The 112,523-nt window shown below is 59.6% G+C and carries 108 protein-coding genes and 1 rRNA gene (1 of these 109 running past the window's edge); 59 read left to right on the plus strand and 50 right to left on the minus strand.

From position 1 onward, the window contains the following. The 4 genes from dnaA to gyrB are packed head-to-tail and all read left to right on the plus strand — an operon-like array spanning position 1 to position 6,211. Positions 1 to 1,521 (plus strand): chromosomal replication initiator protein DnaA, encoded by a 1,521-nt coding sequence (dnaA, locus tag AC3IT9_RS00005; protein WP_489271580.1) that lies wholly within the window; start codon positions 1 to 3, stop codon positions 1,519 to 1,521. Positions 1,522 to 1,560: 39 nt separating this feature from the next. After that, a complete protein-coding gene (gene dnaN / locus AC3IT9_RS00010) occupies positions 1,561 to 2,664 on the plus strand; it encodes a DNA polymerase III subunit beta (RefSeq protein WP_007969885.1) in 1,104 nt (367 codons plus the stop codon). 20 nt (positions 2,665 to 2,684) lie between these two features. After that, positions 2,685 to 3,788, plus strand: coding sequence for a DNA replication/repair protein RecF (gene recF / locus AC3IT9_RS00015; protein ID WP_223590165.1), 1,104 nt, complete (start codon positions 2,685 to 2,687; stop codon positions 3,786 to 3,788). 5 nt (positions 3,789 to 3,793) lie between these two features. Further along, positions 3,794 to 6,211 carry a DNA topoisomerase (ATP-hydrolyzing) subunit B gene (gene gyrB / locus AC3IT9_RS00020; protein ID WP_057397325.1) on the plus strand — a complete coding sequence of 806 codons (2,418 nt, stop codon included), beginning with the start codon at positions 3,794 to 3,796 and terminating at the stop codon, positions 6,209 to 6,211. Positions 6,212 to 6,948: 737 nt separating this feature from the next. On the opposite strand, the gene AC3IT9_RS00025 is transcribed toward gyrB, so the two are convergent. Beyond that, a complete protein-coding gene (locus AC3IT9_RS00025) occupies positions 6,949 to 7,665 on the minus strand; it encodes a response regulator transcription factor (protein WP_489271582.1) in 717 nt (238 codons plus the stop codon). A 170-nt stretch (positions 7,666 to 7,835) separates the two neighbouring features. Here AC3IT9_RS00025 and AC3IT9_RS00030 point away from each other — a divergent pair, with 170 nt between their 5' ends. Beyond that, on the plus strand, positions 7,836 to 9,371 hold the full coding sequence (locus AC3IT9_RS00030; protein ID WP_489271584.1) for a sensor histidine kinase: 1,536 nt from the start codon (positions 7,836 to 7,838) through the stop codon (positions 9,369 to 9,371). A 215-nt stretch (positions 9,372 to 9,586) separates the two neighbouring features. On the opposite strand, the gene AC3IT9_RS00035 is transcribed toward AC3IT9_RS00030, so the two are convergent. The 4 genes from AC3IT9_RS00035 to glyQ all read right to left on the minus strand — a co-directional run bounded on the left by AC3IT9_RS00035 (position 9,587) and on the right by glyQ (position 13,999). Continuing rightward, on the minus strand, positions 9,587 to 10,366 hold the full coding sequence (locus AC3IT9_RS00035; protein ID WP_150728122.1) for a lysophospholipid acyltransferase family protein: 780 nt from the start codon (positions 10,364 to 10,366) through the stop codon (positions 9,587 to 9,589). A 63-nt stretch (positions 10,367 to 10,429) separates the two neighbouring features. After that, positions 10,430 to 10,990 carry a D-glycero-beta-D-manno-heptose 1,7-bisphosphate 7-phosphatase gene (gene gmhB, locus AC3IT9_RS00040; RefSeq protein ID WP_489271586.1) on the minus strand — a complete coding sequence of 187 codons (561 nt, stop codon included), beginning with the start codon at positions 10,988 to 10,990 and terminating at the stop codon, positions 10,430 to 10,432. Positions 10,991 to 10,994: 4 nt separating this feature from the next. Continuing rightward, on the minus strand, positions 10,995 to 13,049 hold the full coding sequence (gene glyS, locus AC3IT9_RS00045; protein ID WP_489271588.1) for a glycine--tRNA ligase subunit beta: 2,055 nt from the start codon (positions 13,047 to 13,049) through the stop codon (positions 10,995 to 10,997). Further along, positions 13,046 to 13,999 (minus strand): glycine--tRNA ligase subunit alpha, encoded by a 954-nt coding sequence (gene glyQ, locus AC3IT9_RS00050; RefSeq protein WP_122512032.1) that lies wholly within the window; start codon positions 13,997 to 13,999, stop codon positions 13,046 to 13,048. Before glyQ ends, glyS begins: the two co-directional genes overlap by 4 nt. 81 nt (positions 14,000 to 14,080) lie before the next feature. Between glyQ and AC3IT9_RS00055 the strand changes: the two genes are divergently transcribed. Further along, complete coding sequence (locus AC3IT9_RS00055; protein ID WP_150728125.1) at positions 14,081 to 14,638, plus strand: DNA-3-methyladenine glycosylase I; 558 nt, start codon at positions 14,081 to 14,083, stop codon at positions 14,636 to 14,638. A 40-nt stretch (positions 14,639 to 14,678) separates the two neighbouring features. Then, a complete protein-coding gene (locus AC3IT9_RS00060; protein WP_150753766.1) occupies positions 14,679 to 15,566 on the plus strand; it encodes a lysophospholipid acyltransferase in 888 nt (295 codons plus the stop codon). A 94-nt stretch (positions 15,567 to 15,660) separates the two neighbouring features. Here AC3IT9_RS00060 and AC3IT9_RS00065 read toward each other — a convergent pair whose 3' ends face one another. The 5 genes from AC3IT9_RS00065 to def all read right to left on the minus strand — a co-directional run bounded on the left by AC3IT9_RS00065 (position 15,661) and on the right by def (position 20,366). Then, the gene (locus tag AC3IT9_RS00065; protein ID WP_191624901.1) at positions 15,661 to 15,987 is read right to left on the minus strand and encodes a tetratricopeptide repeat protein; all 327 of its coding nucleotides are present in this window, start codon (positions 15,985 to 15,987) and stop codon (positions 15,661 to 15,663) included. 137 nt (positions 15,988 to 16,124) lie between these two features. After that, positions 16,125 to 17,501: a Trk system potassium transporter TrkA gene (gene trkA / locus AC3IT9_RS00070; protein WP_150728128.1), complete on the minus strand. Its 1,377-nt coding sequence runs from the start codon at positions 17,499 to 17,501 to the stop codon at positions 16,125 to 16,127. A 22-nt stretch (positions 17,502 to 17,523) separates the two neighbouring features. Next, entirely contained in the window at positions 17,524 to 18,834 is a 1,311-nt protein-coding gene (gene rsmB, locus AC3IT9_RS00075; protein ID WP_489271589.1) for a 16S rRNA (cytosine(967)-C(5))-methyltransferase RsmB, read from the minus strand. Beyond that, on the minus strand, positions 18,831 to 19,790 hold the full coding sequence (gene fmt / locus AC3IT9_RS00080) for a methionyl-tRNA formyltransferase (protein ID WP_489271590.1): 960 nt from the start codon (positions 19,788 to 19,790) through the stop codon (positions 18,831 to 18,833). Before fmt ends, rsmB begins: the two co-directional genes overlap by 4 nt. A gap of 69 nt (positions 19,791 to 19,859) precedes the next feature. Further along, positions 19,860 to 20,366: a peptide deformylase gene (gene def, locus AC3IT9_RS00085; protein ID WP_008045730.1), complete on the minus strand. Its 507-nt coding sequence runs from the start codon at positions 20,364 to 20,366 to the stop codon at positions 19,860 to 19,862. Positions 20,367 to 20,550: 184 nt separating this feature from the next. On the opposite strand from def, the gene AC3IT9_RS00090 reads away from it, so the two are divergent. The 3 genes from AC3IT9_RS00090 (at position 20,551) to tsaC (ending at position 23,176) form a co-directional block, all read left to right on the plus strand. Continuing rightward, the gene (locus AC3IT9_RS00090; protein ID WP_489271592.1) at positions 20,551 to 21,375 is read left to right on the plus strand and encodes a peptidoglycan-binding protein; all 825 of its coding nucleotides are present in this window, start codon (positions 20,551 to 20,553) and stop codon (positions 21,373 to 21,375) included. An 81-nt stretch (positions 21,376 to 21,456) separates the two neighbouring features. Further along, positions 21,457 to 22,563 (plus strand): DNA-processing protein DprA, encoded by a 1,107-nt coding sequence (gene dprA, locus AC3IT9_RS00095; protein ID WP_150753761.1) that lies wholly within the window; start codon positions 21,457 to 21,459, stop codon positions 22,561 to 22,563. A gap of 55 nt (positions 22,564 to 22,618) precedes the next feature. Further along, a complete protein-coding gene (tsaC, locus tag AC3IT9_RS00100; RefSeq protein ID WP_347909892.1) occupies positions 22,619 to 23,176 on the plus strand; it encodes an L-threonylcarbamoyladenylate synthase type 1 TsaC in 558 nt (185 codons plus the stop codon). A gap of 98 nt (positions 23,177 to 23,274) precedes the next feature. On the opposite strand, the gene AC3IT9_RS00105 is transcribed toward tsaC, so the two are convergent. Next, a complete protein-coding gene (locus AC3IT9_RS00105) occupies positions 23,275 to 24,252 on the minus strand; it encodes an NADPH:quinone reductase (protein WP_150757413.1) in 978 nt (325 codons plus the stop codon). 163 nt (positions 24,253 to 24,415) lie between these two features. On the opposite strand from AC3IT9_RS00105, the gene hemF reads away from it, so the two are divergent. Next, on the plus strand, positions 24,416 to 25,330 hold the full coding sequence (gene hemF / locus AC3IT9_RS00110) for an oxygen-dependent coproporphyrinogen oxidase (RefSeq protein ID WP_423502982.1): 915 nt from the start codon (positions 24,416 to 24,418) through the stop codon (positions 25,328 to 25,330). A gap of 13 nt (positions 25,331 to 25,343) precedes the next feature. After that, entirely contained in the window at positions 25,344 to 26,165 is an 822-nt protein-coding gene (gene aroE, locus AC3IT9_RS00115; RefSeq protein WP_489271594.1) for a shikimate dehydrogenase, read from the plus strand. 115 nt (positions 26,166 to 26,280) lie between these two features. Here the strand turns inward: aroE and AC3IT9_RS00120 are convergent, their stop codons facing one another. The 3 genes from AC3IT9_RS00120 to betC all read right to left on the minus strand — a co-directional run bounded on the left by AC3IT9_RS00120 (position 26,281) and on the right by betC (position 30,491). Then, positions 26,281 to 27,849 (minus strand): SulP family inorganic anion transporter, encoded by a 1,569-nt coding sequence (locus tag AC3IT9_RS00120; RefSeq protein WP_150728136.1) that lies wholly within the window; start codon positions 27,847 to 27,849, stop codon positions 26,281 to 26,283. Positions 27,850 to 28,039: 190 nt separating this feature from the next. After that, on the minus strand, positions 28,040 to 28,960 hold the full coding sequence (gene choX / locus AC3IT9_RS00125) for a choline ABC transporter substrate-binding protein (RefSeq protein WP_150728137.1): 921 nt from the start codon (positions 28,958 to 28,960) through the stop codon (positions 28,040 to 28,042). Positions 28,961 to 28,976: 16 nt separating this feature from the next. After that, entirely contained in the window at positions 28,977 to 30,491 is a 1,515-nt protein-coding gene (betC, locus tag AC3IT9_RS00130) for a choline-sulfatase (RefSeq protein ID WP_489271596.1), read from the minus strand. 114 nt (positions 30,492 to 30,605) lie between these two features. Between betC and AC3IT9_RS00135 the strand changes: the two genes are divergently transcribed. After that, complete coding sequence (locus tag AC3IT9_RS00135) at positions 30,606 to 31,556, plus strand: choline sulfate utilization transcriptional regulator (protein WP_150728139.1); 951 nt, start codon at positions 30,606 to 30,608, stop codon at positions 31,554 to 31,556. Here AC3IT9_RS00135 and AC3IT9_RS00140 read toward each other — a convergent pair. Beyond that, positions 31,553 to 32,215, minus strand: coding sequence for an NAD(P)-dependent oxidoreductase (locus tag AC3IT9_RS00140; protein ID WP_489271597.1), 663 nt, complete (start codon positions 32,213 to 32,215; stop codon positions 31,553 to 31,555). The two genes, AC3IT9_RS00135 and AC3IT9_RS00140, sit on opposite strands and share 4 nt — an antisense overlap. Positions 32,216 to 32,301: 86 nt before the next feature. On the opposite strand from AC3IT9_RS00140, the gene AC3IT9_RS00145 reads away from it, so the two are divergent. Next, complete coding sequence (locus AC3IT9_RS00145; RefSeq protein ID WP_150753754.1) at positions 32,302 to 32,628, plus strand: DOPA 4,5-dioxygenase family protein; 327 nt, start codon at positions 32,302 to 32,304, stop codon at positions 32,626 to 32,628. Here the strand turns inward: AC3IT9_RS00145 and AC3IT9_RS00150 are convergent, their stop codons facing one another. Continuing rightward, complete coding sequence (locus AC3IT9_RS00150; RefSeq protein ID WP_489271599.1) at positions 32,629 to 33,030, minus strand: GFA family protein; 402 nt, start codon at positions 33,028 to 33,030, stop codon at positions 32,629 to 32,631. Between the two features lie 437 nt (positions 33,031 to 33,467). On the opposite strand from AC3IT9_RS00150, the gene AC3IT9_RS00155 reads away from it, so the two are divergent. From AC3IT9_RS00155 to AC3IT9_RS00195, 9 genes are all read left to right on the plus strand, one after another. Further along, positions 33,468 to 34,775, plus strand: a complete 1,308-nt coding sequence (locus AC3IT9_RS00155; RefSeq protein WP_489271601.1) for a CitMHS family transporter — start codon at positions 33,468 to 33,470, stop codon at positions 34,773 to 34,775. An 85-nt stretch (positions 34,776 to 34,860) separates the two neighbouring features. Beyond that, positions 34,861 to 35,628 (plus strand): TerC family protein, encoded by a 768-nt coding sequence (locus AC3IT9_RS00160; RefSeq protein WP_423502980.1) that lies wholly within the window; start codon positions 34,861 to 34,863, stop codon positions 35,626 to 35,628. Positions 35,629 to 35,920: 292 nt separating this feature from the next. Then, positions 35,921 to 37,579 (plus strand): Na/Pi cotransporter family protein, encoded by a 1,659-nt coding sequence (locus tag AC3IT9_RS00165; RefSeq protein WP_150728144.1) that lies wholly within the window; start codon positions 35,921 to 35,923, stop codon positions 37,577 to 37,579. Between the two features lie 55 nt (positions 37,580 to 37,634). Continuing rightward, entirely contained in the window at positions 37,635 to 39,011 is a 1,377-nt protein-coding gene (locus tag AC3IT9_RS00170) for a M16 family metallopeptidase (RefSeq protein WP_489271603.1), read from the plus strand. 228 nt (positions 39,012 to 39,239) lie between these two features. Beyond that, entirely contained in the window at positions 39,240 to 40,268 is a 1,029-nt protein-coding gene (locus tag AC3IT9_RS00175; protein ID WP_489271604.1) for a DUF5924 family protein, read from the plus strand. A 54-nt stretch (positions 40,269 to 40,322) separates the two neighbouring features. Next, a complete protein-coding gene (locus tag AC3IT9_RS00180) occupies positions 40,323 to 41,471 on the plus strand; it encodes an ABC transporter permease (RefSeq protein WP_150728147.1) in 1,149 nt (382 codons plus the stop codon). Then, the gene (locus tag AC3IT9_RS00185; protein WP_489271605.1) at positions 41,468 to 42,271 is read left to right on the plus strand and encodes an ABC transporter ATP-binding protein; all 804 of its coding nucleotides are present in this window, start codon (positions 41,468 to 41,470) and stop codon (positions 42,269 to 42,271) included. The genes AC3IT9_RS00180 and AC3IT9_RS00185 overlap by 4 nt, the downstream gene beginning before the upstream one ends. A 1-nt stretch (position 42,272) precedes the next feature. Beyond that, a complete protein-coding gene (locus tag AC3IT9_RS00190) occupies positions 42,273 to 43,211 on the plus strand; it encodes an MlaD family protein (protein ID WP_489271607.1) in 939 nt (312 codons plus the stop codon). Continuing rightward, complete coding sequence (locus tag AC3IT9_RS00195; protein WP_489271609.1) at positions 43,208 to 43,831, plus strand: ABC-type transport auxiliary lipoprotein family protein; 624 nt, start codon at positions 43,208 to 43,210, stop codon at positions 43,829 to 43,831. Before AC3IT9_RS00190 ends, AC3IT9_RS00195 begins: the two co-directional genes overlap by 4 nt. 120 nt (positions 43,832 to 43,951) lie before the next feature. Here the strand turns inward: AC3IT9_RS00195 and AC3IT9_RS00200 are convergent, their stop codons facing one another. Both AC3IT9_RS00200 and AC3IT9_RS00205 read right to left on the minus strand, forming a co-directional pair. Then, a complete protein-coding gene (locus AC3IT9_RS00200) occupies positions 43,952 to 44,605 on the minus strand; it encodes an HAD family hydrolase (protein ID WP_489271611.1) in 654 nt (217 codons plus the stop codon). Between the two features lie 26 nt (positions 44,606 to 44,631). After that, positions 44,632 to 45,177 carry a gamma carbonic anhydrase family protein gene (locus tag AC3IT9_RS00205; RefSeq protein WP_489271612.1) on the minus strand — a complete coding sequence of 182 codons (546 nt, stop codon included), beginning with the start codon at positions 45,175 to 45,177 and terminating at the stop codon, positions 44,632 to 44,634. 88 nt (positions 45,178 to 45,265) lie between these two features. Between AC3IT9_RS00205 and prlC the strand changes: the two genes are divergently transcribed. Beyond that, positions 45,266 to 47,317: an oligopeptidase A gene (prlC, locus tag AC3IT9_RS00210; protein ID WP_150728152.1), complete on the plus strand. Its 2,052-nt coding sequence runs from the start codon at positions 45,266 to 45,268 to the stop codon at positions 47,315 to 47,317. Continuing rightward, a complete protein-coding gene (locus AC3IT9_RS00215; protein WP_008018424.1) occupies positions 47,314 to 47,601 on the plus strand; it encodes a YheV family putative zinc ribbon protein in 288 nt (95 codons plus the stop codon). Before prlC ends, AC3IT9_RS00215 begins: the two co-directional genes overlap by 4 nt. Positions 47,602 to 47,643: 42 nt before the next feature. Here the strand turns inward: AC3IT9_RS00215 and AC3IT9_RS00220 are convergent, their stop codons facing one another. From AC3IT9_RS00220 to AC3IT9_RS00230, 3 genes are all read right to left on the minus strand, one after another. After that, positions 47,644 to 48,288: a phosphatase domain-containing protein gene (locus AC3IT9_RS00220; protein WP_489271614.1), complete on the minus strand. Its 645-nt coding sequence runs from the start codon at positions 48,286 to 48,288 to the stop codon at positions 47,644 to 47,646. A gap of 142 nt (positions 48,289 to 48,430) precedes the next feature. Further along, complete coding sequence (locus AC3IT9_RS00225) at positions 48,431 to 48,970, minus strand: hypothetical protein (protein ID WP_150753744.1); 540 nt, start codon at positions 48,968 to 48,970, stop codon at positions 48,431 to 48,433. A gap of 86 nt (positions 48,971 to 49,056) precedes the next feature. Next, a complete protein-coding gene (locus tag AC3IT9_RS00230) occupies positions 49,057 to 49,359 on the minus strand; it encodes a hypothetical protein (protein WP_150757407.1) in 303 nt (100 codons plus the stop codon). 226 nt (positions 49,360 to 49,585) lie between these two features. On the opposite strand from AC3IT9_RS00230, the gene AC3IT9_RS00235 reads away from it, so the two are divergent. The 3 genes from AC3IT9_RS00235 to AC3IT9_RS00245 all read left to right on the plus strand — a co-directional run bounded on the left by AC3IT9_RS00235 (position 49,586) and on the right by AC3IT9_RS00245 (position 53,236). Further along, the gene (locus AC3IT9_RS00235) at positions 49,586 to 50,644 is read left to right on the plus strand and encodes a PA0069 family radical SAM protein (RefSeq protein WP_489271616.1); all 1,059 of its coding nucleotides are present in this window, start codon (positions 49,586 to 49,588) and stop codon (positions 50,642 to 50,644) included. A gap of 243 nt (positions 50,645 to 50,887) precedes the next feature. Next, positions 50,888 to 51,619, plus strand: coding sequence for a carbonic anhydrase (locus AC3IT9_RS00240; RefSeq protein WP_102669518.1), 732 nt, complete (start codon positions 50,888 to 50,890; stop codon positions 51,617 to 51,619). A gap of 90 nt (positions 51,620 to 51,709) precedes the next feature. Beyond that, positions 51,710 to 53,236 carry a SulP family inorganic anion transporter gene (locus tag AC3IT9_RS00245; protein ID WP_489271617.1) on the plus strand — a complete coding sequence of 509 codons (1,527 nt, stop codon included), beginning with the start codon at positions 51,710 to 51,712 and terminating at the stop codon, positions 53,234 to 53,236. 119 nt (positions 53,237 to 53,355) lie between these two features. On the opposite strand, the gene AC3IT9_RS00250 is transcribed toward AC3IT9_RS00245, so the two are convergent. Then, positions 53,356 to 54,006, minus strand: coding sequence for a hypothetical protein (locus AC3IT9_RS00250; RefSeq protein WP_150753741.1), 651 nt, complete (start codon positions 54,004 to 54,006; stop codon positions 53,356 to 53,358). A gap of 369 nt (positions 54,007 to 54,375) precedes the next feature. Here AC3IT9_RS00250 and coxB point away from each other — a divergent pair, with 369 nt between their 5' ends. From coxB to AC3IT9_RS00270, 4 genes are all read left to right on the plus strand, one after another. Beyond that, positions 54,376 to 55,503 (plus strand): cytochrome c oxidase subunit II, encoded by a 1,128-nt coding sequence (gene coxB, locus AC3IT9_RS00255; protein WP_489271619.1) that lies wholly within the window; start codon positions 54,376 to 54,378, stop codon positions 55,501 to 55,503. Positions 55,504 to 55,585: 82 nt separating this feature from the next. Then, positions 55,586 to 57,178 carry a cytochrome c oxidase subunit I gene (ctaD, locus tag AC3IT9_RS00260; protein WP_150728160.1) on the plus strand — a complete coding sequence of 531 codons (1,593 nt, stop codon included), beginning with the start codon at positions 55,586 to 55,588 and terminating at the stop codon, positions 57,176 to 57,178. 141 nt (positions 57,179 to 57,319) lie between these two features. Further along, positions 57,320 to 57,871 (plus strand): cytochrome c oxidase assembly protein, encoded by a 552-nt coding sequence (locus tag AC3IT9_RS00265; protein ID WP_150753738.1) that lies wholly within the window; start codon positions 57,320 to 57,322, stop codon positions 57,869 to 57,871. A gap of 25 nt (positions 57,872 to 57,896) precedes the next feature. Further along, positions 57,897 to 58,784 (plus strand): cytochrome c oxidase subunit 3, encoded by an 888-nt coding sequence (locus AC3IT9_RS00270; protein ID WP_150728162.1) that lies wholly within the window; start codon positions 57,897 to 57,899, stop codon positions 58,782 to 58,784. 18 nt (positions 58,785 to 58,802) lie between these two features. Here AC3IT9_RS00270 and AC3IT9_RS00275 read toward each other — a convergent pair whose 3' ends face one another. Then, positions 58,803 to 59,006, minus strand: coding sequence for a twin transmembrane helix small protein (locus AC3IT9_RS00275; RefSeq protein ID WP_057712609.1), 204 nt, complete (start codon positions 59,004 to 59,006; stop codon positions 58,803 to 58,805). Between the two features lie 71 nt (positions 59,007 to 59,077). Here AC3IT9_RS00275 and AC3IT9_RS00280 point away from each other — a divergent pair, with 71 nt between their 5' ends. The 5 genes from AC3IT9_RS00280 to AC3IT9_RS00300 are packed head-to-tail and all read left to right on the plus strand — an operon-like array spanning position 59,078 to position 62,977. After that, positions 59,078 to 59,818, plus strand: coding sequence for an SURF1 family protein (locus AC3IT9_RS00280; protein WP_489271623.1), 741 nt, complete (start codon positions 59,078 to 59,080; stop codon positions 59,816 to 59,818). Continuing rightward, the gene (locus AC3IT9_RS00285) at positions 59,784 to 60,377 is read left to right on the plus strand and encodes a hypothetical protein (protein WP_423502968.1); all 594 of its coding nucleotides are present in this window, start codon (positions 59,784 to 59,786) and stop codon (positions 60,375 to 60,377) included. The genes AC3IT9_RS00280 and AC3IT9_RS00285 overlap by 35 nt, the downstream gene beginning before the upstream one ends. Before the next feature lie 10 nt (positions 60,378 to 60,387). After that, the gene (locus AC3IT9_RS00290) at positions 60,388 to 61,458 is read left to right on the plus strand and encodes a COX15/CtaA family protein (RefSeq protein WP_150728165.1); all 1,071 of its coding nucleotides are present in this window, start codon (positions 60,388 to 60,390) and stop codon (positions 61,456 to 61,458) included. Continuing rightward, positions 61,446 to 62,345 carry a heme o synthase gene (gene cyoE / locus AC3IT9_RS00295; protein ID WP_095942983.1) on the plus strand — a complete coding sequence of 300 codons (900 nt, stop codon included), beginning with the start codon at positions 61,446 to 61,448 and terminating at the stop codon, positions 62,343 to 62,345. The genes AC3IT9_RS00290 and cyoE overlap by 13 nt, the downstream gene beginning before the upstream one ends. After that, positions 62,342 to 62,977, plus strand: a complete 636-nt coding sequence (locus AC3IT9_RS00300; RefSeq protein WP_489271626.1) for an SCO family protein — start codon at positions 62,342 to 62,344, stop codon at positions 62,975 to 62,977. The genes cyoE and AC3IT9_RS00300 overlap by 4 nt, the downstream gene beginning before the upstream one ends. A 174-nt stretch (positions 62,978 to 63,151) precedes the next feature. Here the strand turns inward: AC3IT9_RS00300 and AC3IT9_RS00305 are convergent, their stop codons facing one another. The 7 genes from AC3IT9_RS00305 to zur all read right to left on the minus strand — a co-directional run bounded on the left by AC3IT9_RS00305 (position 63,152) and on the right by zur (position 68,826). After that, on the minus strand, positions 63,152 to 63,925 hold the full coding sequence (locus AC3IT9_RS00305; protein WP_489271627.1) for a MetQ/NlpA family ABC transporter substrate-binding protein: 774 nt from the start codon (positions 63,923 to 63,925) through the stop codon (positions 63,152 to 63,154). Positions 63,926 to 63,991: 66 nt separating this feature from the next. Further along, complete coding sequence (locus AC3IT9_RS00310; RefSeq protein WP_008002212.1) at positions 63,992 to 64,666, minus strand: methionine ABC transporter permease; 675 nt, start codon at positions 64,664 to 64,666, stop codon at positions 63,992 to 63,994. Beyond that, positions 64,666 to 65,673 (minus strand): methionine ABC transporter ATP-binding protein, encoded by a 1,008-nt coding sequence (locus AC3IT9_RS00315; RefSeq protein ID WP_150728168.1) that lies wholly within the window; start codon positions 65,671 to 65,673, stop codon positions 64,666 to 64,668. The genes AC3IT9_RS00310 and AC3IT9_RS00315 overlap by 1 nt, the downstream gene beginning before the upstream one ends. A 350-nt stretch (positions 65,674 to 66,023) precedes the next feature. Further along, entirely contained in the window at positions 66,024 to 66,740 is a 717-nt protein-coding gene (locus AC3IT9_RS00320) for a PA5502 family lipoprotein (protein ID WP_489271628.1), read from the minus strand. A gap of 37 nt (positions 66,741 to 66,777) precedes the next feature. Beyond that, on the minus strand, positions 66,778 to 67,566 hold the full coding sequence (znuB, locus tag AC3IT9_RS00325; RefSeq protein ID WP_046042679.1) for a zinc ABC transporter permease subunit ZnuB: 789 nt from the start codon (positions 67,564 to 67,566) through the stop codon (positions 66,778 to 66,780). Continuing rightward, entirely contained in the window at positions 67,559 to 68,344 is a 786-nt protein-coding gene (gene znuC, locus AC3IT9_RS00330) for a zinc ABC transporter ATP-binding protein ZnuC (protein ID WP_007989407.1), read from the minus strand. Before znuC ends, znuB begins: the two co-directional genes overlap by 8 nt. Further along, positions 68,344 to 68,826 (minus strand): zinc uptake transcriptional repressor Zur, encoded by a 483-nt coding sequence (gene zur, locus AC3IT9_RS00335; protein ID WP_008045818.1) that lies wholly within the window; start codon positions 68,824 to 68,826, stop codon positions 68,344 to 68,346. The genes znuC and zur overlap by 1 nt, the downstream gene beginning before the upstream one ends. 66 nt (positions 68,827 to 68,892) lie before the next feature. On the opposite strand from zur, the gene znuA reads away from it, so the two are divergent. Continuing rightward, positions 68,893 to 69,813: a zinc ABC transporter substrate-binding protein ZnuA gene (gene znuA, locus AC3IT9_RS00340; RefSeq protein WP_150728171.1), complete on the plus strand. Its 921-nt coding sequence runs from the start codon at positions 68,893 to 68,895 to the stop codon at positions 69,811 to 69,813. 92 nt (positions 69,814 to 69,905) lie between these two features. Here the strand turns inward: znuA and AC3IT9_RS00345 are convergent, their stop codons facing one another. Then, positions 69,906 to 70,856, minus strand: a complete 951-nt coding sequence (locus AC3IT9_RS00345; RefSeq protein WP_489271630.1) for a homoserine kinase — start codon at positions 70,854 to 70,856, stop codon at positions 69,906 to 69,908. Positions 70,857 to 70,916: 60 nt separating this feature from the next. Then, entirely contained in the window at positions 70,917 to 71,204 is a 288-nt protein-coding gene (locus AC3IT9_RS00350) for a DUF2782 domain-containing protein (protein WP_150728173.1), read from the minus strand. A gap of 74 nt (positions 71,205 to 71,278) precedes the next feature. Here AC3IT9_RS00350 and polA point away from each other — a divergent pair, with 74 nt between their 5' ends. Beyond that, on the plus strand, positions 71,279 to 74,083 hold the full coding sequence (gene polA, locus AC3IT9_RS00355) for a DNA polymerase I (RefSeq protein ID WP_489271631.1): 2,805 nt from the start codon (positions 71,279 to 71,281) through the stop codon (positions 74,081 to 74,083). Between the two features lie 345 nt (positions 74,084 to 74,428). Here polA and yihA read toward each other — a convergent pair whose 3' ends face one another. Continuing rightward, on the minus strand, positions 74,429 to 75,073 hold the full coding sequence (gene yihA, locus AC3IT9_RS00360; RefSeq protein WP_057712595.1) for a ribosome biogenesis GTP-binding protein YihA/YsxC: 645 nt from the start codon (positions 75,071 to 75,073) through the stop codon (positions 74,429 to 74,431). A 191-nt stretch (positions 75,074 to 75,264) separates the two neighbouring features. On the opposite strand from yihA, the gene AC3IT9_RS00365 reads away from it, so the two are divergent. From AC3IT9_RS00365 to AC3IT9_RS00395, 7 genes are all read left to right on the plus strand, one after another. Continuing rightward, on the plus strand, positions 75,265 to 75,555 hold the full coding sequence (locus AC3IT9_RS00365; RefSeq protein WP_008002190.1) for a c-type cytochrome: 291 nt from the start codon (positions 75,265 to 75,267) through the stop codon (positions 75,553 to 75,555). A 45-nt stretch (positions 75,556 to 75,600) separates the two neighbouring features. Then, positions 75,601 to 76,230 carry a c-type cytochrome gene (locus AC3IT9_RS00370; RefSeq protein WP_353741799.1) on the plus strand — a complete coding sequence of 210 codons (630 nt, stop codon included), beginning with the start codon at positions 75,601 to 75,603 and terminating at the stop codon, positions 76,228 to 76,230. A gap of 200 nt (positions 76,231 to 76,430) precedes the next feature. Further along, a complete protein-coding gene (locus tag AC3IT9_RS00375; RefSeq protein ID WP_150728177.1) occupies positions 76,431 to 77,072 on the plus strand; it encodes a thiol:disulfide interchange protein DsbA/DsbL in 642 nt (213 codons plus the stop codon). 14 nt (positions 77,073 to 77,086) lie between these two features. Continuing rightward, positions 77,087 to 77,965 carry an endonuclease/exonuclease/phosphatase family protein gene (locus AC3IT9_RS00380; RefSeq protein ID WP_489271634.1) on the plus strand — a complete coding sequence of 293 codons (879 nt, stop codon included), beginning with the start codon at positions 77,087 to 77,089 and terminating at the stop codon, positions 77,963 to 77,965. Continuing rightward, a complete protein-coding gene (locus AC3IT9_RS00385; protein WP_489271636.1) occupies positions 77,962 to 79,941 on the plus strand; it encodes a GGDEF domain-containing protein in 1,980 nt (659 codons plus the stop codon). The genes AC3IT9_RS00380 and AC3IT9_RS00385 overlap by 4 nt, the downstream gene beginning before the upstream one ends. A 91-nt stretch (positions 79,942 to 80,032) precedes the next feature. Further along, entirely contained in the window at positions 80,033 to 80,812 is a 780-nt protein-coding gene (locus tag AC3IT9_RS00390; protein ID WP_150753726.1) for an N-acetylmuramoyl-L-alanine amidase, read from the plus strand. 76 nt (positions 80,813 to 80,888) lie between these two features. Next, complete coding sequence (locus AC3IT9_RS00395) at positions 80,889 to 82,502, plus strand: EAL domain-containing protein (protein WP_489271637.1); 1,614 nt, start codon at positions 80,889 to 80,891, stop codon at positions 82,500 to 82,502. 7 nt (positions 82,503 to 82,509) lie between these two features. Here AC3IT9_RS00395 and AC3IT9_RS00400 read toward each other — a convergent pair whose 3' ends face one another. Both AC3IT9_RS00400 and algB read right to left on the minus strand, forming a co-directional pair. Continuing rightward, positions 82,510 to 84,300 carry an ATP-binding protein gene (locus tag AC3IT9_RS00400; RefSeq protein ID WP_489271638.1) on the minus strand — a complete coding sequence of 597 codons (1,791 nt, stop codon included), beginning with the start codon at positions 84,298 to 84,300 and terminating at the stop codon, positions 82,510 to 82,512. A 10-nt stretch (positions 84,301 to 84,310) separates the two neighbouring features. Further along, positions 84,311 to 85,657 carry a sigma-54-dependent response regulator transcription factor AlgB gene (gene algB, locus AC3IT9_RS00405; protein ID WP_489271639.1) on the minus strand — a complete coding sequence of 449 codons (1,347 nt, stop codon included), beginning with the start codon at positions 85,655 to 85,657 and terminating at the stop codon, positions 84,311 to 84,313. Positions 85,658 to 86,095: 438 nt separating this feature from the next. On the opposite strand from algB, the gene AC3IT9_RS00410 reads away from it, so the two are divergent. The 4 genes from AC3IT9_RS00410 to AC3IT9_RS00425 all read left to right on the plus strand — a co-directional run bounded on the left by AC3IT9_RS00410 (position 86,096) and on the right by AC3IT9_RS00425 (position 90,223). Then, the gene (locus AC3IT9_RS00410; protein WP_353741803.1) at positions 86,096 to 86,383 is read left to right on the plus strand and encodes a hypothetical protein; all 288 of its coding nucleotides are present in this window, start codon (positions 86,096 to 86,098) and stop codon (positions 86,381 to 86,383) included. Between the two features lie 71 nt (positions 86,384 to 86,454). Further along, entirely contained in the window at positions 86,455 to 86,619 is a 165-nt protein-coding gene (locus tag AC3IT9_RS00415) for a DUF1328 domain-containing protein (protein WP_003177151.1), read from the plus strand. Between the two features lie 840 nt (positions 86,620 to 87,459). Beyond that, a complete protein-coding gene (gene gltP, locus AC3IT9_RS00420) occupies positions 87,460 to 88,791 on the plus strand; it encodes a glutamate/aspartate:proton symporter GltP (RefSeq protein ID WP_057712586.1) in 1,332 nt (443 codons plus the stop codon). A 202-nt stretch (positions 88,792 to 88,993) separates the two neighbouring features. Next, positions 88,994 to 90,223, plus strand: coding sequence for a nucleoside recognition domain-containing protein (locus tag AC3IT9_RS00425; RefSeq protein ID WP_489271641.1), 1,230 nt, complete (start codon positions 88,994 to 88,996; stop codon positions 90,221 to 90,223). Here the strand turns inward: AC3IT9_RS00425 and AC3IT9_RS00430 are convergent. Further along, positions 90,205 to 91,302 (minus strand): aminopeptidase, encoded by a 1,098-nt coding sequence (locus tag AC3IT9_RS00430; RefSeq protein ID WP_489271642.1) that lies wholly within the window; start codon positions 91,300 to 91,302, stop codon positions 90,205 to 90,207. The two genes, AC3IT9_RS00425 and AC3IT9_RS00430, sit on opposite strands and share 19 nt — an antisense overlap. A 59-nt stretch (positions 91,303 to 91,361) precedes the next feature. Between AC3IT9_RS00430 and AC3IT9_RS00435 the strand changes: the two genes are divergently transcribed. Both AC3IT9_RS00435 and AC3IT9_RS00440 read left to right on the plus strand, forming a co-directional pair. Beyond that, entirely contained in the window at positions 91,362 to 91,784 is a 423-nt protein-coding gene (locus AC3IT9_RS00435) for a PA0061/PA0062 family lipoprotein (protein WP_150728188.1), read from the plus strand. A 40-nt stretch (positions 91,785 to 91,824) separates the two neighbouring features. Beyond that, on the plus strand, positions 91,825 to 92,244 hold the full coding sequence (locus AC3IT9_RS00440) for a PA0061/PA0062 family lipoprotein (RefSeq protein WP_150728189.1): 420 nt from the start codon (positions 91,825 to 91,827) through the stop codon (positions 92,242 to 92,244). Positions 92,245 to 92,249: 5 nt separating this feature from the next. On the opposite strand, the gene AC3IT9_RS00445 is transcribed toward AC3IT9_RS00440, so the two are convergent. Further along, positions 92,250 to 92,483: a DUF1161 domain-containing protein gene (locus tag AC3IT9_RS00445; RefSeq protein ID WP_104450431.1), complete on the minus strand. Its 234-nt coding sequence runs from the start codon at positions 92,481 to 92,483 to the stop codon at positions 92,250 to 92,252. A 393-nt stretch (positions 92,484 to 92,876) separates the two neighbouring features. On the opposite strand from AC3IT9_RS00445, the gene AC3IT9_RS00450 reads away from it, so the two are divergent. After that, positions 92,877 to 93,878 carry an LLM class flavin-dependent oxidoreductase gene (locus AC3IT9_RS00450; protein ID WP_489271645.1) on the plus strand — a complete coding sequence of 334 codons (1,002 nt, stop codon included), beginning with the start codon at positions 92,877 to 92,879 and terminating at the stop codon, positions 93,876 to 93,878. Positions 93,879 to 93,946: 68 nt separating this feature from the next. Here the strand turns inward: AC3IT9_RS00450 and AC3IT9_RS00455 are convergent, their stop codons facing one another. Both AC3IT9_RS00455 and AC3IT9_RS00460 read right to left on the minus strand, forming a co-directional pair. Continuing rightward, on the minus strand, positions 93,947 to 94,168 hold the full coding sequence (locus AC3IT9_RS00455; RefSeq protein ID WP_008045869.1) for a DUF1161 domain-containing protein: 222 nt from the start codon (positions 94,166 to 94,168) through the stop codon (positions 93,947 to 93,949). A 121-nt stretch (positions 94,169 to 94,289) separates the two neighbouring features. Further along, entirely contained in the window at positions 94,290 to 94,505 is a 216-nt protein-coding gene (locus AC3IT9_RS00460) for a dodecin (RefSeq protein WP_095942957.1), read from the minus strand. A 157-nt stretch (positions 94,506 to 94,662) separates the two neighbouring features. On the opposite strand from AC3IT9_RS00460, the gene AC3IT9_RS00465 reads away from it, so the two are divergent. After that, the gene (locus AC3IT9_RS00465; protein ID WP_150728191.1) at positions 94,663 to 94,986 is read left to right on the plus strand and encodes an ElaB/YgaM/YqjD family protein; all 324 of its coding nucleotides are present in this window, start codon (positions 94,663 to 94,665) and stop codon (positions 94,984 to 94,986) included. Here AC3IT9_RS00465 and AC3IT9_RS00470 read toward each other — a convergent pair. Beyond that, a complete protein-coding gene (locus AC3IT9_RS00470; RefSeq protein WP_150728192.1) occupies positions 94,983 to 95,876 on the minus strand; it encodes a LysR family transcriptional regulator in 894 nt (297 codons plus the stop codon). The two genes, AC3IT9_RS00465 and AC3IT9_RS00470, sit on opposite strands and share 4 nt — an antisense overlap. A gap of 124 nt (positions 95,877 to 96,000) precedes the next feature. Between AC3IT9_RS00470 and trpB the strand changes: the two genes are divergently transcribed. Both trpB and trpA read left to right on the plus strand, forming a co-directional pair. Beyond that, positions 96,001 to 97,221: a tryptophan synthase subunit beta gene (gene trpB / locus AC3IT9_RS00475; protein ID WP_008002146.1), complete on the plus strand. Its 1,221-nt coding sequence runs from the start codon at positions 96,001 to 96,003 to the stop codon at positions 97,219 to 97,221. Then, positions 97,221 to 98,033: a tryptophan synthase subunit alpha gene (gene trpA, locus AC3IT9_RS00480; RefSeq protein WP_015092933.1), complete on the plus strand. Its 813-nt coding sequence runs from the start codon at positions 97,221 to 97,223 to the stop codon at positions 98,031 to 98,033. The genes trpB and trpA overlap by 1 nt, the downstream gene beginning before the upstream one ends. 63 nt (positions 98,034 to 98,096) lie before the next feature. Here trpA and AC3IT9_RS00485 read toward each other — a convergent pair whose 3' ends face one another. From AC3IT9_RS00485 to AC3IT9_RS00530, 10 genes are all read right to left on the minus strand, one after another. Next, positions 98,097 to 100,058 (minus strand): DUF7844 domain-containing protein, encoded by a 1,962-nt coding sequence (locus AC3IT9_RS00485; protein ID WP_489271646.1) that lies wholly within the window; start codon positions 100,056 to 100,058, stop codon positions 98,097 to 98,099. Continuing rightward, on the minus strand, positions 100,055 to 100,375 hold the full coding sequence (locus AC3IT9_RS00490) for a DUF2388 domain-containing protein (RefSeq protein ID WP_057712574.1): 321 nt from the start codon (positions 100,373 to 100,375) through the stop codon (positions 100,055 to 100,057). Before AC3IT9_RS00490 ends, AC3IT9_RS00485 begins: the two co-directional genes overlap by 4 nt. A gap of 28 nt (positions 100,376 to 100,403) precedes the next feature. Next, entirely contained in the window at positions 100,404 to 100,721 is a 318-nt protein-coding gene (locus tag AC3IT9_RS00495; RefSeq protein WP_150728196.1) for a DUF2388 domain-containing protein, read from the minus strand. Positions 100,722 to 100,828: 107 nt separating this feature from the next. Beyond that, positions 100,829 to 101,146, minus strand: coding sequence for a DUF2388 domain-containing protein (locus tag AC3IT9_RS00500; protein ID WP_353741807.1), 318 nt, complete (start codon positions 101,144 to 101,146; stop codon positions 100,829 to 100,831). Positions 101,147 to 101,472: 326 nt separating this feature from the next. Next, positions 101,473 to 101,688, minus strand: coding sequence for a DUF1127 domain-containing protein (locus AC3IT9_RS00505; protein WP_007969750.1), 216 nt, complete (start codon positions 101,686 to 101,688; stop codon positions 101,473 to 101,475). A gap of 318 nt (positions 101,689 to 102,006) precedes the next feature. Continuing rightward, entirely contained in the window at positions 102,007 to 103,500 is a 1,494-nt protein-coding gene (gene scpC / locus AC3IT9_RS00510; RefSeq protein ID WP_008018492.1) for a succinyl-CoA:acetate CoA-transferase ScpC, read from the minus strand. Positions 103,501 to 103,713: 213 nt separating this feature from the next. Further along, positions 103,714 to 105,150 carry an NAD(P)(+) transhydrogenase (Re/Si-specific) subunit beta gene (locus tag AC3IT9_RS00515; RefSeq protein WP_489271648.1) on the minus strand — a complete coding sequence of 479 codons (1,437 nt, stop codon included), beginning with the start codon at positions 105,148 to 105,150 and terminating at the stop codon, positions 103,714 to 103,716. Continuing rightward, complete coding sequence (locus AC3IT9_RS00520) at positions 105,147 to 105,503, minus strand: NAD(P) transhydrogenase subunit alpha part 2 (RefSeq protein WP_223441317.1); 357 nt, start codon at positions 105,501 to 105,503, stop codon at positions 105,147 to 105,149. Before AC3IT9_RS00520 ends, AC3IT9_RS00515 begins: the two co-directional genes overlap by 4 nt. Before the next feature lie 11 nt (positions 105,504 to 105,514). Continuing rightward, the gene (locus tag AC3IT9_RS00525) at positions 105,515 to 106,636 is read right to left on the minus strand and encodes a Re/Si-specific NAD(P)(+) transhydrogenase subunit alpha (protein WP_151213777.1); all 1,122 of its coding nucleotides are present in this window, start codon (positions 106,634 to 106,636) and stop codon (positions 105,515 to 105,517) included. A gap of 435 nt (positions 106,637 to 107,071) precedes the next feature. Further along, entirely contained in the window at positions 107,072 to 107,971 is a 900-nt protein-coding gene (locus AC3IT9_RS00530) for a LysR family transcriptional regulator (RefSeq protein ID WP_150753713.1), read from the minus strand. Positions 107,972 to 108,128: 157 nt separating this feature from the next. Here AC3IT9_RS00530 and AC3IT9_RS00535 point away from each other — a divergent pair, with 157 nt between their 5' ends. The 3 genes from AC3IT9_RS00535 to AC3IT9_RS00545 form a co-directional block, all read left to right on the plus strand. Further along, positions 108,129 to 109,310, plus strand: a complete 1,182-nt coding sequence (locus AC3IT9_RS00535; protein WP_046043971.1) for an acyl-CoA dehydrogenase — start codon at positions 108,129 to 108,131, stop codon at positions 109,308 to 109,310. Between the two features lie 11 nt (positions 109,311 to 109,321). Continuing rightward, positions 109,322 to 110,542, plus strand: coding sequence for a CaiB/BaiF CoA transferase family protein (locus AC3IT9_RS00540; RefSeq protein ID WP_489271650.1), 1,221 nt, complete (start codon positions 109,322 to 109,324; stop codon positions 110,540 to 110,542). A 584-nt stretch (positions 110,543 to 111,126) separates the two neighbouring features. Next, positions 111,127 to 112,523 (plus strand): 16S ribosomal RNA (locus AC3IT9_RS00545) (it continues 140 nt past the right edge of the window).

The following is a 112,523-nucleotide window of genomic DNA, read 5'->3' on the forward strand; positions in this document are numbered from 1 at the left end:
GTGTCAGTGGAACTTTGGCAGCAGTGCGTGGAGCTTTTGCGCGATGAGCTGCCTGCCCAACAATTCAACACTTGGATCCGTCCACTACAGGTCGAAGCCGAAGGCGACGAGTTGCGTGTCTATGCGCCCAATCGTTTTGTTCTGGACTGGGTCAACGAAAAGTACCTGGGGCGTGTTCTCGAATTGCTCGATGAACACGGCAATGGCATGGCGCCTGCGCTTTCCTTATTAATAGGCAGCAAACGCAGTTCGGCACCCCGTGCCGCGCCCAATGCGCCCCTGGCTGCCGCGGCTTCCCAGGCCCAGGCTGCTCAAGCGCCCGCCAGTCCGCCACAGGCACCTGCCGCCGCGTCGACCAAGCGTGCGACGCAAAAAATGGCTGAGGTCACCGAGGAAGAACCTTCCCGTGACAGCTTCGACCCAATGGCCGGTGCCAGTTCGCAACAGGCCCCGGTTCGCGCCGAGCAACGTACCGTGCAGGTCGAAGGTGCGCTCAAGCACACCAGTTACCTGAACCGCACCTTTACCTTTGAGAATTTCGTTGAAGGTAAATCCAACCAGTTGGCGCGCGCTGCCGCCTGGCAGGTGGCAGACAACCCAAAGCACGGTTACAACCCGCTCTTCCTTTATGGCGGCGTCGGCCTGGGTAAAACCCACTTGATGCATGCTGTGGGTAACCACCTATTAAAGAAGAACCCGAATGCCAAGGTGGTGTACCTGCATTCCGAGCGTTTCGTGGCGGACATGGTCAAGGCCCTGCAACTGAACGCTATCAACGAGTTCAAACGTTTCTACCGTTCGGTGGATGCGTTGCTGATCGATGACATTCAGTTCTTCGCCCGCAAGGAACGTTCCCAGGAAGAGTTTTTCCACACCTTCAACGCCCTGCTTGAAGGTGGCCAGCAAGTCATTCTCACCAGTGACCGCTACCCGAAGGAAATCGAAGGCCTTGAAGAACGCCTCAAATCCCGCTTTGGCTGGGGCCTGACCGTAGCGGTCGAGCCGCCGGAGCTGGAAACCCGCGTGGCGATCCTGATGAAGAAGGCCGATCAGGCCAAAGTCGAGCTGCCGCACGACGCCGCGTTCTTCATTGCCCAACGCATTCGCTCCAACGTCCGTGAGCTGGAAGGCGCGCTCAAACGCGTGATCGCCCACTCGCACTTCATGGGCCGTGATATCACCATCGAGCTGATTCGCGAATCCCTTAAGGACTTGTTGGCGTTGCAGGATAAACTGGTCTCTGTGGATAACATTCAGCGCACTGTCGCCGAGTACTACAAGATCAAGATCTCCGACTTGCTGTCCAAACGCCGTTCGCGTTCGGTCGCTCGTCCGCGTCAGGTCGCCATGGCGTTGTCCAAGGAACTGACCAACCACAGCTTGCCGGAAATCGGCGATGTGTTTGGCGGTCGCGACCATACAACGGTCTTGCACGCGTGCCGCAAGATCAACGAACTTAAGGAATCCGACGCGGACATCCGCGAGGACTACAAGAACCTGCTGCGTACGCTGACCACTTGATGAACACCAGCGCAGCTTATTAAGGCAAGGGACTAGACCATGCATTTCACCATTCAACGCGAAGCCCTGTTGAAACCCCTGCAACTGGTCGCAGGCGTCGTCGAACGCCGACAGACCTTGCCGGTACTTTCCAACGTGCTGCTGGTTGTCGAAGGCCAGCAATTGTCGCTGACCGGTACCGACCTGGAAGTCGAGCTGGTCGGTCGTGTTCAACTCGAAGAGCCGGCGGATCCGGGTTCCATCACCGTGCCAGCGCGCAAGCTGATGGACATCTGCAAAAGCCTGCCGAACGATGCGCTGATCGACATCAAGGTCGACGAGCAGAAGCTTGTGGTCAAGGCTGGCCGTAGCCGCTTCACCCTGTCGACACTGCCGGCCAACGACTTCCCTACCGTGGAAGAGGGCCCGGGCTCGCTGACCTGCAGCCTGGAGCAAAGCAAGCTGCGTCGTCTGATCGAACGCACCAGCTTCGCCATGGCCCAGCAGGACGTGCGCTACTACCTCAACGGTATGCTGCTGGAAGTGTCCGCTGGCGTGATCCGCGCCGTGGCCACCGACGGTCACCGTCTGGCCATGTGCTCGATGCAGGCCGATATCGGTCAGCCGGATCGTCACCAGGTCATCGTGCCGCGCAAAGGCATCCTCGAACTGGCACGCCTGCTCACCGAGCCGGACGGCAATGTCAGCATCGTGCTGGGTCAGCACCACATCCGCGCCACCACCGGTGAGTTCACCTTCACCTCGAAACTGGTCGACGGCAAATTCCCGGACTACGAGCGTGTTCTGCCTAAAGGCGGCGACAAGCTGGTACTTGGCGATCGCCAGGCTCTGCGCGAAGCGTTCAGCCGTACCGCGATTCTGTCCAACGAGAAGTACCGTGGTATCCGTCTGCAACTGGCCAGCGGTCAGCTGAAGATCCAGGCAAATAACCCGGAGCAGGAAGAAGCGGAAGAAGAAGTGGGTGTTGAATACAACGGCGGCTCCCTGGAAATCGGCTTCAACGTGAGCTACCTGCTCGACGTACTGGGCGTGATGACCACCGAGCAGGTTCGTCTGATCCTGTCCGACTCCAACAGCAGCGCGCTGGTGCAGGAATCGGATAACGACGACTCGGCCTACGTTGTCATGCCGATGCGTCTGTAATCATGCTCAGCAGAAGCTAGATGTCCTTAAGTCGCGTCTCGGTCACCGCGGTGCGCAATCTGCACCCGGTGACCTTCTCCCCCTCCCCCCGCATCAATATTCTTTACGGCGCCAACGGCAGCGGCAAAACCAGTGTTCTGGAAGCCATCCATCTGCTGGGGCTTGCCCGTTCGTTTCGCAGCACCCGTCTGTTGCCGGTCATTCAATACGAACAGCTGGCGTGCACGGTCTTTGGTCAGGTTGAACTGGCGGAGGGTGGGCATAGCGCCTTGGGCATCTCACGGGATCGACAAGGCGAATTCCAGATCCGTATCGATGGGCAGAATGCGCGCAGTGCCGCGCAACTGGCCGAAATCCTGCCCCTGCAACTGATCAACCCAGACAGCTTCCGCTTGCTGGAAGGTGCGCCGAAGATTCGCCGGCAGTTTCTCGACTGGGGTGTGTTCCACGTGGAACCGCGCTTCATGTCAACCTGGCAGCGCTTGCAGAAGGCCCTGCGCCAGAGAAACTCTTGGCTGCGGCATGGTACACTTGACGCCGTTTCGCAAGCGGTTTGGGACAGGGAACTGTGCCAGGCCAGCGCTGAAATTGATGAATACCGCCGCGCTTATATCAAAGCCTTGAAACCAGTCTTTGAACAAACCTTGAGCGAACTGGTTGAGCTTGAAGGCTTGACGCTCAGCTATTACCGCGGCTGGGACAAGGACCGTGAACTGAGTGCTGTGCTCGCCGGGTCTCTGCAGCGGGACCAGCAAATTGGGCATACCCAGGCCGGACCACAACGTGCTGATTTGCGGCTCAGACTGGGCGCGCATAACGCTGCGGACATCTTGTCCCGTGGCCAGCAGAAGTTGGTGGTTTGCGCATTACGGATTGCCCAAGGGCACCTGGTCAGCCAGGCTCGACGCGGTCAGTGTATTTATCTGGTGGATGATTTGCCGTCCGAACTGGACGAGCACCACCGTCGCGCGCTTTGCCGCTTGTTGGAAGACTTACGCTGCCAGGTCTTTATCACCTGTGTAGATCACGAATTATTGAGGGAAGGCTGGCAGACGGAAACGCCAGTCGCTCTGTTCCACGTGGAACAGGGCCGTATCACCCAGACCCACGACCATCGGGAGTGAAGGCATTGAGCGAAGAAAATACGTACGACTCAACGAGCATTAAAGTGCTGAAAGGCCTGGATGCCGTACGCAAACGTCCCGGTATGTACATTGGTGACACCGACGATGGCAGCGGTCTGCACCACATGGTGTTCGAAGTGGTCGATAACTCGATCGACGAAGCTCTCGCCGGCCACTGCGACGACATCAGCATCATCATTCACCCGGATGAGTCCATCACCGTTCGTGACAACGGTCGTGGCATCCCGGTAGACGTGCACAAAGAAGAAGGTGTTTCGGCAGCCGAGGTCATCATGACCGTACTGCATGCCGGCGGTAAGTTCGACGACAACTCCTACAAAGTATCCGGTGGCCTGCACGGTGTAGGTGTGTCGGTGGTGAACGCACTGTCCAAAGAGCTTGTTCTTACGGTGCGCCGCAGCGGCAAAATCTGGGAACAGACTTACGTCCACGGTGTTCCACAAGAGCCGATGAAAATCGTTGGTGAGAGTGAAACCACTGGCACCCAGATTCACTTCAAGCCATCGGCCGAGACGTTCAAGAACATCCACTTCAGCTGGGACATCCTGGCCAAGCGGATTCGTGAACTGTCCTTCCTCAACTCCGGTGTCGGCATCGTCCTCAAGGATGAGCGCAGCGGCAAGGAAGAGTTGTTCAAGTACGAAGGCGGCCTGCGAGCGTTCGTTGAATACCTGAACACCAACAAGACTGCGGTCAACCAGGTGTTTCACTTCAACATTCAGCGCGAAGACGGCATTGGCGTGGAAATCGCCCTGCAGTGGAACGACAGTTTCAACGAGAACCTGTTGTGTTTCACCAACAACATTCCACAGCGCGATGGCGGTACTCACCTGGTGGGTTTCCGTTCCGCACTGACGCGTAACCTGAATACCTACATCGAAGCCGAAGGTCTGGCGAAGAAACACAAAGTCGCGACCACCGGTGACGATGCCCGTGAAGGCCTGACCGCGATCATTTCGGTGAAAGTACCGGATCCGAAGTTCAGCTCCCAGACCAAAGACAAGCTGGTTTCTTCCGAAGTGAAGACCGCGGTCGAACAGGAAATGGGCAAGTACTTCTCCGACTTCCTGCTGGAAAACCCGAACGAAGCCAAGCTGGTCGTCGGCAAGATGATCGACGCGGCCCGCGCCCGTGAAGCGGCGCGTAAAGCCCGTGAAATGACCCGTCGTAAAGGCGCGCTGGATATCGCCGGCCTGCCGGGCAAACTGGCTGACTGCCAGGAAAAAGACCCTGCCCTTTCCGAACTGTACCTCGTGGAAGGTGACTCTGCTGGCGGCTCCGCCAAGCAGGGGCGTAACCGTCGGACCCAGGCCATCCTGCCGCTGAAGGGCAAGATCCTGAACGTCGAGAAGGCGCGCTTCGACAAGATGATCTCTTCGCAAGAAGTAGGCACCTTGATTACCGCGCTGGGCTGCGGCATCGGCCGCGACGAGTACAATATCGACAAGCTGCGTTACCACAACATCATCATCATGACCGATGCTGACGTCGACGGTTCGCACATCCGTACCCTGCTGCTGACCTTCTTCTTCCGTCAGTTGCCGGAGCTGATCGAACGCGGCTACATCTACATCGCTCAGCCACCGCTGTATAAGGTCAAGAAAGGCAAGCAGGAGCAATACATCAAAGACGACGACGCCATGGAAGAGTACATGACACAGTCGGCCCTGGAAGATGCGAGCCTGCACCTGAACGAAGAAGCACCTGGTATCTCTGGTGAAGCGCTTGAGCGTCTGGTGAATGACTTCCGTCTGGTGATGAAGACCCTCAAGCGTCTGTCGCGCCTGTACCCACAGGAGCTGACCGAGCACTTCATCTACCTGCCAGCGGTGAGCATGGAGCAACTGTCCGATCACGCAGCAATGCAGGATTGGCTGGCTCAGTACGAAGTTCGCTTGCGCACCGTAGAGAAGTCCGGCCTGGTTTACAAAGCCAGCCTGCGTGAAGACCGTGAACGTAACGTCTGGCTGCCAGAGGTCGAACTGATCTCCCACGGCCTGTCGAACTACGTCACCTTCAACCGCGACTTCTTCGGCAGTAACGATTACAAGACTGTCGTTTCGCTAGGCGCTCAACTGAGCACCCTGCTGGACGACGGCGCGTACATCCAGCGTGGCGAGCGCAAGAAGCCGGTGACCGAGTTCAAGGAAGCCCTTGAATGGCTGATGGCTGAAAGCACCAAGCGTCACACCATCCAGCGATACAAAGGTCTGGGCGAAATGAACCCGGATCAGCTGTGGGAAACCACCATGGACCCAAGCCAGCGCCGGATGCTCAAAGTGACCATCGAAGACGCCATTGGCGCGGACCAGATCTTCAACACCCTGATGGGTGATGCGGTCGAACCTCGCCGTGACTTCATCGAAAGCAACGCCCTGGCGGTGTCCAACCTGGACTTCTGATCCCGGTCGATGCCAACGAAAAGGCCAATGCATTTGCATTGGCCTTTTTTATTGGTGCGCCAGGCATGGCGCGTTGCGCGAAGCGCAACCAGCTTGGCTGTGGTGGCCTCGCTGGTGACTTGGAGGTGTAAGTCCTCTACACACCCGGCAAGGGGAAGTGTTAGCCAGAGGCAAGGGTGTCGCGGGCGACTGCGAATCTGAAGGAAGCCCGAGGCAAAATGCTGGCCTGACGAACAGGAAGCGGATAGAGGCGGCGCAGCGGGGTAAGAAGGCCAATATCTTCAAAGCCCAATACTTGCACGGAACGCTGTGACGTAGATCCGACAGGCATAAGCAGGAAGGTCGCGCGAATTACCCTGGGAGATCTGTTTAGCCTGCCATGTGCTACCGGCGTCGCGAGATGACGGGATGGGCGACAGAAGTCAGCAGAGGCCGTAGTAGTTGCTCGAAACCGGAGTAATGAAGGGCTGAACCTGCCATGAGTGGATAGTCGGGTGTGATCTCTGTTGGAGCGTAAAGCAGAAACTCCGCGTAGCGGAGGTCAAGACCATTAGGAGGTAGGAGCCGGAAGCTCCGAGGGCCGGTCTGGGCGCTTAGATACCGCAGGCGACACATCAACGGAACCAAGCTCGCTGACGTTGTTTGTCAGTAGGCAGGAACCGCCGTATACGGAACCGTACGTACGGTGGTGTGAGAGGACGGCGGGGGCAACCCCGCCTCCTACTCGATCCTGCGTTTCACTCGCTCGCCGACGCCACACTCTCCAACCGATACCCATACCCATAAATCGTCAGCAACTGCCAACCGCGATCCGCCGTCAGGCCAAGCTTGTTGCGCAGACGATAGATGTGAGTGTCCAGCGGCCGTGACGACGACAATTCTTCATGGGGCCAGAATCGTTCGTACAGGTAATCCCGCGACAGCGGGCGACCGAGGTTGCTGAACAGGCAATGCGCCAGGCGGTATTCGCGTTCGGTCATGACGATTGGTTTGCCGTCGCGAGTGATGGTCAGTTCGGCGTCGTCGAAAACCAGGTCATTGAAGCTCAACCCTTCGGCAGACGCGCGCTGCTGAGCATGTCGGCGCAGGACTGCGGCAACACGGGCTTTCAGTTCATTGGGGCGGAATGGTTTGCTGACGTAGTCATCGGCGCCGGCATTCAGGGCCTGAACGATATCGCTTTCGCCGTCACGACTGGTGAGCATGATTGCCGCAGGCGGTGCTTCCATGTGTTCGCGGGTCCAGAGCAGCAATGACAAACCCGTGAGGTCGGGCAGTTGCCAGTCGAGGATCAGCAGGTCGAAGGTTTCCCGACGCAGTTGGCGTAGCAGTTCTTCGCCCCGTTCGAAGCTGTACAGCGACCATGGCTGCTCTCCGGCTTCGGCCATCTGTTGCAGGGTTTGTTCGACCCGGCGCAGTTCGGCGGGCTCATCGTCCAGAATCGCTACGCGCATACAGGGTGATTCCTTGTCGCTTGGGCAGCTCTTTATCGACCATAGCGGCTCAATCGAAACAGTGAAAGCAAGCGGCCCGCCGTTGGTCGCGGCGTCCGCTATGATTCTTTGAGTCGAAACCTCAGGCGTAGGAATCATGAAACCATTCACCCCGCCCTGCCCTGTTGGCCATGTTTGACCAACGTCACCGCGAAAGCCGAGAGCCAAGCCAGGTACAGCGATTGTTTCGACAATTGGTGCGCGAGTGGTTGTGGATAAGTCTTGTGCTATTGCCGCTGACGACGTTGCTGTCCTATCGCGCGCAAATCAACTTGGGCGATGCATCCCCAGGCTTTAGCGCATGGCTTTCCCTTGGTCTGGTGATGTGCGTACTCGGGTTATTGCTGTGGCGCCCGCGCCTGGCGCTCTGGCTGACGCTCACGGGGATGGCTTGTGCGTTGCTGACCAGTGCCGGCCTTGCTGAGTTCAAGCGCTGGTGGTGGTCACCGACGCCTGCGGTGCTGGGGATGCTGTTTGGTTATCTGATCTGGAACTGGCGGCGCCTCAGTGTGGTGCTGACCTATTTCGGTTGGGAATTGGCGCGGCTGGACAGTGAGCCAAAAGTGTTTCCGGAGCGCCGTCGTGCCCAGTATCCCGGTGATGACCATTTGCAGAAGCAAATCATGGCGTTGGAACAAGCCATGAGCCTGACCCGCGATACCCACCGATTCATCGCCGATGCCCTGGAGTACTTGCCGGTGGCCACGTTGATCAGCGATCCCCAGGGGCAGATTCTCCTCGGAAACCGCAAGGCTCGCGACCTGTTTGGCGGGGATCTGGTCGGCGATGATGTACTCGGGCGACTTAAACAGCTCGGTTATCCGGATATGAGCCGTGGGCCTGGCTTGTCTTTATCGACACTGCCGCTGCTGGAGTTTCGCGACCTCAAGGAACGCAGCTTGCGTCTGGAGCGTGCCGGGTTGTTGCCGGTAGACGGTGATATTCCGGTTGGCTGGCTATGGAACCTGACTGATTTGAGTGTGGAGCGCGATGCGGAGGAACAGCGCGCGGTCCTGTTGCGGTTCCTGTCTCACGACCTGCGGGCGCCTCATTCGGCCATCCTCGCGTTGCTCGACGTCCACCGCCATCAGGTGGGCGGTGATTCGCAACTCTTTGATCAAATCGAGCTACAGGTACGCCGGGCCCTGGAATTGACTGATGGTTTCGTTCAATTGGCGAGGGCCGAGTCCGAGGCTTATCAGTTTCAGCCGAGCCTGTTTGCGATGCTGGTGCTGGATGTGTTCGATCAGGCGCTGCCCATTGCGCAGCTGAAACAGATCGAACTGGTTCATCAAGTGGAAGATGAGGCACAGGAAAGTCTGGTTCTGGCGGATCAGGCGTTGCTGACCCGGGCGTTGTTCAATCTGCTGGAAAATGCCATCAAGTACAGTGTTTCAGGTACTCGCATCCGTTTGCGCGTCAGTCAACGTGACGGCTGGCTGATCTGTGAGCTCATCGATCAGGGCAAAGGCATCGCTGCTGAGGAGTTACCCGAACTGTTCAGCCAATACCGGCGTTTTTCTTCCGCACAGGGTATCGATGGCGTGGGGTTGGGATTATCGATGGTCAAAGCCGTAGTGGATCGGCACGGCGGGCGAATCGAGTGTCAGAGCGAGATGGGGCGGGGCACGACATTCAGGCTGCAATTTCCGCTGTTTACAGAATGAAAGCGAGCGACCCAAGTCGCCCTGTCATGTCGACAGTCTGCGATTGTTCCGGGCATAAAAAACCGGCTATATCAGCCGGCTTTTTTACGTCCGAAAAAAACTTATGCACGTTTTTATGGTTTTTATCTCTCTGAGAAATATGTAAAAAAATCATAAAGTTACGTACAAATAACGACGTTTTTCAATGAAACGGTACACAGGTTATCCACAGAATCTCAGACAGCCACCTGATCGTTTGAAACCGGCGCTTGCGGAGCTGGTGGCAGCGAGCCCATTTCCCGTTGCATCTGCTCGTTCCACGCCTGAACCCGGTCGTTCAATTCGGCAATGGCTCGCGGTCCGGTGCCTGCGGCATACATCGGTTCGCCAATGATCACAGTGATGACACCCTGCTTCTTCGCCCAACCGGTTTTCGGCCAGAACTTGCCTGCGTTGTGTGCAATCGGCAGCACCGGCAATTCGGCGTTGACCGCCAAGGCGCTGCCACCGCGCGAGAACTTTCCGACGGTGCCGAAAGGAACGCGCGTTCCTTCGGGGAAGATCAGCACCCAGACATTGTCCTTGAGCAACTCATCACCTTTTTGCGCCACATGCTTGAGCGCGGCTTTCGGGTTGCCGCGATCGATGGCGATCGGTCGCAGCATGGCCATGGCCCAACCGAAGAACGGCACATAGAGCAATTCACGTTTGAGCACCTGGCTCAACGGCGAGAAGTAGGCCGAGAGAAAGAACGTCTCCCAGGTGCTCTGGTGGTTTGACTGAATGACGCAAGGCCGTTCAGGTACGTTCTCGGCACCCTTCACTTCGTAGCGAATGCCCAGAAACACCTTGCTCAGCCACAAGGCGCAGCGGCACCAATACACGTTGATAAAGCGGTAACGTGCCTTGAAGGGCAGAAACGGCGCGATAAAAAAACTCAGGCTGCACCACAGCAAGGAGCTGGTGCCCAGCAGCAGGTAAAAGAGGAAGGTTCTGATGGCCTGCAGTATCGACATGGTGACGTTTACCGTTGCGGGCAATACCCGCCTGTATAAAGCGCACTCCTGATCAATCCTTTATCAGGAAATATCAGAAGCACTCTCATTGTGGATAAGTTCTGCGGCAATCGCCGCCAGATCGTCAAAAATCAATGTGCCAACCGGAAGGGTTTTACCCAAAGTCTTTTCGCCTTTCCCGGTCTTTACCAAAACTGGCTGTGAATCGACGGCTTTGGCGGCTTCCAGGTCACCAAGGCTGTCGCCGACGAACCAGAGATTGGTCAGCGACACGTTGTAATGAGCGGCGATGGTTTTCAACATCCCGGGTTTCGGCTTGCGGCAATCGCAGCCTTCGTCCGGCCCGTGCGGGCAGTAGACGATCAGCCCGACCTCACCGCCCTGCTCCGCCACCAGCGCGCGCAAGCGCTCGTGCATGGCATCCAGGTTGGCAAGGTCGTAATAGCCGCGAGCGATGCCCGACTGGTTGGTAGCGACCGCTACCGTCCAGCCGGCCTTGCTCAACTGCGCGATGGCTTCGATCGAACCGGGGAGTGGAATCCACTCCTCCACCGACTTGATGTAAGCGTCGGAGTCGTAATTGATCACTCCGTCCCGATCGAGAATCAGCAGTTTCAACAGCAATCCCTCAACCCAGCAGCGAAATGTCGGCAACGCCGAGGAACAAACCACGCAGACGCGCCAGCAACGCATAACGGTTGGCGCGGACTTTTGCGTCCTCCGCGTTGACCATCACGGCTTCGAAGAACGCATCCACCGGCTCGCGCAGTGCAGCCAGGCGTGCCAGGGATTCGCTGTACTGACGCGAGGCGGCCATTGGCTGTACAGCCTGGTCAGCCTGCTGGATCGCCGAGTACAGGGAGAACTCGTTGGCATTGTCGAAGTACTTGGCTTCCACGACGGTAGGCACCGAGCCTTCGACCTTGCTCAGCAGGTTCGACACGCGCTTGTTCACCGCGGCCAGGGCAGCGGCTTCCGGCAATTTGCGGAAGGCCTGTACCGCTTGTACGCGCTGGTCGAAGTCCAGGGCCGAACCCGGCTTCAGGGCACGTACCGACAGGTAGGTCGCAACGTCGACACCTTCGTCTTCGTAACGGGCACGCAGGCGGTCGAAGATGAACTCCAGCACCGATTCATTGAGGCCGGCAGCCTTGACCTTGGTCCCGAACGCATTCACAGCGAAGGCCACGGCGTCGTTCAGGTCCAGATCCAGTTGTTTCTCGATCAGGATGCGCAACACGCCCAGTGCGGCACGGCGCAGGGCGTACGGGTCTTTGCTGCCGGTCGGCAGCATGCCGATACCGAAGATGCCCACGAGGGTGTCGAGCTTGTCGGCGATGGCCACGGCCGCACCGGTCAGGGTGCCCGGCAGTTCAGCGCCAGCACCGCGCGGCATGTATTGCTCGTTCAGCGCCAGTGCGACATCTTCCGGCTCGCCATCGTTGAGGGCGTAGTAGTAACCGGCGACACCTTGCATCTCCGGGAACTCGCCGACCATTTCGGTCGACAGGTCGCACTTGGACAGCAGGCCCGCACGGGCTGCCCACGAAGCGTTGCCGCCAATGCGCGCTGCGATGTAGGCGGCGAGTTTGGAAACGCGCTCGGCCTTGTCGTAGACGCTGCCGAGTTTTTCCTGGAACACCACGTTCTGCAGGCGCAGGTTGAAGTCTTCGAGCTTCTGCTTCTTGTCTTGCTTGAAGAAGAACTCGGCGTCGGTCAGGCGTGGGCGAACCACTTTCTCGTTACCGGCGATGATCTGCTGTGGGTCTTTGCTCTCGATGTTGGCCACGGTAATGAACCGTGGCAGCAACTTGCCGTCGGCATCCAGCAGGCAGAAGTACTTCTGGTTGTCCTGCATGGTGGTGATCAGGGCTTCTTGCGGCACGTCGAGGAAGCGTTCCTCGAACGAGCACACCAGCGGCACCGGCCATTCGACCAACGCGGTCACTTCATCGAGCAGGGCTGGCGGAACGATTGCCGTGCCTTCCTGACGGGTGGCCAGCTCTTCGGTGCGCTTGCTGATGATCTCGCGACGCTCGTTGGCGTCGGCCAGAACGTAGGCGGCACGCAGGTCGGCCAGGTAGCTGGACGGCGAACCGATGCGCACGTTTTCCGGGTGATGGAAGCGGTGACCACGGGAGTCGCGGCCGGCCTTCTGGGCGAGAATGGTGCAATCGATGACCTGGTCACCGAGCAGCATCACCAGCCATTGGGTTGGACGAACGAATTCTTCCTTGCGCGCGCCCCAACGCATGCGTTTCGGGATCGGCAGGTCGTTCAGGGAATCTTCGACGATGGTCGGCAGCAGGCTCGCGGTCGCCTTGCCGGCGATGCTCTGGCTGTAGCGCAGTTTCGGGCCGCTCTGATCGATTTCGCTCAGGTCGACGCCGCACTTCTTGGCAAAGCCCAGTGCTGCCTGGGTCGGGTTGCCTTCGGCATCGAACGCGGCCTGACGCGGCGGGCCGTCGAGGTTGATGCTGCGATCCGGCTGCTGAGTGGCCAGTGCAGTGATCAGCACGGCCAGGCGGCGCGGGGCGGCATAAACGGTTTTGCTCTCGTAGTTCAGGCCGGCGGCTTGCAGGCCCTTGTCGATACCGGCGAGGAACGCCTCGGCCAGGGTGTTCAGGGCTTTGGGTGGCAGTTCTTCAGTGCCCAGTTCAACCAGAAAATCCAGAGCACTCATTGTGCAGCCTCCAGCTTGGCCAGTACTTCATCACGCAGGTCCGGGGTCGCCATCGGGAAGCCCAGCTTGGCGCGAGCCTGCAGGTAGGCTTGCGCAACGGAACGCGCCAGGGTGCGTACACGCAGGATGTATTGCTGACGCGCAGTCACGGAAATCGCCCGACGCGCATCCAGCAGGTTGAAGGTGTGGGACGCCTTCAACACCATTTCGTAGCTCGGCAACGGCAGCGGCTGGTCGAGTTCGATCAGGCGCTTGGCTTCGCTTTCGTAGAAATCGAACAGTTCGAACAGTTTGTCGACGTTGGCGTGTTCGAAGTTGTAGGTCGACTGCTCCACTTCGTTCTGGTGGAACACGTCGCCGTAGGTCACTTTGCCGAACGGACCGTCAGCCCAGACCAGGTCGTAGACCGAGTCCACGCCTTGCAGGTACATGGCCAGACGCTCGAGACCGTAGGTGATCTCGCCGGTCACCGGGTAGCACTCGATGCCGCCCGCTTGCTGGAAGTAGGTGAACTGGGTCACTTCCATGCCGTTGAGCCAGACTTCCCAGCCCAGACCCCAGGCGCCGAGGGTCGGCGATTCCCAGTTGTCTTCGACGAAACGGATGTCGTGGACCAGCGGGTCCAGGCCGACGTGCTTGAGGGAGCCCAGGTACAGTTCCTGGAAGTTGTCCGGGTTCGGCTTCAGGACCACCTGGAACTGGTAGTAGTGCTGCAGACGATTCGGGTTTTCGCCGTAGCGGCCGTCAGTCGGACGGCGGCTTGGCTGCACGTAGGCAGCGTTCCAGGTTTCCGGGCCGATGGCGCGCAGGAACGTTGCGGTGTGGAAAGTGCCGGCGCCTACTTCCATATCGTAGGGCTGAAGTACCACACAACCTTGCTCGGCCCAGTATTGCTGGAGGGCGAGGATCAAGTCTTGGAAGGTACGCACGGCTGGCGTAGGCTGGCTCACGAAATTCACCTGTTTCTTGGGCTGCGATTTAAAGAGCGGGAGTATACCCGATTCATTGCTGCGCACGCCCCCTGGAGCCTTATGCCACGCTGCTTTTGGTGTTCCGAAGATCCGCTGTACATGGCATATCACGATCAGGAGTGGGGCACGCCGCTACGCGATGCGCAGGGTTTGTTCGAGTTGCTTTTGCTCGAAGGGTTCCAGGCCGGGCTGTCCTGGATCACTGTGTTGCGCAAACGCGAGCATTATCGCCAGGTGATGTTCGGGTTTGATGTCCAGCGCGTGGCGCAGATGAGCGATGCCGAAATCGACGAGTTGATGCTCGATCCGGGGATCATCCGCAACCGCCTCAAGCTCAACGCGGCCCGGCGCAATGCTCAGGCCTGGCTGGCGCTGGAGGACCCGGTGGCGTTTCTCTGGTCGTTCGTCGGTGGCGTGCCTGTGATCAATCATTTCAAGGATCGCAGCGAAGTCCCGGCCGTGACGCCGACCGCCGTGGAAATGAGCAAAGGCCTGAAAAAGGCCGGTTTCACGTTCGTCGGGCCGACCATTTGCTACGCGTTGATGCAGGCTTCGGGCATGGTCATGGATCACACCCGGGACTGCGACCGCTACGCGCAGTTGGCGAACGGCGGTTAGAATGGCCGCCTCGCGCACAGCACAAGATCAGGAGTGACCTGTGGATAAGTTGAAAGGCGCCTTGCTGGTAGGCGCTCTGCGGTTGTTTGCCCTGCTTCCGTGGCGGGCCGTGCAAGCCGTGGGCTCGGCGATTGGCTGGGTCATGTGGAAAACCCCGAACCGTTCCCGCGACGTGGTACGGATCAATCTGTCCAAGTGCTTTCCGGACATGGACCCTGCCGAGCGTGAACGCCTGGTGGGCCAGAGCCTGAAGGACATCGGCAAGTCCCTGACCGAAAGCGCCTGCGCCTGGATCTGGCCGGCCCAGCGCTCCATCGACCTGGTGCGCGAGGTCGAGGGCCTCGACATATTGAAGGACGCCCTCGCCTCCGGCAAAGGCGTGGTCGGCATCACCAGCCACCTGGGCAACTGGGAAGTGCTGAACCACTTCTATTGCAGCCAGTGCAAACCGATCATTTTCTACCGCCCGCCGAAGTTGAAGGCGGTGGATGAGTTGCTGCAAAAGCAGCGGGTGCAGTTGGGTAACAAGGTCGCCGCTTCCACAAAAGAAGGCATCCTCAGCGTCATCAAGGAAGTGCGCAAAGGTGGTGCAGTGGGCATTCCCGCTGACCCGGAACCGTCCGAATCCGCCGGGATCTTCGTGCCGTTCTTCGCCACCCAGGCGCTGACCAGCAAGTTTGTGCCGAACATGCTCGCGGGCGGCAAAGCGGTCGGCGTGTTCCTGCATGCGTTGCGTCTGCCGGACGGTTCTGGCTACAAAGTGATCCTGGAAGCCGCGCCCGAAGCCATGTACAGCACCGATACCGCCGAGTCCTGTGCGGCCATGAGTAAAGTGGTCGAGCGATATGTCGGGGCCTATCCGAGCCAGTACATGTGGAGCATGAAGCGCTTCAAGAAGCGTCCGCCGGGCGAAGCTCGCTGGTATTGATGCAAAAAATCAAAAGATCGCAGGCTTCGCCAGCTCCTACAAAGGCTCGGTGTACACCCCGTAGGAGCTGCCGAAGGCTGCGATCTTTTGATCTTTATTGGCCTGCGTGCGCCTGACGGTCAAGCTTCTTCAGGAACACCGTCATTTCCTTCTCTGCCTGCTTGTCGCCATGGCCGCGAGCGGCTTCCAGGCCTTGCTCCCAGGCCTGCCGCGCGGCCGTAAAGTCCGCCAGCGCCAGATGGGCCTTGCCCAGTAGTTTCCAAGCCGCCGAATACTTCGGATCGAATTCGACGCAGCGTTGGAAATGCTCCGCAGCCTTGGCGTTCTCCCCCAGATCCAGATAACCCTTGCCCAGGCCGAAGCGCAGCAAAGCGTTATCCACACCCTTGGCGAGCATTTTTTCCAGGGATTCGATCATCAGTGGATTCCTTTTGCGCTGTGTCAGCGGTTGATTTGTTGGCGTGAGACCGCATTCGCGAGCAAGCCCGCTCCCACATTGGTCCCTGTGGGAGCGGGCTTGCTCGCGAAGAGGCCTGACCCAACCCTGCAAAATCCGGATCAGAAGAAGCTCAACCCCACATGGAACAACTTCTCCACATCGCGAATATGCTTTTTATCCACAAGGAACAAAATCACATGGTCACCCGCTTCGATCACAGTGTCGTCGTGGGCGATGATCACTTCTTCGTCGCGGATAATCGCACCAATGGTGGTGCCTGGCGGCAGGCCGATGTTCTCGATGGCCTTGCCGATCACCTTGCTCGATTTCGAATCGCCATGGGCAATCGCCTCGATGGCCTCTGCCGCGCCCCGGCGCAACGAATGCACGCTGACGATGTCGCCGCGGCGCACGTGGGCCAGCAAGGTGCCGATGGTCGCCAGTTGCGGGCTGATGGCGATGTCGATGTCGCCGCCCTGGATCAGATCGACATAGGCCGGGTTGTTGATGATGGTCATCACCTTCTTCGCGCCCAGGCGTTTGGCCAGCAGCGACGACATGATGTTGGCTTCGTCGTCGTTGGTCAGGGCCAGGAAAAGGTCGGCGTCGGCAATGTTCTCTTCCATCAACAGGTCGCGGTCCGAAGCACTGCCCTGCAACACCACTGTGCTGTCCAGTGTGTCGGAGAGATGACGGCAGCGTGCCGGGTTCATCTCGATGATTTTCACCTGATAACGGCTTTCGATGGCCTCGGCCAGACGCTCGCCAATCTGTCCGCCACCGGCGATGACGATGCGTTTATAGGTTTCGTCGAGACGACGCATTTCGCTCATGACTGCGCGAATGTTCGCTTTGGCGGCGATGAAAAACACCTCGTCGTCGGCCTCGATCACCGTGTCGCCCTGGGGCAGGATCGGCCGGTCACGACGGAAAATCGCCGCTACACGGGTTTCCACGTTCGGCATGTGCTCACGCAACTGCCGCAGTTGCTGGCCCACCAGCGGCCCGCCGTAGTACGCCCGAACCGCCACCAGTTGCGCCTTGCCTTCGGCGAAGTCGATCACCTGCAAGGCGCCGGGATGCTGGATCAGGCGCTTGATGTAGTTGGTGACCACTTGTTCCGGGCTGATCAGCACGTCCACCGGAATCGCTTCGTTCTGGAACAACTGCTCCTCGCGGGTCAGGTACGCGGCTTCGCGAACCCGGGCGATCTTGGTCGGGGTGTGGAACAGGGTGTGGGCGACCTGACAGGCGACCATGTTGGTTTCGTCGCTGTTGGTCACCGCGACCAGCATGTCGGCGTCATCCGCTCCGGCCTGGCGCAACACGGTCGGGAACGAGCCGCGACCTTGTACCGTGCGGATGTCCAGGCGGTCACCGAGATCGCGCAGGCGCTCGCCATCAGTGTCGACCACAGTAATATCGTTGGCTTCGCTGGCCAGGTGTTCCGCCAGCGAACCGCCGACCTGCCCTGCACCGAGGATGATGATTTTCATCCAGTCACTCCATTGAATCCATTTAACCGCGCGCGGCGGCGATCTTGATCAGCTTGGCGTAGTAGAAGCCATCGTGGCCACCTTCCTGGGCCAGTAACTGGCGACCATGGGGCTGCTTGATGCCGGCCGCCGTGGCGAGGTCCAGTTCCCGGGCGCCCGGCGTGCGGGCGAGGAAGGCTTCGATGACTTCGGTGTTCTCGGTCGGCAACGTGGAACAAGTGGCGTACAGCAGGATGCCGCCCACTTCCAGGGTTTTCCACATGGCATCGAGCAACTCGCCCTGCAGCAGCGCCAGCGCGGCGATGTCATCGGGTTGGCGGGTCAGCTTGATGTCCGGGTGACGACGAATCACGCCGGTGGCCGAACATGGCGCGTCCAGCAGGATGCGCTGGAACGGCTTGCCGTCCCACCACGCTTGAGTATCGCGGCCGTCGGCGGCAATCAGTTCGGCGCTCAGTTGCAGGCGTTCGAGGTTTTCCCGCACCCGCACCAGCCGCTTGGCCTCAAGGTCTACCGCCACGACACCGGCCAGCTTTGGCTCGGCTTCGAGAATATGGCAGGTCTTGCCACCTGGCGCACAGCAAGCGTCCAGCACCCGTTGGCCCGGCGCGAGGTCGAGCAGATCGGCAGCCAGTTGTGCGGCTTCGTCCTGCACGCTGATCCAGCCCTCGGCGAAACCCGGCAGGCTGCGCACATCGGCGGCGGCGTCGAGCACAATACCGTCGCGGCTGTAGACACACGACGTGGCGGCAATTCCCGCGTCAGTCAGCAAGCCGAGGTAGGCATCCCGGCTGTGATGGCGACGGTTGACCCGCAGGATCATTGGCGGATGCGCATTGTTCGCCGCGCAAATGGCTTCCCATTGCTCCGGCCAGAACGCCTTCAGGGATTTCTGCAGCCAGCGTGGGTGAGCGGTGCGCACCACCGGATCACGTTCCAGCTCGGCGAAAATCGTTTCGCTTTCGCGCTGAGCATTACGCAACACAGCGTTGAGCAATGCCTTGGCCCAGGGTTTTTTCAGCTTGTCGGCGCAACCGACGGTTTCACCAATGGCGGCATGGGCCGGGACGCGGGTGTAGAGCAGCTGATAGAGACCGACCAGCAACAGCGCCTCGACATCGGCGTCGGCGGCCTTGAACGGTTTCTGCAGCAGCTTGGCCGCCAGTGCCGACAAGCGTGGCTGCCAGCGCGCGGTCCCGAACGCCAGGTCCTGGGTAAAGCCGCGATCACGGTCCTCGACCTTGTCCATCTGCGTTGGCAGCGAACTGTTGAGCGAGGCTTTGCCGCTCAGGACAGCGGCAAGTGCCTTGGCGGCGGCCAGACGCGGGTTCATTGAGCGTCCGCCGTTTGACCGAGGACAGTGCCGGTGGCGAATTTCTCACGACGGCTGTTGAACAGGTCGCTGAAGTTCAGCGCCTTGCCGCCGGGCAATTGCAGACGGGTCAGGCACAAGGCCTGCTCGCCGCAGGCGACGATCAGGCCGTCCTTGCTGGCGCTAAGGATTTCACCCGGGGCGCCTTTGCCTTCAGCGAGGTTTGCGGCCAGCACTTTCAGGGCTTCGCCGTTCAAGGTGCTGTGGGTGATCGGCCACGGGTTGAAGGCACGGACCAGACGCTCCAGCTCACCCGCCGGGCGACTCCAGTCGATGCGTGCTTCGTCCTTGTTCAATTTGTGCGCATAGGTAGCGAGGCTGTCGTCCTGCACTTCGCCCTCCAGGGTTCCGGCGGCGAGGCCGGCAATCGCCTGGACCACGGCCGGCGGGCCCATTTCGGCCAGGCGATCATGCAGGCTGCCGCCGGTGTCTTCGGCGCTGATCGGCGTGGTGACCTTGAGCAGCATCGGCCCGGTATCGAGACCGGCTTCCATGCGCATCACGGTCACGCCGCTTTCGGCGTCCCCCGCTTCCACGGCGCGCTGGATCGGCGCCGCACCACGCCAGCGTGGCAGCAGCGAGGCGTGGCTGTTGATGCAACCCAGGCGCGGAATATCCAGCACCACTTGCGGCAGGATCAGGCCATAGGCGACCACCACCATCAAGTCCGGCTTCAGTGCAGCCAGTTCAGCCTGAGCATCTTCGTTGCGCAGGGTCGGCGGTTGCAGCACCGGGATATTGTTTTCCAGCGCCAGCTGCTTGACCGGGCTTGGCATCAGTTTTTGCCCGCGACCGGCCGGACGATCCGGCTGGGTGTAGACCGCGACGATCTCGTAAGGGCTGTCGAGCAGGGCCTTGAGGTGTTCGGCGGCGAATTCGGGGGTGCCGGCAAAGACGATGCGCAGTGGCTCAGTCATGGGTGTTCTCTATTGCAAAGCATCTTGAAAAGAAAAAGGCTTGCCGCAGCAAGCCTTTGAAGATGGGCATCAGGCGTTCTGGCGATGAAGCTTTTCCAGTTTCTTCTTGATGCGGTCGCGTTTGAGCGTGGACAGGTAATCAACGAACAATTTGCCGTTGAGGTGGTCGCATTCGTGCTGGATGCACACGGCGAGCAAATCTTCGGCGATCAGTTCGTAAGGCTGGCCGTCGCGGTCCAGCGCTTTGACCTTGACCCGTTGCGGGCGATCGACGTTTTCGTAGAAACCCGGCACAGACAGGCAGCCTTCTTGATACTGGCCCATCTCGTCGGTCAGCGGTTCGAACTCGGGGTTGATGAACACTCGTGGTTCGCTGCGGTCTTCGGAGAGGTCCATCACGACGATACGTTTGTGCACGTTGACCTGGGTAGCGGCGAGGCCGATGCCAGGCGCTTCATACATTGTTTCAAACATGTCGTCGACCAACTGACGCACTTCGTCGTCCACTACGGCCACTGGTTTGGCGATAGTGCGCAGACGCGGATCAGGGAATTCGAGGATGTTTAAAATGGCCATAAGCTTGATTAGTGCACGTGTGAAGTAAGGTCGGGTCGATGGCCTGGCGGTCCGAAGATGCAGGCTACCGTTGTAAAACGTAGTTCCCTTTTGTTGACAAGCAAGTCTTGATAAGCAAGCAGGGAGTGAGCCTCTGACGGCTCTGGCGTTTCACGCGAATGCACATAATAAAGGGATTCACCGCATGAGGAAATCACTACTCGCCCTGCTGCTCCTGGCTTCGGCCGGTCTGGCGTACGGGCAAGTGCAACTTCGGGAAGATATTCCCACCATAAAGCTGTCGCCTCAGGTGCGTAGCAGCCCGGTGACCGAGGCTATCCCTGGCATTGCGCTGAAATCGATCAACAGCTTTCTACTAAGCAATCGTATCGTCGACAAGGCCGAGGATTTCGACAAAGCGCCTTACATCGTCGCTGGCAATGCCGAACGCGTGCTCAGCGGCGCGGGTGACCGCATCTTTGCCCGCGGCCATTTCGATCCGGCGCAACCGGCGTACGGCATCTTCCGCCAAGGCAAGGTCTACATCGATCCGCAGAGCAAGGAGATTCTTGGGATCAACGCCGACGACATCGGCAGCGGTGAGGTCGTTGCGACCGAAGGCGACGTCGCCACCCTGGAGTTGCAACGCACGACCCAGGAGGTCCGTATCGGCGATCGCTTGTTCAGCGGTGAAGAGCACGTGATCAACTCGAACTTCACGCCCAGTGCACCGAGCCACGATATCAACGGTTTGATCATCGATGTTCCGCGTGGGGTCACGCAGATCGGCGAGTTGGACGTGGTTACGCTGAACAAGGGGCAGCGCGACGGCCTGGCCGAAGGCAATCTGCTGGCGGTGATGAAGACCGGCGAAACCGTGCGTGACCGGATCACCGGTCAGCCTTTGAAAATTCCCGATGAGCGCGCCGGTCTGCTGATGGTTTTCCGTACCTACGACAAACTCAGTTATGGGCTGGTGCTGAGTGCTTCGCGTTCGCTGTCGGTGATGGACAAGGTGCGAAATCCGTAAGACTGCTTCACAAGTTACCAACAGAGTTATCCACAGCTTATTCCCGTTTGTACGGGTGCTTATTACGATCAAGGATGATCCATGTCGCTGCCTACTGTTACACCGGTTTCCCCTGCGGAACTGGACGCTCGTTTACGTCTGCATCGTTTGCCGGAACTCGGCCCGGCGCGTTTCAAGAAATTGCTCGAAGCCTTCGGCTCGGCATCCAAAGCCCTCAGTGCGCCAGCCAGTGCCTGGCGCGCGCTGGGTTTGCCATTGGCCTGTTCCGAGGCCAGGCGTAGCACTGAGATCCGTGACGGCGCCAGTCATGCATTGGCCTGGCTGGAGCATCCGGCCCAGCATTTACTGATGTGGGACCAACCGGACTACCCCGCCCTGCTGGCACAAATCAGCGATGCACCACCGCTGTTATTTGTCGCGGGCGATCCGGGCATTCTGGAAAAACCACAACTGGCGATGGTCGGCAGCCGCCGCGCGTCCCGGCCGGGGATGGACACCGCTGCCGCGTTTTCCCGCAGCCTGGCAGGTGCCGGTTTTGTCATTACCAGCGGTCTGGCCCTGGGCATTGACGCTGCCGCGCACCAGGCCGCGCTCGATGTCGGCGGGCAAACGGTCGGTGTGCTCGGTACGGGGCTCGAGAAGTTTTATCCACAGCGAAACAGACGTCTGGCGGACGCCATGATCGCTACGGGCAGCGCAGTGCTTTCGGAGTTTCCGCTGGATGCAGGGCCCAGCGCCGGCAACTTCCCCCGGCGCAACCGGATCATCAGTGGTTTGTCTCTCGGGGTGCTGGTGGTCGAAGCCAGTGTCGCCAGCGGTTCACTGATCACCGCGAGGCTGGCGGCGGAACAGGGGCGCGAGGTGTTTGCGATGCCCGGGTCGATCCATCACCCCGGCGCCCGCGGCTGTCATCAGTTGATCCGGGACGGTGCGGTGCTGGTGGAAACCATCGAACATATCCTCGAAGCCTTGCGCGGCTGGCAACGACTGCCGTTATCCACAGAAATCTGCACCCCCGCAACGCCCCATCCATTGCTGAAGCTGCTGCATGCCGCGCCTCACACCAGTGAAGCGCTGGCCGACGCAAGCGGCTGGGCCTTGCCGAAAGTGTTGGCGGCGCTGACGGAACTGGAAATGGATGGCCGCGCCGTGTGCGAAAGCGGGCGCTGGTTTGCGCGGGTGAGCTAGGTTTTATAAACAAGATCGGTAAACTGCGCAGAGCCTTAGTCTGGAGTGTTTTTTCATGGTCAACAGTTGGCGTGTGCAACAAGCCGCGCAAGCAATTCGCGCCGGGGCGGTGATTGCCTACCCAACCGAAGCAGTCTGGGGCCTGGGTTGCGACCCGTGGGACGAGGAAGCGGTGGAGCGTCTGCTGCTGATCAAGGGCCGGTCTGTGGACAAGGGGCTGATTCTGGTCGCCGACAACATCCGTCAGTTCGATTTCCTCTTCGAAGACTTCCCCGAGTTGTGGATGGACCGCATGGCCAGCACCTGGCCGGGTCCGAACACCTGGTTGGTGCCGCACCAGAACCTGCTGCCGGAGTGGATTACCGGCGTGCATGAAACCGTGGCGCTGCGGGTCAGCGATCACCCACTGGTGCGGGACTTGTGCGCGCTGGTCGGGCCGTTGGTGTCGACGTCGGCCAACCCGCAGGGGCGCCCGGCGGCGCGTACGCGAATTCGCGTCGAACAGTATTTCCGTGGCCAGGTGGATCTGGTGCTGGGTGGCAATCTGGGCGGGCGCAAGAACCCGAGCGTGATTCGCGATCTGGCGACCGGCAGGGTTGTGCGCCCGGACTGATACCCAGGTGCGCCCATCGCGAGCAGGCTCGCTCCCACATTGGTTCTGTGTCGAACACAAATCCCCTGTGGGAGCGAGCCTGCTCGCGATGGCGTCAGTCAGGGCAACAAAACAACCGAACCTGTGGTGCGCCGAGCCGACAACTCGGTCTGCGCCTTCGCCGCGTCAGCCAGTGGATAACGCTGGCTGATGTCCACGGTCAGCTTGCCGCCGATGATCATCTCGAACAGCTCGTCGGCCATGCGTTGCAGGTTCTCGGCGTTGTTCGCATAAGTGCCCAGGGTTGGCCGGGTCACGTACAGCGAGCCTTTCCCTGCCAGGATCCCCAGGTTCACACCGTCGACCGCGCCGGACGCATTGCCGAAACTCACCACCAGCCCACGCGGCGCGACGCTGTCGAGTGAAGTCAGCCAGGTGTCCTTGCCAACGCCGTCGTACACCACCGGGACTTTTCTGCCGTCGGTCAATTCCAGCACGCGCTGAGCGACGTTTTCGTGGCTGTAGTCGATGGTCGCCCAGGCACCGTTGGCCTTGGCCAGCGCGGCTTTCTCCGCCGAGCTGACGGTGCCGATCAACTTCACGCCCAAGGCCCTGGCCCATTGGCAGGCCAGGGAGCCGACCCCGCCCGCCGCCGCATGGAACAGGATGGTTTCGCCACCCTTGAGTTCATAAGTCTGACGCAGCAGGTACTGCACGGTCAGGCCCTTGAGCATCACGCCGGCGGCCTGTTCGAAGCTGATGGCGTCCGGCAGTTTCACCAGATTGGCCTCGGGCAAGACGTGAACTTCGCTGTAGGCGCCCAGAGGGCCGCTGCCATAGGCCACGCGATCGCCGATCTTGAAGCGGGTCACGTCGCTGCCCACCGCCTCGACCACGCCCGCACCCTCTGAACCGACACCCGACGGCAGGGATGGCGGCGGGTACAGACCGCTGCGGTAATAGGTGTCGATGAAGTTCAGGCCGATGGCCTTGTTGGTCACGCGCACTTCCTTCGGACCTGGCTCGGCGGGTTGGTAATCCACATATTCGAGTACTTCGGGGCCGCCATGGGCGCGGAACTGGATACGCTTTGCCATCAGAACTCTCCATAGGTCGTTTTACCAAGCGCCCTATCGGACTCCTAAGCTTGATCTTCGTCAACTGCGAAGGGGTAACTTGCGATGTTATGCTACGGGCCCATTTGCGCAGGCTGAGCTCCAATGGAGCGCCGCGTTGTTTTGCCCGATTCAAGGTGATGACATGACGACCCGCACCGAGGCCGTAAAAGCCTACCTGCTCGACCTGCAAGACCGTATTTGCGCCGCCCTGGAAGTCGAAGACGGTGGCACGCAATTCGTCGAAGACGCCTGGACCAGGCCGGCCGGCGGTGGCGGTCGCACCCGCGTGATTGAAAACGGCGCGGTGATTGAAAAGGGTGGCGTCAACTTTTCCCACGTCTTTGGCAGCGGTCTCCCGCCCTCCGCCAGCGCTCATCGACCGGAACTGGCGGGCCGTGGCTTTGAAGCCTTGGGCGTGTCGCTGGTGATTCACCCGCACAACCCCCATGTGCCGACTTCCCACGCCAACGTGCGCTTTTTCATCGCTGAAAAAGAAGGTGAAGAACCTGTCTGGTGGTTTGGTGGCGGCTTCGACCTGACCCCGTATTACGGCAACGAAGAAGACTGCATCCACTGGCACCGCGTCGCCGAGCAGGCCTGTGCGCCATTCGGCCCGGATGTTTACCCGCGTTACAAGGCCTGGTGCGATAGCTACTTCCACATCAAGCATCGTCACGAGCCGCGTGGCATCGGCGGGTTGTTTTTTGACGACCTGAACGAGTGGGACTTCGACACCAGCTTCGCCTTCATGCGCGCCATCGGCGACGCGTACATCGACGCCTATCTGCCGATCGTGCAGCGCCGCAAAAACGATGCGTTCACCGCCCAGCAGCGTGAGTTCCAGGAATTCCGCCGTGGCCGCTACGTTGAATTCAATCTGGTCTACGACCGCGGCACGCTGTTCGGCCTGCAATCGGGTGGGCGTACGGAGTCGATCCTGATGTCGCTGCCACCGCAAGTGCGCTGGGGTTACGACTGGAAGGCTACGCCTGGCAGCGAAGAAGCGCGCCTGACCGAGTACTTCCTGCAAGACCGCGATTGGTTGGCCGAAGCCTGAACGAGGAATACTGATGGACCGTTATGTCGTATTCGGTAATCCGATTGGCCACAGCAAGTCGCCGTTGATCCATCGCCTGTTCGCCGAACAGACCGCGCAAAAGCTGGACTACAACACGCTGCTGGCGCCACTCGACGACTTTTCCACCTGTGCCCGGACGTTTTTCCTCGAGGGACGCGGCGCCAATGTAACGGTGCCATTCAAGGAAGAAGCCTATCGGCTGGCGAACAGCCTGACGGCGCGGGCGCAACGGGCGGGAGCGGTGAACACCCTGAGCAAACTGGCCGACGGCAGTCTGCTGGGCGACAACACCGACGGCGCCGGCTTGGTGCGCGACCTGACGGTCAATGCCGGATTCAGCCTCAAGGGCAAACGCATCCTGCTGCTCGGTGCCGGCGGCGCGGTGCGCGGTGCTTTGGAGCCGATGCTGGCCGAGCAACCGGCATCGGTGATCATCGCCAACCGCACGGTGGAAAAGGCCGAGTTGCTGGCGGAACTGTTCTGCGATCTGGGGCCGGTCTCGGCCAGCGGCTACGACTGGTTGCAGGAGTCTGTGGATCTGATTATCAACGCGACGTCGGCAAGCCTGACGGGCGATGTGCCGCCGATTGCGCCCAGCCTGATCGAACCGGGCAAAACGGTGTGCTACGACATGATGTATGGCAAGGAACCGACTTCGTTCTGCCGCTGGGCCAATGAGCACGGCGCGGCGGTGGCGATGGATGGCTTGGGGATGTTGGCGGAGCAGGCGGCGGAAGCGTTTTTCCTGTGGCGCGGTGTACGGCCGGATACGGTGCCGGTATTGGCTGAATTGCGTCGGCAGTTGGCTCTTTAACAGCTTCGTCGGATCGCCGCCCGGAGCAAGCCCGCTCCCACACTGGATCTGTGTCGTGCACAAAACCAATGTGGGAGCGGGCTTGCTCGCGAATGACATCAACACCGATGCCGGATCAGTCTTCAAACCGGATCGGGCACTTCTGCGCCCCTTCCAGCTTCCTCAGCTCTTCCACCACCTGCGGCCGGGCCCGGCGCAAGGTGAGGCTGCGGTCCTGGCGAAGCAGGCGCCGCGCTTCCTGATGCAGCATTTCCACCCCTGAATAGTCGATGAAGTTGATCTGCTGCGCTTCGATCACCACGCGCGCGCCGTGCATGCGTTGCAGGCGCACTTGCAGGTAATGGCTGGCGCCGAAAAAGATCGAGCCGCCCACCCGCAGAATGTCTTCCTCGCCATCTCGCACATGCTGCACCCGTGGTTGCGATGTGCGCTTGAGGTAGAAAAAAAGCGAGGCCAACACGCCGGCATAGATAGCCGTTTGCAACTCCAGCAGCAGCGTGGCGACGCAGGTCAGCGCCATGACCACGAATTCAGCGCGGCTGACCCGCAACAACGCGCGAATGCCGCGATGGTCCACCAGTCCCCAGGCGATCAACAGAATGCTCCCGGCCATGGCCGGAATCGGGATGTGCGCGATCAGGCTCGCGCCGAAGATCGCAAACAGCGCCACCCACAATGCCGAAAAAATCCCGGCGAGTGGCGAACAGGCCCCCGCTTCATAGCTCAGGCCTGAGCGAGTGAAAGAGCCGGCGGACAGCGATCCGGAAAAAAACGCGCCGACGATATTCGACAGGCCTTGGGCACGAACTTCCTGATTCGCGTCGAGTAATTGCTGCGAACGTGCAGAAATCGAGCGGGCAATCGACAGGCTGGTGACCAGCCCGAGCATTCCGACCGCCACCGCGCTGGGCAGCAGGCGCAGAATCAGATCGAGGTCCAGCGGCAACGGACTGAAAGGCGGGAGCTTGCCGGTGAAGGCGCTGACCAGTTGCACATGGCCGAACATTGATGGCCAGAGCCAAACCAGCAAACCGCCGAGAATCAGGGTGATCAAGAGCGTCGGCCAGCGTGGCAACCACAGCTTGAGGATCACGCCCACCACCACCGTCGCCAGCCCCAGCGCCAGCGAAGGTTTGTCCATTTCGCCGAGATGGCGCAACAACGTAATGAAACTGTCCAGCGCGGTGGCCTGGCTGGGCAAGTCCAGCCCAAGCAGGTTAGGCAATTGACCGATGGCAATCACCACGGCGGCACCCAGGGTGAAGCCGAGTACCACGGAGTGCGAGACGAAATTCACCAGTGCGCCAAAGCGCAGCAAACCCAGCAGCCATTGAAAGATGCCGGCAAGAAACGTCAGCAACAGGATCAACATGACGTAGTCCTGCGACGCTGGAACGGCCAGAGGACTGACGCTGGCGTACAGGACAATGGAGATGGCTGCCGTAGGACCGCAGATCAAATGCCACGACGAACCCCAGAGACAAGCGATCAGCACCGGGATGATTGCCGCGTACAGGCCGTATTCCGGAGGTAGGCCGGCAATCAGTGCGTAGGCAATGGATTGCGGCAACGCCAGAATCGCGCCGCTGAGACCAACGATCAGGTCGCGACCTACACTGGCGCGGGTTTGCCGGGGTAGCCAGGTGAGGAAGGGGAAGAGTGAATGGCGGCTTGGCAGGGCCATGGGGCCTCTCGGGTGGGGTTTTACGGAAGAGTATCAGGCCCAGGCAATCATTGTGGCGAGGGGGCTTGCCCCCGTTCGGCTGCACAGCAGCCGCAATTCGAGCAACCTGGTGAGACTGACAGACCGAGATTGCCGAATTGGGAGTGCTGCGCACTCCAGCGGGAGCAAGCTCCCTCGCCACAGGTCATCATCAGAGTTTCGCTTTGACCGCCGGCAAAGCATCCTTGCCATCCACGGTCTTCACCCCATCGAGCCATTTATCCAGCACCGCCGGGTTGGCCTTGATCCACGCCTTGGCCGCGTCGGCATTGCTGACTTTCTTGCTCACCACCTCGGCCATGATGCTGTTCTCCATGTCCTGGGTGAAGCTCAGGTTGGTCAGCAGCTTGCCAACGTTCGGGCAGGCCTGTGCATAACCTTTGCGAGTGAGGGTATGCACACTGCCGGTGTCGCCGAAGTATTTCTCGCCGCCCTTGAGGTAATGCATCTTCAGTTGCACGTTCATCGGGTGCGGGGTCCAGCCGAGGAAGGTCACGAATTTCTGTTTTTTCACCGCTCGGGACACTTCCGCCAGCATTGCCTGCTCGCTGGATTCGACCAGTTTCCACTGGCCCATGTCGAAATCGTTTTTCTTGATGATCTCTTGCAGCGAGATGTTCGCTGGAGCACCGGAGCCGATGCCGTAGATCTTGCGGTCGAACTTGTCGGCGTATTTGTTCAGGTCGGCAAAGTTATGCACACCCGCGTCCCACACGTAGTCCGGAACGGCGAGGGTGAATTCGGTGCCGTCGAGGTTCTTTGCCAATTGCGTGACATCGCCGTTGGCGACGAACTTGTCATAGAAGCCCTGCTGCGCCGGCATCCAGTTACCCAGGAACACATCGACCTGGCCATCCTTGAGCCCGCCAAAGGTGATCGGTACCGCAAGAGTGTCGACCTTGGCCTTGTAGCCCATGCCGTCCAGCAGAAACCCGGTGATGGCATTGGTCGCGGCGATGTCGCTCCAGCCCGGGTCGGCCATTTTCACGGTCTCGCAACTCTGATCGGCAAACGCCGAAGCGCTGCCCAGAGCCAGGAGCCCGACCGTCAGTACTGTGGATAACCTTTGCATGGACTTCCCCTTAACATTATTGGTTTTGGCAGGGTTGTGGATAACGTGCTTTACGTTCCAGATCGTCGAGGTCGATGTGGTTGCGCATGTACTGCTGACTGGCGTCCACCAGCGGCTGGTGATCCCAACTCTTCAGCTTGCCGAGGGTCAGCGCCTCGGCCACGAAACGTCGGCGCCGCTGGCTGGCGAGCACCTGCTGGTGAATCGCCGGGATGTTCCATTTGGTCCGCGCTTCGGCGAGAAAGTCGTCGAAAAGCTGGCGATGTTGCGGAGAATGGCTGAGTTCTTCCAGTTCGCTAGGGTCGTTGTGTACGTCGAAGAGTAGGCAAGGGTCGTCTTCGCTGTAGATGAATTTGTAGGCACCGCGGCGGATCATCATCAACGGGCTGATGGTGCCTTCGGCCATGTATTCGCCGAACACTTCATCGTGGCCACCCTGCCCTTGCAGGTGCGGGACCAGCGAGCGGCCGTCCAGTGGCAAGCCCGGTTCCAGTGAACCGCCGGCCAATTCAACAAACGTTGGTAACAGGTCGGCCGTGGAAACACTGGCGCTGACCCGACCGGCGCCGAACTGCCCCGGTGCGCTGATCAGCAGCGGCACCCGTGCGGCCATTTCGTACCAGTGCATTTTGTACCAGAGGCCACGCTCGCCGAGCATGTCGCCGTGATCACCGGAAAACACGATGATGGTGTCATCGATCAACCCGGTATCCTCGAGGGTTTGCAGGAGTTTGCCGACGTTGCTGTCGATATAGCTGCACGCGCCGAAATAGGCACGGCGGGCATCGCGGATCTTATCCACAGGCAGCGGCTTGTCCCACAGGTCGTAAACCTTGAGCAAACGCTGGGAGTGTGGATCGACGGAAAGCTGATCCGGGGTTGTGGGCAATGGAATGTCGGCGTCGTCGTACAAATCCCAGAAAGCCTTGGGAATCGTGTACGGATCGTGTGGGTGAGTCATGGAAACGGTCAGGCAGAACGGCTGGTTGCCATCCTCACGAATATGGTCGAACAGGTACTGCTGGGCCTTGAACACCACCTCTTCGTCGAAATCCAGCTGATTGGTGCGCACGCACGGGCCGGCTTGCAGCACCGACGACATGTTGTGATACCAGGTCGGGCGCACGTCCGGTTCATCCCAGTTCACCGCCCAGCCGTAGTCGGCCGGGTAAATGTCACTGGTCAGGCGTTCTTCGTAGCCATGTAGCTGGTCTGGCCCGCAGAAATGCATCTTGCCCGACAGGGCGGTGCGGTAGCCGAGGCGGCGCAGGTAGTGGGCGTAGGTCGGTACGTCGGCGGGGAAATCGGCGGCGTTGTCGTAGGCGCCGATCTTGCTCGGCAACTGGCCGCTGACCAGGGTGAAGCGCGATGGCGCGCACAATGGGCTGTTGCAATAAGCGGAGTCGAACACCACGCCTTGTGCGGCGAGGCGGCTGAGATGAGGCAGTTTGATGGGCGATGGGCCGTAGAACGGCAACATTGGCGCGGCCATTTGATCGGCCATGATGAAAAGAATGTTCTTGCGCTTCATGTGATCGCGGCATTCCATAGTGGATGTTTATGCGAGAGTGCTGGCTTCGAGAATGAAACCCCAGCACCTTGCGGTAAAGCCCATGCGGGGCAATGACTAGGATAAGCACAGCTTATGTATGACGCCCTTGGTGACCTGTCACTGGATCTGCTTCGCGCCTTCGAAGCGGCGGCCCGTCAGCGCAGCTTTACCGCGGCGGCGGTTGAGCTGGGCACCACGCAACCGGCCATCAGCCAGCAGATCAAGCGCCTGGAAGAACAACTGGCGACACGCCTGTTCGACCGCATTTATCGTGGAATCGAACTGACTGAGGCTGGGCAGATTCTTTTCGAGCAGGTTCAGCTCGGATTGCAGAATATCGACGCAGGATTGAGCGCAATCAGCGCACAGCAACAGCATGAAGTGCTGCAGGTGGCCACGGACTTTGCCTTCGCCGCCTATTGGTTGATGCCGCGTCTGCACCGCTTTCACGCGGCCAATCCGCAGGTGGATGTCAGCCTGGTCACCAGTGAACGCAGCCATAACATGCTACGTACCGATATCGATGTGGCGGTACTGTTCGGCGACGGCCGCTTCAAGCAGGGTGAGAGCCATTGGCTGTTCAGCGAGGAAGTGTTTCCAGTGTGCAGCCCGCAGTTGTTGAGCGAGCGTCCCCTGCCCTTGCCAGCCCAGGCATTGCTGGAGTTTCCGTTGCTGCACCTGCGTGGGGAACACAGCAGTAACTGGTTCGACTGGAGTGGTGTGTTCCGCGAGCTGGGCATCACTTCGCCCCCGGCGCCCGGGCAGTTGCGTTTCGACAACTACACCCTGCTGATTCAGGCCGCGATTGGCGGTCAGGGCGTGGCCATTGGCTGGCGGCACCTTGTGGATAACTTGCTGGCGCAAGGGTTGTTGTGTCGACCGATCGGCGAAACGGTGATGTCGAGGCTGGGTTACTACGTGGTGCTGCCCCAGCGCAAACGACGCGGAGCATTGATCCAGCAGTTTGTGGATTGGTTGATGGCCGAACAGGCCAGCAGTGCGCAATCGCTTAATGGTCTGACGCTGCCGTCCATTGCGGTTTAGCTGTCGGTGGCGATGAAGTTGACGTGCTCTCGGATGTGCAGGTTCAAGTGCAATTCATCGGCAATGCCCACGGCGGTGCGGGCCAGTCGTACGAGCGGTTCGGCCAACCCCGGCTCGAGATTGCCACCGATCTGGGCAAAATGTTCGATGGTCAGCCCCGGTACCCCGCGCGGTTCATTAACCAGCGTCCACTTCAAAGGACTGCTTTGCAGTGCCTCGCGGATTTCCTCGGCAGCGTGACGTTGCAAGCTGTCCTCGGCTTCCGGATCGTCCAGCACGTCGAAATCACCCACCAGAAACAATCGGGCGATGTTTGCTGCCTGCATGCCATCGATCAGCGCATCCACTGCCAGCACCTGTTCGACCGGGCCCGGTACGATGGTTTTTTCCACGTGTTCGCTGTTGAACGGTAAGCCTGGAGCGTCCAGTAAGCAGATGACCACGGAACTGCCAGCCACACTCTGCTTGACCCGTTGCGCGTCGAACAGGTCGCCAGTCTTGGTACGCAGCCCCGGACGGGGTGTCAGCGCATTGAGGTCATCGAGAATCGCGATCACTTCATGCTGGCGCCGCAGCATTTCAGCCATCAGCGCACTGCCCAGGCTGCTCATGGCACCATAAAGCACCACTTTCACGACGGGGGTTTCGGCATTTTTCATGGCTGGGCTTCCCGTTTTCCAGCGCCTATATGATGTTTGACCCGCAGGAACCGGCGAGGGTTCGAACAGTTTTCAGAGGGGTTCAGATGCAGCAGATCACGGGTTACCACGCCCACGTTTATTTCGATGCCAGCACGATCGGGCAGGCGCGGGCCTTGTGTGAACAGGCGGCGCAGTTGTTTCCACTGAAAATGGGCCGCGTGCATGAGCGCCCGGTCGGTCCGCACCCGGACTGGAGCTGCCAGTTGGCGTTCGAGCCGCAGGTGCTGGGCGACGTGCTGCCGTGGCTGGCGCTGAACCGCAAGGGTCTGGTGGTGTTTCTGCACCCGGACACCGGAGACGATTTGCTTGACCACACCGAGCACGCGATCTGGATGGGCGCTATTCGTCCGCTGGACCTGACTGTTTTTTGATCAGAGTATTTCTTCGGCCTCGCCCGGCAAATGTTCGTCCAGGTGCAGCCATGGCAAGCGGCTGTCGATCCAGATGTGCCGCTCGGCTGGTGCTTGCTCGGGATAGTCGAGGGTGGCGATGGTCAGGTCGATGCTTTCCGGGCTCAGCTGCGTCACCAGCACCAGTTGCGCCCCACAGTGGCCGCAGAAATATCGCGCGCAGGTCGATGAAGAATCGTACCGCGACGGCGTCCCGGCCAGCCATTGAAAGGCCGATGCCGGCACGGTGATCCAGGTGGTCACGATGCCGCCGCTGACCCGCCGGCAAATCGAGCAATGGCAGTGGGCAATATCGTGCAGCGGCCCGCTGAATTGATAGCGCAGTTGCCCGCAGTGGCAGCCGCCGGTGTGAAGTTCGCCCATGCTGTTTCCTCCTGATGCGCTTTGACTGACGCCTTCGCGAGCAGGCTCGCTCCCACATCAGGTCCGCGCCATGCCAGCGTCTGTGGTAACCGAAGATCCACTGTGGGAGCGAGCCTGCTCGCGAAGGCCCCAACCCGGTTTACCATCCCTGCCCCTATCCGACGATCGGTTGCACATCCGGTCCTTGCTTTCATTGGCGAAAGCTGGCTGAAAGCTTCCCCGATTAGGATCGCCCCCACTGCCGGCAATAGACCGGTTGGCCAATGCCAGCGTTTTATCGCTCGCACAGCCCATTTAACAACAACAATGGTGATTCTGATGTCCTCTTCTACCCGCCGCTTCGCTGTCACTCCGCCCGTACGTCTCGTGCTTCCCGTTCTGCGCTGATCCCGCCCGATCCGCCCATTCCCTAGCCGCGCTACGCCTGGAGTATTCCCATGCTGACTTTCCTTGGCTTCGCCATGGTCATCACGTTCATGTTCCTGATCATGACCAAGCGCCTGTCCGCGCTGATCGCCCTGATCCTCATTCCAATCATCTTCGCCCTGTTCGGTGGTTTTTCGCCGAAGATCGGCCCGATGATGCTCGAAGGTATCACCAAACTTGCGCCAACCGGCGTGATGCTGATGTTCGCTATCTTGTACTTCGCCCTGATGATCGACTCCGGCCTGTTCGACCCGGCCGTGCGCAAGATCCTCAAACTGGTCAAGGGCGACCCGCTGAAAGTTTCGGTCGGCACCGCCGTTCTGGCGCTCGTTGTCTCCCTCGATGGTGACGGCGCGACCACTTACATGATCTGCGTGGCCGCCATGCTGCCGCTCTACAGCCGTATCGGCATGAGCCCGCGGATCATGGCCGGCCTGATTATCCTCGCCGGTGGCGTGATGAACATGACCCCGTGGGGCGGCCCGACCGCTCGTGCGGCCAGTGCGCTGCATGTGGATCCGTCCGACATCTTCGTACCGATGATTCCCGCGATGCTGGCCGGCGTGGTGGCGATCCTGGTCATTGCCTACTTCTACGGCAAGCGTGAACGTGCACGCCTGGGTGAACTGCACCTGGTGGGTGATGAAATCGACCACAGTGAAATCAGCGTTTCGCAGTTCCCGGATGCCCGTCGTCCGAAGCTGATCTGGTTCAATGGCGCCCTGACCCTGGCCCTGATGTGCACCCTGATCGCCGGCCTGCTGCCATTGCCGGTGCTGTTCATGGTGGCATTCAGTATCGCCATGATCGTCAACTATCCTTGCCTGCAACAGCAGAAGGATCGTGTCGCGGCTCACGCCGGTAGCGTGCTGGCGGTGGTCGGGTTGATCTTTGCGGCCGGTATCTTCACCGGTATCCTGACCGGCACCGGGATGGTCGACGCCATGTCGAAAAGCCTGTTGGCGGTGATTCCGGATTTCCTCGGCCCGTATCTGGCGGTGATCACGGCACTGGTAAGCATGCCGTTCACTTTCTTCATGTCGAACGATGCATTTTATTACGGCGTGTTACCGGTACTTGCCGAAGCCGCCAGCCATTACGGTATAACCGCAGTGGAAATGGCACGTGCCTCGATCGTCGGTCAGCCCGTCCACCTGTTGAGCCCGCTGGTTCCATCGACCTACCTGTTGGTGGCCCTGGCCGGTATCGACTTCGGTGACCACCAGCGCTTCACTCTCAAGTGGGCAGTGCTGGTTTGTATCTGCATACTGATTGCTGCGCTGCTGTTGGGGACTTTCCCGGTGTTCAGCACTCTATAAGCCCAAGACTCACCACTTCGGGTCCAGGCTTCGCTGTTTGAAGCCCGGACCCGTTGTGGTTTAACAATCGCTCAAAGGAATACACATGGAATGGCTGACCAACCCTGAAATCTGGGTTGCCTTCTTCACCCTGACCGCCCTGGAAATCGTCCTGGGCATCGATAACATCATCATGATTTCGATCCTGGTCAGCCGCATGCCCAAACACATGCAGGCGCGCACCCGGATTTTCGGTCTGGCGCTGGCCATGATCACGCGAATCCTGCTTCTGCTGTCGATCACCTGGGTCATGCGCCTGACGACGGACCTGTTCGTAGTATTCGGCCAGGGTATTTCCGGGCGAGACCTGATCCTGTTCTTCGGTGGTCTGTTCCTGTTGTGGAAAAGCTCGCAAGAGATGTACCACGCACTGGAAGGTGAAGACGAAAGCCACGACGAGCCTTCGGGCAAGGGCGGCAACTTCCTCTACACCATCATCCAGATCGCGATCATTGACATCGTGTTCTCCCTGGACTCGGTAATCACTGCGGTCGGCATGGTGTCCCACGTACCGGTCATGGTCGCGGCAATCATCGTGGCCGTGCTGGTGATGATGTGGGCATCGGGCACCATCAGTGAGTTCATCGACAAGCACCCATCGCTGAAGATGCTGGCGTTGTCGTTCCTGCTGTTGGTCGGTACCGTACTGATTGCCGAATCCCTGGACGTGCACGTGCCAAAAGGCTACGTCTACTTCGCCATGGCGTTCTCGCTGGCTGTGGAAGCGATCAACATCAAGATGCGCACCGCCATTGCGAAAAAGAGGAAGCAGCAGGATCCGGTAAAGCTGCGCAAGGACATTCCGGGCCAGTAACCCGAAAGCGCTAAATACGCAAAACCTGTGGGAGCGAGCCTGCTCGCGATGGCGGTCTGTCAATCAACATCAAAGTTGAATCTGATGGCCTCATCGCGAGCAGGCTCGCTCCCACATTGTTTTGTGTGGCTGGAAGGCCAATGTTTCATGACAGTTTTGTTTCAATCCCTTCTTTGGCTATGCGATGCTGGCGCACAGACCGTTAGCCAACTACAGCTTAAGTACAGAACGTAGAACGTCGCGCGGTACCGTCAACTTGCTCCTTTGGGGCGCTACACCACAGGGGGTCTTTATGCTCACCCTGCTCAATTTACTTTCTGCCGTGGCCCTGCTGATCTGGGGCACGCACATCGTCCGAACCGGCATCCTGCGGGTCTACGGCACCAATCTGCGCCATGTCATTGGCCACAACATGTCCAAACGCTGGCTGGCTTTCGCCTCCGGGATCGCCGTGACAGCGATGGTCCAGAGCAGCAACGCCACCGCCATGCTCGTCACCTCCTTTGTCGGCCAGGGCCTGATGACGCTGACCCCGGCGCTGGCCACCATGCTTGGCGCGGACGTCGGTACGGCGCTGATGGCGCGGGTGCTGACGTTCGATCTGTCGTGGCTGTCGCCGTTGCTGATTTTTGTCGGGGTGATTTTCTTTCTGTCGCGCAAGCAGACCCGACTCGGGCAGATGGGTCGTGTCGCCATTGGCTTGGGGCTGATCATTCTGGCGCTGCAACTGATTGTTGAAGCGGCGCATCCGATTACCCAGGCCAAAGGGGTGAAGGTGATTTTCGCCTCGCTCACCGGCGACATCCTGCTCGACGCCCTGGTCGGCGCGCTGTTCGCGATGATTTCCTATTCCAGCCTGGCCGCTGTGCTGCTGACCGCGACCCTGGCGGGTGCCAACGTGATCAGTCTGCCGGTGGCCATCGGGCTGGTGATCGGCGCCAATATCGGCAGCGGCGTACTCGCCTTCCTCAGCACCAGTATGCAGAACGCCGCCGGGCGCCAAGTGGCGCTTGGCAGCCTGCTGTACAAACTGATTGGTCTTTTATTGATCATTCCGGTGCTCGATCCGCTGGTGCACTGGCTCGATGGCCTGGATTTCAGCCCTCAGGAAATGGTCATTGGTTTTCATCTGCTCTACAACACCGTGCGCTGCCTGATCCTGCTGCCCAGCCTCGAACCGATGGCGAGGTTTTGTGCCTGGGTGCTGCCGGAGCGCCAGCAGGCCAACGGCACGGCCAAGCCCCGGCATCTTGACCCCACGGCATTGGTCACGCCCGGTTTGGCGCTGGCCAACGCGGCCCGGGAAACCCTGCGCATGGGCGACCTGATCGACAACATGCTCGAAGCCATGCTCGACGTGTTGCGCGGCAAACAGACCGCCGTCACCCAGGAAATCCGCCGCCTGACCGACGATGTGGAAGCGCTCTACAGTGCGATCAAGTTGTATCTGGCGCAAATGCCCCGGGAAGATCTCAGCGATCAGGACAGCCGGCGCTGGGCGGAAATCATCGAACTGGCGATCAACCTGAAACTCGCCAGCGACTTGATCGAACGCATGCTGCGCAAGATTCAGCAGCAGAAAACCTCGCAGCGCCGGTCGTTTTCCGAAGTCGGGCTGGACGAATTGACCGGGCTGCATGCGCAGTTGATTTCCAGCCTGCGGCTCGGGATGTCTGTGTTTCTCAGCGGAGACCCGGAAAGTGCCCGCCAGCTGGTGCGTGAAAAACGTCGTTTCCGCGCACAGGAACGGCGTCTGGCCCATGCTCATGTCAGCCGCTTGCAACGTAAAATCGTGCAAAGTATCGAAACCAGTTCGTTGCACCTGGAGCTGATCGCCGACATGAAGCGTCTCAATTCGCTGTTTTGCAGCAGTGCCTACGTGGTGCTGGAAACATCGGACACCGGTGCGCTGGTGGTCGACGATTTGAGCGACATCACACATTCACCCTGAACGTCCACGGTTACCTGAAGTCTGTTGAACTTAGCTAGCCGTACGGAAGCTTGTTATGCGTTGTCTGTTGTTCGCCTGCCTGTTGCTTGGTTCATTCCCGTCATTCGCCCTGGATCGCTTCCAGGTCGAGGGCTATACCCTGCGCAACGGTTTGCAGTTGCTGCTCAAGCCCGGCACTGACCGCGGGCATGTGGCGATCCGGCTGGTGGTCGGCGTTGGCCTGGACGATTTCAAGTGCGAAGAAAAGGAGCTGCCGCATCTGCTGGAACACCTGTTGTTCAGCGGAATCGATGCCAGCGGCGAAGGCGGTCTGGAAGAAAGCATGCAGGCCCTGGGCGGTGAGTGGAACGCGTTCACCAGTAATGCCGATACGACCTTCGTCATCGAAGCCCCGGCGAAAAACCAGCGCAAGGTGCTCGACCTGTTGCTGGCGCTGCTGACCCAGACCCGCTTCGATGACAACGCCATAAACGCCGCCAAGCAAGTGGTCGAGCGAGAAGACGGCGGCCACTATTCGCACCTGCAGCGCTGGCTCGATCGTCAGGACCTGGGCCACACGGCCAGCAAACAACTGGCCGTGGAGCTGGGCCTCAAATGCCCGGAGCGTGCGCAAGTCGATGACCTGACCCGTGAACAACTGGAGCAGGTGCGCAAGGACTGGTACGCGCCGAACAACATGACCCTGATCGTGGTCGGCGATCTCGACAAGTTGCTGCCGGCTTATCTGGAGCGGGCGTATGGCGCGCTGGAAGCGATTACGCCTGGCGAGCATCCGCCGCTGCCGCAAATCCAGACCAGCGCCGCCCATGAGCGCACCTTGACCCACGGTCTGGTCGGCAACGGCGCCAAGTTGCACTGGCTGGTGCCGGAGCCGGTACTGGAGGACCAGCACGACGAAACCTTCGATTTGCTCAAGGACTATCTGGATTGGGCGCTCTATCGCCAGTTACGCCTGGCTCACGGTTTGTCCTACGGCCCGTGGGCGGAACGCGAGGTGTTTGGCGGCGTGGGTTTCATGAGCCTCAATGCCGACCTGGAACGCGACGACGTGCTCGATGCCGAGCACGTGCTCGATGACTTGAAGGCCGGCCTGCTCAAGGACGGCCTCAATGCCGGCACCTTCAACCGCCTCAAGCAGGCCGCGATCGCCCGCCAGGCCTGGGCCGTACAAGGCAACAGCGCGTTGGCCGACTACTACTGGAGCGCCATCGGCAACTACGAAGATGGCCACTTCGCCAACCCGGCCCGGGAGTTGCAAGGGGTGACGCTGGAAGAAGCGAACAAGGCCGTGCGTGAATTGCTCCTGCAACCAGGGTATTTGCGGATCGAGAAGCCGTTGTTCAGTTATGACCAAGTGATGTGGCTGGTGGTCGGTGGGGTGGGCTTGATCGTGTTGATGCTGGTGGGCTGGCGTTTGCATCGCAGGAAGTAACCATTCCATGTGACAGCGGACTGAGAGGCCTTGCCGGTTCCCTGTGGGAGCGAGCTTGCTCGCGATAGCGGATTGTAAGTCGACAAAAATGTTGGATGTGCCGGCCTCATCGCGAGCAGGCTCGCTCCCACAGGTTGCGTGGTGTAACTGACCGTGAACCCTCGCCACAGGGCCGCACCAGCGGTACCCTGTCGAGGTTTTTTCCTACGACGACTGTGAAACCGCCGAATGCAAAATCTGCCCCTTTTCCTACAGCGCATCCTCGAATTGATGAAGCGCTACCCTGGGGTCATTGCGCTCTGTGGTTTCATCTCCGGGGTGGGCAGTTTCATTCTGGTCGATCGCCAGCAAGGCCTGGCGAGCTGGATCACCACCATCATGCTGATCAGCTGGATCTGGCTGATGCTGGAAAACAGCCTGACCAAGCTGTTCACGCGCATTTTCAAGCGCGAAATACCGGAACCCTTGCTGCGTTACGCGACGCAGATGATCCATCAGGAAAGCCTGTTCTTTGTCCTGCCGTTCTTCTTCATCACCACGACGTGGAACAGCGGCCAGTTGTTTTTCACCGGGCTGCTGGGCGTCGCGGCGCTGATATCGATCATCGACCCGCTCTACTACAAGTGGCTGGCTCCACGGCGCTGGGCGTTTCTGGCCCTGCACACCCTGACCCTGTTCGCCGCGCTGCTCACCGCCTTGCCGGTGATCATGCACCTGACCACCGCGCAAAGTTTCAAATGGGCACTGGGTATCTCGGTGCTGCTGTCGTTCCCGAGCCTGGCATCGATCTTCCCGATTCGTACCCTGCGCAATGCACTGGCGATCTTGAGTATCACCCTGGGCATCGGCGCCGTTGGTTGGGCGCTGCGCTCGTGGGTGCCGCCGGCGACGCTGTGGATGACTGACGTGGCCATCAGCACGCAGATGCAGGACCGCACGCCTGGCATCAGCCTCGACGAAGTCAGCGCCGAGCAGATTCGCAGTGGCGGGCTCTATGCGTACACCGCGATCAACGCCCCGCGTGGCCTGGACGAGCGGATTTATCACGTCTGGAAATTCAACGGTAAAGAGGTCGACCGCATCCCCCTGGATATTCGTGGTGGGCGCAAGGAAGGTTACCGGGCCTGGACCCACAAGCAGAACTTCCCGGGCAACCCGGCCGGCAAATGGCAGGTTCGGGTGCTGACCGAAGATGGCCAGGTCATCGGCGTGCTGCGCTTCAAAGTCACGGACAGCACAGCGATCAAAGAAAAGTAGTCCGGTTCGTGCTATTACGTAGAGCTGCGTAATCACTGAACAAGCACGGAGCTTATGATCAGCAGCACAATGGCCGGCAATGCCCGATTGGACACGTCGATTACCCCTGCGCGGTTGCGGGTGACGGGCGACTGGACGCTTGCCCATTACGCTGACCTCAAGCTGTTGAGCGAAAAACTCCACGGCCAGTACGACGCCAACACCCCCATCGACCTCAATGGTCTCGGTGCCCTCGACACCGCCGGCGCCTCGCTGTTGGTCGAGCTGCTCGGCTCCGAGCGCCTCGGCCGCTCCGCCGAACATCCTGATTGCACACTCTCCGCTGCCGACCGCGCGTTGCTGCAAACCGTCTACTGCTCGTTGACCGATTTCTGCGTACCGATCAAGGAACCGGAAGTCAGCGTTTCCATTCAGTTGCTGACCCGCATTGGCCGCGCGGTGGACGCCGTCTGGCAGGACACCCTGCAACTGCTGGGTTTCGTCGGCCTGATCATCGAAACCATCGCCCGTGGCCTGTTCCGTCCCAAGCGCTGGCGCGTCACGCCGATGATCGCCCACATCGAACAGACCGGTCTCGACGCCGCCCCCATCGTTGCATTGCTGACTTTTCTGGTGGGCGCCGTCGTGGCGTTCCTGGGGTCGACGGTGCTGGCCACTTTCGGCGCCACCGTCTTCACCGTGGACCTGGTGGGGTTTGCCTTCCTGCGCGAATTCGGTGTGTTGCTGACCGCGATCCTGATGGCCGGGCGCACCGCCAGTGCGTTCACGGCGCAAATCGGTTCGATGAAGGCCAACGAGGAAATCGACGCCATACGCACCCTGGGCCTCGATCCCGTGGAGTTGCTGGTGGTGCCGCGGGTCCTGGCGTTGCTGATCGCCCTGCCGATGCTGACCTTCCTGGCGATGCTGTCGGGGATTATCGGCGGTGCCGTGGTCTGCGCGGTGGCGCTGGATATCTCGCCGGCGATGTTCCTGTCGCTGCTGCAAACGGACATCGGCGTTCAGCACTTCCTGGTGGGGATCGTCAAAGCGCCGGTGTTCGCCTTCCTCATCGCCGCCATCGGTTGCCTGGAAGGCTTCAAGGTCAGTGGCAGCGCTGAGTCTGTGGGCGCGCACACCACGTCGAGTGTGGTGCAGTCGATTTTCGTGGTGATCGTGATGGATGCGATCGCCGCGATGTTTTTCATGGAGATGGGTTGGTGAGTCGTGTACCCCGAGCGCCCTCCGAGGCGGTGATTGAAGTCCGTGGGCTGTGCAACCGCTTTGGCCGCCAGAGTGTGCACGAGAACCTCGACCTGGACTTGTACAAAGGTGAGATCCTCGCCGTGGTCGGCGGCTCCGGCAGCGGCAAGTCGGTGCTGTTGCGCAGCATTGTCGGGTTGCGCCAGCCCAGTGAAGGCGTGGTGAAAGTCTTCGGGAAAAACCTGCCGACCTTGTCCGAACACGAGCGTTCGCTGGTGGAGCGGCGATTCGGCGTGCTGTTCCAGAAGGGCGCGCTGTTCTCTTCGCTGACCGTGACCGAGAACGTCGCCCTGCCGCTGATCGAACACGCCGGCTTGAGCCGCAACGACGCCGAGCACCTGGCGGCGGTGAAAATGGCCCTGGCCGGGTTGCCGCTGTCGGCGGCGGAGAAATACCCCTCGTCGCTGTCCGGCGGCATGATCAAGCGTGCCGCGCTGGCCCGGGCGTTGGCGCTGGACCCGGACATCCTGTTTCTCGACGAGCCCACCGCCGGTCTCGACCCGATCGGCGCCGCCGCGTTCGACCAATTGATCCTGACTCTGCGCGATGCCCTGGGCCTGAGTGTCTTTCTGGTGACCCACGACCTCGACACGCTCTACACCATCACTGACCGGGTGGCGGTGCTGGCGCAGAAAAAAGTGCTGGTGGCGGACGCCATCGACAAGGTCTCGGAAACCGACGACCCGTGGATTCACGAATACTTCCATGGCCCTCGCGGCCGCGCGGCATTGACGGCCGCCCAACAGCTCAACGAGGTCTGACATGGAAACCCGAGCCCATCATGTATTGATCGGCCTGTTCACCGTGATTGTGGTGACGGCCGCGCTGCTGTTCGGCCTGTGGCTGGCCAAGTCCAGTGTCGACACCGAGTTCAAGGACTATGAAGTTGTGTTCAACGAGGCGGTCAGCGGCTTGTCCAAGGGCAGTTCGGTGCAGTACAGCGGGATCAAGGTCGGCGACGTGATCTTGCTGCGGCTGGACCCGAAAGACCCGCGTCGGGTGCTGGCGCGAATTCGCCTGGCCGGCGATACCCCGGTCAAGGAAGACACCCAGGCCAAACTGGCCCTGACCGGCGTCACCGGGACCTCGATCATCCAGCTCAGCGGCGGCACGCCACAGAGCCCGACGCTCAAGGGCAAGGACGGCAACCTGCCGACCATCGTCGCCTCGCCCTCGCCCATCGCCCGCCTGCTCAATGACAGCGAAAACCTGATGGCCGGGGTGACCACGCTGATGCATAACGTCAACCTGATGTTCTCCACGGAAAACATCGAGCGCATCAGCAACACCCTGGAGCATCTGGAGCAAACCACCGGGGCCATTGCCGAGCAGCGCGGCGATATCCGCCAGGCCATGCATCAGCTGGCCTCGGTGGGCAAGCAGGCCAACACCATGCTGGAGCAGACCACGGCGCTGATGCGCAATGCCAACGGGCTGCTCAATGATCATGGCAAGGAGGCGCTGGGCAGCGCCGAGCAGGCGATGAAGTCGCTGCAGGAGAGCAGCACCACCCTCAACAAATTGATCACCGCCAATCAGGATTCGCTCAACAGCGGCATGCAAGGTCTCAATGGCCTGGGCCCGGCCGTGCGTGAGATGCGCGAAACCCTGAGTTCGTTGCGCACCATTACCACACGTCTGGAAGCCAACCCCAGCGGTTACCTGCTGGGTAGTGAAAAGACCAAGGAATTCACGCCATGAAGCTGATTCGGATTGCCCTTCTCGCTGGCTTTACGCTGATCGGTTCGTGCTCGATCCTGCCCAAGCCAGAGCCCTTCGAGGTCTATCGATTGCCTTCGGCCCAGAGCGCATCGGCCAGCCATGGCACGCCGCAGCGCTGGTCGCTGCGCCTGAGCAAATTCCAGTCCAGCGAAGCGTTGAACAGTCCGAACATTGCCGTGATTCCCCAGGGCGATGTGATCAGCCACTACAAGGGCTCACGCTGGAGCGACCCGGCGCCGGTGCTGGTGCGCAATCGGCTGCTGGAAGGTTTCCAGCATGACGGACGGGTGCCGCTGTTGAGCACCGATGACAGCATTTTCCAGACCGATCTTGAATTGGGCGGCAGCCTGCAGGCGTTCCAGACTGAATACCAGGGCACGAATGCCAACGTGGTGGTGCGTCTGGACGCATTGCTGGTGCGCAGTTACGACCAGCGCATCCTCGCCAGCCGCCGCTTTGAAGTGCGCCAGTCACTCAGCGATGTGCAGGTCCCGGCGGTGGTGGTCGGGTTCGGTCGGGCGAACGATCAGTTGACCACGCAGGTGGTGAGCTGGGCGGTTGAGCAAGGGCAGAGACTGGCCCCGCCACCAAGGCCTTGAAAGCCTGCACAATCCCCTGTGCGAGCCTGCTCGCGAATGCGGTGTGTCATTGAGCATCAGTGTTGACTGGTACACCGCATTCGCGAGCAAGCTCGCTCCCACAGTTGATTTGTGTCGATTCTATCCGCGCTGCAAAAACGCCTGATGCAGCTCAGCCAGCGTTTCAAAATGATACGCAGGCGCTTCGGCACTCAACTCTTCATGGCTGCCGAACCCGTAACCCACCGCCGCCGCATCCAGGCCATTGCTGCGCGCGCCGATCAGGTCGTGTTTGCGGTCGCCGATCATCAGGGTGTTGGTCGGGTCCAGGTTTTCTTCGGCCATCAGGTGAGCAATCAGCTCGACCTTGTTGGTCCGTGTGCCGTCCAGTTCGCTGCCGTAAATCACCTTGAAGTGTTTGGCAAAGTCGAAATGCCGGGCGATCTCCCGGGCGAACACCCACGGTTTCGAGGTAGCGATGTATAGCTGCCGCCCTTGTCCGCTCAGGCTTTCCAGCAGCGGCGCGACACCATCGAATACGCGGTTTTCGTATAGACCGGTGACCTTGAAGCGCTCGCGATAGAAATTCACAGCCTGCCAGGCCCTGGCTTCATCGAAGTCGTAGAACTGCATGAATGCCTGCAACAGCGGCGGGCCGATGAAGTGTTCGAGTTTCGCCAGGTCCGGCTCATCGATACCCAGTTTGCCCAAGGCGAACTGGATCGAACGGGTGATGCCCTCGCGCGGGTCGGTGAGGGTGCCATCGAGGTCGAACAAAACGGTTTGGTAATGCATGTCGAATCCTGAATAAGGGGGCCGGGTCAAAGCTGGTCGTAGCCTTCGGCCAGATGCAGGTCCTTGAGCTTCACGTAGTTCGCCGCGCTGTAGGTGAAAAAGGCGCGCTCCTTGTCAGTCAGCGGGCGGACCTGCTTCACCGGGCTGCCCACATACAGGAAGCCGCTTTGCAGATGCTTGCCCGGCGGCACCAGGCTGCCGGCGCCGATGATCACATCATCGTCGACCACCGCGCCGTCCATGACGATGCTGCCCATGCCGATCAATACCCGGCTGCCTACCGAACAACCATGCAGCATGACCTTGTGGGCGATGGTCACGTCATCGCCGATCAGCAATGGATAGCCGTCCGGGTTGAACGGCCCGGCGTGGGTGATGTGCAACACGCAGCCATCCTGCACGCTGGTGCGCGCGCCGATGCGGATGCGGTGCATGTCGCCACGGATCACTGTCAACGGCCAGACCGAGCTGTCTTCGCCAATTTCAACGTCGCCGATCACCACCGCCGAGCCGTCGACAAAAGCGCCTTTACCCAGCAGCGGCGTGTGGTTCTGATACTTGCGAAGGTTCACGATAGGGTTTCTCTCTGTTGCTGATAGCTGCGGTGAACGTCGATTGTAATTAAGATGGCTGCATGTTTCTCCAGCCAAGGTATCAACCGTGAGCGTGAACAACCCTCTTTTGCAGTCCTATGACCTGCCGCCGTTCTCCGCCATCCGCGCTGAACACGTACAACCGGCCATTGAACAGATCCTGGCTGACAACCGTGCCGCCATCGTCGAGATCCTCAAGACCCAGGTCAAACAGCCAACGTGGGCTGGCCTGGTGCTGGCGATGGACGAACTCAATGACCGTCTGGGTGCCGCCTGGAGCCCGGTCAGCCACCTCAACGCCGTTTGCAACAGCGCCGAACTGCGTGAAGCCTACGAGTCGTGCCTGCCGGCCTTGAGCGCCTATTCCACCGAGTTGGGCCAGAACCGCGAACTGTTCCAGGCTTTCGAAGCCCTGGCCAGCAGTCCGGAAGCTGCCGAATTCGACGTGGCGCAGAAAACTATCCTGGAACACTCCCTGCGTGACTTCCGTCTGTCGGGTATCGACCTGCCGGAAGCCGAACAGAAGCGTTACGCCGAAGTGCAGAGCAAGCTGTCCGAACTGGGCAGCCGTTTCTCCAACCAATTGCTCGATGCCACTCAGGCCTGGACCAAGCACATCACCGATGAAGCCGCCCTCGCCGGCCTGACCGATTCGGCCAAGGCGCAAATGGCTGCCGCAGCTCAAGCCAAGGATCTGGACGGCTGGCTGATCACCCTGGAATTCCCGAGCTATTACGCGGTGATGACCTACGCCCAGGACCGCGCGCTGCGTGAAGAAGTCTACGCCGCGTACTGCACCCGTGCGTCGGACCAGGGGCCGAATGCCGGCCAGAACGATAACAGCCCGGTCATGGAAGAAATCCTCGACCTGCGTCAGGAGCTGGCCAAACTGCTGGGTTTCAGCAGTTTCTCCGAGCTGAGCCTGGCGACCAAAATGGCCGAATCCAGCGATCAGGTGCTGAGTTTCCTGCGCGACCTGGCCAAGCGCAGCAAGCCGTTCGCTGCCCAGGATCTGGAGCAGCTCAAGGCTTACGCCGCCGAACAAGGCTGCCCGGATCTGCAAAGCTGGGATAGCGGTTTCTACGGCGAAAAACTCCGTGAGCAACGCTACAGCGTGGCCCAGGAAGCCCTGCGCGCCTACTTCCCGATCGACAAGGTGCTCAGCGGCCTGTTCGCCATCGTCCAGCGCCTGTACGGCATCGAGATTGCAGAGCAGAAAGGTTTCGACACCTGGCACCCAGATGTCCGTCTGTTTGAAATCAAGGAAAACGGCCAGCACGTCGGCCGCTTCTTCTTCGACCTCTACGCCCGCGCCAACAAGCGTGGAGGTGCGTGGATGGACGGCGCACGCGACCGTCGTCGCACCGCTGGCGGTGTATTGCAAAGCCCGGTGGCCAACCTGGTGTGCAACTTCACCCCGGCCGACAGCGGCAAGCCTGCACTGCTGACCCACGATGAAGTCACCACCCTGTTCCACGAGTTTGGTCACGGCCTGCATCACCTGCTGACCCGCGTCGAGCATGCTGGCGTGTCCGGCATCAACGGCGTGGCCTGGGATGCGGTCGAACTGCCAAGCCAGTTCATGGAGAACTGGTGCTGGGAGCCGGAAGGCCTGGCGCTGATTTCCGGTCACTATGAATCCGGCGAGCCGCTGCCTCAGGACTTGCTCGGGAAAATGCTCGCGGCGAAAAACTTCCAGTCCGGCCTGATGATGGTTCGCCAACTGGAGTTCTCGCTGTTCGACTTCGAACTGCACGCCACCCACGGCGACGGCCGTAGCGTGCTGCAAGTACTCGAAGGCGTGCGCGACGAGGTTTCGGTGATGCGTCCACCGGCTTACAACCGTTTCCCCAACAGCTTTGCGCACATCTTTGCCGGTGGTTATGCCGCGGGTTATTACAGCTACAAATGGGCTGAAGTGCTGTCGGCCGATGCGTTCTCGAAGTTTGAAGAAGAAGGCGTGCTTAACGCCGACACCGGTCGCGCCTTCCGCGAAGCAATCCTGGCCCGTGGCGGTTCCCAGGAACCGATGGTGCTGTTCGTCGACTTCCGTGGTCGTGAGCCATCAATTGACGCACTCTTGCGCCACAGCGGCCTGAGTGAGGACGCGGCAGCATGAGTGAGGGACCTGTGATTACGAAAAAACGCTTTATCGCCGGGGCGGTCTGCCCGGCATGCAGCGAGCCGGACAAATTGATGATGTGGAACGAAGACCAGGTCCCGCACCGAGAGTGCGTGGCCTGCGGTTACTCCGACACACTCAATGAGCAAGGGCTGTCGGTGCCCAAGGAGTTGGGTACGCGGGTTAATACCAGCGCACTCAAACCAGCCGACACCAAAGTTCAGGCGGTTCAGTTCTTCCCGAACCCGAAACTGAAGAAAAAGCCGGACGAACAGCACTGAGTGAAAAAAAGCCCCCGTTGCGCCATGCAACGGGGGCTTTTCTTATTCGATGTGAGCGGACTTGAACCAGCTCTTCATCGAGCACGCGGCAAACGGGCTGGTGCTGCAATCGCCATTGGCCAGGGCCGTACGCAGTTTTTCCACGTCGGTCTGCATCATGTAGCGAATGCCGTCCTTGAAGTGGGTGCTGTCGCCAAAGCCGCCCAGGGTCATTTCGTTCAGTGCCTCCTCCTTGGTCCAGCCCTGGATGACAACCCGGTACATGGCTGCCATCAGGCCGGTACGGTCGGAACCGTGTTTGCAGTGCATCAGTACCGGGCCTTTGGCTTCGGCAGACTGAATGGCGCGCAAGGCCTTGAGCACATCGGCGTCGTCCACATGGTTGGTGCGATAAGGCAGTTGTACTTGCGTGATGCCTGGCGTGGACAACCAACTGGAGTCTGCTTCGGGCAAGAAGTTGATTACCGTCCCGACCTTGAGTTTCTCCAGCAGCGGCACTGCCCCTTTGTCCGGCAAGGCGCTGCGATAGAGGGTCGGCGACATTTGAAAGAGGTTGTATTGCTTCTCTACCGGTTGAGCCCAGTCTGCCGGACGCTGCATCACGCTGTCGTCAGCAAGTGCCGTTGTCAGGTTAACGAGTGCGACCAGCGACAGGCATATTGCAGATAAAAAACATGGTAAAGGCATGCTTGAGCGACCGTTCAGAAAGGGACGGGAAGATGGTGGCAAGGATCAGTCATGCACGGTCAAAGGCCTGTGAGCGGACCGTCAAAGAATCGTGAAGCACCAAGGCCTGGTTCGAAGATTGAAACCGATGTGGTTGCCAGGCTTATAACGTCAGTTGGGTAAATGCCTTGGCCAGGTTTTGCAGGTCATCCCCAACCCTGACTTGATAGCCGGTTTCTGGTTCGTCAGTCGTTATTTCAAACGGCGAACCCGCCTCGAATATTTCGGTATCGAATGCAAAGAAGGTATTGAGAGGGCGCGGCGGTTCGCTGAGCTCCCATTTTTCAATGATCACCCGAAAATAGGGGGCGTCGGTGGAAAGGAAACGAAGAAAAGCACCATTCTCGGGACCAATGGTTGATTGATGGTAATAAGCCGCGCCGAGCAAGGTAAGGGCATCAATGTCTTTCTGGTCAATATGGTTGTCCGAAGTGACATTGATATCTGACCATGGGTCAAAATCAAGTGTTAGAGATCGTCCATTCTCTCGGACATGCAATATCATGGGTGTGGAATCTTTAAAGTAATCAACTTGACTGGAAGTTGTTCTGTCGATATTTCGAATGATACTTAAGGTGATTTGAGTTTCATCAAGTGACTCGACTCGCTGTAGATATACACCGGAAGTCAGGAATGCGGACATGTTTGATCCTTATTTAGTATTAAAGTGCATGCAATGAATCGCATGCACTCAGTGACGACGCTTGATCGATTAAATGTCTCTGGACATCAGGGATTGACGATACTGGCATAAGCCTTTGCCAGAGCCTGCAACTTGGATTTGTCGTCGGCATCGATGTCTCCGTCTCCATCGACGTCCTTGCCAACGGTCCTGATACTGAACGAGTTGCCACCGTCTGTGGAAACAGCCGTGTAATACGTCGAGTCAACTAAGCTTTCAATTTGAACTTCATTTTCCGCATCCCAACTGAGTTCTTTTCGAGCTAGTTGCAGCGAAACCAGTGTATTGGGTTCCGAAGCATTCGGTTGCATCAGTTGTAGGAAGATGCCGCGCTGATTAAGGTTAGACATTGATAAATCCTTTTATTTGATTGCTAATGAGGGCGGTGTTTGCCGGGCTGAATATACGGCCGGGTATTAAATCCAACCACTGGCTATATGTTTCATTAGTTTTCTCTTCATTTATTGAACAAGTAAGCTAATGACGACCCTGTCGTCGGATGAAGGACTGAGTGGTACTGGTCGATACGCAGTAGGTTGGTATACTGTATGAATATACAGATAAAGGAGTCCGCCGATGATCAGCTCTCTGCCTCCCCGTGGCCGCGGCACTGCAACCAACCCGCACAACCGCTTTGCCCCCAGCCATTCGGTGGTTGAGGACGACGGCTGGTACCAGGAAGCACCGCTCACCCAAGGCACCGAGGTGAGCATCGAAAGGGCGAAAACCATAATCACCCGCAATACATCGCCGGACTTGCCCTTCGATCGCTCGATCAATCCCTATCGCGGGTGCGAACATGGCTGTATCTACTGCTACGCGAGGCCAAGCCATGCCTATTGGGACATGTCGCCTGGGCTGGATTTTGAAACCAGACTAATCGCCAAGACCAACGCCGCGGACGTGCTGGAGGAGCAATTGTCCAGGCGTGGATATCAATGTGCGCCGATCAACCTCGGCTCCAACACCGACCCCTATCAGCCGATTGAGCGTGAATACAAGATCACCCGGCAAACCCTCGAAGTACTCCTGCGTTACCGGCACCCGGTGACCATCGTCACCAAGGGATCGCTGATTCTTCGCGACCTGGACCTGCTGACCGAGCTTGCCAGCCAAAGACTGGTGGCGGTAATGATCAGCCTGACCACCCTCGACGACGAGCTCAAGCGCATCCTCGAACCCCGCGCGGCGGCGCCCAAGGCCCGGTTGCGGGCGATCAGGGTCATGCGCGATGCAGGCATTCCGGTGGGCGTGCTGTGTTCACCGATGATCCCGATGATCAACGACAGCGAACTCGAAAGCCTGCTCACCGAGGCCCATGCGGTCGGGGCGCAAAGTGCTGCTTACATGATGTTGCGCCTGCCGCTGGAAGTGGCGCCGCTGTTCGAAGAATGGCTGGGTGCCCACTATCCGCAACGGGCGGCGCATGTGCTGAGCCTGATTCGTCAGAGCCGTGGCGGTGAACTCTACGACAGCCGCTTTGGTGCTCGAATGCGCGGCGAAGGCCCCTTCGCCGACCTGCTGGCACAGCGCTTTGCCAAAACCATCAAGCGCCTGGGGCTCAATCGACGGGAAGGCTTTGACCTGGACTGCAATGCCTTTTGTCCGCCCGGTCGCCAAATGTCGTTGATTTGAGGACAATTGGCCTATGGTTGAGTACTGAAGAGCGCGCTCAGGTCTTAGGCTGGTCACGTTTTTTGTGACCTGGAACACGCGTCCTAGAGCGGTTTATTCAGTTTCAATTAAGATTCGGCCGCTACCTTGTTCATCGAGTGACTGATGGGTCGAAATGCTTGACCTGGATGTTTTTTAACCAGCCACTGGCTTCACACCGGACCACACGGGAAGATTCCCTGACTCCGCCAATGAGGATGAATCATGAGTGACAAGGATAAACAGCCGTTGGCTGCGTCGGCTTCAGCCCAACCTGAGGCGGAAACCGCCGATGCAGCGTTGCAGCACATCGTTGACGGCTTTTTGCATTTTCATCATGAGGTCTTTCCCCAGCAGGAAGAGCTCTTCAAGAAACTCGCCACGGCCCAGCGGCCACGAGCGATGTTCATTGCCTGCGCCGATTCGCGCATCGTTCCCGAGTTGATTACCCAGAGCTCCCCCGGCGACCTGTTCGTGACCCGTAACGTCGGCAACGTCGTGCCGCCTTACGGGCAAATGAACGGTGGTGTTTCCACGGCCATCGAGTACGCCGTACTGGCTCTGGGAGTGCATCACATCATCATTTGCGGGCATTCCGACTGCGGCGCCATGCGCGCGGTGCTCAACCCGGACAGTCTGGAAAAAATGCCCACGGTCAAAGCCTGGCTGCGTCATGCCGAAGTGGCCAAAACCATGGTGCAGGAGAACTGCAACTGCTCTAGCGAAAGCGAAAGCATGCACATCCTTACCGAAGAGAATGTGATCGCTCAATTGCAGCATCTGCGCACCCATCCGTCGGTGGCATCGCGCATGGCCAACGGTCAGTTATTTATTCACGGCTGGGTCTACAACATCGAAACCAGCGAAATCAAAGCGTATGACGCCGATCAAGGCTGTTTCCTGCCGCTCAATGGCAGCCTGCCAATTCCCGTGGCGACGCCCAAAGCGCGCTTCTAAACCCTCCTAAATCGTTGTGTGGTTCAGCCGAGGCTGCCGTTCAGGCAGCCTGGCTTTGCCATGCCTGAAGAAAACTTCGGGAGACTCACCATGCGTGCTGCTCGACTCAAAGCTGTTCTGCCACGGGAGCTGCTGGCTTCGGTGGTTGTTTTTCTGGTCGCCCTGCCCCTGTGCATGGGCATCGCGATTGCCTCGGGGCTGCCGCCGGCCAAAGGTCTGATCACCGGCATCATAGGTGGTCTAGTGGTCGGCTGGTTGGCCGGCTCGCCGCTGCAAGTCAGCGGTCCGGCGGCGGGCCTGGCCGTTCTGGTATTCGAATTGGTCCGCCAGCACGGCATCGCCATGCTTGGGCCCATACTGTTGTTGGCAGGTTTTCTGCAACTGGTGGCTGGCCGTTTGAAGCTGGGCTGCTGGTTTCGGGTGACGGCGCCTGCGGTGGTGTACGGCATGCTGGCCGGGATTGGCGTGCTGATCATCCTGTCTCAGGTGCATGTGATGCTGGATGCCGTGCCCAAACCCTCGGGCCTGGATAACCTGGCGGCCTTCCCGGCGGCGCTGGTTCAGGCGTTGCCCACGTTTGGCTGGCAAGCCGGTTTGCTCGGTTTGTCGACGATCGCCGTCATGTGGCTGTGGGAGAAATTCCGTCCGCAATCCCTGCGCTTCGTTCCTGGCGCGCTCCTCGGCGTCGGTCTGGCCACGCTTGCCAGCCTGGTGCTGGCGTTGCAGGTCAAACGGGTTGAGGTTCCGGCCAACCTGACGGAGGCCATCGACTGGCTGAAGCCCGCGGATCTGCTCAACCTGGCTGATCCGGCCTTGCTGATTGCGGCGTTTGCCGTGGCCTTCATCGCCAGCGCCGAAACCTTGCTCTCAGCCGCCGCGGTTGATCGCATGCACAGTGGTCAGCGCTCGGACTTCGACCGGGAATTGTCGGCGCAAGGTATCGGCAACATGCTGTGTGGCCTGCTAGGGGCTTTGCCTATGACCGGCGTTATCGTGCGCAGCTCGGCGAACGTTCAGGCTGGAGCAACCACGCGGTTTTCGACCATTTTCCACGGCCTGTGGTTGTTGGCGTTCGTGCTGTTGCTGTCCAGCGTGCTGCAAAGCATTCCGGTGGCGAGCCTGGCGGGCGTGCTGGTGTACACCGGTTTCAAACTGGTGGATCTCAAGGTCTTCCGTGGTTTGGGCCGGTATGGTCGGGCGCCGATGTTCACCTATGCGGCAACCGCGCTCGCCATCGTTTTCACGGACCTGCTGACCGGCGTGTTGATTGGCTTCGGCCTGACGCTGGTGAAACTGGCGCTGAAAGCTTCGCGGTTGAAAATCAGCCTGATCGACCTGCCTCAGGAAGGGCAAATGGAATTGCGCCTGGCAGGCGCGGCGACCTTCCTCAAAGTGCCGGCGCTGACACAGGTGCTGGGTAGTATTCCACCAGGCGCGACGGTGCATGTGCCGCTCAATAATCTGAGCTACATCGATCACTCGTGTCTGGAGTTGCTGGAGGAATGGGGGCGGGCGAATGCGGCCAAGGGTTCGAAGCTGATGATTGAATCGCGGGGGTTGAAGCGCAGACTTGAGGGGCGGGTGCGGACGAATACCGGCGTCGGCGCGGTCGGGTAGATAACAGTGTGGGAGCGGGCTTGCTCGCGAAAGCGGTGGATCAGCCAACACATATGTTGGATGTGAAACCGCATTCGCGAGCAAGCCCGCTCCCACAGGGGATTGTGTTTACCGATGGATCAAGCCGCCGGCTGATCCAGTTCCAGGCCTACGCCCAAGCGGCGGGACATGCACGGCCAGCGTTTCCACGCGGCGCCGGTGTCAGGGCTGTTGAGCTTCTCGCGGTAGGCTTCCACCGATTCCAGCGCGAAGCTTTCGTCGTTGAGCATCTCGTCGATGGCGTGATGCACCACTTCGTCCAGTTGGTTGGCGAACGACTCACCGATCAATTGGTGAGCAATCAGGTTGGCGACAGTCATGTCCAAGGGGATCAGTGGCTGGCCGAAATGCTTGATGTACAGGTCATTGACCTCTTCGACAAACCGGTGCGCCAGATAGGCTTCATCCAGCAGACTGTCGAGCCCGACATGGCCGGCCATGATGGCTGGCGGCTGGAGGAAGTACTGCTCGGCGATTGCCAGCACCGGTTTGATCTGTGACTCAATGCCCGCTTCCCTGGCGACTTCATTGGCTGCATCCAGCAGATCGGGCACTTCTTCGATGTAGGCGGCGACAAATCGCGTCAGTACGCCGTTGGTATCGGTCTCCGGCAATTGGATCGCCGGGTGCAGATGAGGCAGTTTACTTTCCAGCTGACGCGTCAGCAGGCCGGTCTCGGCTTCGTGTTGTTGGGCTTTTTGGATCTGCTCGCGCAATGCGGCGGTGTTCATGAAAACTCCAGGAAACAAGGCAATGAAATAGGGAAGACATAACTTAGCTGGCTTACGAAAAATGCTAAGACGCATTTGTCATAATTATTTCATCCTTGAGACGGCCCCGTTATATCGATTAGCCACCACTCGTCTGCATCCTTCTCCATTCGTACCCTGCAAAGCAAGTTAATGCTGTTTCAGACGATTTACGCCTTCGCATTGCGAGGTCAGAGGTGCTGTCTATACTCGGGGTGGAATGGAGTTAGCTGATGACGCCCGACTGCATATGCAGCAAGGCCCGGTGCTCAAGTTCGTAGTCTGATGCAGCCGCTCCCTTGCCGCAGGTGAAAGCCGGCGGGATAACAAGAACGATAAGGGGAACCCGCAATGATGCGACATCCACATGTCTGGATGGGCCTCCTGTTGTGGTCGATTTTCAGTCAGGCGCAAGCGGCCTGGACTGTGAATATGGCGCCTGGAGCGACTGAAATCAGTCACGCAGTATTCGACCTGCACATGATCATTTTCTGGATCTGTGTGGTGATCGGCATCATCGTTTTTGGTGCCATGTTCTGGTCGATGATTCTCCACCGCCGCTCGACCGGGCAGGTGGCCGCCAAATTTCATGAAAGCACCACCGTCGAAATCCTCTGGACCATCGTGCCCTTCCTGATCCTGGTGGCCATGGCGATTCCCGCTACCGCGACCCTGATCAAGATGTACGACGCCAGCGAGCCGGAAATCGATATCCAGATCACCGGCTACCAGTGGAAGTGGCACTACAAATACCTGGGCCAGGACGTCGAGTTCTTCAGCAACCTGACCACCCCCCAGGATCAGATCCACAACAAGGAAGCCAAGGGCGAGCATTACCTGCTCGAAGTCGACAAGCCATTGGTGCTGCCGGTCGGCGCCAAGGTGCGCTTCCTTGTGACCTCCGCCGACGTGATCCACTCCTGGTGGGTGCCGGCTTTCGCGGTCAAGCGCGATGCGATTCCCGGATTCGTCAATGAAGCCTGGACCCGCATCGACAAGCCCGGCATCTACCGTGGCCAGTGCGCCGAGTTGTGCGGCAAGGATCACGGCTTCATGCCGACCGTGGTCGAGGTCAAGGAAAAGGCCGATTACGAAAAATGGCTGGCCGATCGCAAGACCGAGGCCGCGCAACTCAAAGAGCTGACCAGCAAGGAATGGACGCTCGACGAGCTCAAAGAGCGCGGCGACAAGGTCTATCACACCACCTGCGTGGCCTGTCACCAGGCCGAAGGCCAGGGTCTGCCGCCGATGTTCCCGGCACTCAAGGGCTCGAAAATCGCCACCGGACCGAAAGAAGCTCACCTGAGCATTGTCTTCCACGGCAAGCCTGGCACTTCCATGGCCGCATTCGGCAAGCAACTCTCGGAAGTCGATATCGCGGCGGTCGTGACCTATGAACGTAACGCCTGGGGCAACAACAAGGGCGACATGGTTACGCCTAAAGAAGTGCTGGAGCTGAAACAGGCGGAAAGCAAATGACCCGGTCTATTGCGCACTTAAGGAACCGGTCGGGGCTACGCACCCCGGCCTGCCCAGCCCATCTGTTTGCAGGAGACAGGACATGACTGCTGTAATCGATGAACATGTTCATACCGCCACCGACCACGCCCACGGCCCCGCCAAAGGCCTGATGCGCTGGGTGCTGACCACCAACCACAAGGACATCGGTACGCTGTACCTGTGGTTTGCGTTCTCCATGTTCCTGCTTGGCGGTTCGTTCGCGATGGTGATTCGCGCCGAGCTGTTCCAGCCGGGGCTACAGATCGTCCAGCCGGAATTCTTCAACCAGATGACCACCATGCACGGCCTGGTGATGGTCTTCGGTGCGGTGATGCCGGCCTTCGTCGGCCTCGCCAACTGGATGATCCCGCTGATGATCGGCGCGCCGGACATGGCCCTGCCGCGCATGAACAACTTCAGCTTCTGGCTGTTGCCGGCGGCGTTCCTGATGCTGGTGTCGACCCTGTTCACTCCGAGTGGCGGGCCGAACTTCGGCTGGACGTTCTATGCGCCGCTGTCGACCACCTACGCGCCGGAAAGCGTGACCTTCTTCATCTTCGCCATCCACTTGATGGGGATCAGTTCGATCATGGGGGCGATCAACGTGATCGCCACCATCCTCAACCTGCGCGCCCCCGGCATGACGCTGATGAAAATGCCACTGTTCGTCTGGACCTGGCTGATCACCGCGTTCCTGTTGATCGCGGTGATGCCGGTACTGGCGGGTTGCGTGACCATGATGCTGATGGACATCCACTTCGGCACCAGTTTCTTCAGTGCCGCCGGTGGCGGAGACCCGGTGCTGTTCCAGCATGTGTTCTGGTTCTTCGGTCACCCCGAGGTGTACATCATGATCCTGCCGGCCTTCGGTGCCGTCAGTTCGATCATTCCGGCCTTTTCGCGCAAGCCACTGTTCGGCTACACCTCGATGGTCTACGCCACGGCGAGTATCGCGTTCCTGTCGTTCATCGTCTGGGCGCACCACATGTTCGTGGTCGGCATTCCGCTGGTGGGCGAGTTGTTCTTCATGTACGCCACGCTGCTGATCGCGGTGCCTACCGGCGTGAAGGTGTTCAACTGGGCCAGCACCATGTGGCAAGGCTCGCTGACTTTCGAGACACCGATGCTGTTTGCCGTGGCGTTCGTAATCCTGTTCACCATCGGCGGTTTTTCCGGGTTGATGCTGGCCATCGCCCCGGCGGACTTCCAGTACCAGGACACCTACTTCGTGGTCGCGCACTTCCACTATGTGCTGGTGCCGGGGGCGATCTTCGGGATCTTCGCCTCGGCCTACTACTGGCTGCCGAAATGGACCGGCCACATGTACGACGAAACCCTGGGCAAGCTGCATTTCTGGCTGTCGTTCATCGGCATGAACCTGGCCTTCTTCCCGATGCACTTCGTGGGGCTGGCGGGCATGCCGCGACGGATTCCGGACTACAACCTGCAATTCGCCGACTTCAACATGGTGTCGTCGATCGGCGCATTCATGTTCGGCGCCACACAGATCTTCTTCCTGTTCATCGTGATCAAGACCATTCGCGGCGGCCCGCCGGCACCGGCCAAGCCGTGGGATGGGGCTGAAGGCCTGGAGTGGAGCATTCCGTCGCCGGCGCCGTATCACACCTTCACCACGCCGCCGGAAGTGAAATGAACGCCTGCCCTTCTGTGGGAGCGACGGTGCGGCGATCCGACCTGCTCGCGAAGAACGATAACGCGGTGTGCCTGCTAAACCGCGGTGTCTGCTTCGCGAGCAGGCTCGCTCCCACAGGGTTCTCGGTCGAGGTTCAAAACCATGGCTGACTCGATTTCGTTGAAGAAACTGGTCACGCGCCTGCTGACCGTGGTGGTGGCAATGTTTGTCTTCGGCTTTGCACTGGTGCCGATCTACGACGTGATGTGCAGGGCCTTCGGCATTAATGGCAAGACCGGCGGGCAGTACGAGGGTGAGCAAACGGTCGACACCTCGCGGCAGGTGCGCGTGCAGTTTCTGTCGACCAACACCGCCGACATGCCGTGGGACTTTTACCCCAAGCATGACGAATTGACCGCGAACCCGGGGGCGGTGAACGAGATGATCTTCATCGCCCACAACCCCACCGATAAACCGATGAGCGCCCAAGCCGTGCCGAGCATCGCGCCCAGCAACGCGGCGGCGTACTTCCACAAGACCGAATGTTTCTGCTTTACCCAGCAAGTGCTGCAGCCCGGTCAACGGATCGAGATGCCGGTGCGTTTCATCGTTGACCGCGACATGCCCAAGGATGTGAAGCACCTGACGCTGTCTTACACGCTGTTCGATATCACCGCCCGACATCCACCGGTAGCTGTAAACACTGGCGGCTGAGCGTGCCCGATAAGGAGAACAATAAATGGCAACTCATGAACATTATTACGTCCCGGCCCAGAGCAAATGGCCGATCATCGCCACGGTCGGCATGTTCGTCACGGTGTTTGGCCTGGCCACCTGGTTCAATGATCTGAAGGCCGCACGCCCCGAATCCCACGGGCCGCTGATCTTTTTCGTCGGTGGCCTGTTGCTGGCCTACATGCTGTTCGGCTGGTTCGGCACGGTGATCAAGGAAAGTCGCGGCGGCTTGTACAGCGCACAGATGGATCGCTCGTTCCGCTGGGGCATGAGCTGGTTCATTTTCTCGGAAGTGATGTTCTTCATCGCCTTTTTTGGCGCGCTGTTTTATGTCCGCCATATCTCCGGGCCGGCGCTCGGTGGTGAAGGCGCCAAAGGCATGGCGCACATGCTGTGGCCGAACTTCCAGTTCACCTGGCCGCTGCTGAGCAACCCCGACTCGAAACTGTTTCCGCCGCCCAAGGAAGTCATCAGCCCCTGGGGCCTGCCGTTGCTCAACACCGTGTTGCTGGTCAGTTCCAGCGTGACCGTGACCATCGCCCACCATGCCTTGAAAAAGGGCCATCGCGGCGCACTGAAACTCTGGCTGGCGCTCACCGTAGTGTTGGGCTGTGCGTTCCTCACCTTCCAGGCCGAAGAGTACATGCACGCCTACCGCGAGCTGGGTCTGACCCTGGGTTCGGGCATCTACGGCGCGACCTTCTTCATGCTCACCGGGTTCCACGGCGCCCACGTGACCATCGGCACCATCATCCTGTTCGTGATGCTGATGCGGATCATGCGGGGGCACTTCGACAGTGAGCACCAGTTCGGCTTCGAAGCGGCGAGCTGGTACTGGCACTTCGTGGATGTGGTGTGGATCGGGCTGTTCGTTTTCGTCTATGTGCTTTAAAGCAGCTCGCTTCTACAGCTACCAAGGGGCATTGGAAACCAGTTGGCCGCTGAAAAACCCCCAGGCGATCAGGCCGAGGGTAAGGGCGGCCAGCGTCACTCGCACACTCAAGGCAATGACGAGGCGGTTTGAGCGGCTGTCGTCCTTGACCAGAAAAAACAGGCCGCTGAACAGGCTGACAACCGTGGCAATCAGCATCAGGACGATGGCTGCTTTGAGCATGGTGAGACTCCGGGGGGATAAGCGATGCACTTGAGTATAGCTATCGCGATGACCGACTTTCTGGCGATGCCATGAAGCGCTTTCGGCCGGGTATCGTGCCAACGCTGGTGGTGGCGCTGTTGCTGCCGCTACTGGTGTCCCTGGGGTTCTGGCAATTGAGCCGGGGCGCGGAGAAAGGCGCGCTGCTGCAAACCTACGCCGAACGCCGGGCCGCCGAGCCGATGGCCAGTACCGAACTGCAACACACCACCGATCCGGCTTTCCGTCGGGTTCACCTGTACGGCCAGTTCGATGCCGAACACAGCCTGCTGCTGGACAACAGTCAACGCAACGGCAAGGTCGGCGTCGAGCTGTTGCAACCCTTTCACGATCAGGCCTCCGGGCTTTGGCTGCTGGTCAATCGCGGCTGGTTGCCTTGGCCGGAGCGCCGCACACCACCGCAATTCAAGACACCTGCCGAAGCAGTCAGCCTCGACGCGTGGGTCTACGTCTCCCCCGGTGCGACGTTCCAATTGCACGCAGATCCCACAACATTGACATGGCCGAAGCTGATTACGGCCGTTGAGCCAGACAAGCTCTGGGCAGCACTGAATCGCGAAGGCTTTGCCTACGAACTGCGCGCCGAAACCGGCCCCGTCACCTATCAGGCCGACTGGCCAGTAGTCGCCATGGGCCCGGAAAAACACATCGCTTATGCCGTGCAGTGGTTCGCCATGGCGATCGCCCTGTTCGGTCTTTATCTCTATCTCGGCTGGCACAACGCAAAGGAGAAACACCATGGGAGCGGCCATGAATCCACCCAGCATGTCTGAGGCGAAACCGTCGGCGAACCGGCGCAAGGGCCGTATGCAATTGCTGCTGATCCTGCTCGGGGTGATCGGTCCGATGATCCTCGCCACCGGCATGTACAAGCTGAACTTCTGGGTGCCCGAGGGCCGCAGTTATCACGGCGAACTGATCGGCAACGGCCAGACCCGCGCGGACATCGGTGTGCAGGCCCAGGAAGCTCGCTGGCAGATACTGGTGACGGCGCCCAAGGAATGCGCGGTGGACTGCCAGCAACTGGTGTATCTGGCGCGGCAAGTCCAGATCGGCCTCGGCCGCGATGCGTCCCGCGCCAGCCATGCATTGGCCGCCGCGCAGACGCTGAACAGCGATTACGAGACTAAACTTCAACGCGAGTACCCGCAGTTGCAACGCTATTCACTGGATTTGCCTGCCTACACTAAAGGCGCTCAGAGCGATGACGCGCCGCACCTGTGGATCATCGACCCCCACGGCAATCTGGTGCTGCGCTACGACCCCTCGGTGAAGGGCAAGGACCTGCTCAACGATCTGCGCCACCTGCTGAAACTGTCGAACATCGGATAAGGGCATCGTCATGGCCAAGCCTGGATTTCGCCTCGCGCTGTTTGCCACCTTGCTGGCACTGATTGTGGTGTTGCTCGGCGCTTACACCCGCCTGACCCACGCCGGCCTCGGCTGTCCGGACTGGCCCGGCTGCTACGGTTTCATCAGCGTGCCGAAAAGCGAAGCCCAGCTGGCCCACGCCGAATTGCATTTCCCGGACGCTCCGGTCGAGGCCCACAAGGGCTGGAACGAGATGGTCCACCGCTACTTCGCCGGCACGCTGGGGCTGTTGATCGCGGTGTTGGCCGGTCGTGCGTGGATGCATCGCCGCCATCCCGGGCAACCGGTGAAGCTGCCGTTGTTTCTGTTGGCGGTGGTTGTTGGCCAGGCCGCGTTTGGCATGTGGACGGTAACGCTCAAGCTCTGGCCGCAGGTGGTCACCGGGCATTTGCTGGGCGGCTTCGCGACCTTGAGCCTGTTGTTTCTGCTGACCTTGCGCCTGTCCGGCGTACTGCCGGCGCTGACCGTGCCACGACGTTTGCAACACTGGGCGACGGCAGGGCTGTTGCTGGTGATCGGGCAAATCGCCCTCGGTGGCTGGGTCAGTTCCAATTACGCCGCCGTGGCCTGCATCGACTTTCCGACCTGCCACGGCCAGTGGTTGCCACCGGCCGACTTCGCCAACGGCTTTCACCTGACCCAACACATCGGCCCGAACTATCTTGGCGGACAACTGGATAGCGACGCCCGTACGGCGATTCACCTGACCCATCGCATCGGCGCGTTGCTGGTCACCCTGGTATTGCTCGGTCTGGCCTGGCAACTGAAAGCGGTCGGCATGACGCGCCTGGCAGGCCTGGTGCTGATCACCCTTGGCGCACAAATCACCCTGGGCATCAGCAACGTGCTGTTCCATCTGCCGCTGCCGGTGGCCGTCGCACATAACGCGGGCGGCGCGGCGCTGTTGCTGACCATGGTGCTGGTCAATTACCACGCCCGAACCAGTCTGGTCCGGGTCAAGCAAGCGCGCTGGCACTTCAGCCCGCGTAAACACTCAGCCGGGCCCATAACAATAAAAGGAGAGATGCCATGGCGATTCTGATCGGCGAACGTCCCAGTCAAGCGATCTGGCGTGACTACCTGGAACTGACCAAACCCAAAGTCGTGGTGCTGATGCTCATCACTTCGCTGGTGGGGATGTTCCTTGCGACCCGTGCCGGAGTGCCGTGGACGGTGCTGATTTTCGGCAACCTGGGCATCGCCCTGTGTGCCGGTGGCGCGGCGGCGGTCAATCATGTGGTGGACCGGCGCATCGACGCGGTGATGGCGCGCACCCGCAAACGGCCGCTCGCCGAAGGCCGGGTTTCGCCGACCGCAGCGCTGACGTTCGCGCTGGTGTTGGCGGTTCTCGGACAAGCCATGCTGCTGGCGTTCACCAACCCGCTGACAGCGTGGCTGACTCTCGCCTCGTTGCTTGGCTACGCGGTGGTCTACACCGGATTCCTCAAGCGCGCGACCCCGCAGAACATCGTCATCGGTGGTCTGGCCGGTGCCGCGCCGCCGTTGCTCGGCTGGACCGCCGCCACCGGCCACGTCAGCGCCGAACCGCTGCTGCTGGTGTTGATCATCTTCGCCTGGACCCCGCCGCACTTCTGGGCGCTGGCGATCCACCGCAAGGAGGAATACGCCAAGGCCGATATCCCGATGCTGCCGGTCACCCATGGTGAGCACTACACCAAGATTCACATCCTGCTTTATACCTTCGCATTGCTTGCCGTCAGCCTGATGCCTTATGTGATCCACATGAGCGGCACGCTCTACCTGGTCTGCGCGCTCGGGCTGGGCGCGCGGTTTCTGCAATGGGCCGTGGTGCTGTACCGTGGCACTCGGCCGCACGCGGCGATCAACACGTTCAAGTACTCTATTTACTACTTGTTCCTGCTGTTTATCGCCCTGCTCGTAGACCACTACTTACTGTTGAACCTATGACTCGAACCCAGAAAACCGTCTTCATACTCGTCGCCCTGGTCGCACTGATCCTGGGCCTGACCGTCAACAAGGTGCTGTCCGGGAAAAACCAGGGCGATCCGACGGCGCTGATCGACGCCGGCATCATCTTGCTGCCGCAGAGCCGTAATCTGCCGGACGTGACGATGACCAATCAGGACGGCCAGCCGGTCGCGATCAATGAATTGAAAGGCAAGTGGAGCCTGCTGTTCTTCGGCTACACCTTCTGCCCGGACATCTGCCCGACCACCCTCGCCCAGTTGCGGCAGATCAAGAGCGAGTTGCCGCCCGAGGCTGTGGATAAATTGCAGATCGTGCTGGTCAGCGTCGATCCGAACCGCGATACACCCAAGCAACTGAAGCAGTACCTAGGCTACTTCGACCCGCAGTTCATCGGCCTGACCCCGGCGTCGACCGATGAATTGCAAACGATCGCCAACGCGGTGAGCATTCCGTTCATTCCGGCGGACACCAGCAAGCCGAACTACACCGTTGACCACAGCGGCAACCTCGCCGTGATCGGGCCGGACGGCACGCAGCGTGGATTTATTCGGGCGCCGTTGAACAATGCGAAACTGGTGACGCAGTTGCCGGTGATGCTCAAGCGCAACTGAAAACACCACCAAACCCTGTGGGAGCGGGCTTGCTCGCGAAAGCGGTGGTTCAGCCGACATTGATAGTGGCTGACACACCGCTTTCGCGAGCAAGCCCGCTCCCACAGGGGCCTGTATTTCAAGGCACAAAAAAGGGGACGCACTTGGCGTCCCCTGTTTCGTTGCAGCAGCCAATCAGAACGCGGGCACCACCGCGCCTTTGTACTTCTCGAGAATGAAGGCCTTCACTTCCGGGCTGTGCAGGGCAGCGACCAGTTTCTTCATCGCTTCGCTGTCCTTGTCGTCCGGGCGAGCCACCAGGATGTTCACGTAAGGCGAGTCGCTGCCTTCGATGAACAGCGCGTCCTTGGCCGGATCAAGCTTGGCTTCCAGCGCGTAGTTGGTATTGATCAGCGCCAGGTCGACCTGGGTCAGCACGCGCGGGATGGTCGCGGCTTCCAGTTCGCGGATTTTCAGGTCCTTGGTGTTCTCGGTGATGTCCTTCACGGTCGACAGGATGTTGTTCGAATCCTTCAACTTGATCAGGCCCGCCTTGGCCATCAGCAACAGTGCACGGCCGCCATTGGTGGCATCGTTCGGGATGACCACGGTGGCACCGCCAGGCAGTTCGGCAATGGTCTTGTACTTGTTGGAGTAAGCGCCCAAGGGCTCCAGGTGCACGCCGGCCACGGAAACCAGGTGGGTGCCCTTGGCCTTGTTGAACTCATCCAGGTACGGCTGGTGCTGGAAGAAGTTGGCGTCCAAGCGCTTTTCCGCGACCTGCACGTTCGGCTGGATGTAGTCGGTGAATACCTTGACCTTCAGGTCCACGCCTTCTTTGGCCAGGGCCGGCTTCACGAATTCGAGGATCTCGGCGTGTGGCACCGGAGTGGCCGCGACGGTCAGGGTGTCGGCCGCGTGGGCCGAGAATGCGGCAACAGCAGCGAAGGCGACGAGTAGTTTTTTCATTCAGCTAACTCCTTGTGCGGCACCGTTTCCGGCGCCTGCCAGCGTATGGCCGGCTCATGTCTTGTCTTATTTACGGGAGAAATGCACAACCAGTTTGTCGCCGACGGTTTGCAGCACCTGGACCAATACCAGCAGCAATACCACCGTCACGACCATCACATCGGTCTGGAAACGCTGATAACCGAAACGGATCGCCAGGTCACCCAGACCACCGGCGCCCACGACACCGGCCATCGCCGTGTAGGAAACCAGTGTAATGGCTGTCACCGTAATCGCCGCGAAGATGCCCGGACGCGCCTCCGGCAGCAAGGCATTGGTGATGATCTGTCGCGTGGTCGCACCCATGGCCTGGGTCGCTTCGATGATGCCGCGATCCACTTCACGCAGGGCGGTTTCCACCAGGCGCGCGAAGAATGGCGTGGCACCCACCACCAGCGGCGGGATCGCACCGGCGACACCCAGGGACGTGCCGGTGATCAACACGGTGAACGGAATCATCACGATCAACAGGATGATGAACGGCAGCGAACGCAGGATGTTCACCACCAGCGACAACATCGCGTAGACGCCTTTGGCTTCCAGCAACTGGCGCGGGCTGCACAGGAACAGCAGCACGCCCAGCGGCAAGCCGAGCAACACGGTGAACAACAGCGAACCGCCGAGCATCAGCAGGGTGTCGCCGGTGGCCAGCCAGATTTCGAACCAGTCGATATTAGCGAAGAAACTTGTCAGGGCTTCCATTAGCGCAGCACCTCCATGTGGACGTCGGCTGCGGTGAAGCGGGCAAAGGCCGCTTCCATGTCACCGCCAGTCACGGCCAGGGTCAGTTGCCCGTAAGGGATGTCTTTGATGCGGTCGATACGACCGGCCAGGATGCTGTAGTCCACACCGGTTTCCCGGGCGACGGTACCCAGCAGCGGCGCGTAGGTCGCTTCGCCCTGGAAGGTCAGACGCAGGATGCGCCCCGGTACGTGAGCGAAGTCGTCACGCTGTTCGCTTTCGTCGATCTGCTCGTCTTCCTGCACGAAGCGCTTGGTGGTCGGGTGCTTTGGATGCAGGAACACCTCGGCCACCGAGCCTTGCTCGACGATCACGCCAGCGTCCATCACGGCTACCTGGTCGCAGACCCGGCGGATCACGTCCATCTCGTGGGTGATCAAGACGATGGTCAGTTTCAGCTCGCGATTGATCTCGGCCAGCAATTGCAAGACCGATGCGGTGGTTTGCGGGTCCAGGGCGCTGGTGGCTTCATCGCACAGCAGGATTTTTGGCTTGGTCGCCAGGGCTCGGGCAATGCCGACACGCTGCTTTTGCCCACCGGACAATTGCGCGGGGTACTTTTTCGCATGGTCGGACAAACCGACCCGTGCCAGCAGCTCGGCCACGCGCGAATCGATCTCGCTGCGCGACAATTCGCCGGCCAGGGTCAGGGGCAGCGCGACGTTGTCAGCGACAGTCTTGGAGGCCAGCAGGTTGAAGTGCTGGAAAATCATCCCGACCTGTTGACGGAAGCGGCGCAGGCCGTTGGCGTCGAGTGCGGTGACTTCTTCACCGTCGACGGTGATCTTGCCGCCGCTGGCGTTTTCCAGGCGATTGATCAGACGCAGCAGGGTACTTTTTCCTGCGCCGGAATGACCGATCAAGCCGTAAACCTGCCCGTTCTCAATCGTCAGATTGGTCGGATGCAGGGCGGGGATTTCCTTACCGGCGACGCGGTAGGTTTTATGGACGTTTTGAAACTCGATCACGTAGCGAACCTTGTGGGGCGCGTTAGAAAAGGATCAGCGGTTAGCCGGGCGCGCATTTTAGCCTGTCCGTATAGAGGTTCTTAGCATTTATTTCGCATTTGTCCTGTCATTTGGCAATAACGCGATCAAAGGTCAGGAAAAAGGAACGGCTAAAGAAGCTCGCCCAAGGCAGAAGGCAACTTCGACCTGCTGGGCAGCATCGGGTTTGGGGCAGGGAGGCGAAGGCCAAGGCGATTCAGGCCTGAGAGTTTTACTGCCAGATAGGACGCCTTCGCGGGCAAGCCCGCTCCCACATGGGGCCTGCGGCGGTCACAGATCCAATGTGGGAGCGGGCTTGCTCGCGAAGCTTTTTAAGGTTTACGAGGCGTCAGAACCATCTGCGCCGGAACACTGCGCAAAATCTGCCGTTCCAGCTTCAGATCAAACTCAGGATCGAGTTTCTTCACCCGTTTGGTCAACAAGTTAGCCAGCCAAGGGTAATCGTTGGTGCGTGGAGCCTGAATGCTCACGTCGCATTGAAAATTCACCACATCGGCGGCGATGGCATCCAGTTGGCGACGCAGTTTGCCCATATCGTTGATATTCAGCACGACCGTGGTGCTTTCAGCCGTCAGGTCGATAACCTTGGCTTTTGGCTTGGCTTCGGCAGCCTTGAGGGCGGCTTCGGCTTTTTCCAGCTCGGCCTTGCGCGCCTGGGCAATCGAGCCGTTGACTCCGCCGGTCAGTGCCGGAGCCTTGGGCATCAATGCGCGGGCACGGCTCAGGGCGGTCGCGGCGGCATCCACATCACCCTTTTGCAGCACGCTCTGGCTGCGGCGCAGATAGGCTTCGGCCAACTGCCGCTGGTATTGCTCAAGGGACGCATCGTCGGGCGATGCGGCCTGCAAGGCTGCCAATTGGTCTTCGGCGATGGCCAGTTCATCGCTGGCGATGTTTTGTTCCAGCTGTACGATGGCCGTGGCCCGCGCATCGGCGGCCTCGGTGGCCGCCGGTGGCGTGCTTTGGCAGGCGCCCAGCAGCAAAGAAAATGCGACAAGGAGCAGATAACGGGAGGCGAACGACTTCATTCCTGCGACTCTCTATTTGCGCAAAAAACGAGCAAGTCTACACCCCTCGACGGGGCAGAACAAAACTCAGCAGAAATAGCGCGGCGGCCGTCACCACAATCGACGGGCCGGCCGGGGTGTCCTTGAACCAGGACAGCGCCAGCCCGCCACACACGGCGAGTATGCCCAGCAGGCTCGCGCCCAGTGCCATCTGCTCCGGCGAGCGGGCGTGACGTTGTGCTGCAGCAGCCGGGATGATCAGCAACGAAGTGATCAGCAATACGCCGACTATTTTCATCGCCACGGCAATCACCACGGCGATCAACAGCATCAGGGCCAGGCGCAATCCCGCCACCGGCAGGCCTTCGACCCTGGCCAGTTCTTCGTGCACTGTGATTGCCAGCAATGGGCGCCACAACGCAACCAGCAAGAGCAGTACCGCAGCGCTACCGCCAAGGATCCAGGCCAGATCGGTCGGGCTGATCGCCAGCAGGTCGCCGAACAGATAAGCCATCAGGTCGATCCGCACTTCGTGCATGAAGCTTAGTACCACCAGGCCCAGAGAGAGCGTGCTGGGTGCGAGAATTCCCAAAAGCGTGTCGGATGCCAGCGGCTGGCGTTGTTGCAAAGTCACCAGCATCACCGCCAACAGCAAGCAGCCTACGGTCACGGCAACGGTCGGGCTGACATCCAGCAGGAAGCCCAGGGCCACGCCGAGCAATGCCGCGTGGGACAGGGTGTCGCCGAAATAGGCCATGCGCCGCCAGACCACGAAAGACCCCAGCGGGCCTGCAACGACAGCCAGGGCCAGGCCTGCAAGCAGGGCGTAGAGCAGAAAATCAGCCATGCTTGCAGCTATCTCCGTGAACATGGGGTTGGCCCGAGGCGGGCGCCTTGACCACCGAGCCATGCAAATCGTGGGCGTGGTCGTGGTGGTGGTGATAAATCGCCAGGCTTTGTGCGTTCTTTCCGAACAGTTCGACGAAAGCCGGATCGCCGCTGACCTGCTCGGGATGGCCGGAACAGCAGACGTGACGATTGAGGCAAACCACCTGGTCCGTGGTGCTCATCACCAGATGCAAATCATGGGAAACCATCAGCACACCGCAACCGTGACGGTCACGCAGGCGGGTGATCAGGCTGTACAGCTCAGCCTGGCCGGCGACATCGACACCCTGTACCGGTTCGTCGAGCACCAGCAGTTCAGGTTCGCGCAACAAGGCCCGGGCCAGTAACACGCGTTGCATTTCGCCACCGGATACGCTTTGCACCGGGCTGTCGATCACCTGTTCAGCGCCGACTTCCTTGAGTGCCGCCAAGGCCATCGCACGGTCCACGCCCGGCACCAGGCGCAAGAAACGCAGGACCGACAGCGGGAGGGTCGGATCGACATGAAGTTTTTGCGGCATGTAACCGACCCGCAGTTTCGGCTTGCGCCAGACGCTGCCGCTGTCCGGTTTCAACAGGCCGAGCACGGCACGCACCAGGGTGGTTTTGCCAGCGCCGTTGGGGCCGATCAGGGTAACGATCTGCCCCGGCTCGACGCTCAGCTCGATGTTGTCCAGCACCGGTTGCCCGGCGAACGTGACGGCAACCTGCTCAAGACGGATCAGTGCGTTGCTCATCAAGCCCCCTGGCAACCCGAGCAGAGACCGACCACTTCAACGGTCTGGCCTTCGACGACAAACCCGACATCCCTGGCGCTGGCGATGATCGCGTCGCTGATGGATTTTTGCTCAAGTTCGATCGCAGCGTGGCACACACGGCAGATCAGGAACTGACCCTGGTGAGCATGTTCCGGGTGATTGCAGCCGATGAAGGCGTTGAGCGAGGAAATCCGATGGACCAGGCCGTTTTCCAGCAGGAAATCCAGCGCGCGGTACACCGTCGGCGGCGCGGCGCGGCGACCGTCCTGCTCGCTGAGGACCGCGAGAATGTCGTAGGCACCCAGCGGCTTGTGGCTTTGCCACACCAGTTCCAGCACCCGCCGGCGCAACGCGGTCAGGCGCAGGCCTTGACGTGCGCACAGTGCATCGGCCTCGGACAAAGCGCTGTGAACGCAATGTGAGTGGTCGTGGGGACGGCTGGCGATCGGTGTTTTTAGCATGAGCGGCGACGACGTTTGTGAGAGACGTTATTATGTTACCCGTTCTCGCCTCTTCGAGTGGTCATCGTGTCCCGACTTTTTTCTGTTTTTGTCGCATTTATCGCAAGTTTTCTGCTGATCGGTTCGGCGCAGGCCGAGGTCAAGGTCCTGACCAGCATCAAGCCTCTGCAATTGATCGCCGCGGCGGTGCAGGACGGCGTGGCGATTCCTGAGGTTTTGCTGCCGCCGGGTGCTTCGCCGCATAACTATGCGTTGCGCCCTTCCGACGTGCGCAAGGTGCAATCGGTGGACCTGCTGTACTGGATCGGCCCGGACATGGAAGGCTTCCTGCCACGTGTGCTCAATGGTCGTACGTTGCCCAACGTCGCCGTGCAGGATTTGCCAGGCATGAAACTGCGCCGCTTTGCCGAAGATAGCCACTCCCACGCTGAAGAAGCCGACGAACATGACCACGATCACCGTCCGGGCAGCCTGGATTCACACCTGTGGCTATCGCCGGTCAACGCCCGGGTCATCGCCACGAAAATGGCCGCTGACCTGAGTGCCGCCGATCCTGACAATGCCGCGCGCTATCAGAGCAATCTGAAAGCCTTCGACGAGCGTCTCGATGCGTTGGATGCGCGCCTGAAGAAACGCCTGGCCGATGTTCAGGGCAAGCCCTACTTCGTATTCCACGAAGCCTTCGACTACTTCGAAGACGCCTACGGCCTCAAGCACGTGGGTGTGTTCAGCGTCGCGGCCGAAGTGCAACCCGGGGCCCAGCATGTCGCGGCGATGCGCGCGCGTTTGCAGGAAGTCGGCAAGACCTGCGTGTTCAGCGAACCGCCGCTGCGGCCGCGCCTGGCGGAAACCCTGGTGGCGGGTTTGCCGGTGAAACTGGCTGAACTGGATGCGCTGGGCGGGTACACGCCGGCGACTGCCCAGGGTTATGAGCAGGTGTTGGAGAAATTGGGGAATGATCTGGCGGGGTGCCTGGAGTCGTTGTAATTCGAAAAAAGGTGGCGCCCCCCATTCGCGAGCAGACTCGCTCCCACAAGGATCACCGTGAACCTGTGGGAGCGAGCCTGCTCGCGAAGCTTTTAAAGGGCGAAAGGCAACGGTGTATTGACCGTCTGCCGCTGCGCCAGGCGCAACTGGAACTCCATCGGATCGTGAATCAACACGTCCTGCCCGGCGAACGACTCCGCCGCGATCAAGCGGGACAGCCAGAACCGTACGCAAGCCACCCGCAGCAGGGTCGGCCACAACTCGGCTTCGGCAGCGGTGAACGGTCGCAAGGCCGCGTAAGCGCCGAGCAAGGCCCGCGCTCGCGGTCCATCGATCACGCCATCGTCGTCCGAGCACCAGTCGTTCAAGGCAATCGCCACGTCGTAGAGCATCGGCCCGGAGCAGGCATTGTAGAAGTCGATCAGCCCGGTCAGGTGCGTGCCTTCGAACATCGCGTTGTCGCGGAACAGGTCGGCGTGAATGTTCGCCCGCGGCAGTGCCAGGATTTTTTCTTTCTGCCGGGTGATTTCTTCCAGCGCCCGTTGCAGCAAGTCTTTCTGTTCGGCACCGAGGTGCGACAAAAATTGCGTGCCCTCTTCCAGCATCCAATCCAGGCCGCGATCGGTTTTGCGCTTGATCATGTTGGCCTGGGTCGCCAGGTGCAGATGGCCGAGCAGCTCACCGACCTGCGCACAATGTTGCGCGTTGGCTTGCTTGATGTGCTTGCCGGCCAGGCGTGGTTGCAGCAGCGCTGGTTTGCCCGCCAGTTCGCGCAAGGCCACGCCGTCGGTGGTGCGCAAGGCGTAAGGCACCGGCAGGTTTGCGCCGTGCAGCACGTCGAGCAGTTCGATGAAGAACGGCATTTCCTGAACCGGACCGCGCTCGATCAGGGTCAGGACAAATTCGCCCTGCTCCAGGCTGATAAAGAAATTGGTGTTTTCGCTACCGGCGGCAATCCCCTGGAAATCAAGCAGGCGGCCGAGGCCATAAGGGGCGAGAAAAGCTTCCAGCTCGGGCCGAGCCAGGGGGGTGAACACAGACATGTTTAAACTGCCAGTACGGGCGCCGCTGTTGAGCCAGCGCCGATTAAAGTTAAGGACGACTTACCACTTAAAAATTTCCCACGCCGGAATCAGCATATCCGGGTAGTCGGAGCGGATGAAGTTTCCCTCTGAACCATCCGCGCGCACCAGGAAATACGGCTTGCCAATCTTCGGGGTGACCTTGATGGCGTACAAAAAGCCGTTTTGCCGGTATTCCTGAATGGTTTTATCGCCTTCCGTGCGAATGGTCACATCCGGGTCTGCCGATGGCGCATCGTCCGCCGCCATCACGGCCAATGGTGCGATTGCAAACAAGCCAGCCAGCAACAGGCGATTTAGTGTGCGCATGATAACCTTGTCCCTTTGTCGTCAACGGTCCCGCTATTCTAGCGCCGGACCCGCCGAAAAGGTTGATCCTGCTCATGAGCCAAGCCCCCCTCGTCCTGGTGGACGGTTCTTCTTACCTGTACCGCGCCTTTCACGCGCTGCCACCGCTGACCACGTCCAAAGGCCTGCCGACCGGCGCGGTCAAGGGCGTGTTGAACATGCTCAAGAGCCTGCGCAAGCAATATCCGAATAGTCCGTTCGCCGTGGTGTTCGACGCCAAGGGTGGGACTTTTCGCGATGACATGTACGCCGAATACAAGGCCAACCGTCCGAGCATGCCCGACGACATGCGCGTGCAGATCGAGCCGCTGCACCAGAGCGTGATCGCCCTGGGCTTCCCGCTGCTGTGCGTCGAAGGCGTCGAGGCCGATGACGTGATCGGTACCCTGGCCCGCAGCAGCGCGGCGGCGGATCGTCCGGTGATCATCTCTACCGGTGACAAGGACATGGCGCAACTGGTCGACGGTCACATTACCTTGGTCAACACCATGACCGGTAGCAGCATGGACGTGGAGGGCGTGAAGGAGAAATTCGGCGTCGCTCCGGAGCAGATCATCGATTATCTGGCGCTCATGGGCGATTCTTCCGACAACATTCCGGGCGTTCCGGGCATCGGTCCGAAGACGGCTTCCGGCCTGCTGGTCGGCGTGAACGGCGGCCTGAACGAGCTCTATGCGCAGCTCGACATCGTGCCGACCCTGCCGATTCGCGGCGCCAAGACCCTGCCGGCCAAGCTCGAAGAGCACAAGGAGATGGCATTCCTCTCCTATCAACTGGCGACCATCAAGGTCGACGTGCCGCTGGACGTTGGGCTCGACGACTTGCAAATGGGTCCTGAAGATCCGGCCAAACTCTACGAGCTGTACACCCTGCTGGAGTTCAAGAGCTGGCTGAACGACCTTGATCGCGACGCCAAACGCCTGGAACTGAGCGCTGCCGCCGAGCCTGCACCGGCCGCCGATCTTTTCAGCGAACCAGAGGCCGAAGCACCGGCCGCCGCTGCTGAAGCCGCCTATGAAACCATCCTCGATCAGGCGCGGTTCGATGCCTGGCTGGAAAAACTGAACAACGCCAAGCTGTTTGCCTTCGACACCGAAACCACCGGCATCGATGCGCAGCAGGCGCAACTGGTGGGCCTGTCGTTCGCGGTTCAGGCTAACGAAGCGGCCTACATCCCATTGACCCATTCCTACATCGGCGTGCCGCAGCAGCTGGATCGTGACACGGTCCTGCGCGCGCTCAAGCCGATTCTGGAAGACCCGAACAAACTCAAGGTCGGCCAGCATGCCAAGTTCGACATGAACATCCTGGCCAACTGCGCCATCGGCGGCGATCAGGACAACGGCATTACCGTGCGTGGCATCGCCTTCGACACCATGCTTGAGTCCTACGTGCTCAACTCCACGGCCACGCGCCATGACATGGACAGCCTGGCGCAGAAGTATCTGGACCACACCACGGTGAGTTTCCAGGACATCGCCGGCAAAGGCGTGAAACAGCTGACATTCGATCAGATCGCCCTGGAGCAGGCCGGGCCTTACGCCGCCGAAGATGCGGATATCACCTTGCGTCTGCACCAGACCCTGTTCGAAAAGCTCTCGGCCATTCCGAGCCTGGCCAGCGTGCTGACCGACATCGAAATCCCGTTGGTGCCGGTATTGGCGCGTATCGAGCGCCAGGGCGCATTCGTCGACGCCGCCTTGCTGGGCGTGCAAAGCATCGAACTGGGCGACAAGATGGTGGCGCTGGAGCGTGAAGCCTTCGAGATTGCAGGGGAGGAATTCAACCTCGGTTCACCCAAGCAACTTGGCGTCATCCTTTACGAGAAGCTCGGCTTGCCGGTACTGAAGAAAACCGCCAAGGGCCAGCCGTCTACTGCCGAAGAAGTGCTGGCCAAACTGGCAGAAGACGACTATCGATTGCCCAAAGTGCTCATGGAATACCGCTCAATGAGCAAGCTGAAAAGCACCTACACCGACCGTCTACCGGAGCAGATCAACCCGCGTACCGGGCGGATCCATACCTCGTATCACCAGGCGGTGGCGTCCACCGGGCGGCTGTCCTCCAGCGATCCGAACCTGCAGAACATCCCGGTGCGCACCGCCGAAGGGCGGCGCATCCGCCAGGCCTTCGTGGCCCCGGCCGGTTACAAGCTGCTGGCGGCGGACTATTCGCAGATCGAACTGCGGATCATGGCGCACCTGTCCCGGGATGAAGGGCTGATGAACGCCTTCCGCCACAATCTGGACGTACACACCGCGACCGCCGCCGAAGTGTTCAAGGTCGAACTGGCCGACGTGACCTCCAACCAGCGTCGCAGCGCCAAGGCGATCAACTTCGGTCTGATCTATGGCATGGGTGCGCAGAAGCTCGGCAAGGACATCGGCGTCGACACCAAGACCGCCAAGGCCTACATCGATACCTACTTCGCCCGGTACCCCGGCGTTCGCCAGTACATGGACCGCACGCGTGCCCAGGCCGCCGAGCAAGGCTATGTCGAGACCTTCTTCGGCCGTCGCCTGTACCTGCCGGACATCAACTCCAACAAGCCGCAAGAGCGCGCCGCCGCCGAACGCACGGCGATCAACGCACCGATGCAAGGCACCGCAGCAGACATCATCAAGAAAGCCATGGTCGCGGTGGATAACTGGCTGACCGCGTCGGGCCTCGATGCCAAAGTCATCTTGCAGGTACACGATGAACTGGTGCTCGAGGTGCGTGAAGACCTGGTCGACCGGGTTCGCGATGAAATTCGCGTGCACATGAGCGAGGCGGCGAAACTGGATGTGCCGTTGCTGGTCGAAGTGGGTATTGGAAATAACTGGGATGAGGCTCACTGAGGCCTTTGAACAGACCTTTTCTGCTGCGGCATAGTGCCGCGGCAGAAGGGTGCAAAACAGCTCAGTCCGGAAGGCGATCAGAGTTATTTCAAAGCTATTTGAAAAAAATCTGAACTAATCTTGCACACCACCACTCAGAGATACTGAATGGCTGGTGAAGCCCTTCGATGCTCCTATGTTGTGTTAAGTGTTGGCAGATATCTGGACCCCGCCCTAGCGGTCTAGAGCTTCAACCCCGGAACTTCTCCCTCCCCATATGAAGCCCGGGGTTTTTTTTGCCCCGAGAAAAACTGTCCGTGATGCGCTTTTGCCTTGCCTGAGCGCACCACAAACAGTTTTTGATATTTATTGAATCTCTGCTTCGGCACCCTTGTCCGCCAGCTCCATCCAGCCAGCCAGTACGGTGTAGGCATCTTCCAGGCCCATGCGTTTCGGGGCCGAAAACAGCTGGATTGTCACCAGATCGCCCCAGCCCTTGCGGATTTCCGCCTGAACCTTGAGCAGCGTGTTCTTGGCCGCGCCATAGGTCAGCTTGTCCGCTTTGGTCAGCAGAATGTGCATCGGCATGCCGGCAGCCACTGCCCAGTCGAGCATCAGCAGGTCGAAATCGGTCATCGGATGGCGGATGTCCATCATCAGGATCAGACCTTTCAAACTCTCGCGACCACCCAGATATGCCTCCAGGTGACGCTGCCAGTGTTGCTTGAGCGGGATCGGTACTTTTGCATAACCGTAGCCCGGCAGGTCGACCAGACGGCGTTCATCGTCTAGCTTGAAGAAGTTCAACAGCTGTGTGCGCCCCGGGGTTTTCGAGGTGCGCGCCAGGCTGGCGTGGGTCAGGGTGTTCAAGGCACTCGACTTGCCGGCGTTGGAACGCCCGGCGAAGGCGACTTCGAAGCCCTCGTCATCCGGACATTGGTCGACTTTGGCGGCGCTGAGCATGAAGGTGGACTGTTGGCACAGACCGAGGATGGGATTCTTGAGTTGCATGGGATTTCCGATGTGGGCGGCGCCAGGAATGGGTGCGGCAAGCAGTGTCGCTTCCGTTTCAGTGACGCCAGTATATAATGCCGCAGATTTTGTGTGCGCTTTGTCCCAGCGTAGGATGAAGTTCACGAGAGCGACAGACCTTGATTGCGCACTAGAACGCAGCTCGCTCTCAACCCTGAAAAGGTCGTTTTATGACGAAATGGCTGCTAGCTGCCGGTGTCTTGATGCCGCTTTACAGCGCTCAGGCTACACAGGATCCGGAAGCTGTGTACAACCGTGTTTGTGGTGCCTGTCATTCCGGCCAACTACCCATGGCGCCGAAAAAAGGCGATCAGGAAGCTTGGACGCCGAGGTTGGCGAAAGGTATGGAGACGCTGGTGCAACACGTGACCCAGGGTTTCAAGGCGATGCCGCCGCGTGGTTTGTGCATGGACTGCAGTGCCGAGGATTACCAAGCCATCATCCTTTGGATGAGCGAGTAAGCCCGGTCCATAACTCTTAACCCTTAGCCGTAGTTGGATTAGCTGATGAAGAAATTGATCGTGAGTCTGCTGTTGACCGTGGGCATCTCCGGCATGGCCCATGCTGCAGGTGAGGCAGTACAACCGGGTGATGCAAAAGCCGGCCAGGCCAAAGCCGCCGTCTGTGGCGCCTGCCACGGCCCGGATGGCAACAGCATGGCGCCAAACTTTCCAAAACTGGCAGGTCAGGGTGAACGCTACCTGACCAAGCAATTGCACGACATCAAGTCGGGCAAGCGCACCGTTCTGGAAATGACCGGTCTGCTGACCAACCTGAGCGATCAGGACCTGGCGGACATCTCCGCCTACTTCGCCAGCCAGAAAGGCAGCGTCGGTGCCGCCGATCCGAAGATCGTCGCTCGCGGTGAAGCCCTGTTCCGTGGTGGTGACCTGGCCAAGGGCCTGCCAGCCTGCACCGGTTGCCACTCGCCAAATGGCACAGGTAACGCGGCTGCCGGTTTCCCGCACCTGGGTGGCCAGCACGCTCAATACGTCGGCAAGCAACTGGTCGATTTCCGCAAGGAAGAAGGCGGCCGCACCAACGACGGCGATACCAAGCCCATGCAGAGCATTGCCAAGAAGCTGAGCGACGAAGACATCGCCGCGGTGTCCAGCTACATTCAGGGCCTGCACTAAGGCCGGTGGATCGGGCGTTGAACGGGGTGCTTATCGCCTGCAACGTTAACGCTCGATTAATCCGTCCCGGCAAGTATAAAAAGGGTGGCCTTGGCCGCCCTTTTTTGTGGCCGCTGCCGCTACACTAGAGAACTCAAGCCCGCCAGGATCTGTCTGATAACAAGTCGCGCGAGGCGATAAAATTTGTCCAGGAGTAAAGCATGCGTAATCTGATCATCAGCGCCGTTTTTGCCGCTGCCAGCCTGTTCGGCATGACTGCCCAGGCCGCTGACGCCCCCGCCGCACCTTATGTCGAACTGAGCAATCCGGTTCCGGTCGCCGTACCTGGCAAGATCGAAGTGGTAGAGCTGTTCTGGTACGGCTGCCCGCATTGCTACGCCTTCGAGCCAGTAATCAATCCCTGGGCCGAGAAGCTGCCTTCGGACGTGAACTTCGTCCGTATCCCGGCCATGTTCGGTGGCCCTTGGAACGCACATGGCCAGTTGTTCCTGACCCTCGAAGCGATGGGTGTCGAACACAAGGTCCATACTGCGGTGTTCGAAGCGATCCAGAAAGAACATAAAAAGCTGACCGACAAGAATGACATGGCAGATTTCCTGGCCACACAGGGCGTCGACAAGGATAAATTCCTGGCGACCTTCGATTCTTTCGCCATCAAAGGCCAAATCAACAAAGCCACTGAATTGGCCAAAAAATATGAAATCACCGGTGTTCCAACCTTGATCGTCAACGGCAAATATCGCTTCGACGTGGGTTCTGCCGGCGGTGCCGAACAGGCCCTGCAACTGGCCGACAAACTGATCGACAAAGAGCGAGCGGCTAACAAGGCTGCCGCCAACTAAGGGCAGTCACTGCCATGCGCCGATGGGGTACTGAACGCATCGTTGGCCTGCATGATCCGCGGGTCAACGAGCATCATCTGGAGTCCACGGGCCTGCCCGCAGACAGTCGTCTGCGCTTGCTCAGTTTCAATATCCAGGTCGGCATCAGTACCGAGCGCTATCGGCATTACCTGACCCGGGGCTGGCAGTATCTGCTGCCGCACACCGGGCGTGCCGACAATCTGCAGAAAATCGGCAATCTGCTGGGCGACTTCGATCTGGTCGCCTTGCAAGAGGCCGATGGCGGCAGCCTGCGATCAGGCTACGTCAATCAGGTCGAACACCTGGCCCATCTCGGTGCCTTTCCCTACTGGTATCAACAACTCAATCGCAATCTCGGTCGCCTGGCCCAGCACAGCAACGGCGTGCTCAGCCGATTGCGCCCGTGGGCAATTGAAGATCATCCGTTGCCGGGGCCAAAGGGTCGCGGAGCCATTCTGGTACGGTTCGGCGAAGGCCCGGAAGCGCTGGTGGTGGTCATGATGCACCTGGCGTTGGGCGCCCGGGCGCGCAGCCTGCAACTGGCCTACATCCGCGAGTTGATTGGGGACTACAAGCATCAGGTACTGATGGGCGACATGAACACCCATGCCAGTGACCTGCTGCAACATTCCCCGTTGCGCGATCTCGGTCTACTCGCGCCGCAACTGGAAGCAACGTTTCCCAGCTGGCGCCCACAGCGCTGCCTGGACCATATCCTGCTGAGCCCGAGCCTGACCCTGGAAAAGGTCGAGGTGCTGGCACAGCCCATTTCCGATCACCTGCCGGTCGCGGTAGAGATTCGTTTGCCGGGTTCGCTCACGGCCGATGCATTGCCCGCGTTGAGTCCTGCCCTTCGCGGAACCCATGAATGAGCGACGAAGCACAGCGCTGGAAAGAGAAATACCTCAAAAGCATCGAACAACAGGAAAAACTCGAGCGTCGCTGGGACGCACGGCTCGACTTGCTGCGTCGCGGGCTGGTGCGTAGCACCCTGGCGGCGGAAGGTACTGACCGCGCCGTTGACCAATGCATGAAGGAAATGCGCGAGGTCGTGCGCACCGATGACATGGACGCCGGCCTGGCCGCGCTGATTCCGCGCCTGGAAAAAGCCGTGCTCGACTCCGAACAGCGTCGGGAAACCCGGGTCAACCAGACTAGTGCCGCCCTGACTGCGCTGGTCACGCAACTGCAAACATTGCCGCTGCCACGGGATGTGAGTCGGCCACTCAAGAGTTTCGCCAAGCAGCTGGATGCGCGGGTCAGTCAGGCGCGTGAGATACCCTTGCTGCTCAGCGAGCTGAGCGGCTTGCAAGGCAAGGCCCTGAGCCAGCTGGAGACCCCGACGGAGAACGGCCGGCCGGGCTTGCTGCTGCGGTTGTTCGGCGGGCGTGAAGTGCAGGAGGTGGTGGCATCAACGGCTACTTCTCCTGCCCAGGCCTCTGTAGCCGAGAACCCTGCGGCAACTTTCGAGGTACCCCCTGCTGCGCGAGTTGAAGGCGAGTCTGCGCCGACGGAGCCAGCCGTGGCTGCATCTGCTCCGGCAGTCGTGGCTTTTGCCCCAGCACCTGTGGAGCCTCAACCAGCCAGTGCAACCGCGGCAGAAATCGGATCGGCCGAGCAACCGACCCCGGAAACCATCGCGACGCGTCCTGAGTCGCAAACAAACCCCGACGAGCTGACCGCGCAAGCATCGCCCGATAGCTTGCCCTTACCTCCGATTCCGACGCAGGACGTGGTCGTCGTCGATCAGGCGCCATCCGAACACGACATTCTCTACGCACTCCCGGACTCCCCCGAGCCCTCCTACAGCTCGGTGGCCAGTCACATCGAAGACACGCTGCTGGGGCTGCTCGACGACCTGACATTGCCCGAGCGTCATCGCCCGCAAGCCGAATCCATGCGCGATCGTCTGAAAAACGGTCTGAACTGGTACGAATTGCTGCCGATCCTCGACGACTTCGCCACGTTGATGCTGGCCATTACCGACAGCGGCCAGCATGAGTTCGAAGCCTATCTGCAACGACTGAACGAGCGCCTCGAATCGTTCCAGAGCAACTTGCAGGCCGCGACCGCTGGACACGCCGACAACCGCTCGGCTGCGCGGCAGATGGACACGCAGATCCGCGAACAGGTCGATGGCCTGCAAAGCAGCATGCAGGAAGCCGCAGACCTGGAAGATCTCAAGCACGTTCTGGAAAACCATCTCGAAGGCTTGCTGGGCACCATGGACCAGCACCAGAAACAGCGCGATGAGCGCGAGCAAGAGGTCGCTGTGCGCCTGCACAGTCTGGCCGAGCGGGTCGCCCATATGGAGCAGGAGGCCCAGGGCTATCGCGAGCACCTTGAAGAACAACGGCAGAAGGCATTGGTCGACCCGTTGACCGGGCTGCCCAACCGCGCGGCCTGGAGCGAGCGCCTGGATCATGAAGTCACGCAATGGCAGCAACATGGCAACACGCTGCTGCTGGCCATGCTCGACCTCGATCATTTCAAGCGCATCAACGATAACTACGGGCACCTGGCCGGTGACAAAGTGCTGAAAATCATCGCCAGCGTGTTGCGCAAGCGGCTGCGCGGGACGGATTTCATTGCCCGGTTTGGCGGTGAAGAGTTTGTGCTGTTAATGCCATCCACGGTGCCGGCGGCGGGGCTGAAGTTGTTGGAAAGCTTGCGTGCCTCCATTGAGGCCTGTCCGTTCCACTTCAAGGGAGAGCCGGTGACCATCACCGTGTCTATCGGGATGACGGCGTTCAGGCCGGGTGAGCACGGCGATCAAGTGCTTAAAAGAGCCGACCAGGCGCTGTATCGCGCAAAAAATGCCGGCCGCAACCGCGTGGAGCCGGGCTGATCGTCAATTGTTCCATTTTGTTTGATTGCCGTCAGCCCGCCAGGCACTACGTTACACTGTTGCATTATTGTCTTGTGTGTACTTTCTTCCCATGAAATATTTTGCTCTGATCGCGTCACTGATTCTGCTGGCCGGCTGCGCCAGCGGTCCCCGTTTCGACACCAGCCACCCTTCGGCCAATTACGACAGCCGCGTGCAATTTGTGGTGGTGCATTACACCAATGCCTCGCTGGAGCGTTCGTTGCAATTGCTGACCCACGGTGAAGTCAGCAGCCATTACCTGATCGGCGACGACAAGGGCGCCACCATCTACAAGCTGATGGATGAAAATGTGCGGGCCTGGCACGCCGGGGAGAGCGAGTGGGATGGCCGGACCTGGCTGAATTCCAGCTCCATCGGTATCGAAATCGTCAATCCGGGGTTCAAGGACACCCCGACCGGACGCGTGTGGTATCCCTACACCGAAGATCAGGTCCAGTCGTTGATCGTGTTGCTCAAGGACATCAGCAAACGCCACGGCATAAAGCCTCGCGACATCATTGGCCATAGCGATATTGCACCAATGCGCAAGCTGGACCCGGGGCCGCTGTTCCCCTGGAAGCGTCTGGCCGCCGAAGGCTTGGGCCTCTGGCCGAATGAGCAGTCGGTGGCGCGCCAGCAAATGCTGTTCGCCGAGCAGTTGCCGAGCATCAGCTGGTTTCAGGCGCAGTTGGCCCGCCTGGGTTATGCCTCGCCACAAACCGGTGAGCTCGATGTCGCGACACGACATGTGATCGCGGCATTTCAGATGCGTTTCCGTCCGGCGCGCTTCGATGGCACTCCGGATGCGCAAACTGCCGCGCTACTTTTGGTGTTGAATCAGACAAAATAATGACGCCCGCCCGACGGTCAGGGCTTTTTTCCAATCAGCAGCTATAACTCATTGGTAATCCTTCGGATATTACACAATGACTGTTGCTCGAGAGACCCTCCGTAGTTGGTTCCATCGCCCCTGGTTCCTGGGGCTGATGTCTACTGTCTTGAGCGCAACGTTATTGATGGCCGGCAGCCTGTTCGTCGCCATACACCAGGTCGAGCAAAACGAAAGCGAAGAAATGAATGCTCAGGGCGAACGCTTCCTCGCCCGCCTCGAACAGCTCTTCGGGCAACTGCGTGAAAGCCTTGACGACCTTGAAGCGCAACCGTTGCGCGGTTGCGATGCTGAAATGATCGCAACCTTGCAACAGGTTTCGTTCAATTATCGCTTCGTCTACGAAGCCGCCTACATGGACTCCTCGCGAATCTGCTCCAATCGTCCTCGCCAGGAAGGGCTGTCGCTGAGTCGATCGCCAGACATCAAAGGCCCGACTTACAGCTACTGGCTCAACACCACCACCGAACCCGATGAAAACCGCGCTGCGCTGATGCTCGGGCGCGGGAATTTCCGGGTCGCGACCTCTCGCGGGCATTTGACCGATATGGTCGACCTGTCTCCGGGCAGCAGCCTGCTGGTGGTCCTGGACCATGGCGCGCGGGCGATTCCGGTGCTCGGCGCTTCTCAGGTCTGGCCGCCGGCCGAGGCCTGGCCACCGAAAAACCGTGATGCGCTGCAGATCACCCAGACACGCCTGATATACCGCATGCCGACCGACAACCCGGAATATCAATTGGTGTTGATCAGCCCACGCACCGGCATGCATATCCCGGCGGTCTGGTGGTGGTTGCTGCCGGCCAGCCTCGCGCTGGGCATATGCGTTGGGTTCCTGGTGTTTCTGTTGGTGCGCCAGCGGCAGTCGCTGGACGCCGAACTGGCCGGCGCGATTCGCCGTGGCGAGTTGCAGGTGCTGTACCAACCGATCTTCGACCTCGATAGCCGCAACTGTGTCGGGGCTGAAGCACTGCTGCGCTGGCGCAGGCCGGACGGCACCCTGACCAGTCCCGACCTGTTCATTCCGATGGCGGAGAACACCGGGCAGATTCGCCAGATGACGGACTTCGTCCTGCAACGCCTGCTCGAGCAACTCGGCCAGTTGTTGCGTGCCAACCCGCAACTGTACATCTCGGTCAATCTCGCGGCGTGTGATGTGATGGTTCCGCGGATTGGCCAGGTGATGGCGCGGCTGCTGACCCTGCATCGCGTCGCTGCGCGGCAAATTGCCTTTGAAGTCACCGAGCGCGGGCTGGTCGATGTGGTGGTGGCCCGGGAAAACCTGCAAGCGCTACGGGATGTCGGGCACCAGGTGTTGATCGATGACTTTGGCACCGGCTATTGCAGCCTCGCCTATTTGCAGACCCTGCCGGTCGATTGCCTGAAAATCGACAAGGCGTTCATTGATGCGTTGGGTCATGACGCCGCCAGCAGCGGTGTGGCTCCGCACATCATTCACATGGCCCAATCGCTGCACCTGAAGGTGATTGCCGAGGGCATCGAACATGAGGCCCAGGCCGAGTTCCTGTGCAGTGAAGGCGTGAAGTTCGGCCAGGGCTGGCTGTTCGCCCGCGCGCTGAGTGCAGTGCAGTTCACTGAATTGATTACCCGGGGGCGGCGTCGGGCAGGCCGGCGCCTGGATGACGAAGCGTGAGGGTGACCTAAACGGTCAGCGCCATGTAGAACTGAGTACCCTGCCCCGGCCGTGAATAGACGCCTATCCGCCCGCCATGCAATTGCACGATTTCCTTGCACAGCGCCAGGCCGAGCCCGGCACCGCCCTTCTTGCGTCCGACCTGCACGAACGGTTCGAAGATCCGCCCTTGCTGGCCGTAGGCAATGCCTTCGCCGTTGTCCTCGACACTGATGATGACCCGGTCACCGTGGCGCCGGGCCTGCAAGCGTATCTGCCCGCCGGAGCCGGTGTGACGCAAGGCGTTGTCGAGCAAGTTGTCGAGTACCCGGTCCAGTTGTGGCTGGTCGGCCTGTAACCGCGGCAAAGGCCCCTGCACCTCCACCAGCAGATTGATTTCCTTCTCTTCGGCCGATGTGGCAAAGCGTGACTGAGCCTGTTCCAGCAATGCCTCGATGGAACACGGCGCCAGGGTGAGTTTCTGCAAACCGTTCTGGTAACGGGAGAAATTCAGCAGGTCATTGATCAACTGCATCAGCCGCTGCATCTCTTCATTCACGGTATCGAGCAGGTCGGCTTCCCGGGAATCCGGGGCAAAGTGCGCGCGCTCACGGAACAATCCGAAGGCCATGTGCATGCCGGTGACCGGTGTGCGCAATTCATGGGAGGCGCGCAATACGAATTCGCTGCGTACCCGTTCGAAGGCACGCTGTTCCGTGACGTCATGCAGCACCATCACGGCACCGAGAATATGGCCCTGGGTATGGCTGACCGGGGTCAGGCTATAGGTCAGCAGTCGCGACTCGCCATCGACTTCGACACTCAAGTCTTCCGGCGCCCGTTCCAGCGTGCCGCCGCGCAGCACCAGTTGCAGCTGCTCATCGAGTTCGGGGCGCTCCAGCGCCGCGCCCAATCCTTGACCCAGACGATCGGACTCCCAGCCCAGCTGACGCTGGGCCACGGGATTAAGGTGTTCCAGATGACCCTGACGGTCGATCATCAGCAGGCCGTCGTCGATGCTGTCGAGCACGGCCTGCAAACGCTGCTGACCGGCCAGCAGCTCATCGACATTGGTGGCCTGATGTTCACGCAGCGCTTGGGCCATGATCCCGAAACGCCGGGTCAGCTGGTTCAGTTCCATCGCCGAAGAAATCGGCAGGGTGACATCGAAATTGCCCTGGCCGATATTGTCCGCCGCCTTGGCCAGCGCCTCGATGGGCTCCCCGAAACGCCGGGCGATGGCCTGCGCGGTCACGAAGCCGATGATCAGCACCGCCAGCCCCACCAGGCCAAGCAGCCCGGCAATCAGCAGTGCCTGCTCCCGGGACTGGCGCTCGGTTTCGCTGATGTTATCCAGCGCGCGCTTGTGCTCGGCGATCAGACCATTGCGTAGCGCGTTGAATTTTTCCGTCAGGTTGTCGTGGCTACTAAGCACATTCGACGGGTCCGGGGACGTTTCATAAGCCTGGATAAAGCTCTCGTAGTCGGCTTTGGCTTTTCTGAAGCCGTAGTCGCTTCCGGTTTCTACCGGCTCCTGGGCGATGCCCTCCTCCAGCAGTTCGAAGTAATGCTGCTTCGAGGCGGCGAAAGCGGCGGAGTCAGGCTTCTCGCTGAGCATGATGATCAGTTGATCACCCAGGGTCTGACGCAGCTTGAGCCCCAGGTCCAGGGTGATGAAGTTACTGCGGATCAGTACTTCCTGGCTGCCGGCCATCTGCATCACGCTGACCAGCCCGAGCAAGAGCCCGAGCAACGCGACGGTGATCAGTGCGGAGATGCTCAGGAAAAGCCGGGTCCGCAATTTCAGCGCCAGTTTCATCGGCGATTGCTCACAAGTTGTACTGTTTGCGTTTGCGGTACAGCGTCGAGGCGTCGATGCCCAGGGTTTTCGCCGCTTGATCCAGCGTGTCGGCGGTGGCGAGGACCGCGCCGATGTGGGCCTTTTCCAGCTCCTCCAGGCTCAGTGCCGCGCCGATGTGCGGTGTATTGTTGACCGGGGTTTCGGCCATGCCCAGATGACTGATCTCGACCCGCTCCTGTGGACAGATGATGCTCGCCCGCTCGATCACGTTGCGCAGCTCACGGATGTTGCCCGGCCAGCGATAACCCAATAGTGCTTCCCGGGCCTCGTCGCTGAAGGCGCGCGCGGGACGGGCGTACTCCTTGACGAAGCGCGCCAGGAAACGATCGGCCAGGTTGAGAATATCTTCGCGGCGTTCGCGTAGCGGTGGCAGGTGCAAGGTGATGACATTCAGGCGATAGAGCAGGTCTTCACGGAAACGACCGTCGCGGACCATGTCCTCAAGGTTGAGGTTGGTGGCCGCAAGGATGCGCACATCGGCACGGCGGGTCACCGGATCACCGACGCGCTCATATTCTTTGTCCTGAATAAAACGCAGCAACTTCGGCTGCAACGTCAGGGGAAAGTCGCCGATTTCGTCGAGAAACAGCGTTCCGCCGTCGGCCTGGTTGACTCGCCCCAAGGTGCTTTCGCTGGCACCGGTGAAGGCGCCGCGGCTGTGGCCGAAGAGTTCGCTTTCCATGAGCTCGGTGGACAGCGACGGGCAGTTGATCGTGACGCAGGATTTCTTCGCGCGTTTGCTCCAGCCGTGAATGGCTTGGGACAGTTCGCCCTTGCCGGTACCGGACTCACCCAGAATCAGGATATTGGCATCGGTCGTGGCAACCTGGCGGGCGGTTTCGAGTACCACTTTCATGGCCGGGCTGTGGGAGTCCAGACCATCCTGGGGCTTGCGCACCTCGCCTTCCAGGGCTTCCAGTCGCGCCGACAGTTGCCGCACTTCCAGTTGCTTGGCGGTTGCCAGCCGCAATTGATCGGGGCTGCACGGTTTGACCAGATAGTCGGCGGCACCGGCCTGAATCGCATCCACTGCCGTGTCGACGGCTGAGTGCGCAGTGACGATCACCACCCGCATCCAGGGCGCCTGGATACGCATCTGGGCCAGCACATCGAGGCCGTTGTCTTCACCCAGACGCAAATCGAGGAAGCACAGGTCGAAGACCTGCCGCTGCAACAGGGCTTCTGCCTGCGCGGCGCTGGTGGCGGTGGCCACGCTGTAGCCTTCGTCTTCGAGGCAATAACGGAAAGTGCGCAGGATGGCGGACTCATCATCCACCAGCAGAATGCGGCCTTGATGCTCAGTGGCTGATTCCATTTTCCTGCGCTCCTTAATGACTGATCTTTATTTAGTCCCGGAGAAATCGGGCAAGTTGCATGATTGATTCTGAGCCATTCCTGTCATGGCAGGGTAGCTCTCATCCTATGTATCGGTTAGCCACCTGATTTTTCGGGTCTTTTAATGGATGCCTGGTTTCTGACAGCGGCCAGCGTGAATTTCTGACATCCGCGTCCTCCTCTCAATTCAAAAAATTTACGTCTTCCTTCAAACCAATCGTGCAATACGCACGACTGCACCAGTGGCATCGTGCAGGATGCGCGCGAAGTGATTTCTTTGATGCTCATAAGATATTGATATTAAAGGTAATTAATTCGATTCAAAGCTGGCATGCGCTCTGCAATTGTCTGGTTGACCAGGGCATTCAAAAACAAACGCCCGCTATCGAATACCGACCCGAGTGGTAGGAGTTCCAGGATGAATCGTCAACGTGTCGCCCACCTGCATCTCTCGCCTGTGCATATCCAGCAAGGCCTGTTTGCTGTTCTGGCGCTGTTGATCACCCTGATCGTCAGCCAGCAGTTTCTGCGCTGGGAGCAGAGCCTGCAGCCGGAAGCGCCATGCCTGTCGATTCCGCATTCGACCCAAACCCATTTCAGCGCTGTCAGCAGCGGTCAGGCCGATAGCACCCCGATGCGCATGATGGATGTCGACCAGGCCGGGCCTGTGGGTGAGATGCGTCATCAAGAGCGTTGGGTGTTCTAGGCAAAACTTCCGCCGCACCCCATGCGCCGGGAAACGCAGCACCTCTAAACACAAGCGTAAGGAGAATCACCATGTTGAGCTGGGCAATCACATTCCTGATCATCGCCATCATCGCCGCTGTATTGGGCTTCGGTGGTATCGCGGGCACTGCCACGGGTATCGCCAAGATTCTGTTTGTCGTGTTCCTGGTGATGTTCATTGCCTCCTTCTTCTTTGGCCGTCGCGGTCGAGGCTGACATGAGAGGGTTGTTCAAGACACCGGCAGCCGCCCTGTTGGGCGGTAGTGCCATGGCATGCGGGCTGGCGTTTCCCCGACATGCCTGACCTGCGCATGCAGGTCCTGTTGATAGAACATTTGAGTTTGTACACGAAGGAGGCCACAGCGCCTCTTTCCACCTGCGCCACCTGAGGAAGGCCGGCGCATGACCAAGGGGTCGGGACGTTCTGCCTGTTTCAGGGGCGGAGTGACCTACGGGTACAGGGAGTACCTGCGCAAGGGCCGGGTCAGGAAAAGCTACTGCGCAAGTTCGTCGGACCGCCAAGGCTCGACGGGCTTGCGAAGGGCTTGATCACGCAACACATTGAAATAGAGCGCTCGTCCCGATTTCATCACTGTTTTCTCGTTCTTGTCCTTGTTACGCCGGAAAATACTTTTCCCGGTGTTTCACCAGCGACCGTATATCGAGAAAAATCACCCTTCTTTGGTCGCGATTTTTCGCTTCGTCCGGCGGGATTTTGCTGAAAAATCAACGCTCGGCCACTGCTCAAAAAACATTCAATCTGCTCTGTGATGGCCGGTTCACGGCACTTATGCCTGCTGAAATGTCGTATTCGAACCGGTTGGGACGCGCGTTTCGCTAAAAAAACCTCATGCCGATTCGGCATAGGGTAGGCGTTTACGGCATTAGACGGCGCTCCCTTGCATCGGAATAGTTGCGCCTTTTTTCGCCTGCCAGAGAGCCGTAAACACGCGCTCCGGGGCACCTTATACGGGGGGCAGATGCACTGGACTTTTTCGCCACAAGCGTTCCAGTTCGCGCATCTCCCTGAGTCAAACAACAAGTAAGGGTAAAGATATGAAGAAGGCAAAGCTTAGCCTCGCCTGGCAGATCCTCATCGGTCTGGTATTGGGGATTGCAATCGGTGCGCTGCTCAACCATTTCAGTGCCGAAAAAGCCTGGTGGATCAGCAACGTCCTGCAACCGGCAGGCGATATCTTTATCCGTCTGATCAAGATGATCGTGATCCCGATCGTCATCTCCTCTTTGATCGTCGGCATTGCCGGCGTCGGTGACGCCAAGAAGCTGGGGCGCATCGGCTTCAAGACCATCATCTACTTCGAAATCGTCACCACCATCGCCATCGTGGTCGGTCTGCTGCTGGCCAACCTGTTCCATCCGGGTGCCGGCATCGACATGAGCACCCTGGGCACTGTGGACATTTCCAAGTACCAGGCTACGGCGGCCGAGGTTCAGCATGAACACGCGTTCATCGAAACCATCCTCAACCTGATCCCGTCGAACATCTTCGCGGCCATGGTTCGCGGCGAAATGCTGCCGATCATCTTCTTCTCCGTATTGTTCGGTCTCGGCTTGTCGAGCCTGCAGGCGGACCTGCGCGAGCCGCTGGTGAAGATGTTCCAGGGCGTATCGGAAAGCATGTTCAAGGTCACTCACATGATCATGAACTACGCCCCGATCGGCGTGTTCGCACTGATCGCGGTGACTGTGGCCAACTTCGGCTTCGCATCGCTGATACCGCTGGCCAAACTGGTGATCCTGGTTTACGTCGCCATCGCCTTCTTCGCTTTCGTGATCCTGGGCCTGATCGCTCGCCTGTTCGGCTTCTCGGTGATCAAGCTGATGCGCATCTTCAAGGATGAACTGGTACTGGCCTACTCCACCGCCAGCTCCGAAACCGTGCTGCCGCGCGTGATCGAGAAGATGGAAGCCTACGGCGCACCGAAAGCCATTTGCAGCTTCGTGGTGCCGACCGGTTACTCGTTCAACCTCGACGGTTCGACCCTGTACCAGAGCATCGCGGCGATCTTCATTGCCCAGCTATATGGCATCGACCTGTCGATCAGCCAGCAACTGTTGCTGGTACTGACCTTGATGGTCACCTCCAAAGGTATCGCCGGCGTACCGGGCGTGTCCTTCGTGGTACTGCTGGCCACCCTTGGCAGCGTCGGTATTCCACTGGAAGGCCTGGCGTTCATTGCCGGTGTCGACCGCGTCATGGACATGGCCCGTACCGCACTGAACGTGATCGGCAACGCACTGGCTGTTCTGGTTATCGCTCGTTGGGAAGGCATGTACGACGATGCCAAAGGCCAGCGTTACTGGAACTCCCTGCCGCACTGGCGCAGCAAGGAAAAGCTGCCGGCGGGTGAAACCTCCAGCAATTGATACAAAACCTGTGGGAGCGAGCTTGCTCGCGATGACGGACTGACAGTCACCGTTGATGTCGACTGATACACCGCTATCGCGAGCAGGCTCGCTCCTACAGTGAGCAGTGCCAGCAGTACCAGACAAACCCCGGAGAAATCCGGGGTTTGTCGTTTCTGGCCACCCCGCTATCATTCGCGGATCTTTTGGGGGGATTTGACTGATGCTCAATGGCCTTTGGCTTGGCTTCTTCATCGTGGCTGCCGTATCGGCGCTGGCGCAGTGGCTGATTGGCGGCAACGCCGGGATATTCGCGGCGATGGTGGAAAGCATTTTTGCCATGGCCAAGCTGTCGGTCGAAGTCATGGTGCTGCTGTTTGGCACTCTCACTCTCTGGCTGGGTTTTCTGCGCATTGCCGAGAAAGCCGGCATCGTCGAATGGCTGGCCAAGGCCCTGGGGCCACTGTTCTTGCGCCTGATGCCTGAAGTCCCGCCGGGTCATCCGGCCATTGGCCTGATCACCCTGAACTTCGCCGCCAATGGCCTGGGGCTGGACAACGCCGCCACACCGATCGGCCTCAAGGCCATGAAATCGCTGCAAGAACTCAATCCCAGCGCTACCGTCGCCAGCAACGCGCAGATCCTGTTCCTGGTGCTCAACGCCTCCTCGCTGACCCTGCTGCCGGTGACGATCTTCATGTATCGCGCCCAGCAAGGTGCACCTGACCCGACGCTGGTGTTCCTGCCGATCCTGCTGGCGACCAGTTGCTCGACCATTGTCGGCTTCCTGTCGGTGGCATTCATGCAGCGGTTGCGCATCTGGGACCCGGTGGTGCTGGCCTACCTGATCCCCGGCGCCCTTGCCCTCGGTGCTTTCATGGCGTTGCTGGCGACCCTTTCGGCGACTGCGCTGGCCGGCTTGTCATCGATCCTCGGCAACCTGACGCTGTTTGGCCTGATCATGCTGTTTTTACTGATCGGCGCGCTGCGCAAAGTGAAGGTCTACGAGGCCTTCGTTGAAGGAGCCAAAGAGGGTTTTGACGTCGCCAAGAACCTGCTGCCCTACCTGGTGGCGATGCTCTGCGCGGTGGGCGTACTGCGCGCGTCCGGGGCACTGGACTTCGGTCTGGACGGGATCCGTCATCTGGTGGAATGGGCCGGTTGGGACACGCGTTTCGTTGACGCCCTGCCGACGGCGATGGTCAAACCCTTCTCCGGTAGCGCCGCCCGGGCGATGCTGATTGAAACCATGAAGACCTCGGGCGTGGACAGCTTCCCGGCGCTGGTGGCGGCAACGGTCCAGGGCAGTACGGAAACGACGTTCTATGTCCTGGCGGTGTACTTCGGCGCCGTGGGCATCCAGCGCGCACGCCATGCCGTCGGTTGTGCATTGCTGGCCGAGCTTGCCGGGGTGCTGGGTGCGATCGGGGTTTGCTACTGGTTCTTTGGTTGATCGGCTCCGTCAGCCAAAGCCTTCAGCGCGGCCTTGCGCTCGTCCGTCGGCAAGGCGCCAAGCTTTTCCACGGCGGCGTAAAATTTAAGCCAGTCGCCATTCTCCTGATGAAACAGCGCGCCAAATGCCGGCACCCATTGGTCGTACAAACCAAACGGCAATAGCCGGGCGTTGTTCATGGGTGCATGGATCCAGGCGTCGTAGCGTTTGTCTGCGGCCCACTGACTGTCGCGCAATTGCCGGTATTCGCGGCGCAAGCGCTCGAATTCGGCCGCCTTGCGCTGGCGCATTTGTTCGGTTGGCAACGGCAAGGTGTAGAGTTTTTCCAGGCGGGCGCGGGTCTTGAGCACCAACCCAGTGAACTGTTCGCGCTGACGTGCCTGCGCATTGTTATCCGGTGGCAGGTGGCGGTAGGCGCGCCATTGGCGAGTACCTTCCTGCTCGACGAAGGTGGCGAAGGATTCGTTGAACTCCGTGTCGTCTTTCACATAGACGCGCTGATGGGCCAGCTCGTGAAAGATCAACGTGGCCAGTCGCTCATCCCCCCAGCCCATCATCGAACTGATGATCGGGTCGTTGAACCAGCCGAGTGTCGAATAGGCCTCGACACCGCCAATCGACACGTCCATGCCCTGCAAGCGTTGCAAAGCCGCTTCGCCGCGGGCTGCGCTCTGGCTGTAGTAACCGCGATAGGCCACGCAACCGGCGATGGGGAAGCAGTGGTTTACAGGCTTGAGGGAAAATTCCGGTGTGGCGAAGACATTCCAGACGACGAAGGGACGCCCAATGTCCGCGTACAGGCGGTAACTCTGGTTATCCGGCAGGTGCAATTGCTGGCTGGCGAAGGTTCGGGCCTTTTGCGATTGCTCCAGGTGTGTGCGCAATTTTTGATCGCGCGCCGGGTCGGCAATCACGCTGGAAACAGGCTCCCTGGCCCGCAGCAACTGCAGTTGGCCGCTGGCCAGTTGGTTGTAATAGCTGATGCTGGCGCAACCGTTTAGCAACAAAAACAACACACCTGGAAACAAAACGCGAAAAACGCGATCAAGTAACCCAAGGCTAGGAAGCGGCCTGATCACAATAATTCTTCCTTGGAGAGTCTTTCCGCAAGACTATCCCGCCTGACTGGAGCTCCGCTATGCGCATGTTGATACTGACAGGAGGCCTGCTGATGCTGGCCGGCTGTGCTTATTTTGGACTACCCCGCCCTGATCCTGCGCAAGCCTGGATCGACCTGGACTCGAAGCAAGAAGATACGACGCTGCAAGCGCTGGAGGTCGATGACAAGGCCACCGACGATAAACGCTATTTCCAGGTTCAACCCGGCGGCCATGAGTTGACGGTCCGCTACCAATTCACGGTCCAGCCCACCAACATCGGCCCCGACGCCGAGCCGTTGTGGCGCGATTGCCAGTTGAACGTGAAATTCAACGACTTCAACGCGGGCGAGCGTTATCAGCTACAGGCGGGGAACATCGGCTTTCGGCCTTGGGCGAAACTCTACGATCAACAGCGCAAAGTGATTGGCCAAGGCACGCCGGCAGGCTGTCAACACAGCTGATCGGCGTTATGCTGGATGCATATCCCTTGGGACATCCATCATGCGCAGGTTGATGCTGTTACTCGCCGCCAGTGTTGTCGTGGGTTGCCAAAGCCCGATGCCGACACCTAATCCACAAATGGCCTGGGTCGAATTTTCTACGCCCTTCCCCAACGATAAATTGCTGATGGCCGAACGACTGGATAAACAACGCCTGCGCGACGGGCGTTTTTTCGAGGTCACGCCGGGCAGCCATGAACTGATCGTGCGTTTCGACTTTGAAGTACCCGGTGGCGGATTGGGCATGATGGGCGGCCCTTCTGAGCGGCTGTGCTATCTGACCATCAAATACGATCATTTCGAAGCCGGCCAGCGTTATGTGCTCGAAGGCCGTTCCATCGCCTTTACCCCTGGCGCCCGGCTGTACAACGCCAAGCGCGAAATCGTTGCTGAAGATCGGGAATCCTACTGCCTGATGTGAGCGGTTCAGCGGTCGTTTTTCTGGTAGATGATTTTCTTGGTACCGTTTTCGCACGAGCCAACGACCATGTTCTGGTCGTGTACCTCGTCGTTGGTGACGATTTCAAGCGTGTAGGAAGTGACGCCGCTGGCCTGGATCTTGGCTTCGATCTCGGCCTTGAGCTCTTCGCAGGGTTTCGGCGCCGCGAGGGCCGAGGTGGCCAGTGCGCAACAGATAACCGCGAGGGCAAAACGTTTCATGGTTGAAGCTCCTTTGAGGCAGCACGCACAGTCGTGGGTTTTCGCTGCTGTCGTTTATTCGACCACAGTTTTAGCGGGCAAATCTGTCGCGGCGCAAAAAAGATCGCAGACTTGAGCACCATCTACCGAATGATCCCGGCAGGTTGCGCAAGGCTGCGATCTTTTGTTTTCAGCGGAAATCTAGCTGACCCGTGTGGCCTCCAGTCTGATCTTCGCATTTAGCACTTTGGACACCGGGCGGCTCTGTCCGATCAATCCGCTTTTTTCGCGGGATTTTTTACCGGGCTATTGAAACTCGGGTATATGCCCTCATTGCATGAATCACGCTTTTGGATTCGGCAGGTTTGCGTTCGCAAAAAACAGACCTGCGCCCTAAATTGGAGAAGCAGGTTTATGAAACGACTGTCCGATATCAAGTTCTCGACCCTCGATCTGGTGCCGGTGCGCGAGAACGGCAGCGCGGCCCAGTCGCTGCGCAACTCGCTGGACTTGGCGCAGCACGTCGAAAGATTCGGTTACAACCGCTTCTGGGTGGCTGAGCACCACAACATGGATGGCATCGCCAGTTCCGCGACCTCGGTGCTGCTTGGTTACCTGGCCGGTGGTACGTCGACCATTCGAGTCGGTTCGGGCGGGGTGATGTTGCCCAACCACGCACCGTTGGTGATCGCCGAACAGTTCGGCACCCTGGAAAGCCTTTATCCGGGCCGGATCGATCTGGGCCTGGGTCGTGCCCCCGGTTCCGACCAGATGACCGCACGTGCGTTGCGCCGTGAACGTTCCGGCAGCGCCGACGACTTCCCGGAAGATGTGGCGGAACTGGTGCGCTACCTCGGGCCACGTACACCGGACCAACGCATCATCGCGATGCCGGGAACCGGGACCAATGTGCCGGTCTGGTTGTTGGGGTCGAGCCTGTTCAGTGCGCAACTGGCGGGTGAGCGCGGTTTGCCCTACGCCTTCGCCTCGCATTTCGCACCACGCTATATGCATGAAGCGATTCGGGTCTACCGCAATCACTTCAAACCGTCAGCCGTTTTGGACAAACCCTACGTGATGCTCGGCGTGCCATTGGTGGCAGCCGATACCGACGAGCAGGCCGAGTACCTGGCCACTTCGGTGTTCCAGCGGATTCTCGCCTTGATGCGTGGCCAAAGCCTGGTGCAACGTCCGCCGGTGAAGACCATGGACGGCCTGTGGCTGCCCCATGAGAAAGACGCCGTGCACGATTTCCTTGGCCTGGCCATGATCGGCAGCCCGCAGAAAATCCGCGCCAAACTCGAAGTCCTGATCGAACAGACCCAGGCCGACGAGCTGATTTTCACCTGTGACCTGTACGAACATGCTGATCGCGTGCATTCCTACGAGTTGCTGGCGCAGGTCATGCGAGGCTGATACTCAAAATGCAGGCATGAAAAAGCCGACGCCCTGACGTCGGCTTTTTCATTCAAGTGGGAATCGGCCTACTTTTTATAGACGATCACTTTGGCGCCCGCTTCGCATTTGCCAACAACTTTCCCGCCGGCAGCGGCACCTTTATCGACAATCTCCAGCGAATAACCGGAAACGCCCTTGGCATCAAGTTTCGCTGCGATTTCGGCTTTCAGCTCTTCGCATGGCTTGCCGCCCGCCAATGCGCTCCCCGCAAGGCTCAACAAACCTACTGCCAACATAAACTTCTTCATCGGTTGCATTCCCTGGTCGGGTCATAGGGGTAACCAGCCGTCAGCCGGACGCACTCATTTAGTGCTTTGCCATTCCCTATGGCATTCGACCGGCGTGCAAGTTCAGAAGACTAGCCCAAACTCAGCTGCTGGCAATCCGGAACCCGACTTTCAAGGTCACCTGAAAGTGCGCAGCCTTGCCGTCCCTGATGTGCCCACGGGTCTCGGTCACTTCAAACCATTCCATGTACTTGATGCTTTTGCTGGCTTCAGTCAGCGCGTTGTTGATCGCATCTTCGATACTGCTGGTGGACGAGCCGATCAGCTCGACTTTCTTGTAGGTGTGATGGTCAGACATGGCGTTCTCCTCGGCGTGTGAATTACAGACTAGCAGTGATTTTTCCTATTTCTTCTGTTGGCCGTTCTGAGGGTGAAGTTCAGATTTTCTGCACTTTCTCGAACCCGTGAAGTCCCAACCTACACACGCCACTCATCACCAATGCAGGAGAGCCACCATGGCCAACACCTCGTTACGCAAAGCCTCATTGCAAAGCATGGAAGCCGAGATCGAGAGTCTGCTCAAGTCTTTGGAAAGCCTGAAGGGCGACGCCTCGGACGAGTCGCGTAAAACCCTCAATACCCTGAAAAGCAACGCCGAGAATGCCTTGAAGCACTCGCGCCATCTGCTTGCCGATGCTTATGAGGAGGTCAAGGTCAAAACCCGCGAAACCGGGATTGCCACCCGCGACTACGCCCAGGAACACCCCTGGACAACAGCCGGTGTCGCCGTGGGTGCATTGGGCCTGCTGGCCGCTTATCTGTTGTGCAAGCGTGATTAATCCGCGCGACGCAGTTCGTTCTTGAGCCACTGCGCCAGTTGTCGGGCGCGCCCGTCCGCGGCGCGCTTGGGTAGCCACAACGCCAGTTGTGCCGGGGTTTCACTGAAGCCCCAAGGCGCAACCAGGCGGCCGGCCTTCAAGTCCTCCGTCACCAAGGGTTCGGGGGCAATCGCCACGCCCAGACCTGCGACGGCGGCTTCCAGCAAATAATACAAATGTTCAAATCCCTGACCGTACTTCAGCGCCCTGGCGTCGAGGCCGCGTGGTTGCGCCCAGTTCGGCCAGGCTTGCGGGCGTGAGGTGGTGTGCAGCAAGGGTTCGCTCAGCAGCGCGGTTTCCGGCGCCTGCTTGAGCCGTTCATAGCCGACGAACCGCGGGCTCATGACCGGGCCGATGCGTTCGCTGGCGAGCTCAAAAACCTGCATGTCCGCCGGCCAGGGTGGCTCGGCAAATACCAGCAAGGCATCCAGCCCCGGTCTTCGCGGATCGAGATCGCCTTCTCCGGCCGACAGGTGCAGGCGCAAGTCCGGCAGGTCGGCATTGAGCCGCCCCAATCGCGGGATAAACCAGCGCGCCAGCAGGCTTCCCGAGCAACCGAGCACGAATGGCGCATCGGCTGTGCTTTGTGTGAGTTCGGCGCAAACGCTGCGCAGGCGCTCGAAGGCTTCGCTGCTGGCGTCACGCAGGCGTAATCCGGCATCTGTGAGTTTCAGGCCGCGACCGTCCTTGATGAACAGGCTTACGCCGAGGTGCTCTTCAAGCACCTTGAGTTGCCGGCTGACCGCACCGTGGGTAACGTGCAACTGTTCGGCCGCCTGACTGACGCTGTTCAGGCGGGCAGTGGCTTCGAAGGCTCGAAGTGCGTTCAGCGGAGGAAGGTCATGGCTCATTTGATCTGTGAGTTTTCCTGACAGGTTGTGGCGATCTTATCGGTTTTCAGGTCGGGGCGTCAGGGGTAGAGTGAAGCCCACTATCTCTTTATGCATCACTTCACGCATTCAACTGGAGCGCCCCATGACCCAGACTAATCTGCGCAACGGCCCTGATGCCAACGGCCTGTTTGGCGCGTTCGGCGGCCGTTATGTTGCCGAAACCCTGATGCCGTTGATCCTCGACCTGGCCCGCGAATACGAGTTGGCCAAGGAAGATCCTGCATTCAAGGAAGAACTGGCCTACTTCCAGCGCGACTACGTCGGGCGTCCAAGCCCACTGTACTTCGCCGAGCGTCTGACCGAGTTCTGTGGCGGCGCGAAGATCTACCTCAAGCGTGAAGAGCTGAACCACACCGGCGCGCACAAGATCAACAACTGCATCGGCCAGATCCTGCTGGCGCGGCGCATGGGCAAAAAGCGCATCATCGCCGAGACCGGCGCCGGCATGCACGGTGTGGCCACGGCCACCGTCGCCGCGCGTTTCGGTCTGGATTGCGTGATCTACATGGGCACCACTGACATCGAGCGTCAGCAGGCCAACGTGTTCCGCATGAAGCTGCTGGGTGCCGAAGTGATCCCGGTGGTAGCCGGTACCGGCACGCTGAAAGACGCGATGAACGAAGCCCTGCGTGACTGGGTGACCAACGTCGACAGCACTTTCTACCTGATCGGCACCGTGGCCGGTCCGCACCCTTACCCGGCAATGGTTCGCGACTTCCAGGCCGTGATCGGCAAGGAAACCCGCGAACAGCTGCAAGCCCAGGAAGGTCGCCTGCCCGACAGCCTGGTGGCGTGCATCGGCGGTGGTTCCAACGCCATGGGCCTGTTCCACCCGTTCCTCGACGACAAGAGTGTCGAGATCATCGGCGTCGAAGCCGCCGGCTACGGCATCGAGACCGGCAAGCATGCGGCCAGCCTGAATGGTGGCGTTCCAGGCGTCCTGCACGGCAATCGTACTTTCCTGCTGCAGGACGACGATGGCCAGATCATCGACGCCCACTCGATCTCCGCTGGCCTGGACTACCCGGGCATTGGTCCGGAACACGCATGGTTGCATGACATCGGCCGCGTTCAGTACACCTCGGTGACCGACGACGAAGCCCTCGCTGCGTTCCACCAGTGCTGCCGCCTGGAAGGGATCATCCCTGCCCTGGAAAGCGCCCACGCCCTGGCTGAAGTATTCAAGCGCGCACCGACCTTGCCAAAAGATCACCTGATGGTGGTCAACCTGTCCGGTCGTGGCGACAAAGACATGCAGACCGTGATGCACCACATGGAACAATCAAAGCAGGAGAAACACTGATGAGCCGCCTGCAAACGCGTTTTGCCGAACTCAAGGAACAGAACCGCGCCGCCCTGGTGACCTTCGTGACCGCTGGCGACCCGGGCTATGACACCTCCCTGGCCATCCTCAAGGGTTTGCCGGCGGCCGGCGCCGACGTGATCGAGTTGGGCATGCCCTTCACCGACCCGATGGCTGATGGCCCGGCAATCCAGCTCGCCAACATCCGTGCGTTGGGTGCCAAGCAGAATCTGGCGAAAACCCTGCAAATGGTTCGCGAGTTCCGCCAGGACAACAACGAAACGCCGCTGGTGCTGATGGGTTACTTCAACCCGATCCACATGTACGGCGTACCGCGCTTCATCGCCGAAGCCAAGGAGGCCGGTGTTGACGGCCTGATCGTGGTCGACCTGCCGCCCGAGCATAACGGCGAGCTGTGCGACCCGGCGCAGGCCGCGGGCCTGGACTTCATTCGCCTGACCACGCCAACCACCGACGATGTGCGCCTGCCGACCGTTCTCAACGGCAGCTCCGGCTTCGTCTACTACGTCTCGGTGGCCGGTGTGACCGGCGCCGGTGCTGCCACGCTGGAACACGTCGAAGAAGCGGTCGCCCGTCTGCGCCGTCATACCGACCTGCCGATCAGCATCGGTTTCGGTATCCGGACTCCGGAACAGGCGGCGTCCATTGCACGTCTGGCCGATGGTGTTGTGGTGGGCTCGGCGTTGATCGATCACATCGCCAATGCCACCTCCCCGGAACAAGCCGTGGATGGCGTGCTGAGCCTGTGCTCGGCGTTGGCCGAAGGCGTGCGTAAGGCCCGCGTCAGCTGAAGGTAAAGCTCCTGAACGCTGTAAACCTTGTGGGAGCGAGCTCGCTCCCACAAGGTTGCGGTATCAAGGTAACTCTATCCCGCCTGATGCCTTGTGCAGTTTGCGCAGGTGTTCACCAATCTGCTTCACGTTGGCCTCGTTGGCGGCCATCTCGGCGGCGCGGCCCGGTTCAAGCAACGCCCTCACCTCCTTGTCCAGATCCCCGGACAGCGCCAGGAGCTGCTTCTGGCGCTGGCTGCTTTCCGCTTCCAGATGCTCCCACTCGTTCGGTTGTGGCAACCCGTAACCCGCGGTCCCCAGCAGCTCTGCCGGGCGGCTGAGGAAGCCGCTGTTGGCGAGAATCTGCTTCAGCGTCTCGTTGGCTTTGTCCATACCGCCGTTTTTCAGCTCCCGAGCGCCCAGATAGCGCTGCTTCACTTCGTCCTGGGCCAGCAACATCTGTCGACGGAAACTCGCCTGTTCCAGCAGCAGCAATGCTGCGCTAGTACGCAAATCAGCCTGTTCGAACCATTGTCGCCGCTCTGCGGCTTTCAAATCCAGCCACTCTTCGACAGTTTCCTGTTTGATCGGCATCTGCTTTTTCAACACTTCGAACATCGCTTGATAGCGATCACGGAAGGAGTCGAAGCGATAACCCAGGCGCAGTGCTTCGCGAGGATCATCCAGCACGCTGGTATCGGCCAGACCACGACCCTTGAGCACTTCGAGCATGCCGTTGGGCATGATGTTGTCCAGACCCACCAGTTGCGGGTTGTTAGTGCTGCTACGCAGCAGTTTCAGTCCCTCTACCGCACAGTTATTGGACAGGAAGAAGTAATTGCCGTCGTAGCTCCAGTGCATTTCGGCGGCGTGCTCCACCACATCTTCGATCTCGCGGCGCGACAGGTTCAGTGGTACTGAGGCCAGGCTGCGCAACTCGGTCTTGGTGTATTCGTCGATTACCTGGGAAAGCGGCAGGACAAACAGGCGCGATGGGTACTTACCGACCAGCCCATTCCAGCTCGACATCTGCACATCACCGACAAATGCGCGGTACGACAGCACCAGATGCTGGTCCAGGTCCAGTCGGCAATCCGGTCCGCGAGGTCGGCCCGGTGCACAAATGACCAGGCGCAACATGCTGTGACCCCAGTAGCTGAACAAGTTCTGGTTAGCCTCGGCCAGCAGGTAGTCGATGGCGTAAACCCGTTCCGGATCGACCTGTCCCAGTGGTGTTTTGGCGAAATCACTGCCGGCATTGAGGAAGGCGACGGTTTTTCCGCAAGCGTTTTTGGCCGCGGGCGCCCAGCCAAAGTGCTCTTTGTAGTAGCGGTACAGTGCGGGACGACGGCAGGCGTAGCTCGGATCGAGCAGGAAGTACTCCATATTGACTGCGACGAACTCCTTGGGGCTGCTCGTCTCGTAGATGTCCGGGCTGCGCGCGATCTGCCGGTTGTACTGTTCGCGCTCGCCACGACGGCCGACGTATTGCGGCCAGCCGGCGAGGTCGAGCAGGCGTGGATCATCGCTGAGGGTAAAGCGGCGGCCGGTCTGGCCGCGGCATTGGTCGGGGATGCCGACCAGCCCTGAGCTGCTGTCTTGGCGGGTACAGCGTTGAATCAGAGTGCGCTCCGCCTTTGGCCACAGGCGTGAGCGATCGTAGATGTGAGTCAGCTCGTGCAACACCGTGGCCAGCATTTCCCGGCGCACGGTGCCATGGGGGCGCTGGGTCTTTTTGGTCGCGGCGCTGCCATCGGTGAGGCCGGCCAGCAGGTTGCGGTTCAGATCGAGTTCGGACACCAGTGTCGCCTGACCGTAGGCATTTCTCGGCATGTCATCGGTCCAGCCGACATCGATGCGTCGATCGAGTTGCTCGACAAAGCGTGGCGGCAGTGCCTGCATGGCTTCATCGAGCAACGCCTGGCTGGCTTGCTGTTGCGCGGGAGTCAGACCTTCGGTCTTGAGCTGTAATTGAAGGCCAGCGTGGGCCGTGTTGCCGAGCAGCAACAGGGCCCCGGCCAGCAGCCAGGCACCTGGACACTTCACAGTGCGAGGATGGCTTCGGCGAGATCCTGGTCACTGGCGTCACGAGCTTCCGGCACGCGGGTGCGCAGCAAATCGAAGGCGGATTCCAGGTGAGCGCCACGAATGTCGCCATTGCTGGCAACGAAACTGGCGGCGTCGTCCTGGGCTTCGCGCACGATTTTCGAATCCCGAATGGACGTGGTGGTGTCGGAGGTGAAATCGAGGGTGCGCTGGGTAGCACGGATCAGAATATTACTGGTGGCAACCAGAGTATGTGCCTGGGCCACATCGGCCAACAGCAGCAGGCCTAAGGTGGCAGCAATCAGCGGGTTACGCATGGAATGACTCCAGAAAAAACAGGGATAACTATTGGACGAGAATTGCTTGTGCCAGTTCAAGGTCGCTGGCATGAAGTTTTGCCTGGGTTCGGCGCAGATAGCGCAGGGCCGACTCCAGTCGTGCGCCTCTTAGTTGGCCGTCACTGGCAATGAATGCCGCGGCGTCATCCTGGGCCGCGAGCAGCAGTTTATGGTCGAAGGGGGCGGAGGTCACCATGCTTGTGGCATATCCACTGGCCACGATCCCTTGGGTTGACAGGTTAAAGGCGTCGTAAGCGTGGGCTGAGCCTGAACAGGCGGCAGTAATCATGACTGGAGTGATCAACAGATTTGCAAGAAAACGCATGAGACTCGACAGTTAAAAGTGAGTCCCAAGGCTAGCGCAAGGCCCATTCCAGAGCCAGCACGGAAATAATGGGACACGTCGAGCGTGTCCCCGGCCAGAACAGTCGATCAGATCGTCAGGATCGCCTGCGCCAGTTGTGTATCGGTTGCGTTCAACTGGGGTACCTGATGACGAATATGGTCGAGCGCGCTTTCCAGTTTCACCCCGCGGATGGAGCCTTCGCTGGCAACGAAGCTGGCGGCGTCGTCACGCGCTGCGAGCACGATCTTGTCATCTTTGAACGAAGACGTGATGTTGGACGTCGCATCGGAACTGGATTTGAGTGCCCCAACGACTGCGTCGGTGGTCACGATAAAGCTGGTGGCGTGGGAATTGGCAGCCACGGCAAGCAGGGCTGCAGCGCTGAGCAGGCGAAGTCGGGACATGGTGTAACTCCTAGGGTAAGCCGATTGGAAGATGGCGCAGTGTCTGCTGAGTCAGACGCTCGTAGCCCGCCAGATTCTGATTGATATTAGCTGTCTGTGCGTGACGCCGCGACAGTCTGATCGTGTTGATCTGGCGAAGTTTCCAGACTGTATCAAATCTGGCGGATTAACTGTTCAGGTGTAATTTAATTTTATTTAAACTGTACTGCTTTTTTCTTTCTTCCCCTGAAACGACAAAACCCGTCGTGGTTTCCCACGACGGGTCTTGTTTTTTCAATTCGGGTTGCTGGCGGTGGACCCTTCAGGTCAGAGCCAGCGACGCTAACTTAGCGCCAGAACGGCTTGCTCAGCTCTTCGTAGCGTTGTGCTTCGCTAATCCCGGCGTCAGCCAGCAGACGCGAATCCAGACGAGCCAGTTGATGGCGGCTGGTGATGCGGCGCTGCCACAGCATCAGGTTGGCGATAACGCGCAGAGGCAGGGAAGCCTGGGTTTTTGCAGCAGTGTCTTCGAAGAACAGATCGGAACTGAGTGTACGTTCCATGGTGGTCATCCTTCCGCTTATGGCGGGATTAGGTAGTGGTTTAACTGGTGCCCATGATCCTCTCGTTTGCCTAGTCTCTGTAGATACAGTTCATCTGTATTGTGAGAGCTCAGTTAACTGTTTATAGGGGGTGTACTGGTCGAAATTGAGGCAACTGTACCTATGCGCACTATTAAGGTGCGAAAATGCTGTTTTTGCTCAGTAAGGTAGGAATTATCCCTCAGAAATGACCAGTACAGCAGTACAGTTTTTTCATATTCCGAGGAGGCAAGAGCAAGCTGACGAAACTGTGTTTGCGCCAGCTGCTATCTGTACCAATTACTTCTTCAGCATTTGCCCGGTTTCTTCCAGGTTGATGTGCCAGCTCAGGGCGTCACGCAGGATGTGCGGGGTGTGCCCGCCGATGGCGCACGCGGCGGTGAAGTAATCATTCAGCGCCTGGCGGTAATCCGGGTGCACGCACTTGTCGATGATGACCCGGGCACGCTCCCGAGGCGCCAGGCCGCGCAAGTCTGCCAGGCCCACTTCGGTCACGAGGATGTCGACGTCATGTTCGGTGTGGTCAACATGGCTGACCATCGGCACCACGCTGGAGATCGCACCGCCCTTGGCGATCGACTTGGTCACGAACACGGACAAGTGCGCGTTGCGCGCGAAGTCACCCGAGCCACCGATGCCGTTCATCATCCGCGTGCCGCAGACGTGAGTGGAGTTGACGTTGCCATAGATGTCGAACTCCAGTGCCGTGTTGATGCCGATGATGCCAAGGCGGCGCACGACTTCAGGGTGGTTGGAAATCTCCTGCGGGCGCAGAACCAGTTTGTCTTTGTAGCGCTCCAGATTGCCGAACACGTCGGCATTGCGGCGGCTCGACAGGGTGATCGAACTGCCCGAAGCAAAACTCAGCTTGCCCGCATCGATCAGGTCGAAGGTCGAGTCCTGCAGCACCTCGGAATACATCGTCAGGTCTTCGAACGGCGAGTCGATCAGGCCACACATCACCGAGTTGGCGATGGTGCCGATGCCGGCTTGTAGCGGGCCGAGCTTGTTGGTCATGCGCCCGGCTGCCACTTCCTGTTTGAAGAAGTCGATCAGGTGGTCGGCAATGGCTTGAGTCTCGGCGTCCGGCGCCAACACAGTGGAGGGTGAGTCAGCCTGGTTGGTGACCACGATGGCGACGATTTTTTCCGCTGGAATCGGGATGGCGGTGCTGCCAATGCGGTCGTCGACCTTGACCAGCGGAATCGGCGTGCGGGTCGGACGGTAGGTCGGAATATAGATGTCGTGCAGACCTTCGAGGTTCGGGTTGTGCGCCATGTTGATCTCGACGATCACGTGCTTGGCGAAAATCGCGAAGCTGGCCGAGTTGCCGACCGAGGTGGTTGGCACGATATGCCCTTGCTCGGTGATCGCTACGGCTTCAATCACGGCAATGTCCGGCAGTTTCAATTGCTGGTTGCGCAATTGCTCCACGGTTTCCGACAAGTGCTGGTCGATGAACATGACCTCGCCGGCATTGATCGCCTTGCGCAGGGTGCTGTCGACCTGGAACGGCATGCGTCGCGACAACACACCGGCTTCGGTCAACTGCTTGTCGAGGTCGTTGCCCAGGCTTGCGCCGGTCATCAGGCTGATCTTCAGCGGCGTGACCTTGGCACGCTCGGCCAGCGCCTGGGGGACGGCCTTGGCTTCGCCTGCGCGAGTAAAGCCACTCATGCCGACGGTCATGCCGTCCTCAATCAGAGCGGCAGCGTCGGCAGCGCTCATCACTTTGTCCAACAACGAAGGCAGGCGAATACGGTCACGGTACATGGATTGTTATCTCGGGCAACAGGTAGCAGGACGTGCAGTCTAGTGAATTGCGCCAGCTTCTGTCCCGCTACCAAGGTCGCAATCGAGGCGTCTATTCCGGGCCTTTCAAGCAAAACACCGTTACCGGATCGGTAACAAAAGGATAGTTTGTCCGACGATTTGCGCAAACAAAAACGCCCCGACGAGTCGGGGCGTTCCGTGTGCCGCAGAGGGTTAGTCGACGGCTTTGACCATGTCTTCGATGACCTTTTTAGCGTCGCCGAAGACCATCATGGTTTTGTCCAGGTAGAACAGTTCGTTGTCCAGGCCGGCGTAGCCGCTGGCCATCGAGCGCTTGTTGACGATGATGGTCTTGGCCTTGAACGCTTCGAGGATCGGCATGCCGGCAATCGGCGATTTCGGATCGTTCTTCGCGGCCGGGTTGACCACGTCGTTGGCGCCCAGCACCAGCACCACGTCGGCCTGGCCGAACTCGGAGTTGATGTCGTCCATCTCGAACACCTGGTCGTAAGGCACTTCGGCCTCGGCCAGCAGCACGTTCATGTGGCCGGGCATACGACCGGCAACCGGGTGGATCGCATACTTCACGGTCACGCCGCGGTGGGTCAGCTTCTCGGTCAGCTCCTTCAGCGCATGCTGTGCCCGCGCTACCGCCAGGCCATAGCCCGGCACGATGATCACGGTGTCGGCGTTGGTCAGCAGAAAGGTCGCGTCGTCAGCCGAACCGGATTTTACCGGACGGGCTTCTTTCGAACCCGCCGGGCCGGCCGCATCCGCCGTATTGCCGAAACCGCCGAGCAGTACGTTAAAGAAGGAGCGGTTCATCGCCTTGCACATGATGTACGAGAGGATTGCGCCGCTTGAGCCCACCAGCGAGCCGGCGATGATCAGCATCGAGTTGTTCAGCGAGAAGCCGATACCCGCCGCTGCCCAGCCGGAGTAGCTGTTGAGCATCGACACGACCACTGGCATGTCCGCGCCACCGATCGGGATGATGATCAGCACGCCGAGCACGAAGGCCAGGGCCAGCATCACGGCGAAAGCGGTGTAGTCACCGGTGAGCATGAAGGTCACGCCCAGGCCCAGTGTGGCCAGGCCCAGCAGCAGGTTCAGCTTGTGCTGGCCACTGAACTGTACCGGTGCACCCTGGAACAGGCGGAACTTGTACTTGCCGGACAGCTTGCCGAAGGCAATGACAGAGCCAGAGAAGGTGATTGCACCGATGGCGGCACCGAGGAACAGTTCCAGGCGGTTACCGGCCGGGATCGCGTCACCGAGTTGCTTGACGATGCCCAGCGACTGCGGCTCGACCACGGCAGCCACGGCGATGAACACCGCTGCCAGGCCGATCATGCTGTGCATGAAGGCGACCAGTTCGGGCATCTTGGTCATTTCAACGCGTTTGGCCATGATCGAACCGGCGGTGCCGCCGATCAGCAGGCCGACGATCACGTAGACGATACCGTCTTGCGCCAGATCGGTACCGAGCTTGTAGATCAGGCCGACCGTGGTGAGGATCGCCAGGCCCATGCCGAGCATGCCGAACAGGTTGCCGCGACGCGAGGTGGTGGGGTGCGAGAGACCCTTGAGCGCCTGGATGAAGCAGACCGAGGCGATCAAATACAGGGAAGTAACCAGGTTCATGCTCATGCTTGCTGCACCTCAGCCTTGGCTGCTGCGGCTTTGGCTGCCGGAGCTTTTGCCGGAGCCGCTTTTTTCTTGAACATTTCCAGCATGCGCCGGGTCACCAGGAAGCCACCAAACACGTTGACCGCGGCCAGGGCCACGGCCAGGGTGCCCATGGTCTTGCCCAGCGGGGTCACGGTGAGGGCGGCGGCGAGCATGGCACCGACGATCACGATGGCCGAGATGGCGTTGGTCACGGCCATCAGTGGCGTGTGCAGTGCAGGGGTAACGTTCCAGACCACGTGGTACCCGACATAGATAGCCAGCACGAAGATGATCAGGTTGTAGATACCGTCAGAGATCAGCATGTCTTCCATTGTTTTTATCCTCAGCCGTTCTTGCGCACGATCTGGCCGTCGCGGCACATCAGGCACGCGGCGACGATATCGTCTTCAAGGTTGATCACCAGTTGTCCTTCTTTATCGAACAACAGTTTCATGAAGTCCAGCAGGTTGCGTGCGTACAGCGCCGAAGCGTCAGCCGCCACGGCGCTGGCCAGGTTGGTCGGGCCAACGATGGTCACGCCATTTTCGATAACCACCTGATCGGCCACGGTCAGCGGGCAGTTGCCGCCCTGGGCTGCCGCGAGATCGATGACCACCGAACCCGGTTTCATCTGGGCCACGGTTTGCGCACTCAACAGGGTTGGTGCCTTGCGGCCGGGAATCAGCGCGGTGGTGATAACGATGTCAGCCTGCTTGGCGCGTTCGTGCACGGCGGCGGCCTGGCGCTGCATCCAGCTGGCCGGCATCGGACGGGCGTAACCGCCGACACCGACGGCGCATTCACGCTCTTCGTCGGTCTCGTAAGGCACGTCGACGAACTTGGCGCCGAGGGATTCGATCTGCTCTTTTACCGCAGGACGCACGTCAGACGCTTCGATCACCGCCCCCAGGCGTTTCGCGGTAGCGATGGCCTGCAAACCGGCCACGCCGGCACCGAGGATTAGCACGCGCGCCGCTTTCACAGTGCCCGCAGCGGTCATCAGCATCGGCATGAAGCGCGGATAGTAGTGAGCGGCCAGCAACACAGCCTTGTAACCGGCGATGTTGGCTTGCGACGACAGTACGTCCAGGCTCTGAGCGCGGGAGGTACGAGGCGCGGCTTCCAGGGCAAAGGCGGTAATCCCGCATTCGGCCAGCTTGGCGATGGTTTCATTGCTGAACGGATTGAGCATGCCCACCACTATGGTGCCGCTCTTGATCAGTGCGAGCTCACTGTCGCTGGGGGCGACGACTTTGAGAATCAGCTCTGCACCAAACGCATCGTTGGCGCTGCCAATGCTTGCGCCTGCCGCTTCATAGGCACTGTCGACAACGCTGGCATTAATACCGGCGCCGCTTTGTACAGTGACCTTATGGCCCTGGCCGATCAGCTTCTTGATGGTTTCCGGGGTTGCAGCAACCCGTGTTTCACCGGTCTGGGTTTCGAGAGGAACACCAATGTGCACGTCAAATCTCCTGCGTGATCTTATAGAGTAAACCCATGCACTACGGATGGTGCGGCTGGGGCGGCCGATCAGCACGATCCCGCCAAATCAGGGCGGGGCGCGGCATTTTGCAGGCGAACTTTGTGCCCTTCAAGGGATTATGACGGGTGACGGAAAATTAACTACAAGTCACCCCGTGACCGAATGTCGCAACCAACCGGCTCAATCCCTTGCAGACCGTGCTTTTCAAGGATTCTGGCCGAAATTGAAGAATTTACACATCGGCCGTATGAATGATGCGGCATCGCCTCGAAATAGTGGCGCAAAGCCGCGTTGTCAGGCGCTTGTGGGACGTTTGTACGACTTTTCGATACAGTTTGCTGGTATGCGACAAATACGTATATCTGTAGGGCTTTTACTTTGCTGACTACGAGGTCAAGTAATCATGAAGAGCCTTTACCCCTCTAGGCTGTAGCTGTGCGCCTGATTTACCAGCCAGTCACGAAATGCCCTTAAAGACGCGGATTCGACCTTCCGCTCAGGAATCATCAGGTAGTAAGCCTTGATGCTGGACAGTGCTTGCGGGTTGGCGATCACCAGGCGTTTCTCTTTCAACTCCCTTTGAATCAGGAACGGCGGAATCAGGGCAATGCCCATGTCGTGCATGGCCGCTTGGGCGAGCATGGAGAATAGCTCGTAGCGGGGGCCTGTCATGTCTCGTGGGACATTCAGGTGTTGGGAGTCGAACCATTGGCGCCAGGCATAGGGGCGGGTGGTTTGTTGCAGGAGAGGTAAGTCGGCGATTTCGCCGGGCGTCAGACTGGTTTTGTTTCCGAGCAGGTTGGGGCTGCAAACGGGCATCGGATTTTCACCCATCAGCCTGTGGGATTCTGTACCCGACCAATCCGCGTCACCGAAGTAGATGGCGGCATCAAAATCAGTGTCGGCGAACAGGAACGGCCGCGTGCGGTTGGTCAGGTTGACCGTCACCTCCGGGTGCTTTTGCTGGAAGTCCTTGAGTCGCGGCAGCAGCCATTGGGTGCCGAATGTCGGAACCACGGCCAACTCGATCACGTTGGTGCCCTGCTGGCCCATCACGGACAGGGTGTCGCGCTCAACCGCATCGAGTTGGGTAGCCACTCGACGGCTGTAGGAGAGACCAGCTTCCGTCAGCTTGACCCCGCGCCGCGAGCGTCGGAAGAGTTCCACGCTGAGGAACTCTTCAAGGCTGGCGATCTGTCGGCAAATCGCCCCTTGGGTCAGCGAAAGTTCCTGGGCGGCCTTGGTGAAGCTCTCGTGGCGCGCCGCGGCCTCGAAGCTGATCAGGGCGGTGGTGCTGGGTATCTTTCTGCGCATGTACGTCAACCTCACTAATACATCGCATAAATGCTCTTTCGCGACGTTTCGGAGTGAGAAATTAGCACAACAGTATGCAAAATCCTCGTTTGCCGTAGCGTCGATCCGGGCCTAGGATCAGTCCACGTTATTTGACCCGATTCGAGAGGACACACTCATGGGCGGTAAAGCTAGCTTCAACTGGATCGATCCCCTGCTGCTGGATCAACAGCTCACTGAAGAAGAACGCATGATTCGCGACACGGCTGCGCAGTTTGCTCAGCAGAGCCTTGCGCCGCGCATTCTTGAAGCTTTCCGCCATGAGAAGACCGATCCGGCGATCTTCCGCGAAATGGGCGAGATCGGCCTGTTGGGCGCAACCATCCCCGAGCAGTACGGTGGCAGCGGCCTGAACTATGTCAGCTACGGCCTGATCGCCCGTGAAGTCGAGCGCATCGACTCCGGCTATCGCTCGATGATGAGCGTGCAGTCCTCGCTGGTGATGGTGCCAATCAATGAATTCGGTACCGAAGCGCAGAAGCAGAAGTACCTGCCGAAACTGGCGTCGGGCGAGTGGATCGGCTGCTTCGGCCTGACCGAGCCTAACCACGGCTCCGACCCGGGCGCGATGATCAGTCGTGCACGCAAAGTGGAAGGCGGCTACAGCCTCACCGGCAGCAAGATGTGGATTACCAACAGCCCGATCGCCGATGTGTTCGTGGTCTGGGCCAAGGACGATGCCGGTGACATTCGCGGCTTCGTTCTGGAGAAAGGCTGGAAAGGCCTGAGCGCTCCGGCGATTCACGGCAAGGTGGGCCTGCGGGCATCGATCACCGGTGAAATCGTGATGGACAACGTGTTCGTGCCGGAAGAGAACATTTTCCCGGATGTCCGTGGCCTGAAAGGTCCTTTCACTTGCCTCAACTCGGCACGTTACGGCATCTCCTGGGGTGCGCTGGGTGCAGCCGAGTTCTGCTGGCACACCGCTCGCCAGTACACCCTGGATCGTCAACAGTTCGGTCGCCCGCTGGCCGCCACTCAGTTGATCCAGAAGAAGCTGGCCGACATGCAGACTGAAATCACCATGGCGCTGCAAGGCTGCCTGCGTCTGGGTCGTATGAAGGACGAAGGGACCGCTGCAGTCGAAATTACCTCGATGATGAAGCGCAACTCTTGCGGCAAGTCCCTGGACATCGCGCGCATGGCTCGCGATATGTTGGGCGGCAACGGCATCTCCGATGAATTCGGTGTCGCGCGTCACCTGGTCAACCTGGAAGTGGTGAACACCTATGAAGGTACGCACGACGTCCATGCACTGATCCTCGGTCGTGCGCAAACCGGCCTCCAGGCGTTCTATTAAGGAGAACGTCCATGGGCGCGCTATCGCATCTACGGGTACTGGATTTATCGCGGGTGCTGGCCGGGCCTTGGGCCGGGCAGATCCTGGCCGACCTTGGCGCGGAAGTGATCAAGGTCGAGCGTCCGGGTAACGGCGATGACACGCGCGCCTGGGGGCCGCCGTTCCTTAAAGACGCTTATGGCGAGAACACCAGTGAGGCCGCCTATTACTTGTCGGCCAATCGCAACAAGCAATCGGTCACCATCGACTTCACTCGCCCTGAAGGGCAGAAGCTGGTGCGTGATCTGGCGGCCAGGTCGGACATCCTGATCGAGAACTTCAAGGTCGGCGGTCTGGCGGCTTATGGCCTGGACTATGAGTCGCTGAAGGCGATCAATCCGGATCTGATCTATTGCTCGATCACCGGGTTCGGCCAGACCGGTCCTTATGCCAAGCGTGCGGGTTATGACTTCATGATCCAGGGGCTGGGCGGCCTCATGAGCCTGACGGGGCGACCTGAAGGCGAAGAAGGCGCGGGGCCGGTGAAGGTTGGCGTAGCGCTGACGGACATCCTGACCGGGCTGTATTCGACTGTTGCGATCCTGGCTGCGCTTGCGCATCGGGACCACGACGGCGGTGGTCAGCATATCGATATGGCTCTGCTGGACGTGCAGGTGGCTTGTCTGGCCAACCAGGCAATGAACTATCTGACGACAGGCAATGCGCCTAAACGCCTGGGTAATGCTCATCCGAACATCGTGCCCTATCAGGATTTTCCTACGGCTGATGGCGATTTCATCCTTACCGTCGGGAACGATGGGCAGTTCCGCAAGTTCGCGGAAGTGGCCGGGCAGCCGCAGTGGGCGGACGATCCACGTTTTGCGACCAACAAGCTGCGGGTGGCAAACAGGGCAGTACTGATTCCGCTGATCCGCCAGGCAACGGTGTTCAAGACGACCGCTGAGTGGGTGGCGCAGCTGGAACAGGCTGGCGTGCCGTGCGGGCCTATCAATGACGTGGCGCAGATGTTTGCCGACCCTCAGGTGAAGGCGCGTGGGTTGGCTATCGAGCTGCCGCATGCGCTGGCTGGGATGGTGCCTCAGGTGGCGAGCCCGATTCGACTGTCGGAAACGCCGGTGGAGTACCGTTTTGCACCTCCTCTGCTGGGTGAGCACACGCTGGAAGTTTTGCAGCGGGTTTTGGGCCTGGATGCCGGGGCGGTGTCCGCATTGAAGGCTTCGGGCGTTCTCTGATAGGTCTCTTCTATATAGAGGGGTGTTTCGGCTCCTCTATATAGGCTTCCTTTGAGTGGTTTTGGTGCTTTCTGCAACTTGTTGATAGAAAACCTAAATCAGTGCTTGACGGCAGATTTTAGAAGTCTATAATTCGCCCCACTTCCGGCGCAGTCGAAACGGAAAACTCCTTGGTAAACAATGAGTTACGCAGGTTTCGGCAGCAGGTTGCTTCAGTTCATCGAAGCCGAAAGGGGGTTGAAAAAGAGGTGTTGACAGCAGCGTGTAACGCTGTAGAATTCGCCTCCCGCTGATGAGAGATCTGAAGCGCAAGTGGTTGAAGTTGAAAAGGAAACTTGGAAAACTTCTGAAAAATACCACTTGACAGCAAATGAGGCTGCTGTAGAATGCGCGCCTCGGTTGAGACGAAAGATCTTAACCAACCGCTCTTTAACAACTGAATCAAGCAATTCGTGTGGGTGCTTGTGGAGTCAGACTGCTAGTCAACAGATTATCAGCATCACAAGTTACTCCGCGAGAAATCAAAGATGTAACCAACGATTGCTGAGCCAAGTTTAGGGTTTTCTCAAAACCCAAAGATGTTTGAACTGAAGAGTTTGATCATGGCTCAGATTGAACGCTGGCGGCAGGCCTAACACATGCAAGTCGAGCGGATGACAGGAGCTTGCTCCTGAATTCAGCGGCGGACGGGTGAGTAATGCCTAGGAATCTGCCTGGTAGTGGGGGACAACGTTTCGAAAGGAACGCTAATACCGCATACGTCCTACGGGAGAAAGCAGGGGACCTTCGGGCCTTGCGCTATCAGATGAGCCTAGGTCGGATTAGCTAGTTGGTGAGGTAATGGCTCACCAAGGCGACGATCCGTAACTGGTCTGAGAGGATGATCAGTCACACTGGAACTGAGACACGGTCCAGACTCCTACGGGAGGCAGCAGTGGGGAATATTGGACAATGGGCGAAAGCCTGATCCAGCCATGCCGCGTGTGTGAAGAAGGTCTTCGGATTGTAAAGCACTTTAAGTTGGGAGGAAGGGCATTAACCTAATACGTTAGTGTTTTGACGTTACCGACAGAATAAGCACCGGCTAACTCTGTGCCAGCAGCCGCGGTAATACAGAGGGTGCAAGCGTTAATCGGAATTACTGGGCGTAAAGCGCGCGTAGGTGGTTTGTTAAGTTGGATGTGAAAGCCCCGGGCTCAACCTGGGAACTGCATTCAAAACTGACAAGCTAGAGTATGGTAGAGGGTGGTGGAATTTCCTGTGTAGCGGTGAAATGCGTAGATATAGGAAGGAACACCAGTGGCGAAGGCGACCACCTGGACTGATACTGACACTGAGGTGCGAAAGCGTGGGGAGCAAACAGGATTAGATACCCTGGTAGTCCACGCCGTAAACGATGTCAACTAGCCGTTGGGAGCCTTGAGCTCTTAGTGGCGCAGCTAACGCATTAAGTTGACCGCCTGGGGAGTACGGCCGCAAGGTTAAAACTCAAATGAATTGACGGGGGCCCGCACAAGCGGTGGAGCATGTGGTTTAATTCGAAGCAACGCGAAGAACCTTACCAGGCCTTGACATCCAATGAACTTTCCAGAGATGGATTGGTGCCTTCGGGAACATTGAGACAGGTGCTGCATGGCTGTCGTCAGCTCGTGTCGTGAGATGTTGGGTTAAGTCCCGTAACGAGCGCAACCCTTGTCCTTAGTTACCAGCACGTCATGGTGGGCACTCTAAGGAGACTGCCGGTGACAAACCGGAGGAAGGTGGGGATGACGTCAAGTCATCATGGCCCTTACGGCCTGGGCTACACACGTGCTACAATGGTCGGTACAGAGGGTTGCCAAGCCGCGAGGTGGAGCTAATCCCACAAAACCGATCGTAGTCCGGATCGCAGTCTGCAACTCGACTGCGTGAAGTCGGAATCGCTAGTAATCGCGAATCAGAATGTCGCGGTGAATACGTTCCCGGGCCTTGTACACACCGC

This window comes from Pseudomonas sp. KH_046_1 (assembly GCF_057839025.1).

Bases quoted from the DNA above. Each gene is read 5' to 3' on its own strand.
- AC3IT9_RS00250 (WP_150753741.1), bottom strand. From the start codon at position 54,006: ATGAACACCGCCGCATTGCGCGAGCAGATCCAAAAAGCCCAACAACAC.
- trpA (WP_015092933.1), top strand. From the start codon at position 97,221: ATGAGCCGCCTGCAAACGCGTTTTGCCGAACTCAAGGAACAGAACCGC.
- AC3IT9_RS00120 (WP_150728136.1), bottom strand. From the start codon at position 27,849: ATGGCCCTGCCAAGCCGCCATTCACTCTTCCCCTTCCTCACCTGGCTA.
- yihA (WP_057712595.1), bottom strand. From the start codon at position 75,073: ATGCAACTCAAGAATCCCATCCTCGGTCTGTGCCAACAGTCCACCTTC.
- AC3IT9_RS00140 (WP_489271597.1), bottom strand. From the start codon at position 32,215: ATGAAAAATGCCGAAACCCCCGTCGTGAAAGTGGTGCTTTATGGTGCC.
- AC3IT9_RS00030 (WP_489271584.1), top strand. From the start codon at position 7,836: ATGTTTGACCAACGTCACCGCGAAAGCCGAGAGCCAAGCCAGGTACAG.
- AC3IT9_RS00135 (WP_150728139.1), top strand. From the start codon at position 30,606: ATGTATGACGCCCTTGGTGACCTGTCACTGGATCTGCTTCGCGCCTTC.
- AC3IT9_RS00035 (WP_150728122.1), bottom strand. From the start codon at position 10,366: ATGTCGATACTGCAGGCCATCAGAACCTTCCTCTTTTACCTGCTGCTG.
- AC3IT9_RS00370 (WP_353741799.1), top strand. From the start codon at position 75,601: ATGAAGAAATTGATCGTGAGTCTGCTGTTGACCGTGGGCATCTCCGGC.
- AC3IT9_RS00235 (WP_489271616.1), top strand. From the start codon at position 49,586: ATGATCAGCTCTCTGCCTCCCCGTGGCCGCGGCACTGCAACCAACCCG.
- AC3IT9_RS00200 (WP_489271611.1), bottom strand. From the start codon at position 44,605: ATGCATTACCAAACCGTTTTGTTCGACCTCGATGGCACCCTCACCGAC.
- AC3IT9_RS00400 (WP_489271638.1), bottom strand. From the start codon at position 84,300: ATGAAACTGGCGCTGAAATTGCGGACCCGGCTTTTCCTGAGCATCTCC.
- AC3IT9_RS00445 (WP_104450431.1), bottom strand. From the start codon at position 92,483: ATGAAACGTTTTGCCCTCGCGGTTATCTGTTGCGCACTGGCCACCTCG.
- recF (WP_223590165.1), top strand. From the start codon at position 2,685: ATGTCCTTAAGTCGCGTCTCGGTCACCGCGGTGCGCAATCTGCACCCG.
- AC3IT9_RS00145 (WP_150753754.1), top strand. From the start codon at position 32,302: ATGCAGCAGATCACGGGTTACCACGCCCACGTTTATTTCGATGCCAGC.
- AC3IT9_RS00435 (WP_150728188.1), top strand. From the start codon at position 91,362: ATGCGCATGTTGATACTGACAGGAGGCCTGCTGATGCTGGCCGGCTGT.
- AC3IT9_RS00245 (WP_489271617.1), top strand. From the start codon at position 51,710: ATGCGTGCTGCTCGACTCAAAGCTGTTCTGCCACGGGAGCTGCTGGCT.
- AC3IT9_RS00350 (WP_150728173.1), bottom strand. From the start codon at position 71,204: ATGCGCACACTAAATCGCCTGTTGCTGGCTGGCTTGTTTGCAATCGCA.
- AC3IT9_RS00265 (WP_150753738.1), top strand. From the start codon at position 57,320: ATGGCTGACTCGATTTCGTTGAAGAAACTGGTCACGCGCCTGCTGACC.
- fmt (WP_489271590.1), bottom strand. From the start codon at position 19,790: ATGACTGAGCCACTGCGCATCGTCTTTGCCGGCACCCCCGAATTCGCC.
- AC3IT9_RS00160 (WP_423502980.1), top strand. From the start codon at position 34,861: ATGGAATGGCTGACCAACCCTGAAATCTGGGTTGCCTTCTTCACCCTG.
- glyS (WP_489271588.1), bottom strand. From the start codon at position 13,049: ATGAGTGCTCTGGATTTTCTGGTTGAACTGGGCACTGAAGAACTGCCA.
- scpC (WP_008018492.1), bottom strand. From the start codon at position 103,500: ATGTACCGTGACCGTATTCGCCTGCCTTCGTTGTTGGACAAAGTGATG.
- AC3IT9_RS00280 (WP_489271623.1), top strand. From the start codon at position 59,078: ATGAAGCGCTTTCGGCCGGGTATCGTGCCAACGCTGGTGGTGGCGCTG.
- AC3IT9_RS00535 (WP_046043971.1), top strand. From the start codon at position 108,129: ATGGGCGGTAAAGCTAGCTTCAACTGGATCGATCCCCTGCTGCTGGAT.
- trkA (WP_150728128.1), bottom strand. From the start codon at position 17,501: ATGAAAATCATCATCCTCGGTGCAGGGCAGGTCGGCGGTTCGCTGGCG.
- AC3IT9_RS00320 (WP_489271628.1), bottom strand. From the start codon at position 66,740: ATGAAGTCGTTCGCCTCCCGTTATCTGCTCCTTGTCGCATTTTCTTTG.
- AC3IT9_RS00215 (WP_008018424.1), top strand. From the start codon at position 47,314: ATGAGTGAGGGACCTGTGATTACGAAAAAACGCTTTATCGCCGGGGCG.
- trpB (WP_008002146.1), top strand. From the start codon at position 96,001: ATGACCCAGACTAATCTGCGCAACGGCCCTGATGCCAACGGCCTGTTT.
- AC3IT9_RS00090 (WP_489271592.1), top strand. From the start codon at position 20,551: ATGAGGAAATCACTACTCGCCCTGCTGCTCCTGGCTTCGGCCGGTCTG.
- AC3IT9_RS00300 (WP_489271626.1), top strand. From the start codon at position 62,342: ATGACTCGAACCCAGAAAACCGTCTTCATACTCGTCGCCCTGGTCGCA.
- polA (WP_489271631.1), top strand. From the start codon at position 71,279: ATGAGCCAAGCCCCCCTCGTCCTGGTGGACGGTTCTTCTTACCTGTAC.
- AC3IT9_RS00220 (WP_489271614.1), bottom strand. From the start codon at position 48,288: ATGCCTTTACCATGTTTTTTATCTGCAATATGCCTGTCGCTGGTCGCA.
- AC3IT9_RS00495 (WP_150728196.1), bottom strand. From the start codon at position 100,721: ATGCGTTTTCTTGCAAATCTGTTGATCACTCCAGTCATGATTACTGCC.
- AC3IT9_RS00180 (WP_150728147.1), top strand. From the start codon at position 40,323: ATGATCAGCAGCACAATGGCCGGCAATGCCCGATTGGACACGTCGATT.
- algB (WP_489271639.1), bottom strand. From the start codon at position 85,657: ATGGAATCAGCCACTGAGCATCAAGGCCGCATTCTGCTGGTGGATGAT.
- hemF (WP_423502982.1), top strand. From the start codon at position 24,416: ATGACGACCCGCACCGAGGCCGTAAAAGCCTACCTGCTCGACCTGCAA.
- AC3IT9_RS00290 (WP_150728165.1), top strand. From the start codon at position 60,388: ATGGCCAAGCCTGGATTTCGCCTCGCGCTGTTTGCCACCTTGCTGGCA.
- AC3IT9_RS00410 (WP_353741803.1), top strand. From the start codon at position 86,096: ATGAATCGTCAACGTGTCGCCCACCTGCATCTCTCGCCTGTGCATATC.
- AC3IT9_RS00270 (WP_150728162.1), top strand. From the start codon at position 57,897: ATGGCAACTCATGAACATTATTACGTCCCGGCCCAGAGCAAATGGCCG.
- AC3IT9_RS00520 (WP_223441317.1), bottom strand. From the start codon at position 105,503: ATGGAAGACATGCTGATCTCTGACGGTATCTACAACCTGATCATCTTC.
- AC3IT9_RS00025 (WP_489271582.1), bottom strand. From the start codon at position 7,665: ATGCGCGTAGCGATTCTGGACGATGAGCCCGCCGAACTGCGCCGGGTC.
- znuB (WP_046042679.1), bottom strand. From the start codon at position 67,566: ATGGCTGATTTTCTGCTCTACGCCCTGCTTGCAGGCCTGGCCCTGGCT.
- ctaD (WP_150728160.1), top strand. From the start codon at position 55,586: ATGACTGCTGTAATCGATGAACATGTTCATACCGCCACCGACCACGCC.
- AC3IT9_RS00490 (WP_057712574.1), bottom strand. From the start codon at position 100,375: ATGCGTAACCCGCTGATTGCTGCCACCTTAGGCCTGCTGCTGTTGGCC.
- AC3IT9_RS00440 (WP_150728189.1), top strand. From the start codon at position 91,825: ATGCGCAGGTTGATGCTGTTACTCGCCGCCAGTGTTGTCGTGGGTTGC.
- choX (WP_150728137.1), bottom strand. From the start codon at position 28,960: ATGCAAAGGTTATCCACAGTACTGACGGTCGGGCTCCTGGCTCTGGGC.
- AC3IT9_RS00150 (WP_489271599.1), bottom strand. From the start codon at position 33,030: ATGGGCGAACTTCACACCGGCGGCTGCCACTGCGGGCAACTGCGCTAT.
- AC3IT9_RS00195 (WP_489271609.1), top strand. From the start codon at position 43,208: ATGAAGCTGATTCGGATTGCCCTTCTCGCTGGCTTTACGCTGATCGGT.
- betC (WP_489271596.1), bottom strand. From the start codon at position 30,491: ATGAAGCGCAAGAACATTCTTTTCATCATGGCCGATCAAATGGCCGCG.
- AC3IT9_RS00500 (WP_353741807.1), bottom strand. From the start codon at position 101,146: ATGTCCCGACTTCGCCTGCTCAGCGCTGCAGCCCTGCTTGCCGTGGCT.
- AC3IT9_RS00375 (WP_150728177.1), top strand. From the start codon at position 76,431: ATGCGTAATCTGATCATCAGCGCCGTTTTTGCCGCTGCCAGCCTGTTC.
- dprA (WP_150753761.1), top strand. From the start codon at position 21,457: ATGTCGCTGCCTACTGTTACACCGGTTTCCCCTGCGGAACTGGACGCT.
- AC3IT9_RS00380 (WP_489271634.1), top strand. From the start codon at position 77,087: ATGCGCCGATGGGGTACTGAACGCATCGTTGGCCTGCATGATCCGCGG.
- aroE (WP_489271594.1), top strand. From the start codon at position 25,344: ATGGACCGTTATGTCGTATTCGGTAATCCGATTGGCCACAGCAAGTCG.
- AC3IT9_RS00425 (WP_489271641.1), top strand. From the start codon at position 88,994: ATGCTCAATGGCCTTTGGCTTGGCTTCTTCATCGTGGCTGCCGTATCG.
- AC3IT9_RS00415 (WP_003177151.1), top strand. From the start codon at position 86,455: ATGTTGAGCTGGGCAATCACATTCCTGATCATCGCCATCATCGCCGCT.
- cyoE (WP_095942983.1), top strand. From the start codon at position 61,446: ATGGCGATTCTGATCGGCGAACGTCCCAGTCAAGCGATCTGGCGTGAC.
- AC3IT9_RS00465 (WP_150728191.1), top strand. From the start codon at position 94,663: ATGGCCAACACCTCGTTACGCAAAGCCTCATTGCAAAGCATGGAAGCC.
- AC3IT9_RS00505 (WP_007969750.1), bottom strand. From the start codon at position 101,688: ATGGAACGTACACTCAGTTCCGATCTGTTCTTCGAAGACACTGCTGCA.
- AC3IT9_RS00515 (WP_489271648.1), bottom strand. From the start codon at position 105,150: ATGAGCATGAACCTGGTTACTTCCCTGTATTTGATCGCCTCGGTCTGC.
- AC3IT9_RS00105 (WP_150757413.1), bottom strand. From the start codon at position 24,252: ATGGCAAAGCGTATCCAGTTCCGCGCCCATGGCGGCCCCGAAGTACTC.
- tsaC (WP_347909892.1), top strand. From the start codon at position 22,619: ATGGTCAACAGTTGGCGTGTGCAACAAGCCGCGCAAGCAATTCGCGCC.
- AC3IT9_RS00225 (WP_150753744.1), bottom strand. From the start codon at position 48,970: ATGTCCGCATTCCTGACTTCCGGTGTATATCTACAGCGAGTCGAGTCA.
- AC3IT9_RS00470 (WP_150728192.1), bottom strand. From the start codon at position 95,876: ATGAGCCATGACCTTCCTCCGCTGAACGCACTTCGAGCCTTCGAAGCC.
- gltP (WP_057712586.1), top strand. From the start codon at position 87,460: ATGAAGAAGGCAAAGCTTAGCCTCGCCTGGCAGATCCTCATCGGTCTG.
- AC3IT9_RS00275 (WP_057712609.1), bottom strand. From the start codon at position 59,006: ATGCTCAAAGCAGCCATCGTCCTGATGCTGATTGCCACGGTTGTCAGC.
- AC3IT9_RS00450 (WP_489271645.1), top strand. From the start codon at position 92,877: ATGAAACGACTGTCCGATATCAAGTTCTCGACCCTCGATCTGGTGCCG.
- def (WP_008045730.1), bottom strand. From the start codon at position 20,366: ATGGCCATTTTAAACATCCTCGAATTCCCTGATCCGCGTCTGCGCACT.
- AC3IT9_RS00170 (WP_489271603.1), top strand. From the start codon at position 37,635: ATGCGTTGTCTGTTGTTCGCCTGCCTGTTGCTTGGTTCATTCCCGTCA.
- AC3IT9_RS00365 (WP_008002190.1), top strand. From the start codon at position 75,265: ATGACGAAATGGCTGCTAGCTGCCGGTGTCTTGATGCCGCTTTACAGC.
- AC3IT9_RS00190 (WP_489271607.1), top strand. From the start codon at position 42,273: ATGGAAACCCGAGCCCATCATGTATTGATCGGCCTGTTCACCGTGATT.
- AC3IT9_RS00345 (WP_489271630.1), bottom strand. From the start codon at position 70,856: ATGTCTGTGTTCACCCCCCTGGCTCGGCCCGAGCTGGAAGCTTTTCTC.
- AC3IT9_RS00385 (WP_489271636.1), top strand. From the start codon at position 77,962: ATGAGCGACGAAGCACAGCGCTGGAAAGAGAAATACCTCAAAAGCATC.
- AC3IT9_RS00165 (WP_150728144.1), top strand. From the start codon at position 35,921: ATGCTCACCCTGCTCAATTTACTTTCTGCCGTGGCCCTGCTGATCTGG.
- AC3IT9_RS00390 (WP_150753726.1), top strand. From the start codon at position 80,033: ATGAAATATTTTGCTCTGATCGCGTCACTGATTCTGCTGGCCGGCTGC.
- rsmB (WP_489271589.1), bottom strand. From the start codon at position 18,834: ATGAACCCGCGTCTGGCCGCCGCCAAGGCACTTGCCGCTGTCCTGAGC.
- AC3IT9_RS00310 (WP_008002212.1), bottom strand. From the start codon at position 64,666: ATGGAAGCCCTGACAAGTTTCTTCGCTAATATCGACTGGTTCGAAATC.
- AC3IT9_RS00530 (WP_150753713.1), bottom strand. From the start codon at position 107,971: ATGCGCAGAAAGATACCCAGCACCACCGCCCTGATCAGCTTCGAGGCC.
- coxB (WP_489271619.1), top strand. From the start codon at position 54,376: ATGATGCGACATCCACATGTCTGGATGGGCCTCCTGTTGTGGTCGATT.
- AC3IT9_RS00395 (WP_489271637.1), top strand. From the start codon at position 80,889: ATGACTGTTGCTCGAGAGACCCTCCGTAGTTGGTTCCATCGCCCCTGG.
- AC3IT9_RS00305 (WP_489271627.1), bottom strand. From the start codon at position 63,925: ATGAAAAAACTACTCGTCGCCTTCGCTGCTGTTGCCGCATTCTCGGCC.
- AC3IT9_RS00175 (WP_489271604.1), top strand. From the start codon at position 39,240: ATGCAAAATCTGCCCCTTTTCCTACAGCGCATCCTCGAATTGATGAAG.
- AC3IT9_RS00455 (WP_008045869.1), bottom strand. From the start codon at position 94,168: ATGAAGAAGTTTATGTTGGCAGTAGGTTTGTTGAGCCTTGCGGGGAGC.
- AC3IT9_RS00460 (WP_095942957.1), bottom strand. From the start codon at position 94,505: ATGTCTGACCATCACACCTACAAGAAAGTCGAGCTGATCGGCTCGTCC.
- AC3IT9_RS00230 (WP_150757407.1), bottom strand. From the start codon at position 49,359: ATGTCTAACCTTAATCAGCGCGGCATCTTCCTACAACTGATGCAACCG.
- AC3IT9_RS00055 (WP_150728125.1), top strand. From the start codon at position 14,081: ATGCCACGCTGCTTTTGGTGTTCCGAAGATCCGCTGTACATGGCATAT.
- AC3IT9_RS00540 (WP_489271650.1), top strand. From the start codon at position 109,322: ATGGGCGCGCTATCGCATCTACGGGTACTGGATTTATCGCGGGTGCTG.
- AC3IT9_RS00240 (WP_102669518.1), top strand. From the start codon at position 50,888: ATGAGTGACAAGGATAAACAGCCGTTGGCTGCGTCGGCTTCAGCCCAA.
- zur (WP_008045818.1), bottom strand. From the start codon at position 68,826: ATGCTAAAAACACCGATCGCCAGCCGTCCCCACGACCACTCACATTGC.
- AC3IT9_RS00285 (WP_423502968.1), top strand. From the start codon at position 59,784: ATGGGAGCGGCCATGAATCCACCCAGCATGTCTGAGGCGAAACCGTCG.
- dnaN (WP_007969885.1), top strand. From the start codon at position 1,561: ATGCATTTCACCATTCAACGCGAAGCCCTGTTGAAACCCCTGCAACTG.
- znuC (WP_007989407.1), bottom strand. From the start codon at position 68,344: ATGAGCAACGCACTGATCCGTCTTGAGCAGGTTGCCGTCACGTTCGCC.
- AC3IT9_RS00155 (WP_489271601.1), top strand. From the start codon at position 33,468: ATGCTGACTTTCCTTGGCTTCGCCATGGTCATCACGTTCATGTTCCTG.